Annotated in this window: 99 protein-coding genes and 4 tRNA genes (2 of these 103 running past the window's edge); 54 read left to right on the top strand and 49 right to left on the bottom strand. The window is 38.4% G+C overall.

Annotation, left to right across the window (positions count from 1 at the left end; all coding sequences use genetic code 11):
* A protein-coding gene (gene rapA, locus F936_RS06020; RefSeq protein ID WP_005045942.1) for an RNA polymerase-associated protein RapA crosses the window boundary here: on the top strand, window positions 1-557 show its 3' portion. 2,281 nt of this gene lie to the left of the window's left edge; 557 of the gene's 2,838 nt are visible here — the last part of the coding sequence; its start codon lies off the left edge, out of view; the stop codon is at window positions 555-557.
* Window positions 558-614: 57 nt separating this feature from the next.
* Here rapA and F936_RS06025 read toward each other — a convergent pair whose 3' ends face one another.
* Window positions 615-1,631 (bottom strand): AI-2E family transporter, encoded by a 1,017-nt coding sequence (locus tag F936_RS06025; protein ID WP_005045944.1) that lies wholly within the window; start codon window positions 1,629-1,631, stop codon window positions 615-617.
* Between the two features lie 166 nt (window positions 1,632-1,797).
* Window positions 1,798-2,493 (bottom strand): HTH-type transcriptional repressor FabR, encoded by a 696-nt coding sequence (gene fabR / locus F936_RS06030; protein WP_004643599.1) that lies wholly within the window; start codon window positions 2,491-2,493, stop codon window positions 1,798-1,800.
* Between the two features lie 141 nt (window positions 2,494-2,634).
* Here fabR and F936_RS06035 point away from each other — a divergent pair, with 141 nt between their 5' ends.
* Both F936_RS06035 and F936_RS06040 read left to right on the top strand, forming a co-directional pair.
* Window positions 2,635-3,702, top strand: coding sequence for a ferredoxin reductase (locus F936_RS06035; protein ID WP_005045946.1), 1,068 nt, complete (start codon window positions 2,635-2,637; stop codon window positions 3,700-3,702).
* A 12-nt stretch (window positions 3,703-3,714) separates the two neighbouring features.
* Window positions 3,715-4,809, top strand: coding sequence for a fatty acid desaturase family protein (locus F936_RS06040; RefSeq protein ID WP_005045948.1), 1,095 nt, complete (start codon window positions 3,715-3,717; stop codon window positions 4,807-4,809).
* Between the two features lie 35 nt (window positions 4,810-4,844).
* Here the strand turns inward: F936_RS06040 and F936_RS06045 are convergent, their stop codons facing one another.
* Window positions 4,845-5,309: a hotdog fold domain-containing protein gene (locus tag F936_RS06045; RefSeq protein WP_004643596.1), complete on the bottom strand. Its 465-nt coding sequence runs from the start codon at window positions 5,307-5,309 to the stop codon at window positions 4,845-4,847.
* A 119-nt stretch (window positions 5,310-5,428) separates the two neighbouring features.
* Here F936_RS06045 and F936_RS06050 point away from each other — a divergent pair, with 119 nt between their 5' ends.
* Entirely contained in the window at window positions 5,429-6,052 is a 624-nt protein-coding gene (locus tag F936_RS06050; RefSeq protein WP_004643595.1) for a TetR/AcrR family transcriptional regulator, read from the top strand.
* 62 nt (window positions 6,053-6,114) lie between these two features.
* Here the strand turns inward: F936_RS06050 and F936_RS06055 are convergent, their stop codons facing one another.
* Complete coding sequence (locus F936_RS06055) at window positions 6,115-6,816, bottom strand: SIMPL domain-containing protein (protein ID WP_004643594.1); 702 nt, start codon at window positions 6,814-6,816, stop codon at window positions 6,115-6,117.
* Between the two features lie 466 nt (window positions 6,817-7,282).
* Here F936_RS06055 and F936_RS06060 point away from each other — a divergent pair, with 466 nt between their 5' ends.
* The 3 genes from F936_RS06060 (at window position 7,283) to F936_RS06070 (ending at window position 11,910) form a co-directional block, all read left to right on the top strand.
* Window positions 7,283-8,656: a diaminobutyrate--2-oxoglutarate transaminase gene (locus F936_RS06060; RefSeq protein WP_005045951.1), complete on the top strand. Its 1,374-nt coding sequence runs from the start codon at window positions 7,283-7,285 to the stop codon at window positions 8,654-8,656.
* A gap of 2 nt (window positions 8,657-8,658) precedes the next feature.
* Entirely contained in the window at window positions 8,659-10,191 is a 1,533-nt protein-coding gene (locus F936_RS06065; protein ID WP_004643591.1) for a pyridoxal phosphate-dependent decarboxylase family protein, read from the top strand.
* 288 nt (window positions 10,192-10,479) lie between these two features.
* A complete protein-coding gene (locus tag F936_RS06070) occupies window positions 10,480-11,910 on the top strand; it encodes an aldehyde dehydrogenase family protein (protein WP_005045953.1) in 1,431 nt (476 codons plus the stop codon).
* Window positions 11,911-11,979: 69 nt separating this feature from the next.
* On the opposite strand, the gene F936_RS06075 is transcribed toward F936_RS06070, so the two are convergent.
* Window positions 11,980-12,465 (bottom strand): Lrp/AsnC family transcriptional regulator, encoded by a 486-nt coding sequence (locus tag F936_RS06075; protein WP_004643588.1) that lies wholly within the window; start codon window positions 12,463-12,465, stop codon window positions 11,980-11,982.
* Window positions 12,466-12,599: 134 nt separating this feature from the next.
* On the opposite strand from F936_RS06075, the gene F936_RS06080 reads away from it, so the two are divergent.
* From F936_RS06080 to blp2, 8 genes are all read left to right on the top strand, one after another.
* Complete coding sequence (locus tag F936_RS06080) at window positions 12,600-14,321, top strand: alpha-keto acid decarboxylase family protein (RefSeq protein ID WP_005045955.1); 1,722 nt, start codon at window positions 12,600-12,602, stop codon at window positions 14,319-14,321.
* 141 nt (window positions 14,322-14,462) lie between these two features.
* Complete coding sequence (locus tag F936_RS06085; RefSeq protein WP_003650444.1) at window positions 14,463-15,842, top strand: amino acid permease; 1,380 nt, start codon at window positions 14,463-14,465, stop codon at window positions 15,840-15,842.
* A gap of 476 nt (window positions 15,843-16,318) precedes the next feature.
* Window positions 16,319-17,350 carry a substrate-binding domain-containing protein gene (locus F936_RS06090; RefSeq protein WP_005045958.1) on the top strand — a complete coding sequence of 344 codons (1,032 nt, stop codon included), beginning with the start codon at window positions 16,319-16,321 and terminating at the stop codon, window positions 17,348-17,350.
* Window positions 17,351-17,450: 100 nt separating this feature from the next.
* Window positions 17,451-18,830, top strand: coding sequence for a phosphate ABC transporter permease subunit PstC (gene pstC / locus F936_RS06095; protein WP_005045960.1), 1,380 nt, complete (start codon window positions 17,451-17,453; stop codon window positions 18,828-18,830).
* Window positions 18,827-20,224 carry a phosphate ABC transporter permease PstA gene (gene pstA / locus F936_RS06100; protein WP_005045964.1) on the top strand — a complete coding sequence of 466 codons (1,398 nt, stop codon included), beginning with the start codon at window positions 18,827-18,829 and terminating at the stop codon, window positions 20,222-20,224. The genes pstC and pstA overlap by 4 nt, the downstream gene beginning before the upstream one ends.
* Window positions 20,225-20,237: 13 nt before the next feature.
* A complete protein-coding gene (pstB, locus tag F936_RS06105; RefSeq protein WP_003650451.1) occupies window positions 20,238-21,140 on the top strand; it encodes a phosphate ABC transporter ATP-binding protein PstB in 903 nt (300 codons plus the stop codon).
* Between the two features lie 147 nt (window positions 21,141-21,287).
* On the top strand, window positions 21,288-22,250 hold the full coding sequence (gene sohB, locus F936_RS06110) for a protease SohB (RefSeq protein WP_004643581.1): 963 nt from the start codon (window positions 21,288-21,290) through the stop codon (window positions 22,248-22,250).
* A 255-nt stretch (window positions 22,251-22,505) separates the two neighbouring features.
* Window positions 22,506-24,689, top strand: a complete 2,184-nt coding sequence (gene blp2, locus F936_RS06115) for an Ig-like repeat protein Blp2 (protein ID WP_005045966.1) — start codon at window positions 22,506-22,508, stop codon at window positions 24,687-24,689.
* A 43-nt stretch (window positions 24,690-24,732) separates the two neighbouring features.
* Here blp2 and F936_RS06120 read toward each other — a convergent pair whose 3' ends face one another.
* The 9 genes from F936_RS06120 to F936_RS06160 all read right to left on the bottom strand — a co-directional run bounded on the left by F936_RS06120 (window position 24,733) and on the right by F936_RS06160 (window position 32,278).
* On the bottom strand, window positions 24,733-25,371 hold the full coding sequence (locus tag F936_RS06120; protein WP_005045968.1) for a DUF2238 domain-containing protein: 639 nt from the start codon (window positions 25,369-25,371) through the stop codon (window positions 24,733-24,735).
* A gap of 81 nt (window positions 25,372-25,452) precedes the next feature.
* Window positions 25,453-26,841 carry an adenylosuccinate lyase gene (purB, locus tag F936_RS06125; RefSeq protein ID WP_005045970.1) on the bottom strand — a complete coding sequence of 463 codons (1,389 nt, stop codon included), beginning with the start codon at window positions 26,839-26,841 and terminating at the stop codon, window positions 25,453-25,455.
* A gap of 55 nt (window positions 26,842-26,896) precedes the next feature.
* Complete coding sequence (gene hflD, locus F936_RS06130; protein ID WP_003650459.1) at window positions 26,897-27,628, bottom strand: high frequency lysogenization protein HflD; 732 nt, start codon at window positions 27,626-27,628, stop codon at window positions 26,897-26,899.
* 13 nt (window positions 27,629-27,641) lie between these two features.
* Window positions 27,642-28,775: a tRNA 2-thiouridine(34) synthase MnmA gene (gene mnmA / locus F936_RS06135; RefSeq protein ID WP_005045972.1), complete on the bottom strand. Its 1,134-nt coding sequence runs from the start codon at window positions 28,773-28,775 to the stop codon at window positions 27,642-27,644.
* Between the two features lie 4 nt (window positions 28,776-28,779).
* Complete coding sequence (locus tag F936_RS06140) at window positions 28,780-29,268, bottom strand: NUDIX hydrolase (protein ID WP_004643575.1); 489 nt, start codon at window positions 29,266-29,268, stop codon at window positions 28,780-28,782.
* A 145-nt stretch (window positions 29,269-29,413) separates the two neighbouring features.
* A complete protein-coding gene (locus F936_RS06145; RefSeq protein ID WP_003650462.1) occupies window positions 29,414-29,965 on the bottom strand; it encodes a gamma carbonic anhydrase family protein in 552 nt (183 codons plus the stop codon).
* Window positions 29,966-30,055: 90 nt separating this feature from the next.
* Window positions 30,056-31,204 (bottom strand): D-alanyl-D-alanine carboxypeptidase PBP5/6, encoded by a 1,149-nt coding sequence (gene dacC, locus F936_RS06150; RefSeq protein ID WP_003650463.1) that lies wholly within the window; start codon window positions 31,202-31,204, stop codon window positions 30,056-30,058.
* A gap of 126 nt (window positions 31,205-31,330) precedes the next feature.
* Entirely contained in the window at window positions 31,331-31,753 is a 423-nt protein-coding gene (locus tag F936_RS06155; RefSeq protein ID WP_005039026.1) for an MCR_0457 family protein, read from the bottom strand.
* Window positions 31,754-31,906: 153 nt separating this feature from the next.
* On the bottom strand, window positions 31,907-32,278 hold the full coding sequence (locus tag F936_RS06160) for an MCR_0457 family protein (RefSeq protein ID WP_005045976.1): 372 nt from the start codon (window positions 32,276-32,278) through the stop codon (window positions 31,907-31,909).
* A 101-nt stretch (window positions 32,279-32,379) separates the two neighbouring features.
* Between F936_RS06160 and surE the strand changes: the two genes are divergently transcribed.
* The 3 genes from surE (at window position 32,380) to F936_RS06175 (ending at window position 35,120) form a co-directional block, all read left to right on the top strand.
* Window positions 32,380-33,150, top strand: coding sequence for a 5'/3'-nucleotidase SurE (gene surE, locus F936_RS06165; RefSeq protein ID WP_003650466.1), 771 nt, complete (start codon window positions 32,380-32,382; stop codon window positions 33,148-33,150).
* Between the two features lie 111 nt (window positions 33,151-33,261).
* Window positions 33,262-34,089, top strand: coding sequence for a peptidoglycan DD-metalloendopeptidase family protein (locus F936_RS06170; protein ID WP_005045979.1), 828 nt, complete (start codon window positions 33,262-33,264; stop codon window positions 34,087-34,089).
* A gap of 101 nt (window positions 34,090-34,190) precedes the next feature.
* On the top strand, window positions 34,191-35,120 hold the full coding sequence (locus tag F936_RS06175; RefSeq protein WP_003650468.1) for a LysR family transcriptional regulator: 930 nt from the start codon (window positions 34,191-34,193) through the stop codon (window positions 35,118-35,120).
* Window positions 35,121-35,189: 69 nt separating this feature from the next.
* Here the strand turns inward: F936_RS06175 and F936_RS06180 are convergent, their stop codons facing one another.
* Window positions 35,190-37,808: a Lon protease family protein gene (locus F936_RS06180; RefSeq protein WP_003650469.1), complete on the bottom strand. Its 2,619-nt coding sequence runs from the start codon at window positions 37,806-37,808 to the stop codon at window positions 35,190-35,192.
* Window positions 37,809-37,974: 166 nt separating this feature from the next.
* Between F936_RS06180 and F936_RS06185 the strand changes: the two genes are divergently transcribed.
* The 4 genes from F936_RS06185 (at window position 37,975) to rpmE (ending at window position 42,089) form a co-directional block, all read left to right on the top strand.
* Window positions 37,975-40,161: an AmpG family muropeptide MFS transporter gene (locus F936_RS06185; protein ID WP_005045982.1), complete on the top strand. Its 2,187-nt coding sequence runs from the start codon at window positions 37,975-37,977 to the stop codon at window positions 40,159-40,161.
* Between the two features lie 2 nt (window positions 40,162-40,163).
* On the top strand, window positions 40,164-40,565 hold the full coding sequence (gene gloA, locus F936_RS06190; protein ID WP_003650472.1) for a lactoylglutathione lyase: 402 nt from the start codon (window positions 40,164-40,166) through the stop codon (window positions 40,563-40,565).
* A gap of 134 nt (window positions 40,566-40,699) precedes the next feature.
* Window positions 40,700-41,671, top strand: a complete 972-nt coding sequence (locus F936_RS06195) for a bile acid:sodium symporter family protein (protein ID WP_170834038.1) — start codon at window positions 40,700-40,702, stop codon at window positions 41,669-41,671.
* Between the two features lie 193 nt (window positions 41,672-41,864).
* Window positions 41,865-42,089 (top strand): 50S ribosomal protein L31, encoded by a 225-nt coding sequence (gene rpmE / locus F936_RS06200; RefSeq protein ID WP_003650476.1) that lies wholly within the window; start codon window positions 41,865-41,867, stop codon window positions 42,087-42,089.
* 63 nt (window positions 42,090-42,152) lie between these two features.
* Here the strand turns inward: rpmE and F936_RS06205 are convergent, their stop codons facing one another.
* The 3 genes from F936_RS06205 to epmB are packed head-to-tail and all read right to left on the bottom strand — an operon-like array spanning window position 42,153 to window position 47,038.
* A complete protein-coding gene (locus F936_RS06205) occupies window positions 42,153-44,264 on the bottom strand; it encodes an EAL domain-containing protein (RefSeq protein ID WP_080595425.1) in 2,112 nt (703 codons plus the stop codon).
* A complete protein-coding gene (locus F936_RS06210; protein ID WP_005045987.1) occupies window positions 44,261-46,006 on the bottom strand; it encodes a hypothetical protein in 1,746 nt (581 codons plus the stop codon). Before F936_RS06210 ends, F936_RS06205 begins: the two co-directional genes overlap by 4 nt.
* A 15-nt stretch (window positions 46,007-46,021) precedes the next feature.
* The gene (gene epmB / locus F936_RS06215) at window positions 46,022-47,038 is read right to left on the bottom strand and encodes an EF-P beta-lysylation protein EpmB (RefSeq protein WP_005045988.1); all 1,017 of its coding nucleotides are present in this window, start codon (window positions 47,036-47,038) and stop codon (window positions 46,022-46,024) included.
* Between the two features lie 73 nt (window positions 47,039-47,111).
* On the opposite strand from epmB, the gene efp reads away from it, so the two are divergent.
* The 10 genes from efp (at window position 47,112) to F936_RS06270 (ending at window position 56,173) form a co-directional block, all read left to right on the top strand.
* Window positions 47,112-47,681 carry an elongation factor P gene (gene efp / locus F936_RS06220; protein WP_004643557.1) on the top strand — a complete coding sequence of 190 codons (570 nt, stop codon included), beginning with the start codon at window positions 47,112-47,114 and terminating at the stop codon, window positions 47,679-47,681.
* Between the two features lie 164 nt (window positions 47,682-47,845).
* Complete coding sequence (locus F936_RS06225) at window positions 47,846-49,942, top strand: carbon starvation CstA family protein (RefSeq protein ID WP_005045991.1); 2,097 nt, start codon at window positions 47,846-47,848, stop codon at window positions 49,940-49,942.
* Complete coding sequence (locus F936_RS06230) at window positions 49,942-50,247, top strand: YbdD/YjiX family protein (protein ID WP_005045994.1); 306 nt, start codon at window positions 49,942-49,944, stop codon at window positions 50,245-50,247. Before F936_RS06225 ends, F936_RS06230 begins: the two co-directional genes overlap by 1 nt.
* 167 nt (window positions 50,248-50,414) lie before the next feature.
* Window positions 50,415-50,491, top strand: a tRNA-Val gene (locus F936_RS06235).
* A 462-nt stretch (window positions 50,492-50,953) separates the two neighbouring features.
* Complete coding sequence (locus tag F936_RS06240) at window positions 50,954-52,015, top strand: NucA/NucB deoxyribonuclease domain-containing protein (protein WP_004643554.1); 1,062 nt, start codon at window positions 50,954-50,956, stop codon at window positions 52,013-52,015.
* 54 nt (window positions 52,016-52,069) lie between these two features.
* Window positions 52,070-53,476: a molybdopterin-binding domain-containing protein gene (locus F936_RS06245; protein WP_005045997.1), complete on the top strand. Its 1,407-nt coding sequence runs from the start codon at window positions 52,070-52,072 to the stop codon at window positions 53,474-53,476.
* A gap of 524 nt (window positions 53,477-54,000) precedes the next feature.
* Complete coding sequence (locus tag F936_RS06250) at window positions 54,001-54,216, top strand: cold-shock protein (RefSeq protein WP_003650532.1); 216 nt, start codon at window positions 54,001-54,003, stop codon at window positions 54,214-54,216.
* A 96-nt stretch (window positions 54,217-54,312) separates the two neighbouring features.
* The gene (locus F936_RS06255; protein ID WP_003650533.1) at window positions 54,313-54,540 is read left to right on the top strand and encodes a hypothetical protein; all 228 of its coding nucleotides are present in this window, start codon (window positions 54,313-54,315) and stop codon (window positions 54,538-54,540) included.
* Window positions 54,541-54,608: 68 nt separating this feature from the next.
* Window positions 54,609-54,815 (top strand): hypothetical protein, encoded by a 207-nt coding sequence (locus F936_RS06260; RefSeq protein WP_004643550.1) that lies wholly within the window; start codon window positions 54,609-54,611, stop codon window positions 54,813-54,815.
* Between the two features lie 803 nt (window positions 54,816-55,618).
* Entirely contained in the window at window positions 55,619-56,173 is a 555-nt protein-coding gene (locus F936_RS06270; protein WP_005045999.1) for a TetR/AcrR family transcriptional regulator, read from the top strand.
* A gap of 68 nt (window positions 56,174-56,241) precedes the next feature.
* On the opposite strand, the gene F936_RS06275 is transcribed toward F936_RS06270, so the two are convergent.
* Together F936_RS06275 and F936_RS06280 are read right to left on the bottom strand one after the other, a co-directional pair.
* Window positions 56,242-57,153, bottom strand: a complete 912-nt coding sequence (locus F936_RS06275) for an ornithine cyclodeaminase family protein (protein WP_005046001.1) — start codon at window positions 57,151-57,153, stop codon at window positions 56,242-56,244.
* 115 nt (window positions 57,154-57,268) lie between these two features.
* Window positions 57,269-58,237, bottom strand: coding sequence for a threo-3-hydroxy-L-aspartate ammonia-lyase (locus F936_RS06280; RefSeq protein WP_005046003.1), 969 nt, complete (start codon window positions 58,235-58,237; stop codon window positions 57,269-57,271).
* 255 nt (window positions 58,238-58,492) lie between these two features.
* On the opposite strand from F936_RS06280, the gene F936_RS06285 reads away from it, so the two are divergent.
* Together F936_RS06285 and F936_RS19195 are read left to right on the top strand one after the other, a co-directional pair.
* Entirely contained in the window at window positions 58,493-59,116 is a 624-nt protein-coding gene (locus F936_RS06285) for a helix-turn-helix transcriptional regulator (protein ID WP_004643545.1), read from the top strand.
* Window positions 59,117-59,163: 47 nt separating this feature from the next.
* The gene (locus F936_RS19195; RefSeq protein WP_005046004.1) at window positions 59,164-59,397 is read left to right on the top strand and encodes a hypothetical protein; all 234 of its coding nucleotides are present in this window, start codon (window positions 59,164-59,166) and stop codon (window positions 59,395-59,397) included.
* Between the two features lie 34 nt (window positions 59,398-59,431).
* On the opposite strand, the gene F936_RS06290 is transcribed toward F936_RS19195, so the two are convergent.
* Window positions 59,432-60,118 (bottom strand): pirin family protein, encoded by a 687-nt coding sequence (locus F936_RS06290; protein WP_005046006.1) that lies wholly within the window; start codon window positions 60,116-60,118, stop codon window positions 59,432-59,434.
* Window positions 60,119-60,309: 191 nt separating this feature from the next.
* Window positions 60,310-61,548, bottom strand: a complete 1,239-nt coding sequence (locus tag F936_RS06295; RefSeq protein WP_005046007.1) for a L,D-transpeptidase family protein — start codon at window positions 61,546-61,548, stop codon at window positions 60,310-60,312.
* Window positions 61,549-61,850: 302 nt separating this feature from the next.
* On the opposite strand from F936_RS06295, the gene hemE reads away from it, so the two are divergent.
* The 4 genes from hemE (at window position 61,851) to F936_RS06315 (ending at window position 66,299) form a co-directional block, all read left to right on the top strand.
* Window positions 61,851-62,924, top strand: a complete 1,074-nt coding sequence (gene hemE, locus F936_RS06300) for a uroporphyrinogen decarboxylase (RefSeq protein ID WP_005046009.1) — start codon at window positions 61,851-61,853, stop codon at window positions 62,922-62,924.
* Window positions 62,925-62,929: 5 nt separating this feature from the next.
* Entirely contained in the window at window positions 62,930-63,724 is a 795-nt protein-coding gene (locus tag F936_RS06305) for a DUF817 family protein (protein ID WP_005046011.1), read from the top strand.
* A 150-nt stretch (window positions 63,725-63,874) separates the two neighbouring features.
* Window positions 63,875-64,345: a DUF3015 family protein gene (locus F936_RS06310; protein ID WP_005046013.1), complete on the top strand. Its 471-nt coding sequence runs from the start codon at window positions 63,875-63,877 to the stop codon at window positions 64,343-64,345.
* 70 nt (window positions 64,346-64,415) lie between these two features.
* Entirely contained in the window at window positions 64,416-66,299 is a 1,884-nt protein-coding gene (locus F936_RS06315; RefSeq protein WP_005046016.1) for an Lnb N-terminal periplasmic domain-containing protein, read from the top strand.
* Between the two features lie 70 nt (window positions 66,300-66,369).
* Here the strand turns inward: F936_RS06315 and F936_RS06320 are convergent, their stop codons facing one another.
* Both F936_RS06320 and folE read right to left on the bottom strand, forming a co-directional pair.
* A complete protein-coding gene (locus tag F936_RS06320; protein WP_005046018.1) occupies window positions 66,370-67,521 on the bottom strand; it encodes an extended-spectrum class C beta-lactamase ADC-127 in 1,152 nt (383 codons plus the stop codon).
* 151 nt (window positions 67,522-67,672) lie between these two features.
* Window positions 67,673-68,221 (bottom strand): GTP cyclohydrolase I FolE, encoded by a 549-nt coding sequence (gene folE / locus F936_RS06325; RefSeq protein ID WP_005039113.1) that lies wholly within the window; start codon window positions 68,219-68,221, stop codon window positions 67,673-67,675.
* Window positions 68,222-68,482: 261 nt separating this feature from the next.
* Here folE and xdhA point away from each other — a divergent pair, with 261 nt between their 5' ends.
* The 3 genes from xdhA to xdhC are packed head-to-tail and all read left to right on the top strand — an operon-like array spanning window position 68,483 to window position 73,352.
* A complete protein-coding gene (gene xdhA / locus F936_RS06330; protein ID WP_005046020.1) occupies window positions 68,483-69,982 on the top strand; it encodes a xanthine dehydrogenase small subunit in 1,500 nt (499 codons plus the stop codon).
* A 1-nt stretch (window position 69,983) separates the two neighbouring features.
* Entirely contained in the window at window positions 69,984-72,359 is a 2,376-nt protein-coding gene (gene xdhB, locus F936_RS06335; RefSeq protein WP_005046023.1) for a xanthine dehydrogenase molybdopterin binding subunit, read from the top strand.
* 6 nt (window positions 72,360-72,365) lie between these two features.
* A complete protein-coding gene (xdhC, locus tag F936_RS06340) occupies window positions 72,366-73,352 on the top strand; it encodes a xanthine dehydrogenase accessory protein XdhC (protein ID WP_005046025.1) in 987 nt (328 codons plus the stop codon).
* Between the two features lie 10 nt (window positions 73,353-73,362).
* Here xdhC and F936_RS06345 read toward each other — a convergent pair whose 3' ends face one another.
* The 6 genes from F936_RS06345 to F936_RS06370 form a co-directional block, all read right to left on the bottom strand.
* Window positions 73,363-74,058, bottom strand: coding sequence for a Smr/MutS family protein (locus F936_RS06345; protein ID WP_003650560.1), 696 nt, complete (start codon window positions 74,056-74,058; stop codon window positions 73,363-73,365).
* Window positions 74,059-74,068: 10 nt separating this feature from the next.
* Window positions 74,069-74,875 carry an indole-3-glycerol phosphate synthase TrpC gene (gene trpC / locus F936_RS06350; RefSeq protein ID WP_004643530.1) on the bottom strand — a complete coding sequence of 269 codons (807 nt, stop codon included), beginning with the start codon at window positions 74,873-74,875 and terminating at the stop codon, window positions 74,069-74,071.
* A gap of 9 nt (window positions 74,876-74,884) precedes the next feature.
* A complete protein-coding gene (gene trpD / locus F936_RS06355) occupies window positions 74,885-75,934 on the bottom strand; it encodes an anthranilate phosphoribosyltransferase (protein ID WP_005046028.1) in 1,050 nt (349 codons plus the stop codon).
* A gap of 9 nt (window positions 75,935-75,943) precedes the next feature.
* Window positions 75,944-76,528: an anthranilate synthase component II gene (locus F936_RS06360; protein WP_005046030.1), complete on the bottom strand. Its 585-nt coding sequence runs from the start codon at window positions 76,526-76,528 to the stop codon at window positions 75,944-75,946.
* 301 nt (window positions 76,529-76,829) lie between these two features.
* Window positions 76,830-78,632: an aminopeptidase P family protein gene (locus tag F936_RS06365; RefSeq protein ID WP_005046033.1), complete on the bottom strand. Its 1,803-nt coding sequence runs from the start codon at window positions 78,630-78,632 to the stop codon at window positions 76,830-76,832.
* A complete protein-coding gene (locus tag F936_RS06370) occupies window positions 78,629-80,188 on the bottom strand; it encodes a peptide MFS transporter (RefSeq protein ID WP_080631697.1) in 1,560 nt (519 codons plus the stop codon). Before F936_RS06370 ends, F936_RS06365 begins: the two co-directional genes overlap by 4 nt.
* Before the next feature lie 819 nt (window positions 80,189-81,007).
* On the opposite strand from F936_RS06370, the gene glnA reads away from it, so the two are divergent.
* The 5 genes from glnA (at window position 81,008) to F936_RS06395 (ending at window position 85,693) form a co-directional block, all read left to right on the top strand.
* The gene (gene glnA / locus F936_RS06375; RefSeq protein WP_003650573.1) at window positions 81,008-82,423 is read left to right on the top strand and encodes a type I glutamate--ammonia ligase; all 1,416 of its coding nucleotides are present in this window, start codon (window positions 81,008-81,010) and stop codon (window positions 82,421-82,423) included.
* Between the two features lie 126 nt (window positions 82,424-82,549).
* The gene (locus F936_RS06380) at window positions 82,550-83,059 is read left to right on the top strand and encodes a chorismate--pyruvate lyase family protein (protein ID WP_005046037.1); all 510 of its coding nucleotides are present in this window, start codon (window positions 82,550-82,552) and stop codon (window positions 83,057-83,059) included.
* On the top strand, window positions 83,056-83,934 hold the full coding sequence (ubiA, locus tag F936_RS06385) for a 4-hydroxybenzoate octaprenyltransferase (protein ID WP_005046039.1): 879 nt from the start codon (window positions 83,056-83,058) through the stop codon (window positions 83,932-83,934). Before F936_RS06380 ends, ubiA begins: the two co-directional genes overlap by 4 nt.
* A 114-nt stretch (window positions 83,935-84,048) precedes the next feature.
* Window positions 84,049-85,386 (top strand): alpha/beta hydrolase family protein, encoded by a 1,338-nt coding sequence (locus F936_RS06390; RefSeq protein ID WP_005046041.1) that lies wholly within the window; start codon window positions 84,049-84,051, stop codon window positions 85,384-85,386.
* A gap of 106 nt (window positions 85,387-85,492) precedes the next feature.
* Window positions 85,493-85,693 (top strand): hypothetical protein, encoded by a 201-nt coding sequence (locus tag F936_RS06395; protein ID WP_004643520.1) that lies wholly within the window; start codon window positions 85,493-85,495, stop codon window positions 85,691-85,693.
* Window positions 85,694-85,703: 10 nt separating this feature from the next.
* On the opposite strand, the gene F936_RS06400 is transcribed toward F936_RS06395, so the two are convergent.
* The 6 genes from F936_RS06400 to F936_RS06425 all read right to left on the bottom strand — a co-directional run bounded on the left by F936_RS06400 (window position 85,704) and on the right by F936_RS06425 (window position 88,297).
* Window positions 85,704-86,147 (bottom strand): DUF2726 domain-containing protein, encoded by a 444-nt coding sequence (locus tag F936_RS06400; RefSeq protein ID WP_005046043.1) that lies wholly within the window; start codon window positions 86,145-86,147, stop codon window positions 85,704-85,706.
* 56 nt (window positions 86,148-86,203) lie between these two features.
* Window positions 86,204-86,279: transfer RNA gene (locus tag F936_RS06405), tRNA-Asn, on the bottom strand.
* Window positions 86,280-86,460: 181 nt separating this feature from the next.
* A tRNA-Asn gene (locus F936_RS06410) sits at window positions 86,461-86,536 on the bottom strand.
* A gap of 8 nt (window positions 86,537-86,544) precedes the next feature.
* Window positions 86,545-86,620, bottom strand: a tRNA-Asn gene (locus tag F936_RS06415).
* Window positions 86,621-86,766: 146 nt separating this feature from the next.
* Window positions 86,767-87,393, bottom strand: a complete 627-nt coding sequence (locus F936_RS06420) for a superoxide dismutase (protein ID WP_003650584.1) — start codon at window positions 87,391-87,393, stop codon at window positions 86,767-86,769.
* A gap of 145 nt (window positions 87,394-87,538) precedes the next feature.
* The gene (locus tag F936_RS06425) at window positions 87,539-88,297 is read right to left on the bottom strand and encodes a Nif3-like dinuclear metal center hexameric protein (RefSeq protein ID WP_005046045.1); all 759 of its coding nucleotides are present in this window, start codon (window positions 88,295-88,297) and stop codon (window positions 87,539-87,541) included.
* A 194-nt stretch (window positions 88,298-88,491) separates the two neighbouring features.
* Here F936_RS06425 and F936_RS06430 point away from each other — a divergent pair, with 194 nt between their 5' ends.
* The gene (locus F936_RS06430; RefSeq protein WP_003650588.1) at window positions 88,492-89,667 is read left to right on the top strand and encodes a S1C family serine protease; all 1,176 of its coding nucleotides are present in this window, start codon (window positions 88,492-88,494) and stop codon (window positions 89,665-89,667) included.
* A gap of 42 nt (window positions 89,668-89,709) precedes the next feature.
* Here the strand turns inward: F936_RS06430 and F936_RS06435 are convergent, their stop codons facing one another.
* The 6 genes from F936_RS06435 to ahcY all read right to left on the bottom strand — a co-directional run bounded on the left by F936_RS06435 (window position 89,710) and on the right by ahcY (window position 99,571).
* Window positions 89,710-90,948 (bottom strand): multifunctional CCA addition/repair protein, encoded by a 1,239-nt coding sequence (locus tag F936_RS06435; protein ID WP_005046048.1) that lies wholly within the window; start codon window positions 90,946-90,948, stop codon window positions 89,710-89,712.
* 91 nt (window positions 90,949-91,039) lie between these two features.
* On the bottom strand, window positions 91,040-93,310 hold the full coding sequence (locus tag F936_RS06440) for an NADP-dependent malic enzyme (protein ID WP_003650593.1): 2,271 nt from the start codon (window positions 93,308-93,310) through the stop codon (window positions 91,040-91,042).
* Window positions 93,311-93,547: 237 nt separating this feature from the next.
* Window positions 93,548-96,400, bottom strand: a complete 2,853-nt coding sequence (locus tag F936_RS06445; protein WP_005046049.1) for a putative bifunctional diguanylate cyclase/phosphodiesterase — start codon at window positions 96,398-96,400, stop codon at window positions 93,548-93,550.
* Between the two features lie 136 nt (window positions 96,401-96,536).
* Window positions 96,537-97,259 carry a 16S rRNA (uracil(1498)-N(3))-methyltransferase gene (locus F936_RS06450; RefSeq protein ID WP_005046051.1) on the bottom strand — a complete coding sequence of 241 codons (723 nt, stop codon included), beginning with the start codon at window positions 97,257-97,259 and terminating at the stop codon, window positions 96,537-96,539.
* A gap of 18 nt (window positions 97,260-97,277) precedes the next feature.
* A complete protein-coding gene (metF, locus tag F936_RS06455) occupies window positions 97,278-98,114 on the bottom strand; it encodes a methylenetetrahydrofolate reductase [NAD(P)H] (RefSeq protein WP_005046053.1) in 837 nt (278 codons plus the stop codon).
* Between the two features lie 74 nt (window positions 98,115-98,188).
* Window positions 98,189-99,571, bottom strand: coding sequence for an adenosylhomocysteinase (gene ahcY / locus F936_RS06460; protein WP_005039164.1), 1,383 nt, complete (start codon window positions 99,569-99,571; stop codon window positions 98,189-98,191).
* A 223-nt stretch (window positions 99,572-99,794) separates the two neighbouring features.
* Here ahcY and F936_RS06465 point away from each other — a divergent pair, with 223 nt between their 5' ends.
* Window positions 99,795-100,331 carry a cysteine peptidase family C39 domain-containing protein gene (locus tag F936_RS06465; protein WP_005046054.1) on the top strand — a complete coding sequence of 179 codons (537 nt, stop codon included), beginning with the start codon at window positions 99,795-99,797 and terminating at the stop codon, window positions 100,329-100,331.
* A gap of 38 nt (window positions 100,332-100,369) precedes the next feature.
* On the opposite strand, the gene F936_RS06470 is transcribed toward F936_RS06465, so the two are convergent.
* From F936_RS06470 to lipA, 3 genes are all read right to left on the bottom strand, one after another.
* Window positions 100,370-100,753: a carboxymuconolactone decarboxylase family protein gene (locus F936_RS06470; RefSeq protein WP_000043120.1), complete on the bottom strand. Its 384-nt coding sequence runs from the start codon at window positions 100,751-100,753 to the stop codon at window positions 100,370-100,372.
* Window positions 100,754-100,859: 106 nt separating this feature from the next.
* Window positions 100,860-103,322: an acyl-CoA dehydrogenase gene (locus tag F936_RS06475; protein WP_005046056.1), complete on the bottom strand. Its 2,463-nt coding sequence runs from the start codon at window positions 103,320-103,322 to the stop codon at window positions 100,860-100,862.
* 282 nt (window positions 103,323-103,604) lie between these two features.
* Window positions 103,605-104,618, bottom strand: coding sequence for a lipoyl synthase (gene lipA / locus F936_RS06480; RefSeq protein WP_005046057.1), 1,014 nt, complete (start codon window positions 104,616-104,618; stop codon window positions 103,605-103,607).
* Window positions 104,619-104,814: 196 nt separating this feature from the next.
* On the opposite strand from lipA, the gene sthA reads away from it, so the two are divergent.
* Complete coding sequence (gene sthA, locus F936_RS06485; RefSeq protein ID WP_003650611.1) at window positions 104,815-106,227, top strand: Si-specific NAD(P)(+) transhydrogenase; 1,413 nt, start codon at window positions 104,815-104,817, stop codon at window positions 106,225-106,227.
* 244 nt (window positions 106,228-106,471) lie between these two features.
* Here the strand turns inward: sthA and F936_RS06495 are convergent, their stop codons facing one another.
* The 4 genes from F936_RS06495 to map all read right to left on the bottom strand — a co-directional run bounded on the left by F936_RS06495 (window position 106,472) and on the right by map (window position 111,720).
* Window positions 106,472-107,686, bottom strand: coding sequence for an MFS transporter (locus tag F936_RS06495; RefSeq protein WP_005046058.1), 1,215 nt, complete (start codon window positions 107,684-107,686; stop codon window positions 106,472-106,474).
* A 171-nt stretch (window positions 107,687-107,857) separates the two neighbouring features.
* Window positions 107,858-109,204, bottom strand: a complete 1,347-nt coding sequence (locus tag F936_RS06500; RefSeq protein ID WP_003650618.1) for an MFS transporter — start codon at window positions 109,202-109,204, stop codon at window positions 107,858-107,860.
* Window positions 109,205-109,618: 414 nt separating this feature from the next.
* Window positions 109,619-110,689 carry an OmpW/AlkL family protein gene (locus F936_RS06505; RefSeq protein ID WP_005046059.1) on the bottom strand — a complete coding sequence of 357 codons (1,071 nt, stop codon included), beginning with the start codon at window positions 110,687-110,689 and terminating at the stop codon, window positions 109,619-109,621.
* Between the two features lie 206 nt (window positions 110,690-110,895).
* On the bottom strand, window positions 110,896-111,720 hold the full coding sequence (map, locus tag F936_RS06510; RefSeq protein ID WP_005046060.1) for a type I methionyl aminopeptidase: 825 nt from the start codon (window positions 111,718-111,720) through the stop codon (window positions 110,896-110,898).
* A gap of 210 nt (window positions 111,721-111,930) precedes the next feature.
* Here map and rpsB point away from each other — a divergent pair, with 210 nt between their 5' ends.
* The 5 genes from rpsB to F936_RS06535 form a co-directional block, all read left to right on the top strand.
* Window positions 111,931-112,683 carry a 30S ribosomal protein S2 gene (rpsB, locus tag F936_RS06515; RefSeq protein WP_003650626.1) on the top strand — a complete coding sequence of 251 codons (753 nt, stop codon included), beginning with the start codon at window positions 111,931-111,933 and terminating at the stop codon, window positions 112,681-112,683.
* Window positions 112,684-112,821: 138 nt separating this feature from the next.
* A complete protein-coding gene (gene tsf / locus F936_RS06520; RefSeq protein ID WP_003650628.1) occupies window positions 112,822-113,697 on the top strand; it encodes a translation elongation factor Ts in 876 nt (291 codons plus the stop codon).
* 65 nt (window positions 113,698-113,762) lie between these two features.
* A complete protein-coding gene (locus F936_RS06525; protein ID WP_005046061.1) occupies window positions 113,763-114,248 on the top strand; it encodes a DUF3465 domain-containing protein in 486 nt (161 codons plus the stop codon).
* A 104-nt stretch (window positions 114,249-114,352) separates the two neighbouring features.
* Window positions 114,353-115,177, top strand: coding sequence for a helix-turn-helix transcriptional regulator (locus F936_RS06530; protein WP_003650631.1), 825 nt, complete (start codon window positions 114,353-114,355; stop codon window positions 115,175-115,177).
* Between the two features lie 93 nt (window positions 115,178-115,270).
* Window positions 115,271-115,343: the start of an AzlC family ABC transporter permease gene (locus F936_RS06535; RefSeq protein ID WP_005046063.1), read on the top strand. It continues 644 nt past the right edge of the window; only the first 73 of its 717 coding nucleotides appear in the window; the start codon lies at window positions 115,271-115,273; its stop codon lies beyond the right edge, outside the window.

Genomic DNA, 115,343 nt, shown 5'->3' on the forward strand with positions numbered 1-115,343 from the left:
TTGAAAGTGTAATGGAAATGATCCGTACACAATCATTTGGTAGTACCAATGTTGCTGTACTCAAATCTAATGCGTTAAAGCAGGGTTCAGTATTAATTGAAGTGTGGTTTAAAGTCGATGTGGTGGCGCCTAAGGCGTTGAATCTACCATCGAGCTTACCTAAGCAATTAATTCGTGTGCTATTAAGCGAAAATGGTCAAGATTTGTCTGAGAAAATTGATCCGACTATCTTAAAACCATATTTACACCATTTAGATGGCAATAGCTGTCGTCAGGTGGTTAAAGCTCGCCGTGATATCATTGAGGAACGTTATAAACAAGCGTTAGATATCGCGAAAGTTGATTTGCCACAGCTTCAGCAGCAAGCAAAAGAACACTATGGTAATAAATGGCAATATGAAATTGACCGTTTAACCTATTTAAAACAGTTCAACCCAAGTATTCGTCAAGATGAAATTGAACGCTTACAAAAGTTGCAAAAAGAAGGCTTGAGCTTGCTTGATGGTTTAACTGTTACACCAGAAGCAATTCAAGTATTAGTTGTGGTTAAGCCATAATTAATCCAAAGTAAAAAAAGCGCCTAGAGGGCGCTTTTTTTATAGATCGATTTTGAACTATATTAGACCAGCATCTTTTAGTTCTAATTTTAAATATGCATAAAAAATTGGAGCAGCGATTAAACCACTTAAACCAAAAATTGATTCAAAAACCAGCATTGCCAATAAAATTTCCCATGCATTTGCATTGATTTTATGACCAATAATTTTAGCGTTAACAAAATATTCAAGTTTATGAACCAGAACGAGATAAAGTAATGCAATGCCTGCTAGCCCAAGCGAAATAGTAAGGGCAGCAATGAACGTTAATGTATTGGAAATAAGATTACCTAAAATTGGAATCAGTCCAAACATAAAGGTCAAAATAGTGAGAGTTTTGGCAAAAGGAAGGTGGACTCCCCAAAGCGGTAATAAAATAAAAGCGAATAAAATAAAGAGCAGGGTATTAATGGCTGAAATTTGTATTTGTGCAAAAACAACGTTTTTAAATGAAATTGATAATTTTTGAATACGTTGGATGAGGAGTGACTTAAAAACAGGCTGAGGGGTTCGGCGGTGAAAACCATGTATTGCCACCAAAATCCCAATGATCAATCCCATCACCATAGTCACGAAGTTATGCAAAATATCAGAACTGGCATTTTTTAATGTGGTCACGTTATCTTTCATAAATGCAAAGATTTCGTCTTTTAAATCTGTAACGCTATCGGGAATATAACCCGGAAGATATTTGCTAATTTCAGCTTGTAAATGCAGTAGGGTTTGATCAACTTTTGTATTAATACTATGTAATCCGACACCTTTTAAATCATATACAACAAAGCTAATCAGACTCGTAATGAAAAAACCAATAAGTGAAATAGTAACAATACTTAATAAAATACTAATAAAAATACGGGCTCTTTGACCATCAATATAACGTTCTACAACCGAGCTTAAGCTAATAATAATTTCATAAATAAGAAAGCCTGCAAAAAAACTTGCTAATAGGTGTAATGGGATAACCGAAAGCAAAAAGATGCCCATAAGAATGTAGCTTGCAATCAGGCTTTGACGATTATTCAAATTTTGCATGTTGATCCCTGAGATCGTTGGGAATATAGGAGAAAGAAAAAATGGGGTAATTATTTATACTCTCGCAAGCTATTCGCTTCAATCGATGAATTATATTTTTATTGGAAAATAGAGGAGTTAGATGTAAAAATGGCCTGTTCATCAACAAGCCATTCATTAGATAATTTTAACGAATTTTTGCTTCATCCAAATGACGTGCACCCTCTAAAATCATTCGAATCATAATCATGGTCTGTTCGGCAAGTTCTGACCTTTGCTCAATAGGAAGGTCAATCGCTTTTGCCCCCATGTGAAACACAAGTTGAGTAATTGCTTTTGCAACAAGTTCAGGGTGGTAGAGATGATTGTTATTTAAGCGCTCCAGCCGAATTAAATCTTCTTGTAACTCTTGTTGAAAGAAGTTTAATTGACGTTCAACTGCGGCTTTATAAGAGGCAGAGCCTGTAAAGCCTTCACGTAGCAACAAACTTAAGTTACCTTCATCAGCATCGAGCTGCTGAAGAAAAATATCGACAGAACTACGAATAATACTTTCTTGTAAGGATGCGCGTAGGCGAGCGTGGCGAATAATTTTACGTAACACAATACCAGCACGGTCAATTAAAGAAATCGCTAACTCATCAATATCTTTAAAATGGCGATAGAAACTATTTGGCGCAATTCCGGCCTCTCGTGCTACTTCGCGTAAACTTAATGAAGCAATACTCTTTTGTGGACCAATAAGATTCAGAGCGGCCTGAAAAAGTTCTTCTTTAGTAATCGTCGCTTTTCTTCCTACAGAACGCGTAGCTGTTTTAATTTCAATGACATCTTGTTGTCGAGGTGTGTCATTCAGGCTCTGAGAAAGTGAAGATTGGGTCATGCTGTTCAATATATTTATAAACTGTCAGGATTATAGCCTTAAGAAGGTGAACTTGTGAAATTGTAATTAAAAGTACAGGTGTATATACAAATATATATACATGTGTATAATAATTAGAAAAGAGCGACAGAGCCTCCAGCTATGCAAGTAATCGAAAAGAGAAATTCTCTATTCAATTCATTGACACAAGCCATCTTTGATAAAGAAATGGCTAACTTTTGGCTACAAAAAGTTAATCCTTTATGGTCTGTAAAACATGGGCTTGTTCAAATTGTAAAAAAAGAATTTGTCGCTCATGACATGGTGAGTCTTACACTAAAATGTAACCGTTTAGTGAAAATAGGTGTTGCTGGTCAGCATCATCCTGTCATTGTTGAAATTGCTGGTCGTCGTTATGAACGTACTTATAGCTTGACGCAAATTGACGAACAGCATTTACGTTTAACGATTAAAAAAGTGGCTGATGGTATTGTCAGTAACTGGTTTATGACTGAAAGCCAAATTGGTGATGTTTTTGAGCTTGGTCAACCTTATGGCGACATGCAACAAAATATCAAAACGCCAAAATTAATTATGCTGGCTGCGGGTAGTGGTATTACCCCAATGTTGAGCTTAATCACTGCAATTAAACAGAGTCAGCAGTTAGATAAAGTTCAAGTACAACTTTTATATTGGGTAAAGCAACGCTCAGATGCAGCTTTTATTGAATATTTTGAACAAGTTGCACAGCAATTCCCAAATTTTAGTTATCAGATTTTTTATACACAAGAAACACCAAATGATGAGCGTTTAAATGCAGAGCATTTAGCATTAGTAGACGATTTAGAAAACAGCACCGTATATGCGTGTGGGCCTTCAGGTTTTGTTTCGACAGTGGAACAGCTTTTTGAAAAAGCACCGACTGTATTAACAGAAGCTTTTAGCCTAACTCGTGATAGTACGGCTGAAGTTGGTTATGTAAATGTCACATTAACCCAGTCTAATAAGGTCATTGCAATTCCAAAAGGCGAATCAATTTTGGTGAGTCTGGAACATGAAGGCCTTAAGCCAACACATGGTTGCCGTATGGGAATTTGTAATAAGTGCGTTTGTAGTAAAGCCCAAGGGTCTACACGTAACTTACTCAATGGTAGCGAAAATACCGAACCAAGCCAATTACTCAAAATTTGTGTGAACTCCGCACAATCTGATCTAGTTATTGATCTTTAAGAGAGAACTTTTATGAATATGCCAGTGAAAGTCGAATATTTTAAAAATCCTAAAAATCGAGATTTGACGCCTGCAGAACTTGACGCATTTGCAAAAGAGCTCGATCAGATCAAACAAGAAGTATTGGATGATTTAGGTGAGAAAGATGCAAAATATATCCGCCGCGTCTATGCAGCAGTTCGCTATAGTAGTTTTTTAGGCCGAGCATGTTTGTTTGCAGGTTGGTTCCCACCAGCATGGGTTTTAGGAACAGGTCTGTTAGGCTTTTCTAAAATTATGGAAAACATGGAACTTGGTCATAACGTTATGCATGGCCAATACGACTGGATGAACGATCCTAAATTTAATGGTCAAACTTACGAATGGGATATCGTTGGTACTTCTGATAACTGGCGTCAAACTCATAACTATAAACATCACACTTATACCAACATTAAAGGTATAGATGATGATATTGGTTATGGTTTGCTTCGCTTATTCCCAGAACAACGTTGGAAACCAGGTTTCTTGTTTCAACCGGTTTATAGCATTCCATTTTGTTTGTTGTTCCAATGGGGCGTAGCCATTCAGAATCTTGAAATTGGTCGTGTTCTCTACAAACGTAAGACCAAGGCAAAATTCTTGGAAGAGTTAAAACCTGTTAATAAAAAGATTGGTACTCAGCTCTTCAAAGATTACGTTTTTTTCCCATTAATTGCAGGCCCAGCAGCTTTACCTGTATTTACAGGAAATCTGGTTGCGAATGGTCTTCGTAATATTTGGACATTTACGATTATTTTCTGTGGTCACTTTACAAAAGATGCAGAAGTATTTCCAAAGTCTGTTTTACAGGACGAAAGCCGTGGCCATTGGTATATGCGCCAGATTCGTGGTTCTTCAAACTTAAAAGGTTCAGAAGCACTACATATCTTAAGCGGACATTTGAGCCATCAGATTGAGCATCATTTATATCCTGATGTTCCGGCACGCCGTTATCGCCAAATGGCTCCAAAAGTTGAAGCTGTATGTAAAAAATATGGTCTGAACTATAACAACGCTAGTTTGACCAAACAGTTTGGTCAGGTGGTTGGCCGTATCTTGAAATATGCCTTACCATTTAAAAAATAAATAAAAAAAGCCCTGATCAGTTCAGGGCTTTTTTATTACTTCTTTTTAGAAATCCACATGGTAATCGTAGCTTGGAAGACTTTCTCTTTCTGAGAATCAAAGACTTCTACATTCACTAAATATTCTCCAGCTTTATCCCAGTCATAATTTTTTTCTACAGGCGTTGCAATTGCAATTAAGTCTGTTTCTGCCTTTTTTAAATATTCGACAGTCATACCTTTGGGAATCCAGCGATGTGTGGAAGGCACCGTAACTTCTGTCATTGTGCCACCTGCAAGTTCAGCCATATTACACATCGCAATCGCATGAACTGTTCCAATATGGTTGAGAACAGAACGTTTTTTCTTAATCGCTATTTCACAATAATTAGGTTTTAAATCGATAAAGAGCGGTGAAATACTGCCGAAATAAGGTGCTTTTAAACATAGCATGCGTGAGAAAGTCCATTTTCCTTTGGGGAAAGTAGACACTTTGTTCCAAAGTTCTAAAGTAGTTGCCATGGTTTAAAGCTCCATTATTAATAAAAACAGAATTTTGTTCTGTTAAAGAATATAATTCTGTTTACAAAAGCGAGTCAAGTCATTCAGAATATCTCCGATAACTGGTTAGGGAACAAACGATGAAATCTGCACAAGAGCTATTAGAACGTTTATATCCAGGCAGAAGGGCTGCTTTAAAAAGACAGATTTTATTAGATGCTTTGTCTTGTTTCTTAGAAAATGGAATTGAAACCACAAGCATTGAAATGATTCGTGCGAAGTCTGACAGTAGTGTAGGGGCTATTTATCATCACTTTAAAAATAAAGAAGGGATTGTTGCGACTCTATTCTTTGCAGCTTTAGATGACCAAGCTGCACGAAGAGATGACTATCTGGAGGGCACAGAATCCCTTCAAGAGGTTTTATATGCTTTTATTCATAGTTACATTGATTGGGTAAGTGAACAGCCAGAGTTTGCTAAATTTTTAATATCTGCTCGTTTTAGTGTGATGCAAGGTGAAGACCAAGAACGTCTTGTTCAGAAAAATAAATCAAGAAATCAAAAGATCTTTAGCGAAATTTCAAATTATGCAGATTCTGAGTTTTTAAAATCTATACCTCATGAGCTATTACTTTCATTGGTGATTGGGTCTACAGAAAATTATTGCCGTGCGTGGTTATCACAACGTGTTCCTTCCAACCCTAAAATTTATAAAGATATTTTGGCAAAAGCTGCTTGGGATTCTTTGCAAAATTTGAGTTGAATATCTTGATCAGTAATAAAAAAAGCCGCATGAAAGATGCGGCTTTTTTTGATGAAAAGAAATTATTTAAATTGAATTGAACCGTTTGCATTTACAGTAATTTTAGATTCACCAGCCGCCATGTCTTGAGCAGGAGCCGCTTCGGCAGTAGCAAACTTAGCCATGCTGGCACGCATTACAGGCTGCGGGAAATAGTTGTTAGTGTTTAAGTTTAAGTTAACGAGCGTGTATTGGCTTTTATTCCATGCTTGCGTCAACATTTGAGCACGTTGTTGAAAGTTTTTAGAAGCTTCGATCATCAACTCGTTTTCAACTTTTTTACGTTGTTCATCTGAAACTGTAAAATTAATTGATTGAGTTTGGAAGCCTTGCTGTAATTCATTTACTAACTGGCTTGCTGCTTTAAAGTCTTTACTTTCAAGACGAATTTCAGCGCGGCCTCGCCATTCTTTTAGCTTGTTACTATCGTTATCATAAATTGGGTAAGTGCTTTGAGCACCTGTTTCCACTTTTACTTGCGGATATTTACGGGAAACGGCAAGTGCCTGATTCATGAGTTGATTAATTTGATTTGAAAGTTCAGCTGGTTGTTTGTTACTTTTTTCAATATATAAAGTTGCATGCATTTCATCATTAGAAACTTGACGAGAAGCTTCAGCTTGTACATTCACAATATTATAGTTCAAAGCATTATCATCCTGAGCAAAAACTAAAGGGCTAAGGAGAGAACCTAAAAGAAGGGTTGAGACAGCTAAAGTACGCATAATTTTTTCCTTTAAAAATTAATATAAATTTAATTTTTTTCATTAAGAAATGTTAAACATAAGTTATGCATAACTTTTGCAGATTTTGTGGCGTATTTGTAATATTTAGATCAGGTTTTTTAAATTTTGGTAAATATAAATTCTTTTAAAAACAAAGTTCTAAAATTAAAGTGTGTCAATGTAACTTAAAAAATCAAAGTAAGATAAAAAAAGAATATTTTCTTTAGGTTGTCACATAGTATGATGATAATTCATCTTAACTATTGGGATGATACATTTTTTCAATAAGATTAGATGAGTAAAGTACATAAAAGACGTTTTTTTTCTTGTAAAATTAGGTATCATCGCGCTCCTAGTTACAAGATATAAAATAAGTGTCTTTACTAGTTCTATAAAGCACCGAGTCAAAGGACCCATCGTCACCAGACTTATTTCTTTCTACCCCTATCAGAGATGGTAATCCGATATGAGCGTTACTTCCGTTAACCCTGCCACTAATGCTACTAACGAATATTATTTGACTCGCCAAAGTCAAATGGAATCAAATGTTCGTAGCTATCCACGTAAATTACCGTTAGCGATAGCGAAAGCACAAGGATGCTGGGTTACTGATGTTGAAGGTACACAGTACCTTGATTGTTTAGCTGGGGCAGGTACATTGGCTTTAGGTCATAATCATCCTGCGGTGATTCAAAGTATTCAAGATACATTGGCAAGTGGTTTGCCATTGCATACTTTAGACTTAACCACACCTTTAAAAGATGCATTCACTGAAGCATTGTTAGCATATTTACCTGGTGGTAAAGAAGAATATTGCTTGCAGTTCTGTGGTCCTGCTGGTGCAGACGCAACTGAAGCAGCAATTAAACTTGCTAAGACTTACACTGGCCGTAGTTCAGTGATCAGTTTCTCTGGCGGTTATCATGGTATGACCCATGGTGCACTTGCTATGACTGGTAATTTAAGTGCGAAAAATGCAGTTAACGGTTTAATGCCAGGCGTACAATTCATGCCATATCCGCATGAATACCGCTGCCCACTTGGTTTAGGTGGTGAAGCTGGCGTTGACGCTTTAACTTACTACTTCGAAAACTTTATCGAAGATGTTGAAAGCGGTGTAACAAAACCGGCTGCTGTTATTCTTGAAGCGATTCAAGGTGAAGGCGGCGTAGTTACAGCTCCAGTAAAATGGTTGCAAAAAATCCGTGAAGTGACTGAAAAGCACAACATCGTTTTAATTTTAGACGAAGTTCAAGCTGGCTTTGCACGTTCAGGCAAAATGTTTGCATTTGAACACGCAGGTATTGAACCTGATGTTGTTGTAATGTCTAAAGCAGTAGGTGGTGGTTTACCACTTGCAGTATTAGGTATTAAACGTAAATTTGATGCTTGGCAGCCTGCAGGTCACACAGGTACTTTCCGTGGTAACCAACTTGCTATGGGTACAGGCCTTGTCGTATTAAAAACGATTACTGAACAAAATCTTGCTCAAAATGCGCAAGAACGTGGTGATTATCTACAAGCTGAATTTAAAAAATTGGCTCAAGAATTCCCATGTATTGGTAACGTACGTGGCCGTGGTTTAATGATCAGTGTTGAGATTGTTGACGAGCGTAAACAAGCTGACCGTATTGGTTCGCTTCCTGCGGATTCACAATTAGCTGCTGCAATTCAAACTGCTTGTTTCAACAATAAACTATTGCTTGAAAAAGGTGGCCGTAACGGTACAGTAATTCGTTTACTTTGCCCGCTTATCATCACTCAAGAAGAGTGTGTTGAAGTAGTTGCTCGCTTTAAGAAAGCAATTGCAGAAGCATTGGTTGCAGTACGAGGCGCATAAGTATGGTGGATTTTGCAGAACATCGTAAAGCGTTACTCTGCAATGATGCACAATCCATTGCTGACTATGAGTCAGCAATGGGCGAAGCGGTAAAAGCCGTTTCAGCATGGTTGCAAAATGAAAAGATGTACACAGGCGGTAGCATTAAAGAATTGCGTTCAGCGATTTCTTTCCAGCCTTCAAAAGAAGGTATGGGTGTACAAGAATCACTTCAACGTATGATTGAGCTTTTCTTAAATAAAAGCTTAAAAGTACATCATCCGCACTCATTGGCACATTTGCATTGTCCAACGATGGTAATGAGCCAGATTGCGGAAGTACTGATCAATGCGACTAACCAGTCTATGGACTCATGGGATCAAAGCCCAGCCGGTTCATTAATGGAAGTTCAGCTCATTGATTGGTTACGCCAAAAAGTAGGTTACGGTTCTGGTCAGGCGGGTGTTTTCACCTCAGGCGGTACTCAATCTAACTTAATGGGTGTATTGCTTGCTCGTGACTGGTGCATTTCGAAAAACTGGAAAGACGAAAACGGTAATCCGTGGTCTGTACAGCGCGATGGTATTCCAGCTGATGCAATGAAAAACGTCAAAGTCATTTGTTCTGAAAATGCGCATTTCTCTGTGCAAAAGAACATGGCAATGATGGGCATGGGCTTCCAGTCAGTTGTTACTGTTCCTGTGAATGAAAATGCACAGATGGATGTAGATGCGCTTGAAAAAACAATGGCACATTTGCAATCAGAAGGCAAAGTAGTTGCTTGTGTCGTTGCGACAGCAGGTACAACTGATGCTGGTGCAATTGATCCATTGAAGAAAATCCGTGAAATTACCAATAAATATGGTTCATGGATGCATATCGATGCGGCATGGGGTGGTGCATTAATTCTGTCAACAGACTATCGTGCAATGCTTGATGGTATTGAATTGTCAGATTCGATTACCCTTGATTTCCATAAGCACTATTTCCAAAGCATTAGCTGTGGCGCATTCTTGTTAAAAGACGAAGCGAACTATCGCTTTATGCACTACGAAGCTGAATATTTGAACTCTGCTTATGACGAAGAACATGGTGTACCAAACCTTGTTTCTAAGTCATTACAAACGACTCGTCGTTTTGATGCATTGAAATTGTGGATGACAATCGAATCACTTGGTGAAGACCTATATGGTTCAATGATTGACCATGGTGTAAAACTTACTCGTGAAGTTGCAGATTACATCAAGGCAACGACAGGCTTAGAGCTTTTAGTTGAACCACAATTTGCTTCTGTATTGTTCCGTGTTGTACCACAAGGCTATCCAGCTGAGTTGATCGATAGCTTAAACCAAAACGTAGCGGACGAATTGTTTGCTCGTGGTGAAGCAAATATCGGTGTAACAAAAGTTGGTAATGTACAGTCATTGAAAATGACAACATTAAGCCCGGTTGTAACATTCGAAAATGTTAAAAACCTTTTAGGTCAAGTATTGGCTGAAGCTGACCGCATTAAAGATGCGATTGCTTCTGGTAACTATGTACCACCAATTGACTAATTGAGTTGATAACAAAAAAAGCCCGGTTTATTGCCGGGCTTTTTTATTACATATTATTTTTATTAAAATTGTGTATCAGAAGAGTTATATATGCACAAACCATGCATATTTTCAAAAAACAAAAATAATTATGCATGATTTATGGGGAGCAAATTTCTTATTGTATTGGTATGTTCCCGATATTTTTGGTCGCATTGATATATCTATATCGTACTTACTTTAAATAATCCTACTTTAACTGAAAATAAAGTAAGTGGCTGTAATTACAATTAAGACAAGGAAGAAGAAATGCAACAAGCGAATATGCTCAATGAATTTAAGCTCATTATTGGCGGTCAACTTTGTTCAGGTGAGCAAGGTGAACTAGAAATTATTAACCCTGCTACTGGCTTAACGGCTGCACGTTGTGCAAAAGCATCGGTTGAGCAAGTGAATCAAGCAGTGAGTGCGGCTAAACAGGCATCTAAAGCATGGCAAATGGTGTCGTACGATGAACGTAAATCAATTTTAAACAAGATAGCTGACGGTATTGAGAAGCATGCCGAAATGCTCGCAGAGCTGGTTGTGCTTGAACAGGGTAAGCCATTGGCACTCGCGCAAATGGAAGTGCAGGGCGCAATTGGCTGGACTCGTTATGCAGCTGCTATGGATTTACCTGTTGAAATTATCGAAGACAGTGAAGCCAAGCGTATTGAACGTCATCGTCAACCATTAGGTGTAGTGGCTTCAATTACCCCTTGGAACTGGCCACTCATGATTGCGGTCTGGCATATCATGCCTGCATTACGTGCCGGTAACGTTGTCATTAGCAAACCTTCTGAATACACACCACTATCGACTTTGCGTTTATGTGAAATCATTCAGCAAGAAGTTCCGGCTGGTGTTATTTCAATTGTGGTGGGTGCTGGTGAGATTGGCGAAGCATTATCTTCCCATCCAGATGTACAAAAAGTTGTGTTTACGGGTTCAACTCGAACTGGACAGCACATCATGACGGGTGCAGCTCAACAGCTAAAACATTTAACTTTAGAGCTTGGTGGTAATGATGCGGGTATTGTATTACCTGATGCAAATATAGATGAAATTGCAGCTAAGATTTTCAATACTGCATTTTTAAATGCGGGTCAAACATGTGCTGCGTTAAAGCGTTTATATGTGCATGAAAGTCAATATGATGCTTTATCCCAAAAATTAGCTGACATTGCCAATGCTCAAATTGTGGGCGATGGAATGGAGCCTTCTACAACGTTTGGTCCAGTACAAAACCAAATGCAATATAACAAGGTGAAAGTACTTATTGCAGAAGCAATTGAACAAGGTGCAAAAGCACTTTCAGGTCAACAGCAATTACCAGAGCAGGGCTACTTTATTGCGCCTACTATTTTGACTGAAGTTTCTGAATCTTGCCGTGTGGTCCAAGAAGAGCAATTTGGTCCAGTGTTACCTATCTTAAAATATACAGATATCAACGATGCAATTGCTCGCGCCAATGATAGTGAATTTGGTTTAGGCGGATCAATTTGGTCTTCTGACATTAAAGCTGCTCAGGTTTACGCTACTCAGCTTCAATGTGGTACTGTTTGGGTCAATACACATGCAGAGGTTCTGCCTCATGCACCTTTTGGTGGCTGGAAAATGTCAGGCTTAGGTGCTGAGTTTGGTTTGGAAGGATTGCTTGAAAATACGATTGGGCAAACAGTTCATATCAGTAAAGTCTAAATATTAATTTTAAGGCGGATGATAGATCCGCCTTTTTATTTTAAATTATCTTATTAAATACTAATTTGCTTAAGTCGTGTGATGGTAACCGTGACCTTTAGGTTTGATCAAAAAATGATTCTGTTCTTTGATTTTTTTCAGAACGATGTAAGACTTTATATGTCCTATAAAATTATAAGAAAGCAATCTTTCAGTTACAAATTGAGAAAGCTGTTCTAAGTTTTCAGCAACGACTTTTAAAATAAAATCCGCATCGCCACTAATTGAGAAAGCATCCTGAATGTTGTCTTCAGCTTCAATTAACTCTTGAAAAGCCTGCTGCGATTTTGCCTCGTGTGTTCTTAAATTAATATGAATCATCGCTGTGACTTCCAGTCCTAGCGCTTGTTGCTGGATGCGGGCGGTGTAACCTAAAATTATGCCTTTTTGCTCAAGTAGCTGTCTTCTTCTAGAACATTGGGAAGCAGATAAACCGATTAAATCTCCAACTTCCTGATTGGTGAGCCGTCCATTCTTTTGTAATGCCTGAATGATTTGCCAGTCGAACTTATCCATTGCATAAAATCCTTTTATGATACACAAATCATGTATTTTTATTAAAATGCGTTTTCATTATGCACGAAATCTAAAAGGTAGATGAAATATTATTTTTCTATGGAATAAAAATTGGTCTCAAAGGATATAGAGCAATGTTCATAGAAATCGGTGACTTTTTAAATCTTCGTCTAAAACAAATGGGTATCCAACATCTCTTTGGTGTACCTGGTGATTTTAACCTCTCATATCTAGAACAAGTTGAAGCAGATCCAGAACTCGAATTTATTGGAAATTGTAATGAATTAAATGCTGCCTATGCAGCAGATGGTTATGCACGAATTAACGGTTTTTCTGCCTTGGCAACCACATATGGTGTAGGTGACTTAAGTGCCATTAATGGCATTGCAGGTGCATATGCAGAAAATGTACCTCTTATCCATATTTCTGGTATTCCACCTTTACATGCAGTTCAAAAGGGCACTTTGATCCACCATACGTTGGTTGATGGTAACTACGACAATATTATGAACTGTATGAAAGAGTTCACAGTTGCTCAAACACGTTTAACTCCAGCAAATGCAGCCTTTGAAATTGACCGTGTATTACGTCAGTGTTTCCTTGATCGCCGCCCTGTACATATCCAACTACCAGGGGATATTACTCACGTTAAAATTGAAGTGTCTGAGCGTCCGCTCGACCTAAGTTATCCAGCTGTTGAACCTGAATTATTGCAAACTGTGGTGAGCAAACTCTGTGACATTATTGCGAATGCTCAAAGCCCAGCGCTTCTTATTGATAATGAAGCTTCAGTTTTTGGTGTAACTTCACTTTTAAATGATTTATCTCAAAAGTGCTCAATTCCATTTGCCGGTATGAATACTGCAAAAAATATTATGGATGAAGGCTCACCTCGTTACATCGGTACTTATGTGGGTGGGGCAAGCCAGCCACATGTTAAAAATATCATTGAGCAGTCTGATTGTTTAATTGGTATTGGAGCACGTTTTACCGACGTCGGTTCAGCTGTATTTACTCATCAAATTGCGACTAAAAACTATATCGAAATTAAATCTTATGGTCTGAATATTTTTGGTCAGGATTTTCCAGGCATTGAGATTGGACAATTACTTGTTGAGTTAAATAAAAAAGTTGCACCGCGTAAAGCGACTAAACCTGTTCTTGAAAAACAACCTCAAAAAGCCTTTGAAGCCCCAGCACAACAAAAGCTAAGCCAAGATGTACTTTGGAACTATATTGCAGGTTTCTTAAAAGAAGATGATGTGATTATTGGAGAGGTGGGAACTTCAAACTCAGCTTTGTCTGGTTTAAAACTTCCTGCTACAGCTAAATATATTGCTCAGCCACTTTGGGGTTCAATCGGTTATACCTTACCGGCTTTACTTGGTAGTTTGCTAGCTGCTCCTGAACGCCGTCAAATTCTATTTATTGGTGATGGTTCATTCCAGCTTACGGTACAAGAGCTCTCTACGATTATCCGTCACGGTTTAAAACCCATTATTTTCTTGCTGAACAATGGCGGTTACACCATTGAGCGATTAATCATGGGCGAAAACGCTGCCTATAACGATGTACAAAACTGGAAATATACTGAAATTCCAGCCGTATTTAACGGAAAAAAAGGCCATACCACCTATGTGGTTGAAACTGCTGGACAGCTAAAGAGTGTTTTAGACAATGTTCATCAGAATGATCAGTTAACGTTTATTGAATTAAAACTACCAGCAATGGATGCGCCGGTGAGTTTGAAAAAATTTGCTTCTGTGATTGCTCGTTTTGACTACGGTGATCGCGGTTACGAAATTTTAAAGGAGCGTTCCCAGCCTATTAAATGTAAGGATGCAAGCTCGTTTTAAATAGAAGACAGGACAAGTCTTCTCAAAAATTAAATGGACTCATATTAAAGCAAACTTATGTCCGAAGGTCGGTTTCTGACCTTCGGATATGGTGCTGAATAAAGGTGTACAGGAAGTGACACCAACATTGGAGATAATGTTATGGATGCAAACAATAAGCACGAGTTAAAACAAGGCTTATCCAATCGGCATATTCAACTCATCGCGCTCGGAGGGGCGATCGGAACAGGGTTGTTTTTAGGTCTTTCGCAAACGATTAAACTGGCAGGTCCTTCAATTTTATTGGGATATGCAATTGCTGGCATTATCGCTTTCTTAATTATGCGTCATTTAGGTGAAATGGTTGTTGAGGAACCAGTAAGCGGTTCATTCAGTTATTTTGCCAATAAGTACTGGGGCAAAATGGCTGGTTTTATGTCTGGCTGGAACTATTGGGTGTTGTATGTACTGGTAAGCATGGCTGAACTCAGTGCAATTGGAACCTTCATTCAGTTCTGGTGGCCTGAAATTCCCACTTGGCTGACTGCTTTATTTTTCTTTATTTTAATTAACGGCATTAACTTGGTAAATGTCCGCTTTTTTGGGGAATCCGAATTCTTATTTTCCTGCATTAAGATTGTTGCAATTTTAAGTATGATTGGTTTTGGTGCCTATCTCTTGTTTACAGGTTCTGCTGGTCCGCAAGCAGGTATTGCGAATTTATGGCAACACGGTGGTTTCTTCCCGCACGGAATTCATGGTTTTGTCATGGCTTTGGCCGTCATTATGTTTGCATTTGGTGGCTTAGAATTAATTGGTATTGCTGCGGCTGAAACTAAAAAACCTGAAACGACTATTCCAAAAGCAGTGAACCAGATTGTTTATCGTATTTTAATTTTTTATATCGGTGCGATTGGGATCTTACTGTGTCTTTACCCTTGGAATATGGTTGCAGAAGGCGGTAGTCCATTTGTAATGATTTTCCAGTCATTAAATAGTAATGGCGTTGCGAACGTTTTAAACTTTGTGGTCTTGATTGCTGCCATTTCAGTTTATAACAGCTGTATTTATTGTAATAGCCGTATGTTGCATGGTTTAGCAGAGCAGGGTAATGCCCCAGCTATCTTGAAAAAAGTAAACAGTCGTGGCATTCCAGTTCCAGCAGCAGCGGTATCTGCATCAATCACAGCAATATGTGTGGTCGTAAATTACCTAATTCCAGGTCAAGCTTTTCAGCTCTTTATGATGCTGGTTGTGGCGGCACTTGTCATTAACTGGCTCATGATTTCAGTGACTCATTTGAAATTCACTAAAGCAATGAAATTGCAAAAACGTCAAACCAAATTCCAAAGCATTCTTAGCCCATGGAGTAATTATTTAACCATTAGCTTTGTATGTTTTATTCTTATTATTATGGCAATGACGCCAGATATGAGACTTGCCGTTATTTTAGGCCCAATCTGGTTGGCTGTTTTAGCGCTTACGTATTTCTTAAAATATCGTAAAAAAATGGTTGCGATGCCAGAAGTACAATCGAGTTGATCGTTTAAATTGACAATGATATTGCGGTTACCTGACTTAGAGTAGGTAACCCTTTATCTTTTGTCATATTATTTTCATGTTACAAAGAAATTATTATTTTTAGAAATATTTTAATAAAAACTTCCTTAATCAAAAAATATTTTAATCATTAAACTAAAGATAACTAAATTATCGTTTTTTAATACATTTATAACATCTTTATTTTTTATATTTTATAAATACAAAAATCTTATATTTTTAACGAGTGTAATAATACAGACTAATATGCAAGGTAAAATACCTACTTAGATTGAATTAAATATTTGATAGTAGGCAAAAAATAATAATGTGACAATTAACAATATTGAAATCATTAAAGCGTCATCATACTGTAACTTAATTGTCATATTTTCTATTCACAATGCAGCTATCGAAGAGCGTACAAGCACTCAACAAAAAGTGACGTACAACCTATTGCATTAATGAGAGAGAACAGAATGCGCTTAAATCCACGTCAAATCGCAATTGCGTTAGCAGTAACTGGGGCAGCTGTAACAACGACTGCAAATGCAGCTCGTGATACGATTCAAATTGCTGGTTCTTCAACTGTACTACCATTTGCCAGCGTTGTAGCTGAAGAGTTTGGTAATACATTCCCTCAATTTAAAACTCCTGTAGTTGGTTCTGGCGGTTCTTCTGCTGGTTTGAAACAGTTCTGCCAAGGTGTGGGCGACAACACTATCGATGTTGCTAACTCTTCTCGTAAAATTAAAAGCACTGAAATTGAAGCTTGTAACAAAGCTGGTGTAAAACAAATTCAAGAAATCAAAATTGGTTACGATGGCATTGTATTTGCGTCTAACTCAAATAAAGCAGCCTATAAATTAAAACCTTACCATGTGTTTGCTGCTTTAGCTGCACAGTTACCTTCAAAAGGTAAATTGGTTCCAAACCCATATACAAACTGGAACCAGATTGATAAATCACTTCCAAATGAACCAATTACACTTGTAATTCCTGCATCTAACCACGGTACACGTGAAGTTTTCCAAGAGAAAATGGTTGAAGCGGGCTGTGAATCGTATGAATACTTCAAGAGCCTAGATAAAGATGCTCAGAAGAAAGCATGTTCTACTTTCCGTAAAGATGGTCGTGTAATTGAAATTGCTGGTGATTACACAGAAACATTAGCTCGCTTAAAGACTTCTCCAAGTGCAGTAGGCGTGTTTGGTTTAAGTTTCTATGATATGAACCGTGACAAGTTACGTGTAGCAACAGTAAACAATGTTATTCCTTCTGAGAAAACAGTATTGAACGGTACATATCCTGTATCTCGTCCATTGTTCTTCTACGTGAAAGGCGAACATTTAAAATCAGTTAAAGGCTTACCGCAATTTGTAGAATACTTTGTAAGCAAAAAAGCAACAGGTAAAGGTTCTAAAGCTGAGCGTGATGGCTTAATCGCAATGTCTGATGCTGAACGTGCAAAAGTTTTGGCTGACTTTAAAGCAGGTAAAACTGTTAAATAAGTTAGTTTGAATGAGGGCTGGTGATCTTGAGAGTTCATCAGCCTTTTTGTCTAACTTGTTTTTTCCAAATTATGACAATTGAGAAAACAGTGGAGAGTACATGAATCTGCTACTTATCGGTGTGTTGTTGGCCCTTGTGGCAATCGCATATCAACTTGGGCTGAGAAAAAGCCGTAACCTAGCAGGTAAGGGAAGCAACTCGGCGACGTTACATTCTCGTCCTGGTTATTATGGTGCACTGGTTGGACTTTGGTGCGGTATCCCTGCTTTTTTAATTTTGATCATTTGGAGCTTGGTTGAACCAAGTATTTTAAATCATATTATTTTTAATAATATTCCCGCGTCTATAAGTGCTTCACTTGATGAAGCTGGCAGAAGTGTATTGGTTGATCGTGTTCAAGCGATTGCTTCAGGTTTTGGGGTAAGTGATAAACCGGCAGCCTATGAATTAGCTGCTGCACAACAGTTTGCAAAATTTCAAACCATTGGCTCTTTTGCCAAGTTTGCTGTTGTAGTTTGCGCAGCTTTATTGGGTTTAGTTTGGGCAAAGAAAAAAATTAATCAACAATATCGTGCGCGTAACCAAGTTGAACGTGCCATTAATGTTGCTTTGATTTTATGTTCTGGTGTTGCGATTTTAACAACCATCGGTATTGTGATGTCGATGTTTGGCGAAGCAATGCACTTCTTCCGTTTTGTAAGCCCACTTGATTTCTTCTTTGGGACAGAGTGGAACCCAGGCTTTAGTACTTCAGGTAATGTTGAAGGTAGTTATGGTTTACTGCCATTACTTTGGGGCACACTCATGGTCAGCGGCATAGCCTTATTGGTTGCTGTACCTGTAGGACTCATGATTGCTATTTATTTAGCTGAATATGCCTCGCCATGGTTACGCTCATGGGCAAAACCAACGATTGAAGTTTTAGCCGGTATTCCAACAATTGTTTATGGTGTTTTTGCCATGATGGTTATTGGACCATTTTTCAAGACAGCTGGTGCTTATGTGGGGCTTGAAATTAACGCGACCAGTGCTTTAACTGCTGGTTTCGTGATGGGAATTATGATTATTCCGTTTGTTTCTTCTTTATCAGACGACATTATTACCCAAGTGCCTCGTGCTTTACGTGACGGTTCTTTAGGACTTGGAGCAACTAAGTCTGAAACAATTCGTCAAGTCGTTTTACCCGCTGCATTACCAGGTATTACGGGTGCCTTTTTATTAGCTGTCTCTCGTGCCGTAGGGGAAACCATGATCGTGGTTTTGGCTGCAGGGAACAGTCCACTTTTACATGCAAATCCATTTGAAGCTGTTTCGACAGTGACCGTTACGATCGTAAAACAGTTAACTGGTGATACTGACTTTGCCAGCCCACAAGCTTTGGTTGCATTCGCGTTAGGTCTAACACTCTTTGTGATTACCTTATGTTTAAACATTGTTGCACTGTACATTGTGCGTAAATACCGTGAGCAATACGAATGAGTACATCAAATACATCGTCTCCTATGGATCAGAACGTATTTGATCCAAAAGCTGCTGCTGAAACACGTGAACGACGTAAACTGCTTATTGAAAAAACTTTGGCTACACGTCATCGCAAAGAAAAGGCTTTTCGTTATGCTGGTTTCTCGGCAGTTATAATTGGGCTTGCATTCGTTGCGCTATTGTTTAGCAGTATTTTGGCAAAAGGCTTACCTGCTTTTTGGCAAACGAGTATGAATGTTCCAATTTACTTTGACCCGAAATTGATTGATGCAGGTCCAGTACCTGTTCGTGGACAAGGTGAAACACCAGCACATTATCAAGAGCGCTATATCGATTGGCAAACTAAAATGGGTATGGTGGATTGGGACGGAATTATTGTAAATGGAATGATTGCCAAAGACCCTGCACTTGCTAGCCAGCGTGATTACTTAAGTAGTCTTTATGCAAGTTCAGAGGCTTATCGTTTACGTGATATGGTTTTTGCGGACCCATCACTTATTGGTAAAAAAGAAAATCTTAATTTCTTGGGCGATGCCAATGTCGATGTCTGGTTGAAAGGTAATATTGACCGTTCATTACCAGATGATCAGCAACAGCTTGATCCGGAAGTGCGTAAACTTGCAGATGAACTAAAAGCAAAAGGTGTTCTTGAAAGTACATTTAATATGAGCTTATTTAAGAACCCAGATTCTCGTAGTTCACCAGCAATTAGTGGTCTTGCAGGTGCATTCATGGGTTCATTATTCATGATGCTTATTGTGATCATTATTGCGATCCCAATTGGTGTTGCCAGCGCAATCTACCTTGAAGAGTTTGCTCCAAAGAATTTTATTACAGACATTATTGAAGTCAACATCAATAACCTTGCTGCTGTTCCTTCGATTGTGTTTGGTTTACTCGGTGCAGCAATTTTTATTGGCTGGATGCATTTGCCTTTATCTGCTCCGCTGGTAGGTGGTTTAGTCTTAAGTCTGATGACATTACCAACGGTAATTATTACCACTCGTGCTTCATTAAAAGCCGTACCACCTTCTATTCGACAAGCTGCACTTGGTTTGGGAGCTTCTAAGTTTCAAACCATTTTCCACCATGTTCTACCATTAGCGTTACCAGGCATTATGACCGGCGCAATTATTGGCGTTGCTCACGCACTTGGTGAAACAGCACCTTTACTTTTAATCGGAATGAGTGCATTCGTTGCAAGTATTCCAACAACCCCATTTGATCAAGCAACAGCTTTACCTGTCCAAGTTTATTTATGGCAAGGTAATGAGTTGCGTAACTTCTTCGAAGGCCGTACTGCCGCTGCGATTATCGTACTCCTTGCATTAATGATTGGTTTAAACAGTCTTGCAATTTGGTTACGTAAAAAGTTCGAAGTGCGTTGGTAATAGAGGATAAATCATGAATACTATTGATATTACGAATTCCTTAGAAAAGGATAAGTTAGTGAACACTGAACAATCTCAATTTACAGATAAATCGCAAAATCATGGCACTTCGTATGTTTCGCATTTTGAACCACATACTTCAAAAAAGCAGAACTCAACCGAAATCAAAATTAGTGCACAAGATGCCCATGTTTATTATGGTGATTTTGAAGCGATTAAGGGTATTGACCTCGATATTTACCAAAACGAAGTTATTGCCTTTATTGGACCGTCAGGTTGTGGTAAATCTACCTTTCTTCGTACGATAAACCGTATGAATGACACCATTGATGGTTGTCGTGTAACAGGTAAGATTACACTTGATAACCACAATATTTATGACCCAAACCTTGATGTCGTATTATTGCGTGCTCAAGTTGGTATGGTGTTCCAGAAGCCAAATCCATTCCCTAAAACTATTTTTGATAACGTGGCTTATGGTCCTAAACTTCATGGTCTAGCACGTGATAAATATGATCTTGAAGAAATTGTTGAAAATAGCTTGCGTAAAGCGGGCTTATGGGACGAAGTAAAAGACCGTTTGAATCAACCGGGTACTGGTTTGTCAGGTGGTCAGCAGCAACGTTTATGTATTGCACGTACGATTGCAGTAAGTCCAGAAGTCATTTTAATGGATGAGCCATGTTCTGCGCTTGACCCAATTGCCACAGCAAAAATTGAAGAATTGATTTCTGAATTGTCGAATCAATATACAATTGTAATTGTGACTCACTCTATGCAACAAGCAGCACGTGTTTCAGATCGTACTGCCTATTTCCATTTAGGTGATTTGATCGAAGTCAACTCAACTGAAAAAGTCTTTACTCAACCTGACCATCAGTTGACGGAAGCCTATATTACTGGACGCTTCGGTTAATTAGTCACTCATACAAAAAAAGAGCCATGTGCTCTTTTTTTTATTTTATAAATGAAAATGACTCTATTTTGCAAAATCGCTATTGAATTTTAATCAAAAAGACCACATCTTAAGGCTATAAAAGATAACTTATGAGCTTAGAATTTTATGTTATTCCATTTGCCTAAACTCCCTGCAGAAATACGTGTTAGTCATTTAAATGCACGTGTAAATGAACAGAGAAAAAAAATTGCACAAACTACTGCAAGCCGTTTAGAACTTTTACAATTGGTTCAACAACTTGCTAAAGAAGCTAAAATTCGCCGTAAAAATAATCAGAAAATCTTTGTGTTGGATTTTAAAGGTGATATTCAAGCTTCAGCAGTTGAAAACATACGAGAAGAAATTACTCTCATTTTAGCAACTGCTAAAGCAGGGCGTGACCGCGTTGTAGTTCGCCTTGAAAGCCCCGGAGGCATGGTACATGGTTATGGTCTAGCAGCAGCTCAATTGGTGCGCTTACGCGATGCAGGGTTCCATCTGACCATCTGTGTAGACAAAGTGGCAGCGAGTGGCGGCTATATGATGGCATGTATCGCAAATGAAATTATTACTGCACCATTTGCTATTGTGGGTTCAATTGGTGTTGTTGCTCAAGTTCCAAACTTTAATCGCCTTTTAAAAGAACATAATGTTGATTTTGAGCTTTATACAGCAGGGCAATATAAGCGTACTGTGACTATGTTTGGCGAAAACACCCCAGAAGGTAAAGCAAAGTTCGAAGAAGAGCTTCAACAGACTCATGTGTTATTTAAGCACTTTGTAGAAAAGTATCGACCACAGCTTAATGTTGATAAAGTCGCTACAGGTGAACATTGGTATGGTGAAGATGCGCTTAATCTTAACCTCGTTGATAAATTACAAACATCTGATGAGTATCTATTAGCTTTATTAGCACAGCATGATGTCTATGTGATTAACACTCGTAGGAAAGCGACCTTAGGTGAAAAGTTGGGTTTACAAGCGGCACAAATGGCAGATAGCTTGATTCCAGCTGTAATGAATAAAGTGATGGAAAACCTTGCAAAAGCAAATACAACTCTTGTGCAGATGCGTGATCCAAAACTATAAGTTTTTGTGATTCACATTTTGATAAAAAACCAGCTTAATATGCTGGTTTTTTATTGAATTAATAAATAAATCCAGCTTTTTAAATATCTTTAGCTTTTTAATAAAAAGTCAAAAATAATTATTGATAAATATACTTTTTGAATTGTGATAAACACATGGTTTTGATATTTTAAACAGCAATAAAATAGCTTTTAGATGAATCATTTAAAAAGTTAAACATTTAAAAAATATAACTGAAACTCAGGGTAGGAAATAATGACAAGAATAATTGTAGCATCCAAAGAGGGTTTGGACGTTCTGCAAGATGGTCAGCTCAGTAAGGTAGTGTTAAGTAAACCTTCTATTATTCAAATTGGTGTAAGTCAAAAAGATATAGCATCGGTGGAAAAACAGGGAGGAAGTCTCGTCATCCATTTAAAAAATGGAGAGACTATTGTCTTAGAAAATTTCTTTAATGAAGCAACGAATACAACAGATCATTCACTTGTTTTTCCAACTGAACATGGAAAATTTGTTGAAGCACAATTTGATGCACAAGGTAAGGTTATAGATTATACAGGTCTAAACCATGTCACAGATTTAGCCTACACAAGCACTAGCCAGCCAGCCTCAACAATGGCAGTTGATGATTCTCCAACTTTTTCGATGGGCAATGTCCTTAAAGCAGGCTTAGCAGTTTTAGCTGCTGAAGGTTTATATCTTTGGGCTTTTGATAACGATGACAAAGATGATTCACCTGTTGATGTCCCAAACACTGCTAAACCAACAGATTTAAAACTTGCAGATGATGCTGTTACTGTCACTGGTAAGGCAGAAGCTAATGCAAAAATCTATATTAAAGATACTGCTGGAAATACGGTAGCCTCTGGTGTTGCAGATGCAAGTGGTAATTTTACTATCAAGTTAGACAAGCCTTTGACAGATGGAAATAAATTAAATGTTTCTGCTCAAAATGGGGGCGGTAAAGAGTCTAGTGGTGCTGCTATTACAGGTACAAAAGATACAATTGCTCCAGATGCTCCCCAAGCTCAGCTTAGTGCAGATGGGTCATTAGTAACAGGTAAAGCTGAAGCCAATGCAAAAATTACTGTATATGATGCCGCTGATAAAGTATTAGGAACTGTAACTGCGAATAAAGATGGGATCTTTTCTTTAAAACTTACTCCGCCATTGACTAATGATGCAGGTGGGAAGGTGATTGCAGAAGATGCAGCTGGCAATAAATCTGAGCCAAGTAAAATAATTGCAGGAAAGGATACCTTTGCTCCAGATGCACCTTTAGTCGAAGTGAATAAAGAAGGCACAACAGTTGAAGGTAAAACTGAAGCCAATGCAAAGGTTCAAATTAAAGATGCTGATGGTAAAGTGATCGGAACTGGTACGGCAAATGCTCAAGGCGAGTTTCAAATTACACTTTCTCCTGCATTAAAAGATGCACAGAAGGCTACTATTGTTGTTGAAGATGCAGCAGGAAATACTTCTAAACCTTTAGAAATTTCTCCAAATTATGACTCTATTGCACCTGATAAACCCATCGCTCAAATTAATGCGGATGGTACAACAGTAACAGGCACAGCAGAAGCTAATGCAAAAATTGAAGTTAAGGATTTAAGCGGCAAGGTCATTGGTAGTGGAACCGCTGGTGCAGATGGGAAATTTACGATTTCTATTTCGCCAGCCTTAACTGATAATAAGCATGCATCTGTATCAGCTATTGATAGTGCCGGAAATAAATCTGATGTTCTTGATATTATAGGCACTAAAGATACTACGCCTCCTATCAAACCTGTGTTAAATAGTGTGGATGATGATGTGGGAGCTTTAAAAGGGGCGATTACAGCTGGTTCTGAAACAGATGATGCAAGACCAAAGCTTACAGGATCAGGTGAGGCAAATGCCACGCTCACTATTTATGATAATGGCGTTGCTATTGGAATTGTGACTGTAAGTAGTGGTAGATCGTGGACGTTTAGTCTTGATAAAGATTTAGCCCTTGGAAAGCATACGATTACTTTGACTCAGACAGATGCAGCAGGACTGACGAGTGAAGTCAGTTCGCCATTTACCTTTTATGTAGTCGCGCCAAAGACTGCGAGTTTAAGTGATGCAGCAGTTGATACTGCTCATGTAGAAACTGTATCTGTTGCTGATAGTGTTGGGTTAAATACATTAAAGTTAGTACAAAATACAACGAATGAAACAGATAGTCAGCAGCAAAAATCTGTGCAATTAGATGAGTTGTTAAAAAGTTCTTCATCTAATGATTCAGACCCGATCGCAAAAATTTTATCTGCAACAGAGTCTAAGCCAGTGGTGAATGAACAGAGTGATGTAAATAATACAGTTAGTGAAGTCACGACCAGTCTTGATCAACTTTTACCAAATACAGCTTCTTCAGTTTTACAAAATCTTTTAGATCAAACTTATCCAGTAGTCTAAATTACCTTTAAAAAAAAGCGCTCATTGAGCGCTTTTTTTTTATTTATGAATTATTTATTTTAGGTTTTTTTATAAGAGCAGCAACTCCATAAATTATTGTCCCAATAGTTGCTAACAGCATATCTTTATGGGCATCCCACATGTCGCCTTGTTGACCATTATAATTTTCAGCTTCTTCTGGAGATAAGCCAATTGCAATTGCCCATTCGATGAGTTCATAAAAAACGCTAGATGCCATCACGAACTGGATCACAAGTAAAAATAGAGTACAAGGCCGTGCTGTAGGCAACCAAACTTGAAAAACTCGATAAATAAGAGGGTAGAGTAAAACACCATAGGCAAGATGAACTAAACGATCATACATATTACGGGACCACCCCATGTATTGATCTAGATTAAAATGGAACACCTGTTGAATCCAGTCATTGTAAGGAACATATGAATATAGGTAATGTGCACCGATAATGTGAATCAGTAAAAATAGTAAGTAGAAAGTAAAACTTAAAAAATCGAGACCAATCTTTTTAAAAATAATAAATAGTAGAACTAACATAAAAACAGTCCCCACCTGATGAAGTAAATAAGCTTCAAATTCAAGGGGGTGAATGCTTGATAGTAAAATGGCAATAAATATGAGGACTAGAGCAACATAGTGTTTAAGTTTGAATTGTTTTTCGATCATTTTATAAATAGGACTTTATTGTGCTTTATATCAGTGTAATAAAAAAGCGAAGCCGAAGCTTCGCTTTTTTTAACTTTTCAATTAGATTTTGCTAATTAAGTCATTGATCTGTTTTGCTTGTTCAGCAGCATTACCTGTGTAAGTTGCAGGAGTAAGCTCTGCTAAACGTGCACGCTCTTCGCTTGGCACTTGAAGAAGTTCCTCACCATTTACGAAATTAACCATCATGTCGCGAGTCATTGCTTGACCACGAGTTAATGCTTTTAACTTTTCATATGGTTTTTCAACGTTATAACGGCGCATAACAGTTTGAATTGGCTCTGCTAAAACTTCTTGAGCTTGGTCAAGATCTTCCAGTAAACGAGTTGCATTGAGCTCAAGTTTACCAACACCTTTTAAACACGCATCAAAAGCAATTAAACTTTGCGCAAAACCAACACCCATATTACGAAGTACAGTCGAGTCAGTTAAGTCACGCTGCCAGCGAGAAATTGGTAATTTTTCGCCTAAGTGCGCTAATACCGCATTCGCAATACCTAAGTTACCTTCAGAGTTTTCAAAGTCAATTGGGTTAACTTTGTGTGGCATAGTTGAAGAACCAACTTCACCATCTTTTAATCTTTGTTTGAAGTAACCTAAAGAAATGTAACCCCATACGTCACGGTTAAAGTCGATTAAAATCGTGTTGAAGCGACGTAGGGCATCAAACAACTCTGCCATGTAGTCATGTGGCTCGATTTGTGTCGTGTACGGGTTGAATGCTAAACCTAAAGATTCCACAAAAGCTTGAGCATGCGCAGCCCAGTCAACATCTGGATAAGCAGAAAGGTGAGCATTGTAGTTACCTACAGCGCCGTTGATTTTGCCTAGTAGCTCAACATTTTCAAATTGCTTGATTTGGCGAGCTAAACGGTATGCAACGTTCGCCATTTCTTTACCCAAAGTTGTTGGGCTTGCAGTTTGACCGTGAGTACGCGACAACATTGGTTGTTCAGCATGAGTCGTTGCTAAAGCAGAGATCGCATTTAAAATTTGCTTCATGCTTGATACTAAAACTTCGCGGCCGTTTTTAAGCATCAGTGCATGAGACAAGTTGTTAATGTCTTCTGATGTACAAGCAAAGTGAATGAACTCACCCGCATTTTGTAATTCAGTAATACCTGCAATTTTCTCTTTTAAGAAATATTCAACAGCTTTTACATCATGGTTCGTTGTGCGTTCAATTTCTTTAATGCGGTTAGCATCTTCTTCAGAAAAGTTGCTAACAATGGCATCTAAAGCTGCATTTGTTTCATTTGAAAAAGGAGCAACTTCAACAATTTCTGGACGGTTAGAAAGCGCTTGTAACCAACGCACTTCTACAGTGACACGAGCATGAATTAAACCAAACTCAGAAAGAAAAGGGCGTAGCGCATCACATTTGCTGGCATAACGTCCATCTAATGGTGATAGTGCGGTTAAAGCGTTCATAACGATTCCTTAATGTTGGAATAAACATAAAACCAAAAATAATCTCTTTACAGCCTTAGATGACTTGGTACTGTAAACGAGCAAGTGCTTGAATATCTTGTAGCAATTTACGCTTGCTAAAAATCATGTTCCACGAACTACCACCGAGTTGTCGCCATAAATGGGCCATTTGCAAGCCAGTAAACAGACAAGCGCGGATGCGGTTAGTATGGTTGGTATCTTTAAATGCTTCTGCATTACCACGAACGAGAATGCGGGGGTTAATCTGCCCAGCAGTATCGACATAAGTTTGAGCCAAATTGGCTAAAATGCTTGGGTGTAAATAGTTATTATCAAAAAAAGAAAGCTGTTTTAAAATCTTTTGCTGAGCTTTTTCAATGATTGCGACGTATTCTGGATTGCTATAGACCTTCTTTTCTAATTGTAAAAGTGACATAGCGTATGACATGGGAAGCTTGGCAGTCCCCATTTTTGGAAGGCGAGATTTAGGCATATTTGTAAAAGGTTGGGTAATACAATTTTCGAGTGTTTTAAGCCCTAAAGAAATATCTGCCAACTGATTAAAAAAATCTAATGTTTGGACACCATTGTTGGCTGTAGGGCGAATATTTAAACTCGCTTTGATTAACAGCTCAAAATAGAAGTTACCACTTTCACCAATACTCTGCTGACCCGTTAGGGCTGTCATATGCGTGAGCTGGGTGGCCTGAAATACCCCAGCCAAGGCAAGGGCACGGTTTTGGCGAACATTCAAGGCTTGTGATTGTTGAAATGGTAACTCCACCATGCCATTCATTCCCTTAAATAAAATTTGGTGTAGGGGCATTTGTATGGTGAATGACACCCCCGCCTAAGCAAACTTCATCTGAATAAAATACAACGCTTTGACCCGGTGTAACAGCGCGCTGAGGTTCATCAAACTCAACTCGTACACCGTGTTCACTATTTTCATCATTAAAAACTGTACATGCCTGATCAGGTTGGCGATAGCGTGTTTTAGCTGTACAGCGTAAACCTTCAGCTGGAATATTCTGTTCGCCCGCCACCCAGTCAATTGACTCACTCCAAAGCTGTGTGCTTTGCATGAGTGGGTGTTCATGTCCCTGACCAATAACTAGGCGGTTATTGGCAATATCTTTGTGTAGTACGAACCATGCACCTTCAGCTGCACCTTTCAAACCACCTAGACCAATTCCGCCACGTTGACCGAGCGTATAGTACATCAGACCGTGATGTTCACCAACTTCTTTACCTGTATCAAGTACAATTTTTCCAGGTTGAGCGGGCAAATATTGTTTAAGGAAGTCATTAAATCGACGTTCGCCAATAAAACAGATTCCTGTAGAGTCTTTTTTCTTGGCTGTAGCGAGATCAAGTTCTTCAGCAATTCTACGGACTTCTGGTTTTTCGATCTCACCTACCGGAAATAGGGTTTTGTTAATTTCTTTACCATGAACAGCATGTAAGAAATAAGTTTGGTCTTTATTATTGTCTACACCACGTAATAATGGCGCGTATGCTTCGCCTTTCGAGTTATATGCAGTTTTGCCACGACGTGCATAATGACCAGTCGCGATAAAGTCTGCACCTAAAGTTATGGCATGATCTAAAAATGCACGGAACTTAATTTCTTTATTACATAAAATATCTGGGTTTGGCGTGCGTCCAGCTGCATATTCAGCTAAGAAAAGTTCAAACACGCGGTCCCAATATTCCATAGCAAAGTTTGCTGTGTGTAGCTTAATGCCTATTTTATCGGCTACTGCTTGAGCATCGGCTAAATCTTCCATTGCCGTACAGTATTCCGTGCCGTCGTCTTCCTCCCAGTTCTTCATGAAAAGACCTTCAACTTGATATCCTTGTTGAAGTAAAAGTGCTGCAGAAACAGAAGAGTCTACACCACCAGACATACCGACGATGACACGTTGTTGCATAGGACTAGGCATCCAAATGAGAAGTTAATGAGGGAGAGAAAGGGTGCTCATAAATAAGCGATAGAGGATAATGGTGGCCTTTCATGGCATCTTCAACTGCTTTTAGTACGAGCGGACTACGAGCACGAGCAGATTCTTTGAGCTCATCTGGTGTCATCCAGACAGCAGCTACAATATCTGTATCGAGTTGAGGATTAGTTTCAACCTGAGTCACATGCGCTAGAAAACAGAAGCGATAATATGTACGGTCCGGAAACATGGGCGGGGTATAAGTATAAATACCGAGCAGGGCATCAATTTCAACATGATGACCCGTTTCTTCAAGTGTTTCACGAATGGCTGCTTGTGTTAATGACTCACCACATTCCACATGACCAGCAGGTTGGTTAAATACGGTGTGTACAAAACCTTCGCTATGCTCTTCAACAAATAGATAGCGTCCGTCTTTTTCTACGACTGTAGCAACAGTGACATGAGGAGTCCATGCGGCCATAAAAAAGCACCATTATTTAAAAGACGTATAATACGAAATTTAGGGGTTTTTGGCTACGGTGATCTGCTAAACGATATGAGCAATATCTACAAAACCATATCGTTTAAAAAATCAGGATTTTATTACTAGCAGTTAATAAAGCTAATTAATCTTGATCTGCTTGGGCTGCTTTATGATTATTTTGTACTTTTACATAATGTCTTGCCGAATAAGGAAGGAACGCTAATTCTTTTTCGGTCAATGGGCGCACTTGTTGTACAGGGCTTCCTACATATAGATAACCACTTTTTAAGACTTTACGCGGTGGAACCAAACTTCCCGCACCAATCATCACATCATCTTCAATAATCACATCATCTAGAACAACGGTATTGATCCCGATTAAAACACGGTTACCGATGGTGCAGCCATGCAAGGTGACATGATGTCCAACCGTCACATCTTCACCAATAATCAGCGGTGAGCCATTAGGTTTTGCATCATTTTTGTGGCTAACGTGCAACATACAATGGTCTTGTACGTTACTGTTTTTGCCAATTTGAATACTATTTACGTCGCCGCGAATCACAGCAAAAGGCCAGACAGAAACATTTTCAGCTAAGCTCACTTCACCGACTACAACAGCCATTTCATCGATATAGCATGTTGTATCAATTTGAGGGCGGTGTTCAAGATAAGGACGGATGTTCTTTGCCATGAGAGGTATCAACATAAAATTTAGTCGAATTATAAAATAAAAAAGCACTCAGGCTAAATAGCATGAGTGCTTAATTCAACTATTCAAAAATTAGAACAAGTTGCTGAAGAATTGTTTCACATGGTCGATTAAGCGTGCAAAGAATCCTGCTTCTTCAACTGGCTTTAATGCAACTAATGGCTTTTCAGCAATTACTTTGCCGTCTAAGCTTGCAACGAGTTTACCTACGACTTGGCCTTTTTGAAGTGGCGCATTTAAGTTAGGTTGAACCACTAACTGAGTCTTAATACCGTCAGCTTTACCTTTAGGCATAGTCACACTAAAGTTTTCAGCTAAACCCACTTGAACTTCATCTTCTTTACCAAACCAGACTTTCGCTTTTGCAAGAACCTGATTGGCTGGTTGAACATTTGCTGTTTCAAAGTTTGCAAAGCCCCAAGCCAATAAAGCACGTGTTTGGTCTGCACGTTCAGCCATGCTTGGAGTACCAAAAATCACCGAAACTAAACGCATTGGACCGCGTTTACTTGAAGTAGTTAAGCAGTAACCAGCTTCATCTGTGTGGCCTGTTTTTAAACCATCTACACTTGGGTCTGTGTAAAGCAAGGCATTACGGTTGCCTTGTTTAATACCATTAAAGGTAAATTCTTTTTCAGAGTAGATTGGGTAATATTTTGAGCTGTCTTTAATAATATGTTGTGCTAAAACTGCCATATCTTTTGCAGTTGAATAGTGGCCTTCAGCTGGCATACCAGTCGAGTTAACAAACTGGGTATTTACCATGCCGATACGTTTTGCTTCCTGATTCATCATGTGAGCAAAAGTGCCTTCATTTCCGGCAATATGTTCAGCCATTGCTTTTGACGCATCATTACCTGACTGGATAATAATACCGCGAAGCATTTCTAGAACAGTCGCTGTACCATTTAAAGGAACATACATACATGATTCAGAGCTACTTCCTTTACACCATGCAGACTCGTTCATACGAACCTGCTCATTTTCAGTCAGATCACCTTTTAATAATTTTTGTTCAATGATGTAACTAGTCATCATTTTTGTCATAGAAGCAGGTGCAAGCTTTTCGTTTTCATTTTTAGAAGCAAGAATTTGTCCTGTCTCGTAATCCATTAATACATAAGACTTATTATTTAATTCTGGCGGAGCTGATAAGACAGTTGCTGCATAAGAAAAGCTTGGCAAGAGGAGTAGTGCAGCAATAGCGCTTTTTCGAGTCATTCTATGTAATTCCAATATCTTGTATGAAGCAGAAGAGCCTAGCATTTTAGGATAAAGCAAAGCCGACTTCTATGGGGGAAGTCGGCTTTTTCAAACAGTATTGTAACTCAAGAGTTTTTTGCTAATTTAGTTTTGCGATTGATATGCTTTCACGTCTTGGCAAACTAAAGTGTTTTGGTCATCGCCTGCGGCTTTCGCATCTTTACGCGCTTCTTTTAAGTATTTTTTGAAGCCTTTGTCTTTGCTACGTTTTTCTAACGCAGAGACAGCATCAGTTTCATTTGGAAGATAGTCTTTAACTAAACGTTCGTAACCTTGAGCAAAATCAGCATCTTTTTTGCCAATAAGGTCTGGGCAAATTTCAGAAAGTACTTGAATCGCAGCTAATTCTTCAGGGGTTATACCTTGTTGTGGAGTCACTTCAACAACATTTTCATTTTCGGTTTTCTTTTCAGTTGTTTTCTTCTTATCAGCAGCAAAACCAACTGTTGCCATGCTCATAAGTAAAACCAAAGAGAGCGATTGAACTAAGCTTTTCTTCATAAACATCGATAACCCGAAATAAAAAATTTAAATATGTCGATAGCTTAACCAATTTGTAGGTTAAGAAAATGGAAAAAATGTATTGTTATGTTGGTTTTCTGCTTAATGCCAAACAGAAAACCAAAAATTAATAAATCTCTATTCTAAAAAGATTAAGACCTATTCCTTATAATTAACCATCTCTTCACAGAGCTCATGTTGTTCATGATGGTCCATTTGTTTTGCAGCCTGACGTGCTTCATTTAATAAAGTTTTAAATTCTGTGTCATTTTGCAGATTTGCTAAGGACATTGATTTATTTGAATAACCGTTTAGATACATCGCAATAATTTTTTGAGTATTTGACTCAAGTTTTTTATTTGTTCCCACGAAAGCTGGGCAGATTTCCTGCAAAACTTGCGTTGCGGCAATATCATCTTTAATTAAGCTATCAGCCTCTTGTGTTGAGATATCCTCATCTGCAAAAACCGCTTGCGTACACAATGTGATACTGATCCCCAATACCTGAAAAAAAGGAGCGAAAGTTTTCATTTTTTCACAATTTTATAATGCTATGGAGGCATAAATATATATAATTCAACAGATAATTCAATTATGAAAACCTTTAGGTTTATTTGTCGAGAAAGATTTTAGTGAATATTTTAATTGCGAATGATGACGGTGTTTTTGCGCCAGGTATACAGGCTTTAGCTGAGGCATTAAGACCGCTTGGACGCGTGGTTGTAGTTGCACCAGAAAGCGAAAGAAGTGGTTTTTCAAGTGCATTGACATTGGATCGACCATTGCGCCCAATTCAAATTGTCGAAGATGTATGGGCAGTGAATGGTACGCCAGCAGATTGTGTTTATTTATCAATGAATGGTTTGTTCGATTTTGAATTTGACTTGGTCGTGAGTGGAATCAATAGCGGAGCAAACTTAGGTGATGATGTTTTATATTCTGGAACAGTAGGCGCAGCATTTGAAGGCCGTTTGATGAAGCAACCAGCAATTGCTGTGTCTTTAGCTGGTTCTGATGTACGCGCTTATAACAATAAAGAAGATTATGCTCAGGCTGCTCAGTGGGTTCATGATTTTATTGCAAGTGGACTGCCATCTTTGCCTCCAAGACATATCTTGAATATTAATATTCCAGACGTGCCACAGTTAAAAGGAGCACAAATTACTTATCAGGGACGCCGTGCCCAATCTAAGCCAATTACGAGTCATGTCGACCCACGAGGACGTCAAGTTTACTGGATTGGACTAGCAGGTGAGGCGGTTACAGATCCGCAGCGTGATTTAAGCCAGATTCAGTCTGACTTTTTTGCAGTGGCCAATGGATATGTAAGTGTTACCCCAATTCAGATGGACGCAACAAATTATGCTGTTTTAGAAGACCTACAGCTAAGTTTGAGTCAATAATTTGCCTCGAATGTTATAACTTTGTGAATAAAGAAAAAGAGGAACGTGTTTCCTCTTACTTTTTTGTTACTCTTAGCCGAAATGATTTGTAGCATTTAGTGAGGGAGATCAATGCATTTAATTGGGCAACAAAGCAGAGTGAATATCCAAAAAGACAAAATAATGAAAATTATGCTGTTGTCTGTAGCTGTAGGTTTTACTGTGGCTATGGCTGGATGTGCTTCTAAACCGCAAATTAATAATAGTTCTCGCTATGCAATGGCTCCTAACTATTACACAGTTCGTTCAGGTGATACTTTAAGTGGTATCGCAATGCGTTATGGTCTGGACTATGTCAGCATTGCCGAAATGAATGATATTCCCGCACCATATCGTATTTATGTCAATCAATCGTTGCGTTTGAAGAAAGGTTCTTCACCAAGAACAGTTTCTACGCAAGTCATGGCGCAACCTGAACAAATTAAGCGTCAAACCATTGCTTTACCAACAACACAGCCTGTTACTCCAGTAACTCCGCCAGCAACTAGCGTACCATCAACAAACACGACAGTAGCTTCGGTTGCACCAAATTCGAGCTTACGTTGGATAAAACCGACCAATGGCCCAGTAATCCAAGGGTTTAATTTGGCAAATAATGTCAAGGGAATCCGTTATGGTGGAAATCAGGGTGACCCTATTTATGCCGCAGCCGATGGTCAAGTTGTCTATGCAGCAGATGGCTTAAAAGAATACGGGAATCTGGTTTTAGTTAAGCATATTGACGGTTACATCAGTGCGTATGCCCACAATAGCAAGATGTTGGTGAAAAGCGGTGATAATATAACTGCTGGACAAAAAATTGCCGAAATGGGATCTACTGGAGCGTCTCAGGTCATGCTCGAGTTCCAGATTCGTTTGGATGGAAAACCGATTAATCCTATAAATCTTTTACCAAAATAGCTAATGCAAAAAACTTAGGTTTCCTCGTATAATGTAATTGGTTGCTTTCATTACAACAATAAGCATTTTTTATAAATTTAAAATTAGATTTGAGGAAACCTATGTTAGATCAGCTTCGTGCGATGGGTGTTTTTGCTTGTGTGGTCGAAAAAAGTTCATTCAGTGGTGCGGCACGTGAATTGGGAATTACAACAAGTGCGGTGAGCCAACAGATTCGCTCCCTTGAGAATGAAATGGATGTAATTTTATTACATCGCTCCACTCGTAAACTTAGTTTAACAGAAGCCGGACAGGCTTTTTTTTCAAGCTGTCAAGAGATGTTGGCGGCTGCTGAAAGGGGAAAAATCAGAATTAATGAATTGAGGGATGATTTAATCGGAGATTTGCGTATTGCAACAACTCCTGATTTAGCAGTTCAACACCTCATTCCTGCATTATCTCACTGGATGTCAGCTCATCGTGGTTTATCTGTGCATTTCGAAGTTGGGCATCGCTATATCGATTTAATTGAAGAGCGAATTGATATCGCAGTACGCATGAGTTCCACTCCGGTAGAAGAGAGTAGTTCTATCATTCCGATGGCTTTTGTAGATCAAATTTTGGTAGCTTCTCCCAGTTATCTGAACCAATCTAGTCCAATTGTGCATCCTAATGATTTAAGAGATCATGAATTGTTGTCGATTAATGTCATGAATGACTCGCGCCATTTCAATTTTCAACATGTAAAAACAGGTGAAACGCTTAATATTGAAATGCAAAGCCGTTTGCAGAGCAATAATTTACAAGTTGCAAAAGCGTTATGTCAGCAAGGGCATGGTATTGCACGAATTTTATATTTGGACGCTCAAAAAGAATTAAAAAATGGTTCTTTGATTGAACTCATGCCAGATTGGAAATTACCAGCTTTTACATTGTATGCAGAGGTTGCCAAGCATGATCAACAACCAATGAAAATTCAACGTTGTGTTGAAGCACTTAAACAATATTTTAGCCAGTTAGCAGGAGGGCGAGCGATTCAAATCGTTCGCTAGTCGGGTAAGTTTAAGCATTTTTAGCCTAAACAATATAAAAGGGCCTGTATTTTACAGGCCCTTTTTTTATTACTTCTGTTTTAATGTGGCAACTTCTTCTGCATTTTCTTGTGGCAGATCGTTAGCCGTAAGTTCTTCATGCTTCTTAATTTTTTTCTTATTTTTCTTTTTCTTTTTTGGCTCTTCTTCAATTTCAGCACCATCCTCAATGGCTTGCCAATATTCAAGTTGTTCCATCACTGCTGCATAAATTGAATTTTTGCTGTATTTACCCTTTTTATCGAGTGCACCAACCGGACGAGCCATTAAGATTTCAAGTGCTTGATCAATAGTATCAATCGCATGGATATGGAATTGACCGCTGCGAACAGCATCAATAACATCCTGACGTATCATTAAATGCTGCATATTTTGACGAGGAATAATGACACCTTGCTTACCTGTGAAACCTTGTAATTTACATGCATCATAAAAGCCTTCAATTTTTGCATTGACGCCACCAATTGGCTGGACTTGTCCTAATTGGTTCATAGAGCCAGTAATTGCCCATGATTGATCAATTGGTATTTGGCTAATCGCAGAAATCAATGCTGAAAGCTCAGCAACAGTGGCACTATCGCCATCGACTTGACCATAGCTCTGTTCAAATGCAAGCGCAGCTGAGAAATGTAAAATTTGTTCACGGCCAAAGTGAGCTTTCAAGAAGCTAGACATGAGCAACACGCCTTTGGCATGCAGTGAGCCACCAAGTTCTACACTACGCTCAATATCAAGGATATCACCGCCACCTTGATAAACGGACGCTGTCAAACGTGAAGGCAAACCAAACTCAACATCTGCATAATGAATAACGGAAAGGGCATTGATCTGACCTAAACGGTATCCCGACGTTTCGATTAATTGTGTACCACGTGAAAGATCTTGCCAGTAAAGCTCTCTTAAATAGCCTAAACGGTATTGTCGATGTTGTAGGGCTAGGTTGATATGCTGTTCAGTGACGATCTTGTCCTCGGCTTTAAACGCATGGTGGTGCGCTTCCCGAATGAGGTCACCTAGAGTAGACGCATGTAATGATAACGAGCTTTGATCTTCTGCTTGGCGGCTCGAATCAGTTAATAAAGCTGCTAAAGCGCTACGATCAAATGGTAGTAATTTATCGGCTTGAACATAGTCAGCAATGAGCTGCATATAAGCCTGTTCATTCGTTTCATTACGTTGCAGAGTATCGGTAAAATCTGCACGAATTTTAAAGACACTGCCAAGTTCTGGTTCAATCTCTAAAATTTCATAATAAATTTCAGGCTCAGCCATTAAGATCACTTTAATATCGAGCGGAATTGCAGCAGGTTCAATCGAAATGCTGCCAGTTAGAGTCAGCATGTGTTCAAGTGAAGATAATCTCAGTTGCCCAGATTTAAGCGCGCGTTTTAAACCTTGCCAAGCATATGGTTGTTCTAGTAATTGTTCAGCTTCAAGCATTAAAAAGCCACCATTGGCTTGATGCAATGAACCCGGACGAATTAAGGTGAAATCTGTGATAATTGTGCCGTTATGGGTAAGCTGTTCAACGTGACCAAGTAAATTATAGTGTGTTGGAAAGTCTTCAAAAATAACAGGAGCACCGCTATTTGGTTTATTAGCCACAATAACATTAGCTTGATAACGTGCAGGAACACGGTTGAACATTGATGGAGCATAATCATCTTCATCTTGTTCTAAAATCAATTCAACATTATCAATAATATCTTGAGCATATTGTTTTAAGTAATCTTCGAGTCCTTTAACCTGACCATATTTATTTAAAATAAGATCCATTCTTGGCATAACGACTTGCGTTGCAATATCTCGATTTAACACAGACACTTTGTCACGTGCATCATCTTCTAAATCACCTAAATGTAAACCAAGGCGATCCAGCTTTTTATCCATATAGCGAATATTGGCCGCAATTTCAGCGCGTTGTTTACTATTTAAAGCATCAATATCGTTTTGGGTAAGTTCTTGAACTTGATCATCTTTAACTTGTACAGGTACAAAGCCATGTTTCTCATTACGAGAAATGAGTTTTAAGTCGAGTTCTTCACCTTCTTTGGTCAGTTCAACAAGCGCTTGCTGTTGTACATCGCCTGTTTCCTGACGGATGCGCTCAATACGGTTATGATAAGTCTCTGCACTAAAACGGCGTTCAAGTTGTTTTAAAATTATTTGCCAAGTTTGTTCATGTGCTTGTTGAAACTTAGTGCCTTGACCTGCTGGGAAACGTAGGGCAATAGGTTGACGTGCTTGTTTGAAATTATAGACATACACCCAGTCATCAGGCGTTGGCATTGTTTTGGCGTGCTGCTGTAACAAACGTTTGATCATGGTACGTTTGCCTAAACCAGCAGTTCCTACAGCAAAAATGTTGTAGCCTGAGTAGGGCAAAGAAATTCCCGCCTCTACAGATGCTTTGGCACGATCTTGACCTAAAAAGTTATTAAGCGGTTTGATGCGTTTGGTTGAAGCTGGAATTTTTTCAAAATCTGGGATATGTGTAAGTTGTTCAGGTTTTAAAACGGTCTTGTCTAAGGTCATTTTTATATCAGGTTGCTCAAAAGCTGAAGGAAATGCATTTACTGTGACGTTTGTGGTGTTTGTTTTGGCGAGTGATAAAGTTGAAATAGTCACTTGATCAAGTTTTTGTGTCACTGTTGATATCCAGCAAAAGAAAACGAAGTTTGAAGCCCTAAAGGTATACAGGTTTAGCATAAAATATCAAGCAAACTTGCGGTTTTTATCGCCAAACCCAAAATGTTTGCATAAAGAATCTTGAAAGCAATTGTAAGAAGGGTTTGAATAGGCACATTTATAATTTATGGAAAATAAAAAACGAATGACCACACAAGCTTCGGGTTGGGTCTCGGCTTTTAAAGCATTTTTAGATCGCCGTGCATTAATTATGCTGTTCCTTGGTTTTTCTGCCGGAATTCCAATTTTATTAATTTTCTCTAGTCTCTCTTTATGGCTTGGAGAGGCAGGCATTGATAAAAGTGCAGTCACTTTTTTTAGTTGGGCGGCTCTAGGTTACTCTTTTAAGTTTGTTTGGGCTCCTCTCATTGATGAGTTACCTGTACCTGTTTTAACCAAAATGTTAGGCCGAAGACGTGCTTGGTTGTTAATTGCACAGTGTTTGATTGTCCTTGCTATTTGTATTATGGCTTTTTCTGATCCTGCTTTAGGTCCGAGTTATCTTGTTCAAATGGCAGTAGGTGCTGTGTTGCTTGGTTTTTCAGCAGCAACACAAGATATTGTGATTGATGCCTACCGTATTGAATTAGCAGAAACAGAAATGCAAACAGTGTTGGCATCTACTTATAATGCTGGTTATCGAATCGGAATGATTGTGGCTGGAGCGGGGGCATTATTTCTAGCTGCATATTTGGGAACTGCTAAAGGTAATTACATTTACGAAGCTTGGAAAATGACTTACTTAACCATGGCAGCGGTTATGTTGGTCGGCATTGTAACGACTTTGCTCGTTCGTGAACCTCAAGTAAATCGTGTTTATAAAAACTATAAGAGTAGTGATTATTACCGTTTGGTGTTCGTGTTTTTTGTTGCCGCTATTTCATTTGTAGTCACCTATATTTATTCTGGACAGATAACAGAAGCAATCTCGCAAGCTGGAAGTATAAAAGACAACGCAGCATTATTTGGTTTAGAAGCTTTAAGATTTTTAACGGCGACAGCTTGTGCCATTTTTGTGGGCTATTTACTGGTTAAATTTGGTGTAGTTAACCAACAAATGGCTAAAGAGACATGGATTGCACCAATCTTAGATTTCTTTAAACGTTATGGTGTCAAACTTGCATTAGTCTTATTACTCCTCATTGGTTTCTTCCGTATTTCAGACATTATTGCGGGTGTTATTTCCAATGTTTTTTATCAAGACCTTAACTTTAGCAAAGAACAAATTGCCGAAGCAGTCAAAATCTATGGGGTGATATTTAGTTTAATAGGTGGCTTCTTAGGTGGCCTTTTAGCACAGCGTATAAACATTATGAAGCTTATGTTTGTCGGTGCAGTTTTGGCAAGTTCTACCAATTTAATTTTTATTGGACTGGTAAAATCTGGACAGCCATTAGATGTAGTTGATGTAAAAGTTGGTGAGCAAAACTATAAAGTTCAGCCCGATGAAGTAGGTTTGTGGAAGCTAGCGGTACCAAGTTCTAGCTTTAATGGAGTGAAACAAATTGAGGTGAAAGCTGCTTATGCCACACAAAATGGTGTAGCGCCTGTGACTCGTACTCAGCCATTACTCACTACTGAATTAGCCAAATCACCTCTACAAATTTTACCAATCATGGGTAATGATCAAATCTATTTGAAAGAGGGAGAAAGGAGTATTGTGATTCGAGGGCAATACTTCGGGCAAGCTTTAACCCCTACGCAAAAAATCATAATTAGTCTTGATGGACAAAATTTTGATGCAAAAATGTCAGATGAAAAAGGTATTTTTAGTGCAGCAATTGATGCGAAAAAATTAGCTTCATCGGCAAGTAAAGAACTCAATGTAGCTGTAGTAGATGGTGAACGGAAAATACTTTCTGCATCTCATCCATATGCTGTTAGCTCAAATCTAAAAGCAGCAAGTGAATTAGATGTAAATATTGAACCTTTAGCTTACGTTGACCCGCTTTCAGGTCAATCAGTTGAAATCAGCGGTAAGGTGATTAAACCGTATAGTTCTTTATGGCTTTATTTTGCCATTATTGTCGACAACTTGGCTTCTGGCTTGGCGGGTGCCGCATTTATTGCATTCCTTTCAAGTTTAACGAGTGTGTCGTTCACAGCTGTTCAATATGCGATCTTTAGTTCACTCATGACGCTTACACCAAAACTTTTGGGTGGATATTCAGGTACCATAGTTAGTAATATTGGATATCCAAAATTCTTTTTGATGACCACTCTTATTGGTATTCCAATCTTGATTTTAGTGGTTTGGGTTGGAAAACTGCTAAAAGATCATCAAACACATGAATCAGAAAAGGCAGGTGAATAAACATGCGAATGCTTCATACAATGTTGCGAGTAGGCAATTTAGAACAATCTTTAAAGTTCTATACCGAAGTATTAGGAATGAAGTTACTTCGTAAGCGTGATTATGAAGAAGGGCGCTTTACTCTGGCATTTGTTGGTTATGGTGATGAAGAAACCAATACTGTGCTTGAACTCACTCATAACTGGGATACTTCAAGTTATGATTTAGGCAATGCATACGGGCATATTGCCATTGGCGTTGATGATGCTTATAAAGCATGTGAAGAAATTAAAGCACGTGGTGGTAAAGTCGTGCGTGAAGCTGGCCCAATGAAAGGCGGCGTAACGGTTATTGCATTTGTTGAAGATCCAGATGGTTATAAAATCGAGTTGATTCAACAAGATGCTGATGCCAGAAATAACTAAATAAATGACTTAGGTGATTTAAGATTTAGGTCTTAAAAGTCTAGCTTTATTTTTAGAGCCCAGTATGATGAATATCCGACCGAATGGTCAATTTATCAACTGGGTTTTTTATTTATCTAAAATAATCATAGGATGTGGCTATGTTGAAGTTATTGGCACTTGATCGATTTACAATTTTGTTGGTTGGAATGGTATTACTAGCAACATTTTTTCCAGTCAGTGGTCAAGCAGCGCAATATTTCAATACACTCACCACGGTCGCGATTGCAATATTATTTTTTTTGCATGGTGCGAAGCTGTCTCGTGAGGCTGTAATTGAAGGCATTTTGCATTGGAAAATGCATTTACTTGTATTCGCATTTACTTTTTTTGTTTTTCCAGTGATTGGTTTGTTGGCTAAGCCGATTCTGTTACCTCTACTAGGTCAGCAGCTGTACTGGGGTTTTTTGTTTATGTGCTTTTTACCCTCTACGGTTCAATCTTCTATTGCATTTACATCGGTTGCAAAAGGGAATGTGGCGGGAGCGGTCTGTAGTGCATCTTTTTCAAATTTGATTGGTATGTTTATTACACCAGTGTTAGTTAGCTTTTTTATTTTAGGCCAAAGCCAACATGGGTTCGATCCGACTGCTTCAATTATACAAATTACATTGTTACTGTTAGTGCCATTTATTTTAGGACAAATATTACGTCCTTATATTTTTCCCTATATGGCAAAAGTGCCAAGTATTGTTAAAGCTTTCGATCAAGGTTCTATTTTGATGGTGGTGTATGGTGCATTCAGTGGGGCAGTAGTCGCAGGGCTTTGGCATCAGGTGAGTTGGAAAACCTTACTTATTCTAACGGTTGCTTGTTCAGTTCTTTTAACCATCATTATGCTATTAGCACTTTATCTACCACGTGCTTTTGGATTTAACCGAGCAGATCAAGTCACGGTTTTCTTTTGTAGCTCAAAAAAGACGCTGGCAAGTGGTGTGCCGATGGCGCAAATCTTATTTATTGGCCAGCCTTTAGGCATGATTGTGTTACCTATTATGATCTTTCACCAAATCCAATTAATGGTTTGTGGGGTAATTGCAAATTACTGGGCTAAATCTAAAGATTAATTCGCAAATAAAAATTATTTGACGTATAATCTTGTCCACTTGTTGTGCTTAGCTCTAACCCTAGAGGTTTCGGTGGGCCAAAAGAATGGTCTGTTGTGGTGTTGATCTGCTCATTTGAGCCTGTCCTCAACTTAGTTGAGAGTGATCAATTGCGATGGCAGCTTAAGCCTTTCTAAATTAGGAGTAATCGACGATGCGCGCCGATATTCACCCAAAATATGCAACATTAGTAGCAACTTGTTCTTGCGGTAACGTAATCGAAACTCGTTCTGCTTTAGGTAAAGACACTATCTACCTTGACGTATGTTCAGCTTGCCACCCTTTCTACACTGGTAAGCAAAAGAATGTAGACACTGGTGGTCGTATCGACAAATTCAAACAACGTTTTTCTGGTATGTCTCGCTCTATCAAGCGTTAATACTGCAAAACGAAACAAAAAACGGGCTTTATGCCCGTTTTTTGTTTATGGACGACAAGACCATTATTGGTCTTGTACGTCTGTTAATCGATCAAGTTTTTTCTGGAAATAACGACCTTGTAAGAAACGTGCTTCCACATTCCAAGCGTTAGCAAATAAGTTCATATCATCAAGATCGGCAAGTAAAATCCCTACTGGTTTTACAGTCAAATAGTTCAAAACCTTTTCTTGTAATTGCGCTAAACCAACGTCTGAGTTTAATAGCTCTGTCTTCTTCGATTGTAATTTTAAATATTGAACATCAAGTTGTTGCAATATCGATTCACTATAAATAGAAGATGTGAAATCCCGAATTGAAATTTCTGCGCCGTGTTGACGTAGGCGAGCTATTTGTTGCTGCACTATTGCAAGATGTGGCTGAATCGCTTGTTCTGAAAATTGTAGAACCAATGGGCTTTCTTGCTTACTACCAATAATGGTGAGTAATTTCGAAATCAGCTCAGGGAATGATTTATCTTTGAGTAAGATATCAATATTCAAGTTAATAATCAGTTTAGCTTTCGGGTACTGCGTAATAAAATTATGTAGCTGCTTGCTAGCCTCAACCAAGACCCAACGGTCTAATTGAATAGAAAGTTCGCTATCATCTCTTAATGTGGCTAAATCGTTTAAGTCATGCCACTGTTCATCTGCAATAAAACCGCTAGTAACTTCATAGTTATGGGTTTCTTGATCATGCTTATCATAAATCTGCTGATATTTTAAATGGATTTCACCCCGCGCTAGCTGTTGCTTTAATTGTTGCAATAGAGAGGATTGCACAGGAGCATCAACATTCTGAAGACTTAGATCAAGTGAGATAGAAGAACTCGTAGGCTCAGGAGAGATAATATCGATAGTTGGCACTAACTCAATTTCTGACTTCGCCTTAGGTAGCTCTTGCTGATTGGTTTGATTGAGTAGCTTTGCAAAACTAGCTTCATCTAAAGGTTCAGTAATTTGCGCATAACTCAGCTTAAACTGGATCGAGTAGTTAAGCTCATTAATCGGTAATAAATGCTCTTTTTGCAAACTTTGCAGACTAGCCAATTGGGAGTTAAGGACTGTACTGTTTTCAGCTTGCAAAACGCCAAGATATGCCCCAAGTTCAAGATTAAAAATCGGCATTTGTGCTTGTTCTTTCAGAAAACTTTGCAGCTGATTAAAATATTGTCCAGGAGTTTGCCAATTGAGTAGAAATACACGTTCTGGGCACTGACTTAATCTAAATAAAACCAATGCATTCGCTTGAGCAGGGTGGGTTGATAGCTGTCGATTAATCTGTTGCCAAGGTGTAATTAACCCATAGCTCTTTTCAGAAAAAACTGTATTTGCGGGTGTTTGTAAATCCAGTTGATAGTCAATGGTTAACTGTACGGCGTCTTCTTCCTGACTGGGAATAAATTCAAGTTTTAAAGCATTATTACCTGAAATTGCTGCATGTTGACTCTGGATTTCAAAACGCGCCTGATCAAATTGACCTAATGAAATTTTCTTAAATCTTTGTTTAAAAATATTTAAATCATTGGGTTGTAAAACATCTAATATCGGCAGGCCAATAATCTCTTCTTCTTGCTTAAAGCCAAAAAGATTGAGATATTCTGTATTTGCCTTAACGTGCATGCCTTCTTGAAAAAGGGCAACTGCTTTATGACTGTTATTGACCAATGTTTGTGTATGAGAGTGAATAGTCTCTAGTTCACTGGTCAGGCGTTGCTCAGTTTGCAATAAATGGCTATACGACAAGGTTCGAATAAGCGTGATATAAAAATAATCTAATGGTTCTAATGGAACTACATCATAAATACCTTTATGAATATAAGCCTGATATTGCTGAGGTTGATAGTCTTCAGGTTGCAATAACAAAACAGGTAAATGTGGTTGCTCAGATGCTTGAATAAGGGAGAGGGTTTGTTCAATTTTTAGGTCATAAGCACGACCAAAAATAATAGCATCCCAAGGCGTATTTAACTGTTTTTCAAAACTTTTTAGGTCATCAAGCAATAATGCCTGAACTTGATAATCATTCCCCAATAATAAATTTAAAATCTGGTTATAACGTAGCTGGTTGTCATCAATAATGAGTAAACGTGTTTCAGTACGTTTTAACTTTTTAGATAATAAAGAGTTTCTCACTTTAGTGCTTCCCATAAATCTTGACTGCTAGAGTTGCTATTCTTTTTCATCATGAACTGATCAAGCAGATTTTGTTGCTGATCATTCAGAAGTTCGAAATGAAATTGAATAAAACTTTGAGTAATGAGTTGTGCTTTGAGTAGATACACTTTGATTTCTTCTGTCCCCAATCGTAAATGAATTGTTTGTTGCTCTCTAAAAATTTGTGACCCCGGTAAAATCAGCGTATTTTGTATTTCTTCTAGGTTTTGTGTTTGTAGTAATAGTGCAGGATGATAATTGCGCGTATGACGCTCAGCTTGAATATGGACTGCGCAAGGGAACATGGCCTGTGACAAAATCTCTAAACCTAACTCTAGGCTTTTTTCTGTCGACTGTTTAATCCAGCGGATTACTCCACCACGCCATTGTCCATGCAAGGTTTCTTTAACTAAAATATATTCACCGGTTCTTAGATTTTTTGGTGCTTCTCCAGACCATTTAATACGATATCCATTGACACTAATATCGAGAACAGTGGTTTGATAAATGGTTTTGCTTTCACGACTTAAGCGTTGATAGGATGTTGTTTGTTGTTCTTTTTTCTCTAAATTGGATAGAACTTTAGATTCACTTTGTAAGTTGTAGTTATTGTTCAGTTGTAGCGTTTCTTCAAAGTTTTTTGCTTTCGAGAGATAGAAATGAGCTGTACTTAAACCGAAACAAATTTGTAGCTCGGCATTATATTCATAACGTTCATGACGACGTTGAGCCGTAGTACCTAAAATAGTTTGAACATGAAACTTTAAAGCTGGGCTTAAATAAAATTTTTCATTTTTGGAAATATATTGCGCATTTTTATGCATGGTTGCAGTGACATGCTCAAGTAATGCCTGTGTGCCTATAAAAATGTTTGGGCTAAAGTTAGAGCTGCGTTTCGTATTATAAACCGGCGGATGATCTTTATTTGGGTCGACCACATATTTTGTTAATGCAGTATCTTTCGGCAAAATATGAATCATTCTTGCCCAGTCAAAACTACATTGAAATAATGCCTGAATTTCTGACTGACGAATTTGGTTCGTATTTAAAATATCGAGCAAAATAAGCTGAGCATAAGCTTGAGTAATATTTGCTAGAGGGTGATGTACACCCTGAATATGGTTAATATTTACCAGATGATATTTGTGTTGAACAGCAGTTTCATAGAGTTGATGTGCAATTAGCCATTGCCCTTTGACTGGTTCACTATAGAGCATATGCTGCTGATATAAGAGACTGGTTAATTGTTGCAGCGCATGGAAAGTCGCTAAAGTACGTGCCGTTTGCAAATTCTTTTTTTGTTTATAGGCAAACAGTGAAAATTTTTGATGCTGTAATTGCTCATGGCTATTTTTAGCAATATTTAAATAAATACTGGCAAAATAGCATCGGAGCAACATTGCTAATTCAATAATGTGTTCATTACGGTCTGTGCTAATAACGCCTTGGTTAAAAAAGTTTTTTTCTAGGCTTGCAAGAACGTTATTAATGGTGGGATGGAGCGTTTGTATGAGATCGAAACGCAAGGTCTCGCTACATTTTAATTCATTGAGCTCTAAAATTGCGGTGAATAATGCTTTTGACGTATCGCCGAGTTGCATAATAGAAAGGGTAGTGACCCATTCATTAAGATCTTTAATATTGGCTTCACAAAAGCTTAACCGTTCACGAGTGAGTGCGGTTTGATTGTGAAAAATGTCCGATAGTGCATTATTCATCATCACTTATTATATAACTCAAAATGTTGTAGCCCCAAAAAGCGGTGTTTTATTCTTTTCGCCCGCAATTTCCCTGACGAGTTTAGGAACCAAATACCCCGGTAGGTTCGCTAACACATCACGATATATATCATCTATCTCAGATGGTATTAAATCAAAATGTTGTGCACCTTTTACTTTATCTAAAACATGTAAGTAATAAGGCATAACGCGAGCTTCAAATAAACGATAACTTAAATCAATTAATGTCTGTGCAGAATCATTAACGCCTTTAAGCAAAACTGCCTGATTAAGTACAGTAATGTGCTCGGCAGATAACTGCAACAATTTTGAACAGGTAAAGTCATCGAGTTCAGAAGCGTGGTTTGAGTGTACCACCAGAATAATACGCAGCCTACTGTTTTTTAATAAAGAAATCAGCTCTTCGTCGATACGGTTTGGAATAACAATTGGAACCCGTGAATGAATTCTCAGAATCTTAATTTGTTTGAGAGATGATAAACGTTCTAGCCAAAGTGCTAATTTACGATTAGAAAGCGTAAGGGGGTCGCCACCACTCAAAATGATTTCATTAATATTGGGATTCGCTTCAATATAGTTTTTTATATTTGGCCAATCGTCATTTTTCGGTAAATTTTCTTGATAGGGAAAATGACGACGGAAACAATAACGGCAATGTACCGCACAAGCACCCGTCAAAGTCAGTAAAAAACGTGATTGATATTTATGTAATACACCGGGTAATTGATTTGCTGCTTCTTCGCCTAAAGGGTCAGTTACAAATTCAGGATGTTCCTCAAGTTCTAAATGATGAGGTAAAACCTGTAGTAAAAGCGGGTCAAAAGGGTTTTTAACGTTCATTTTTCCGACGAACGCGCGAGGAACCCGTAATTTAAACTGTTCAGAAGCCAGAATCGCACCTGATAATAGCTGATCGGTGGATAACTCGAGTAGGTTTAGCAACTCCAAAGGATCTGTAATAAGGTCACTCAGTTGCGATTGCCAGTTTTGCTCTTGGTATAAATAGTTTATCATTTGACACGATTAAGATAATGCAACAACGCATTATATCGCATAGTTGACTTGTTAAGTTTGGAGTGTGCCAGTCATGGCCAATTATTCTACAAATGATTTCAAGCCGGGCCTTAAGGTCATGCTTGACAGTAACCCATGTTCAATCATGGAAAATGAATACGTAAAACCAGGTAAAGGTCAAGCGTTCAACCGCGTAAAATTACGTAACCTTAGAACTGGTAAAGTTTTAGAAAAAACTTTTAAGTCTGGCGATACTGTAGAAGCGGCTGACATCGTAGAAGTAGAAATGGACTACTTATACAATGATGGCGAGCTTTGGAACTTCATGGATCCTGTAACTTTTGAGCAAATCGCTGCAGACAAAACTGCAATGGGCGATGCAGCTAAATGGTTAAAAGACGATTCAAATGAAAAATGTACTATTATGTTGTTCAACGGTGTGCCTTTAACTGTAAGTGCACCGAACTTCGTAGTATTAAAAATTGTTGAAACTGATCCAGGTGTACGCGGTGATACATCTGGCGGTGGCGGTAAACCAGCTAAGCTTGAAACAGGTGCGGTTGTTCGTGTTCCGTTATTTGTTCAGCAAGAAGATAGCGTTCGTGTAGATACTCGTACTGGCGATTATTTAGAGCGTGCATAATAGTTAAAAAATAAACTATTATCGAAGGGATGATGTAAATCATCCCTTTTTTTATGCGAAAGTATAAGAGGAAAAAAATTAAAGGAGGAGTACAGTCACAAGGATTTGATAGAACAGTACATAACAATATAAAAATGCTGTAGTTATTTATTGAGAGGTTAAGAATGGACACAATGCAAGCGAAATCTACGCTTCCCTCCAAGCTGGTCTGGAGCCTAGTGGCAATTATAGGTGCAATTTCTTTTGGGATGCTGGCACTCAGTCGTGGTGAACATGTCAATGCGGTTTGGCTTGTACTTGCTGCAGCATGTTTATATAGCATCGCATATCGATTTTATAGTCTATTTATTGCAACTAAAGTATTTGAATTAAACCCAAGACGTTTAACCCCAGCACATCGTTTAGCCGATGGTCTGGATTATGTTCCCACCAATAAATACGTACTTTTTGGTCATCACTTTGCGGCAATTGCCGGAGCGGGACCATTAGTCGGGCCAATTTTGGCTGCACAAATGGGTTTTTTACCCGGAACAATCTGGCTGCTGGTCGGTGTGGTTGTCGCAGGTGCAGTACAAGACTTCTTAGTTTTATTTATTTCAACGCGTCGAGACGGTCGTTCGCTTGGTGAAATGGCAAAACAGGAACTGGGTTCTTTTGCTGGTATCGTTGTAATGCTTGGTGCGCTTGGGGTAATGATTATTATCCTTGCGGTATTGGCCTTAGTTGTGGTTAAAGCACTTGCCCATAGTCCATGGGGTGTTTTTACTATTGCAGCAACTATTCCAATTGCATTATTTATGGGCGTTTACATGCGATTTATTCGCCCGGGACGTATTGCTGAAGTTTCTATTATTGGCTTCGTGTTAATGATGCTTGCCATTGTTTATGGTGGACATGTTGCAGCAGATCCATACTGGGGTGAGTTTTTCACCTTAACTGGAACACAGCTTACATGGTGCTTAATCATTTATGGATTTATTGCTTCAGTATTACCTGTCTGGTTATTGTTAGCGCCACGTGATTATTTATCTACCTTCCTTAAAATTGGTGTCATTCTCGGTTTAGCAGTCGGTATTATCATTGCATTACCTGAATTAAAAATGCCAGCAGTGACCCATTTTATTGATGGTACTGGTCCTGTTTTCTCAGGTAGTTTATTTCCATTCCTATTTATTACTATTGCCTGTGGTGCCATTTCTGGTTTCCATGCGCTTGTATCAAGTGGTACTACACCAAAACTAATTGATAACGAAGCAGACATTCGCGTGATTGGTTATGGCGGCATGCTCATGGAGTCTTTCGTCGGTATTATGGCGATGATCTGTGCAACTGTCTTAGACCCAGGAGTGTACTTTGCAATTAATGCACCTGCGGCTGTACTTGGTACAACTGTAGAATCAGCGGCAGAAGCGGTTCGTAATTTGGGATTTGTTGTTACCCCTGAAATGTTAACGCTGTTGGCACAGGAAGTCGGAGAAACTTCGATTTTATCGCGTACAGGTGGTGCACCTACTTTTGCGATTGGTATGGCACATATCATTTCGGAAATTTTCAATAGCCGTTCAATGATGGCATTCTGGTATCACTTTGCTATTTTGTTTGAAGCATTATTCATCTTAACCGCTGTAGATGCCGGAACTCGTGCTTGTCGTTTCATGGTGCAAGACACAGTGGGTATTGTAATTCCTAAGATTAAATCTTCTAGTTCATTCTTGGGTAACTTAGTCGGTACAGCAGTTGCAGTAGGTGGATGGGGATTCTTCGTCTATCAAGGTGTGATTGATCCATTAGGGGGTATCAATTCATTGTGGCCTTTATTTGGTGTTGGTAACCAAATGCTAGCTTCGATGGCACTCATTTTGGGTACAGTCATTCTGTTTAAAATGAAAAAAGAAAAATATGTATGGGTGACGATCATTCCAACAATTTTCTTATTCATTACATGTATGACTGCTGGTTGGCAAAAGATTTTCCACGAAAATCCAAAGATTGGTTTCTTAGCACAAGCGAATAGATTTTCAGATGCGATTGCTCGTGGTGAAATATTAAAACCAGCAAAAACACTTGAAGAAATGCAGACGATTGTGATGTCAAATCAAATCAATGCTGCACTTTGTGGCTTCTTCATGATCGTTGCGATTGTGATGGTGATTGCTGCGATTGGTATTGTACGCCGTGCGTTAGCAAGCCCGACACCAACCGTAAATGAATCCCCAGCTGTATATGCTGATCCTGAAGTGATCACCACGCGAGGAAAGTAATGATGAATTTTAAATTTGCAAAAAATGGAACTGTCATTATTGCGAAAATCATTAAAATGACGGTGCTCTCACAAAAAGAGCTATTGCTTTCTCCAAAGAACTGGTCACGCATTGCAACACTGTGGCAGCGTTTGCAGCAAAGCTTTCGACTCATGGTTGGAGTGCCAGATTATCAAACGTATCTGGAACACATGAAGGCTCATCATTCTGATTTAACACCAATGGATGCTAAAACTTTCTATCGCTATTGTGTCGATGCGCGTTATCCATCGGCTGGCGGTACTTTAAAGAAATGCCCTTGTTAAGTTGAGTTTGATATTCAGCTAAACAAAACGGTATATGGTTAAACCATGTACCGTTTTTCTTTTTTAGAAAATGAAAAAAGTTTGCTTAAAGTCTGCTCATTTGTATTTTTTTCAATTGAAAATCACTTGTTTTGCTTTTGAAAAATGAATATTATGCTTTCCATCTTAGGTGTATAGCTCAGTTGGTTAGAGCGCTACGTTGACATCGTAGAGGTCTCCAGTTCGAGTCTGGATATACCTACCAAGACATTAAAGTCATATAAACTCGAATAGCTTTACATGACTTAAAAAGCCCTAAACTATAATGGTTTAGGGCTTTTTTTATTGCTTTTCATAAATTCATACAGCTGATTAATCCTTAAGCGGAAAATAATTAAAAATTTCTTTTGAAGACCAAGATAGGAGCTGCTCAAAACAATGATGCCTAAGCGTTTGGATATAATTTTTATTTGAATACATTGAAATAAAGCTTAATAAAATAGTTTAAACAAAAGATGTTTAGATAAGTTTATGAATAATAATTACGTGAATAGTGTTTTGTTTTTTTATGCTCTAAAATTTTAAAAATACCAATTGGTAAATGTAACATATCAATTTTAATCAATAAATTTACTTATTTTTTAATTGTGATATTATTCCCCATCATTTTGGTAAGCAAAAATGGCTTATTAGAGTGATTTTTTAAATTTATAAAATTGGAAACTTCATGTTAAATATAACTAAATATATAATAGCTTTAGCTTCAGTATTCATAGTAACAACTAGCCATGCTGCTAGTGCTTTGGATGTATCACCAATTTGTAAAAAAGTTGGAAAAGATCTAGATAGCTATATAAACAGAGGGGCGCATTGTTTAGAGTCCGAACCATTTGAAATTCCATTGACTGATGCAAAAGGATTAAATGTAGGTACTGCGAAAGTGGTTGCATATGTTTATTCTGATAATCCAAAAAATGCATTAACTTGGACTTTTAAATATAAACTGCGCACACAAATTATAGGGCAACCTGGCGATTCTCTAAAAGTACGACCTGAGTTGTACTGTTATAACTGCACAGCAAAGACTGTCTATGGCAATCCAATTAATTTAGTAAATGGCTTATCTTTAGAATCTACAACAACTTTCACGCCGTCTAATACAGAGTTAGCTTCTTCAAACCCGTTATCATTATCTCCTAGTGTGTCTTTTCAAGTTGTTAAAGCAAACGCGTCATTTAATGATGCCGCAAGTTATGATCCAGGTATTTATAGTCCTGGTGTACGTTGTGATATAGGTAAAGCTAAAGCAAATACGAAAGGATGTGTATATTCAGATGTACCACCTGTCCTTACTACAATTAAAGTCACTAATCCCGATGTAGATGAATCTGCAAAGCACATTAAAGAAGCATTTGCAGCTGGACAACCTGGTAAGTTTATAGCTGGAGCACCTAACTCAGTTTTTCCTAGTTCAAGTGCAAGTCCTTTAACTCGTTTACGCGATGCTCAAACTCGTAAAGATAATCGAGCTGAATCTGTGAAAATGTGCAAAGTTAAATATGGTCCAACTGTTGGTTCAAAGTGCTTCTTTACTGGCGATTCAGATGAAGTCGCTACTGACTGCGATTGTGATGAATTTCCATTTGCAGCTACCCACCAAGGTGGTACAGGGGCTTCGGTGAAAAAAATTGATGCGTCTGACAACCGTAGAGCAGGTAGTTTTTTAGGATCTTTCTTCAATGCTGAACGCGTTTTAGACGGTGATAAGTTCTTTATTAATGTTGATTAATAATTAAAATTAGCGAAGTACCTCCTATTTGAGGTACTTCCAGGAATTATATTTATGCAAAAAAAACTTCCAGTACCCGATAACTTACCAAATCATTTAACGGATATTTTTTATCACATCAATATAAATTTGCCAAAAGGCGATTTAAAAGAAACTGTAGAGCTGGATGACGCAATAAAACAAGTTAATGCAAGTGATGTGTATGCTTTACAGGACTATCCTCTACATAATTTATCAGGATATGCAGGATGGGCTATTAATTCAGAAATAACTCAAACTGCAAGTAAAGAAAGCCCTTTACTAATTACTAGTTGGTACTATTGGGGACAACAACTTTATAGATCAATTAATCCCTATAAATTAGACCTAAATGTTCCAAGTTTGTTAGAGATTCCTGCCTATACAAAATTACCAGAGTCCTTAGATGCAGTCATTGCTGAACAAGATGAAAGATTAGATCTTTCTGATACCGATGCTAAAAAAATTACTGGCTCCATTCCTGCTATGCATGGTGTTATTCCTAAGGGCAGTATATTTAAACAAGGCGATGTGATTTTAAAAAAAGATGAAAAGCTAACTCCTGAAAAATTAATTGCCTTAAGACGAGCAGGAGTCAAAGAATTATCTATATATAAGAATCCAAAAATTCTCATTGTAAGTATGCATTCTTTTGATGAAGATGAAATGAGCGAGGAAAGTCTCTATGTTAAAGATGTCTTGAAAACATGGGGATATGAACACGTAGAAATAAAATTACTTAAACCTGAACGTTTCGATGCAGCATTTAATAATCTTAAAAAAGATAATGACCCAGCTTTAGATGACTCCTTAACGACAAGCAGGGACGATTATATAAAGTTCTTTGAAGAACAAACCTCGAATTTTGATGTCATTCTTTGCTGCACATATCAAAATAACCGTTCTTCTTTATTTCAGCTTGAAAAACTTCCAATCTTTGATCAAAGCAGCATGTCATCGGCCTTGAATACACGTTGTATACCAGCGAATGAAATTAAAATTCTAAAAGGCAAAGATAGGACTCCACCTAGTCGTGAGACAGTGCAGATATATGATGAAAGCGGTAATCATAAAGGTATGCGAGTAGTTGTTACAGAAGATAAAGCGACTATTATTAATTTACCGGGTGATATCCAAGATATTGCAATTCTGATGCATGCTTTTGTGAAATATATTTTGAATAAGCATATCTCAGACTTTTTTGATCATGCTTACTTTAAAGGTAAAGCTGACATAGAGATTGTTCCTGATACGACAAACAGAAAATTGTTATGGGGAAATTATAAGGCTCAAGAAAATGGTGAATATTTATTAGAAATTATTGAGCAACAGCAGCCATATCAAATTGAACCGTTTGTCAAAGCGAACTGTATTGTGATGGTTCCGTTTCAAGAGCAGGTCATTGCAAAAGGCACCGATTTATATTTTATGAAAATAGATTAAGTCTAATTTCCATTTATAACTTAATTGGGCGGTGTAACCTCAGAATTTTGTAACCTTTGTACTTTCTAAAAAGGTTACACCCTCAAAACCTTGCTCTATAAAGCTGTAACTCCCAAAACTCCCACCTTTATAAACCCTTCTTAAAAAATCACTTATTCATTATTTATCCTTGCTTTTTAATGATCTAATTTAAAGCAAATGTCATTTGCTTGACTGCATAAGGGTAGAGCACTGTCCTTTGCCTGCCTGCATTGAGCACAACTTGCTTATCAACTCTTAGAATCCAGAACATCACCTTTTTTATAAATAAAATAAATATATATATTAGAAAACTTGATTAATTTTATTTTTCGTATACAATGAACATAACTAGAAAAAGTCATGTTTGGTAAATCTTCTCTAAGTACCGCAGTATTAGTCATAATCCTTCGTTTTTTTCAGATTTTCAGCTCCATTCTTTATTATTTCGATGTTACTCATAACCAATAAAATGGTTTAAATTTTTAAAAAAACTAGGATGTATTATGTCTAATTCAAATATCATGAAAGGTACTGTTAAGTGGTTTAACGAAGCTAAAGGTTTCGGTTTTATCCAACCAGAATCAGGACCAGACGTTTTTGCTCATTTTAGCGAAATCGCTAACTCAGGTTTCAGAACTCTTGCTGAAGGTCAACGTGTTGAATTCAGTGTTGCACAAGGTCAAAAAGGCCCAAATGCTGTAAATATTGTTGCTCTATAAATAATTATAAGCAGTCATAAATGAAAAGCACTAATGAGTGCTTTTCACTTTAAATTAATTTTAAGATTATAAGTAAATTTTAATTTAGGATATAAATTGTTAAAAATAAATGATTTAATTGCAAAATCTAAAAATGGTACAGAAATTTTAGTGTCTTTAATTCCTCTAAATAGAATACAAAATACACGTGAAGGTTTTAAAACTGTTGAAGTTGGTAAAAGAGTTCTTCTTTCCTCTGGAATTGAAGTTGATTTAAATTTAGATGGTCGCACCTTTTATGCGTCTATAAATCAACTATTTAAATTAGATTATAGAGTTAGTTAAAACTCAGTTTGCTATTGGATATTTAGGCGGGTCCATTATTTCTGCCATAATTTTATTAGGATATCGTCATGCTTAAACAAAATATCAGTGTCAAAGACCAGTTTGGAATTAAATACGTCATTCAGGCAACAGTAGATAATTATTTCGCTAATACTCAATGTTTTTCTAATTTAAAATATATTACAGTTGAAGGTGAAGATATACGACCGGGTTTTGAAATGTTTTTTCAAAGTACTCTAAGTGGTAAAATTTTTAAAATTGATAAAATAAATTAATCTATCCACGTAGTACATTTAACGTTGCAGGATAGCGTTCTTTTAAAAATAGAAAACCTCATCGCTTTAAGGCGCATTTAAAATACTCAATTAAACAATAACTTTGATAATAAAGCGCAGGTGGCGGAAGCCGCACTAGCGCATTTCTAGTTTCCTAAACCCCTATATCTCAAAATTCCGCAACTTTATAAACCCCAATTTAACAATAACTTATTTATTATTTAACCTTACTTTTTAATGATCTAATTTAAAGCAAATGTCATTTTGTGTGCTTGACTGCAACAAAAGTGAAGCTTATCCTTTGCCTGCTGGCCACATTGCCAGTCGGCTTTGACAGGCTGAATATTATCTCCCGCATCAGAGTTATTTCTTCTGAGGAATAGCCTTGTGTGGTGTACCACTCGTTCCCTCCCGTAGCGGTAGGACGGGAGAGGGACACTTTCGGGTGTGCTAGTTTGAGATAATACTAGTCTGTCAACCTTCTTCCGTTCTGCCACCATAATTCTATAAATGTCTGGCAGGACTCCCAATAAAAAGGAGTTGGCTTTGCACATTCATTATTTCTTGGCAGCCTTTGCCAAAAGCTATAACGACACAACTTAAATTATATTTAGCAGCTTGATTACCTTTAGGGTTCTCAGACTTTAAGTCATTACGGCTAAAAACTTATTTCAACAATAAAACTTGAGATGTGCCAAGCACAGTCTTTCGGCTTTGCTATGCCTTTTTTTCTCCCCAAAAAGGGCAGCGGCGTTTGTATCTCATTTATATACAACAAAAATTTAATTTATAACGGTAAAAATATGCCACATTCAGATCTCCCATTTCGTGCTTTAAGCGTGCTTCATACCTCTCGATATCTTTTTAATAAATATGGCTTTCATAAAGTCGGGGTAGACCGCATTATTGAATCGTCAAAGACTCCGAAAGCAACTTTTTATAATTACTTCCACTCAAAAGAACGTCTTATTGAAATGAGCTTAACCTTTCAAAAAGATGGTCTTAAACAAGAGGTGATTTCAATTATTTACATTCAAAAAGACTTACCCCTGCTTGAAAAACTTCGCAAAATTTATTTCTTACATGCGAACTTAGATGGCCTTTATCATTTGCCTTTCAAAGCCATTTTTGAGATTTCAAAAACACATCCCAAGGCATATCAGGTGGTGATTGACTATCGAAACTGGCTTATTAATGAAATTTATAATTTGCTTTTAACAACCAATGTAAATGCTTCAAAGCAAGATGCACACATGTTCTTGTTTGTGATTGATGGGGCGATGGTTCAACTTTTAGACCCAAATAAGGCAGGGGAAAGGGAACGGTTGTTGGATTATTTTTTAATGCAGTTTATTTAATGCAAATAAAAAGAAATACCTTATCATTTAACTGCATCAGCCTGAATGATGCAGTTAAATGATAAATATTAAGAAATTTCTAAAATTTTTTGGGCGATATATAAGTCTTGTATAGATAACCCTGAACTATCATAAATTGTGATTTGTTCCTGAGATTGCCTTCCTTGAGTGTTTGCTAAAAGCACATCACCGATATTCATTAAAATTGCAGACTCAGGTGCATGCTGGAATTCACCAATGACTTTAGACTGAGTATTAAGATCACAGAATAAACCACTCTGTGAAAATAATTCTGGTGGAAGTTCTTGTTTGCCTTTTTTATCGGAACCCATAGATGAAATATGAGTGCCGACTTTGACCCATTCTGCTTTAAAAAGAGGAGTCTTCGAAGAAGTCGCTGTCACAATAATATCTGCTTGTTCACAAGCTTCTTTTGCACCAGCAATTTTAAGCTTAATCCCTAATTGTTTTAGGTCTTCTGCCATTTTTTCGGCTTTATTTTGGTCGCGCCCTACAATCAAAACCTGATCGAAATTTCTAATTCTCGCTAATGCCTCACATTCATATTTGGCCTGATTTCCTGTACCAAATATGGCTAATACTTTTGAATTTTTTCTTGCCAATGTATTGGTCGCAACCGCATTAGAAGCTGCTGTACGGAATGCATTCACTTTGCCTGCTTCGATGGCTGCCGCCATTTTTCCATTCACTTGATTAAATAATAAAATGAGCGCGTTATGGCGTGGTAAACCATTTTTAGGATTATCTTCCCAAAAAGAACCAACTTTAAGACCAGCTAATTGCTGGGTAGCAGATGATTTAATACTAAACGTATTTTTGGTATCTGACGCTTGACCATGAACCACAGGAAAACTTTGAGTGTCCAATTGAGTTGCAGCAATTAAAGCTTCGTAAATGGCATCGTAAGCGAGTTCATGATTGATGAGAGCAGAAGATTCAGACTCAGAAATAAATCTCATAACCATCTCCAAAAGTGAATATTTAAATTAAGACGTGAACAGTTCGAGAGACGAGTAGCATGTATTGTCTATCCATGACGCTTTAACTGACATCATAGATAGACATCGATTTTTATTAAGCTGATAAAAACTCTACATATTTAGAAATATCGACATTCCCACCACTAATAATGATGCCTATACGTTTGCCTTTTAACTCATGTTTCAAATTACGGGCAGCCGCAAATCCAAGGCATCCTGTCGGTTCAACCACCATCTTCATTCTTTCAGCAAAGAACTTCATAGAAGTCACGAGTTCTTCGTCTGTTACAGTCAAAATGTCATCTACATTCTTTTGAATAATAGGAAATGTTAATTTACCTAAACTTTGAATTTGAGCACCATCGGCAATCGTTTGGGGCGTATCAATATGAACAATTTCTCCTTTTCTAAAGGACATTTGTCCATCATTTCCTAGGGCAGGTTCAACACCATATATTTTACAGTCCGGAGAGAGTTGACGGGCAGATAAGGAAGAGCCTGCCAATAAACCTCCGCCACCTAAACATATAAAGAGGTAATCCAAGTCACCAACTTCTTCAAATAGTTCTTTTGCAGCCGTTCCTTGACCTGCAATAACATGCGGATGATCATAAGATGGAATTAAGGTTAGACCATTTTTTTCGGCAATCTCTTTTCCAATTTGTTCCCGATCTTCTGTATAACGATCATATTCAACAATATTGCCTCCGTATTCTCGCGTCGCTGCCATTTTTGCAGCAGGAGCATCTTTAGGCATGATGATTGTTGCTGGAATACCAAGGATCTTTGCTGACAGCGCAATTGCTTGAGCATGATTTCCTGAAGAGAAAGCAACCACACCAGCTTTTTTTTGAGCATCATCGAACTGTGCAAGCGCATTCATTGCACCACGAAATTTGAAAGCGCCAACACGCTGAAAATTCTCACATTTAAAGAATACTTCTGCTTCAAATTCATTGTTAACAGTACGTGAAGTTAAAACAGGGGTTTTATTTGCAAAACCTTTTATGCGTTCAGCAGCGGCTGCGACATCTTCATAAGTTGGAAGGGTTAAATTTTTCATAATTAAACCTAATTCTATTCAATGTTTTCGGATGCAAGATTTCGTATTGCTCAAGCAACACACAATATATTGACCTTGTTTAGATAAAATATATAGATTTAGATAAAATGTCTAATTTTATTTTCTAATTGGATAACAATGAGATATAAGATTTTGATTTACATTAAGTTTAAAATTAGATAAAAAGTCTAAATTACTATTACATACTTCACGCTAGGGTTTGAAATAGTAAGCAAGTCATTTGGAGGAAATACATTGGGAAATCGTGATAAACATTTACTCACTCAACTAGATACAATCGCGAAAGGGTTAAGTGAAACCCTATTTCCATTTTGCGAAGTTGTTGTCCATGACTTAACAAATCCTGAACATGCCATACTCTCAATACACAATAATTTATCTGGTCGAAAAATTGGAGATCCAGCAACAGAGTTAGGGCTGGCAAGAATTATGTCTCCAGAATTTCCAAATCTTATTTCCAACTATGCAAACCAGTTTGCAGATGGCCGCCCCGCAAAAAGTACTTCGATTGGTATTAAAGATGAAGAGGGCGAATATGTGGCCGCTTTATGTATGAATATTGATTTAACCCTATTTAGGGGCATGCAAAGCGCTTTAGACCAGTTTACTAAAATTGAAACTGACAACATTATTGAAAATTTGGAACCGAATGGGTCTGAAGCAATTCGAAGATATATTGATCAATTTGCCTCAAAACATGCGACTACACCGCGTATGTTAAAACTCAATGAGAGAAAACAATTAATACATGAGTTAAAGAATAATGGTTTATTAGACATTAAAAAGGCTGTGGAGACGGTTGCACAACATTTAGGTATATCAAGAGCGAGTGCCTATTTATATGTGAAGGAAACTTAAAATAGTTTATTTTAATGTGTGTTTAATTTGATCAAGGAGGTCGTTATTTGAAGTTATTTATTATTGTATTTATTGCAATTTTTTCCAGTATTGGTCTGATTTGTTTAATTGCACTGCTTAGAAATTTAAAAAAATCTTCGTCATCTGGCGAGCATGATTATTCATCTTCTTCAACACATCATTACTCTGATTCCCATCATCATAGCTCTAGTTATTCAAATGATTGTTCATCATCTTCCGACTCGGGAGGATGTGATGGTGGCGGTGGTGGTGGAGATTAAAAAAGCCCTTTTGTTCAAAGGGCTTTTGATTAGTTTAAGGTAAATCGAACCAAATAAATTGACTATCTTCATTTGCCTGAATCGTCGCTTTATCCTCAAATACGAAAGCATCGCCTGCTTTAACTTCTTGATCGCCAATGCGGATTACACCTGAAATAACGTGGATATAATTCACTTTTTTAACCGGATCAACACTTAACTCATGTCCTTTTTCCAATACGGCAGATTTTATCTCTGCATTTTGACGAATATGCATCGGTGCATTTGCATCAGGTCCTGCAATTAAATGCCATTTATTTGGATCTTTACATGGGTCAAGGTTAATTTGCTGGTAATTTGGCTCTGCATCTCTTACATCTGGAATAATCCAGATCTGTAATAAATGTACAGGCGTATCAGTGTTGTTAACTTCACTGTGGGCAACACCTGTGCCAGCACTCATGAGTTGCCATTCACCTGCTTTAATTTGACCTTCATTTCCCATCGTGTCACGGTGTGAAATTGCACCATCTAGCACACAGGTTAAGATTTCCATATTGTCATGCGAGTGCGTACCGAAACCATTATGCGCATCAATCTTATCGTCATTAATAACCCTTAGAGTACTTACACCCATATATTTAGGGTTGTACCAGTTACCAAATGAAAAGCTGTGATAAGACTCTAACCATCCAGCTTTAACGTGTCCACGATCTTCACCACGATGTACGTAAGCATTCATGATCTAATCTCCCAAATTTTTATTTATCTATTGAGAAATATATTAATGCTATATCGGGAGTGAAAAAATAGAAGAACTGAAACATGTCGTTTCATAATTGATATGATATTAAGTTTTTTTATCTATTTGTTGCAATTTTTGATAATAAAAAAACCTGCCATAAAGACAGGTTTTTTTATGAAAATATTTAATTATTCAAGGAATTTAACAGTTACGCCAGAACGTACTTTACTTCCTAAATCATTTGCATCCCAGTTAGTCAAACGGATACAACCGTGTGATGCTGTTTTAGAAATTAAAGATGGATTTGGTGTTCCGTGAATACCAAAAGATTTCTTACTCAAACCAATCCAGATATTACCAACAGGGGCATTTGGGCCAGGTGGTAAAGAAAGAGGTTTTAAGTTTTTACCTTGTACGAAGTTCGACGGTGAATAGCTGTACCAAGGGTTACGAGCCACACCAACTACCTTGTAAGTACCGGCCGGAGAAGGCGTATCAGTACTGCCAATTGTTGCAGGAAATGAGGCAATCATTTGGTTCCGGCTATTGAAGAGATACAATTGTTTTGCACCTTTATGGGCAATAATCAAATGAATATCTTCTGGTAAGTCATTGCGCACGTTTGGAACAATGATTTTTTCACCAGCTTTTTTGAATGTCGCAGTTGGGTTAATTTTCTTTAAGAATGCTTCATCAATATGAAACTTTTCACCCAACATTTCGCTAACACGGGTGTAATACAAACCTTTCATTTTGGCTTGTAAAGCATAATCAGAAGGAATTGATTGGGCATACGGACCTTTTAAGTCAGCATCAGAAATCGTGTATTCAATAAATGCTGGCTTCGTTTGTTTTGCAACCAAAGCATCCCAAGTTTCTTTAGTAAGCTCACCAGTAGCTGACAAACCATTCATTTGTTGGAATGAAGAAATTGCTTTTAAGGTGTTTTTACCGCTCATGCCATCAATAGCGCCTGGCGATGCATGTGCATTATTGAGCATCACGTGTGCACGTGCATAGACTGGAAGTTGACCTTTACCAATATTTTCAGACCATTCAGCCGAGTTTAAGCTATCTAAAGTCCATGAAGCAGCTGACACTGGTGCAGCCTTAGACGCCGTTGTGCTTTTAGCAACAGCTGGCGTAGACGCAGCAATGCCAGACTCTGCATTTGGGTCTTCAGTTTTCTGTAAGTTTTGTAATGTTGTTGACGCTCGATTTAGGTCATTTTGTTCTTGAGCAGTAATTTGTGTTGGAGCTTGAGCTTGTACAGTTGAAGCTGCCTCTACTGCTAGAGGATCAATCGGATCTTCTACAGGAGCTGATACCTTTTTAGGGTTCAGGGGTTGCTCAGTTGTTGAAGCAGCAAAAGCAACATTAGCAATGATACAACTTAAACTCATAGCGAGTAATGAGCGAACAAACATGTAATTCAACCTTAAGAATTTTCATATAAGCAATAGGAGGATTGATGTGATCTTAAAGTGCATAAAATTACCAATAACTCATCTCTATGAGCCCAAGATTGGCAATTTAGTGATTAAAAGAATATCAATAAACCCAATGTAACATGTTGCAAGTATTGCAGAAAACCCCGCAGCTTGCAGTAGACTTTTGTGTAAATATGCATTTTTTAGTAGATTGACGAGTTTTTTGTGTGAAATTGAAATTATAAAAATGTCTCTGTTTTTGGTATGATGCTGCCACATAAAGAAGATAGAGATTGGTAATGACGACTTTGAAAAATGATCGTTTCCTCCGTGCTTTGTTACGCGAACCTGTAGATACCACTCCGGTATGGATGATGCGTCAAGCAGGGCGTTATTTGCCTGAATATCGTGAAACACGTTCAAAAGCAGGTGACTTTCTATCCTTATGTAAAAATACAGATTTTGCCTGTGAAGTCACTTTACAACCTTTGCGTCGCTATGATTTAGATGCAGCAATTTTATTTTCAGATATTTTAACAATTCCAGATGCACTAGGTTTAGGTCTTTATTTTGAAACAGGTGAAGGACCAAAGTTCCATAAAACAGTACGTACTGAACAAGATGTGGCGAATTTACCTAAGTTAAATGCAAAATCAGACCTTGATTATGTCATGAATGCTGTAAGCACAATTCGCTCTGCTTTAGGTGGTCAAGTTCCACTGATTGGTTTCTCTGGTAGTCCTTGGACTCTAGCGACTTATATGGTTGAAGGTGGTTCAAGTAAAGAGTTCCGTTTTACCAAGCAAATGATGTACGCCCAACCAGAAGTTTTGCATGCTTTACTTGATCACTTGGCTACGTCGGTCATTGACTATTTAAATGCTCAAATTGATGCAGGTGCTCAGGCGATCCAGATCTTTGATAGTTGGGGCGGGGCATTGGCACATCGTGAATATGTCGAATTTTCTTTAAACTACATGAATAAAATCATTGCTGGTTTGCAACGTGAAAAAGACGGTCGACGTATTCCTATCATTGTGTTCACTAAAGGTGGTGGTCAATGGTTAGAGCCAATGATTAGCACAGGCGCAGATGCATTAGGTTTAGATTGGACTACGCGATTAGATACAGCTCGAACTACGGTGGCTGGACGTGTCGCTTTGCAAGGAAATCTTGATCCTGCTGTTTTATATGGTTCGGCTACTTCAATTGAAAAAGCAGTAAAAGCCATGTTGGATGATGCCTACGCAAATGGTGAAAAGACGGGTTACATTGCTAACTTAGGCCATGGGATTACTCAGTGGGTAGACCCTGCACAACCAAAAATCTTTGTAGATACAGTGCATGAGTATAGTGCTAAATATCTAGGATAGTTTTTGTGCAATATCTAACTTTACCGTTTCAATTTATCGGCAAGGCTGTTTCGGCAGCCTTGTTTGGTATTTTGCTTTTAATTGCTTTTGCTTTAACAGCACCGATGGGAAGCCATGAATATATGGGGTTCTATCGTTATGATTATTTACTCATCTATGCACTGATGATTCAGATCTGCTTACTCTATTTAAAACTGGAGTCATGGGCAGAGGCTAAAGTAATTGCCTTATTTCACGTCATGGCGATGGTCATGGAAATATTCCTAACGCATCCTGCAATTGCTTCATGGCAATATCCGCAGCCCGCCGTATTTAAAATTTTAACAGTGCCTCTATTTGCAGGTTTCATGTATTCGGCTGTAGGTAGCTTCTTCGCACGTTCAATACGACTGTTTCAAGTGTCTTTTGAAAAGCTTCCAAGATTTGGAACTATGTTATTACTGGCATTTTTCTCATATATAAATTTTATGAGTAAATTTTTTGTTCCAGATATTCGCTATATTTTATTTGCGATTAGTATTTTTATTTTCTGGAAAACAAAACTTTATTTTCAAATAAATGAACATAAATTTAAAATCCCGATGTTACCGATATTATTGACGCTTGCATTTATCATCTGGATTGCTGAAAATATAAGTACATTTTATAAAATTTGGCTCTATCCAAGTCAGGTCGATGCTTGGCATATGGTGGGGTGGGGCAAGCTTGGGTCGTGGTATTTATTATTACTTTTAAGCTTAGTATTGGTTCTTAAAATATTAGGTAATCGAGATAATCAAGGTAATTGGAATTTAAGGTAAATTTTTCTTTAGCACTTTTCATCATATTATTTATTTTTTAATTGCTAAATCCTAGCCTTCTCGCTATCTTTAATATCGTGTAATAAAAATTACACATAACAATACAAGACATAAGAAACAATCAATAATGATTTTTGGAGATATACATCTATGTTAAAAAAAATAGCTTTAGCTGCATTGTTAGCAGCTGGTTCAAGTGTTGCAATGGCTGACAACGATGTGGGTTGTGGTGCGGGTACACAAATATGGGCTGGCAAAAAAGGAGTAGCACCTAAGATTCTTGCTGCAACAACAAACGGTATTTTTACTAACCAATTATTAGGGATCACTTTCGGTACTTTAGGCTGCCGTCAAGGCGGGACAGTAACAGCGCAAGTGGTAACATTCACAAATGAAAATGCAGAAGCTTTAGCACGTGATATGGCAGTAGGCCAAGGTGAAAGCCTGAACGTACTTGCTGAGTTAATGCAAATTAAACCTCAAGATAAAGACCGTTTCTTTAAAGTTTCAAAAGCAAACTTTGGTGAAATCTATTCAGCAAATAATCAAAATACCCTTCAAGTATTAGCATCATTACAAACTGTAATGGCTAAAGACGACGTTTTAAAAGCTTACGTATAAGTTTGAAATTGAAAACCCTGTCGCATGGCAGGGTTTTTCTTATATTTAATGATAAAAATTGATGAACTTAATGAAGTCAGTTGTTTTGGTTTTTGCCTCTTTGGCAGTTAATATTGCGTATTCAGCAGAAATAAATCCATCTATTCAAAAATATTGGTCCATTGCAGAACAACAAAATCTAGATCAAGACATTACATGGCAACGGCTCATGTATGCGAATAAAAACCATAAAAGTGACGTCACTTATTCTGGTTATTTCATGTCAGAAAATGGGAAAAATAATTTAAAAGAAGAACTGAAAGCTGACATCTCGGCATTATTTATACCTGCTCAAGATAATCAGTCGATTCGTTGTAAGTTTCCGGCTCGAAGCCAATGGCTCATAAAAAAAGTAGGCATTCAAGAAAATGAATTGCCTCAAATAAAATGTTCAGAATTTGAAAACTGGATTGGACAGATTAAGCCTTATAAAGCCACATTAATTTATGCGACAGATTTTATGGGCAACCCTAGCTCGATGTTTGGTCATACTTTATTGCGTTTAGACCCTAAAGATCAGCAGCAATTAAATTTAGTTTCCTATGCTGTAAATTATGCAGCAACTGTGGAGGGGAATGACAACTGGTCATATGCATGGAAAGGTTTAACAGGGCAATATCCGGGTGAATATTCACTCATGCCTTATTATCGTAAGGTAAAAGAGTACGGTGATTTCGAAAGCCGTGATTTATGGGAATATGAGCTGAAACTTTCTCCTGAAGAAACGCGATTTTTAGTAAGCCATATTTGGGAAATGCAGCATGTAAGTTTCCCTTATTATTTCGTGAGTGATAACTGTGCCTATAGGTTATTAGGCTTGGTCGATTTAGTAAAACCTGAGTCTAACTTACAAGAAAAGTTTACTTATGCATCTATTCCGATGGAAACCATTAAATCGATGCAACAGCAAGGGCTCACCAAAGCTCCTGTATATCGGCCTGCTTTAGAAACTCAACTATTAGCCCAAGCTCATCAACATGGTGCCTCACTAGCGAAGGTTGCACATCAAATTACGATGATGCCAATTAAGCAGTCTTCTGAGCTTTTAAAATCCTTTAGTGAGCAAGATCAGGCCAAAATTCTAGAGATGGCTTACGATGATTTATATCTTCAATTTACGAGCCGTCAAATAGAAGAAAGCGTTGCTCAGCCACAGTTACGTCAGCTTTTGGCTTTAAGAAGCCAGATTGATTTGGACAAACAGCGTCAAGAACCTAAACGACCAGAAAAAGAGCCAACTCAAGGTCATAATGCACGTAATCTTTCATTGAAAGCTGGTGAAGTCCAAGGTGATAAGTTTATCGAAATTGGTCATCGACAAGCCTATCACGACTTAATAGATCCTCAAGGGGGATACCGTGCTGGGACTCAATTACTATTTTTAAATGGTAATGCACAGTGGCGAGATGATCATTTAAAACTAGAACGTCTTGATCTGTTAGAAGTAAATTCTTATAACCCAATACAGCCTTTTAAAACACCGCTGAGTTGGGGATTTAACTTAGGCTGGCGTCAGGAAGCAATTCATGATGGAAACTTTAGTGAAGAAAAACAGCATGGCGTAGCGAATTTTAATGCTCAGGTTGGTTACAGTCTTGCAGACTATGAGCGCAAACATATTTGCTATGGGCAACTCCAAACCTATGTTCAAACAGGCTCAAATTTAGATAAAGGGTGGCGTGTGGGAATGGGCCCGACTTTAGGTTGTATGAACCAATGGTTTGATCGATTTAACTCTGTTGTACAGATTGAATTGCCATATTGGGAAGACCAAAATCAATGGAATTTGAGAGTAAATACTCAGTGGCAATATGTGATTAATAGTAATAATGCCGTTCGATTAAACTGGGATTATGAACAACAAAATCATCGAGACTGGATGAAATCAAGTCTCGGATATGTTTGGTTCTTTTAAATAGCATTACGAATAAAAAAAGGGAAAAATGAATGAAATCATTTCTCCCTTTTTTTGTTTTCAGAAAAGATTATTTCTTTATTGCATTCAACACTGCATACGCTGCTTTAATGCGTTCTTCATTGGGAATACGTTTATTGGTTAACATGACTAAACCAATATTTTCTTTGGGAATAAACACGACATAAGTTCCAAATCCGTTAGTTGAACCAGTTTTATGGAACATCTTGATTGAAGGCTCTTTTGAAATAGCAGTCACTTTATTAGGTTTCATCACGATTTGTTCAGAATTACTGTCTAATAAAGTTTGTAAAGGAGCTGGATAAGAAAACTCTTCCCAACCAAGCGCCTGATACATCGTACCGACTTGATAAAAACCTTTATGAGTCTCATCAATTGCGCGTCGAATATCTGCCGGATATTTTTGTGGATTTAGATTGGCATCAATAAAGCTAAGCATGTCTGGTAATGTGGATTTAACGCCGTAGGCAGGGGCATCTAGTGGGCCTGGGGTCACACGAATAGGCTGATTTTCTTGGTTATAGCCAAATGCATAGTTTTGCATCTGAGTTTTAGGAACATTCACATAGCTATGTTTTAAGTGAAGAGACGGAAAAATTGTATTTTCTAAAACCTGACTAAAAGGCTGGTTCATCGATAAGCCTACAACTTTTCCAAATAGGCCAATACTAGGGTTTGAATATTGTCTATATTCACCAATTTGGTTTTTAGGTTTCCAGTCTTTGAAAAAAGTTAAAACTTGTTGGTCTGTTTGTACTTCATCTGGAAATTGTAAGCCAAGGTTGCCACTCGTATAGGTCGCAAGTTGAAGTAGGTTCACTCGGTCAATCGGTGTATTTTTTAGCTCTTTCCAGTATTTTCCTGGGGTGTCGTTAAAAGAGATTTTTCCTTTAGTTTTGGCATATCCACCTGCCGTGGCAGTAAATAATTTACTGACTGAACCTAGCTCAAAAATCGTATTGCCATTTACAGATTTTTTATCTTGAACCGATTGTAGGCCATAATACATTTCGTACTTTTTATTGTTTTGGATGACGCCAACCGCCATACCGGGAACATCATATTTTTCTAATAGTGGTTTAAAGTTTTGATCAACAACTTTCTTGATATCTTGTTCTTTTGATGTGTTACCTGCATAAATTGAGGTATTAAAAATAAAAAGAGAAGGTAGAATTAAGTAAGAAATTTTTTTGAATCGCATTATCAACTCATCAAACATTTTAAAGTGAAAGGACGTACTTTTATAACAAAAATCACATAATTTAATTGTTATGTTTTATAGAATAAACGCTGTATTTAGATATAAAAAAACCCAACTAAGTTGGGCTTTTAAATTTATCACTAAAAAGAATTTAGTAACTTTCTGGTACTGCACTCAAGAACTCACGTCGTGATTCTTTATCGGTTTTAAAGTCTCCGATAAATGAAACTGTACGAGTGGTTGACTCTTGTTTGCCTACACCACGCATCATCATGCACATATGTGCTGAATCGATGACGACAGCAACGCCTCGAGCACCAGTCACTTCAGCCACAGCTTCTGCGATTTGCTGAGTCAAGTTTTCCTGAATTTGCAAACGGCGTGCAAACATTTCAGTAATACGTGCAAATTTTGATAAGCCAAGAACCTTGCCTTCCGGTAGATAGGCAATATGAACACGGCCATAGAACGGGAGGAGATGATGTTCGCAAAGCGAATAGAATTCAATATTCTTCACCAATACCATTTCATGGTTATCTGATGGGAAAACAGCATTATTGGTGACTTCTTCTAAAGTTTTACTATAGCCAGAAGTTAAATATGAAAAAGCTTTAGCCGCACGCACAGGCGTATCTTTAAGGCCGGGACGATTAAGATCTTCACCGACGGCAGTCAGAATATTTGCGTACGATTGCTGCATTGACATAAGACGTATAAATTTACTCTATTAGACAAGCTCGGCATTGTATCAGAAACATAACCAGATGTTCATAACTCGACGCACTATATTTATTTTGGTTTTGCGCGCGTTTAATAAAAGATGAATAAATTTCATGTTTTTTATCGTTAATAGTCAAGAGTTTGAACATGAAATATGCATTTAATGTTGGTAAGTTCTAAATGATCGCCTAGTGGCATCATATTTGCACAGATGCAGTGTTATAGAGCATAAGGATAAAACATGTCAGAACGTCCAATCACCTTTTTTTTCCGTGGTGGTCAGCAGCAAGTGGAAAATGTATTACCTACCATGACGGTTTTACAATTTCTGCGAGAATATACCCAAACTGGTAAGACTAGGCAGACCGGTACAAAAGAGGGCTGTGCTGAGGGCGATTGTGGTGCATGTACAGTCGTGATTGGTGAGTTGGTCAATGACAGCTTGCAATTACGAAGTGTGATTGCGTGTATTCAGTTTTTACCGACTTTAGATGGTAAGGCCTTATTTACAGTAGAAGATCTTCATACGTTATTACCTACACAGGATGGGAAACTTCATCCAGTACAACAGGCGATGGTCGATTTGCATGGTTCACAATGCGGTTTTTGTACACCCGGTTTTATCATGTCGTTATGGTCAATGTATGAAAATGAACAACATTCTCCAAGCAAAGATCAAATCAGTGATTATCTTTCTGGAAACTTGTGTCGTTGTACAGGTTATCGCCCTATTTTAGATGCAGCACAAAAAGCTTATGACTATCCACGTGTTGTATTAGAACGTCAAAAGGTACTTGATGTATTAAAAGAGATCAAAGCATTACCTGCATTACATTTGAATGATCATGGTCAGCAATTTTTTGCACCAAAGACGTTGCAGGATTTTGCCGCTTTACGTTTGCAATTGCCACAAGCGCGCATTGTCGCTGGTAGCACAGATGTCGGTTTGTGGGTAACCAAGCAGGGCCGTGATTTAGGCGATATGCTTTATATCGGTCAGGTTGAACAACTGAAAAATATTGTAGTTACCGACCACGCTTTAACGATTGGGGCAAATGTAAGTCTGAGTGATGCACTCATAAAAATTTCAGATTTTTATCCTGACTTACAAGAATTACAGCGCCGTTTTGCTTCCATGCCTATTAAAAACGCGGGAACCCTAGGTGGAAATATTGCAAATGGTTCGCCTATTGGTGACTCAATGCCAGCATTAATTACGCTAGGTACACGATTGATTTTGCGTGTAGGTGAACAGACCCGTGAAATCGCATTGGAAGACTTTTATCTAGATTATCAAAAAACAGCATTACAGCTTGGTGAGTTTGTTGAGGCGATTGTTATTCCGCTTCGTGAAGGGCAGACGCGCTTTAAATTTGCCAGCTATAAAATTGCCAAACGTTTTGAGCAAGATATTTCTGCGGTATGTGCGGCTATTTCATGCGAGTTAGATACTCATTATGTTGCTCACAATGTGCGAATTGCTTTTGGTGGCATGGCTGCTATTCCCAAACGTGCAAAATATGCAGAAGCCATATTGGAAGGTCAGCAACTCACAGCTGAATTGATGGTTCAGGCACAGCACGTGTTGTCGCAAGACTATCAACCTTTAGATGATGGACGGGCTAGTTCGGCATATCGTTTACAAGTCGCGAAAAACTGTTTACAGCGGTTTTATGTAGAAAAAATCCTGTCTCAAGCGATCACTCGTGTGAATGACTTGATTGCTATGGTGGAGATCTAACATGAATCAAACCATTGACTTAAGTGTTTCTAAAAAATCTGCTAAAGCAGGCGACTCCATTCCACACGAAAGTGCACATTTACATGTGACTGGGCAGGCAACTTATATCGACGATTTACCCGAGCTTGAAAATACGATGCATTTGGCGGTCGGATTTTCGAGTTGTGCCAAAGGTAAAATCAGTAAGTTTGATTTGGATGCAGTACGTCAGGCTGATGGCGTCCATGCAGTTTTTTCAGCAAAAGACATTGAGGTTGAAAATAACTGGGGACCAATTGTTAAAGATGACCCGATTTTTGCCGAGGAGCAGGTCGAATTTTACGGGCAAGCCTTGTTTGTGGTTGTTGCCGAGAGTTATCAGCAAGCCCGTCAGGCAGTTCGCTTGGCAAAAATTGAGTATGTGCCCGAGACTCCGATTTTAACGATTCAAGATGCGATTGAAAAAGAATCGTGGGTGTTGCCGCCTGTTGAATTTAGCCATGGTGAAGTTGAACAGGCATTTCAAAATGCTGCACATCAACTTTCAGGTGCTATTGAGCTAGGTGGGCAAGAGCATTTTTATCTTGAAGGACAGATTTCCTATGCTATTCCACAAGAAAATGATGGGTTAAAAGTCTATTGCTCGACACAACATCCAACCGAAATGCAGCTGCTGATTTGTCATGCATTAGGCATGAATATGCATCAGGTAAGTGTGGAAAGTCGCCGTATGGGTGGTGGTTTTGGTGGTAAAGAGTCGCAGTCGGCGCAGTGGGCATGCATTGCATCTTTGGCAGCACGAAAAACAGGCCGTCCGTGTAAGTTACGCTTAGACCGTGATGATGATATGAGCGCCACAGGCAAGCGTCACGGTTTTGCTTATGAGTGGTCTGTGGCTTTTGATGACACTGGTATTTTGCAAGGCTTAAAGGTGCAATTGGCTTCAAACTGCGGTTTTTCGGCTGATCTTTCTGGGCCAGTAAATGAACGTGCGATTTGCCATATTGGCAATGCCTATTATTTAAATGCGGTTCAGTTGCGTAACTTACGTTGTAAAACCAATACTGTTTCCAATACCGCATATCGTGGTTTTGGCGGACCGCAAGGCATGTTTGTCATTGAAAATATTATTGATGACATTGCCCGTTATTTAGGTTGTGACCCAGTTGAAATTCGTCAGCGTAATTTCTTTGCCGAGCAGCCCGGTGCTGGACGTGATCGTATGCATTATGGGGCAGAAGTCCGTGATAATGTTGCCCCACAATTGGTAGCTGAATTGTTGCAAAGTAGTGATTATGCGAAACGTAGACAGACCATACATACCTTTAATCAGAACAATGACATCATTAAGCGTGGTATTGCGTTAACACCATTAATGTTCGGTATTTCGTTTAATGCCGTGCATTACAATCAGGCAGGTGCATTGGTCTATGTGTATATGGATGGTACGGTCTCTATTACGCATGGCGGTACAGAAATGGGACAGGGGCTATATACCAAAGTACGGCAGGTTGCTGCACATGAGTTGGGTTTACCAATCGATAGTGTTCGCTTAATTGCAACCGATACTTCTCGTGTGCCAAATACTTCGGCAACCGCAGCATCAAGTGGAGCGGATTTAAATGGTAAAGCTGTTCAAAATGCCTGTATTAAAATTCGTGAGCGCCTGGCAAAACTTGCAGCAGAAATAAGTGACAGTGACGCTGACCAAATCCAGTTTGAAGATAGTATGGTTTCAACAGCGAATGGTCACTCATGGACATTTCCTGACTTGGTTCAACGGGCATATATGGCGCGTGTGCAACTATGGGACAGTGGTTTTTATAAAACGCCAGAAATTCACTACGATCAGGTCAACCATTTAGGGCGTCCGTTTTTCTATTATGCCTATGGTGCAGCAGTCAGTGAAGTCGCAATAGATACCTTAACTGGGGAAATGAAAGTATTACGTGCTGACATTTTGCATGATGTCGGGAGGTCCATTAACCCTGCAATTGATATTGGGCAAATTGAAGGTGGCTTTGTTCAAGGGATGGGGTGGCTAACCACAGAAGAGTTGTATTGGCAGCCCCAAGGACCACATGCAGGACGCTTGTTTACGCATGCACCTTCAACTTACAAAATCCCGACCAGTTTTGATATTCCTCATATTTTTAACGTCAAACTGTTTAATAACCAAAATCAGGCAGACACTATTTATCGCTCCAAAGCGGTAGGTGAACCTCCATTTATGTTGGCATTGTCAGTTTTTTCTGCAATTCGTCAGGCGGTACAGGCGGCTATTCCAGAAAATGCACCGCTCGTACTCAATGCTCCGGCAACTGCCGAAGAAATTTTACGTGCAATTGCTATTGGACGAGGACAAGCTTTGGCTACTCGCCTACAAGCTAAAATGTAGAAGATTATGCAACATTTACAATGGTGGACTGATTTTGTGGCGTGGCAAGCCGATGCTGTGTCTATGGTATTGGTAACAGTGGTACGCGCTGATGGTTCAACACCACGAGAAGTTGGCGCAACAATGTTATTGCGTTTTAATTTGCAACGACAATGGCAGCAGTCGGATACGATCGGTGGCGGGCATTTAGAGTTTCAGGCTATTGATATTGCGAAAGCAATGTTAAGAGAAACGGAAACTTGTGTGAGGCGTATTGAACGCTTTAACCTTAGTGCTCGGTTGGGGCAGTGTTGTGGCGGAGTAATGTGGTTATTGTTTGAAAAAATATCACCCGCTGTAATTGCCTCGGATTTATCCCATTGTTTGCAAGCATGGCGAGCCGGACAGCGTATATGGCGTACAGTCTCACATCAACATGCATCCACTTGGCAGACTATGGATATAAATAAGGAACAACCATGTTTCGAGGTTCAGCTTGCCAGCAGTGACCAATGGCAATTTGACCAGCAGATTCAACCTTATGCCATGCAAGTGCTGATTTGTGGCGCGGGGCATGTGGGTGAAGCGATTGTCCGTTGTTTATTGCCTATTGGCGTTAGTGTGAAATGGATTGATCCGCGTGATGATATTTTCCCATCGGACTTACTACAACAGGTGCAATGTTTAACAACAGATACGCCAGAAGCCGAGATTGAACATTTTGATCGTTCGGGTGCAATTTTAATTTTGACCCATGATCATCAACTAGATCTGCAACTGTGCTTTGCAGCTTTGAAACCTAAGCTAGAACCATTTGCTTATGTTGGGATGATTGGTTCAAAAAGTAAAAGGGCTATTTTTGAGAAACGTATGCTGACGCGTGGTTATACTTCAGAAGCATTACAACGTTTGGTTTGCCCTATAGGGATAGAAGGGATTTCATCGAAACAACCTGCAACGATTGCCGTTGCAGTGGTTGCTCAATTATTGCAGGTGTTTGATGTGAAGAAATGATCTTTGGGGATCATTTCTTTTGTTCGAACTTTGGATTTTTTTCTGCACGTTTAAGCAGTACGAGGACGGCACCTGTGCCACCTTGATTTTCAGGTGCACTTACAAAAGCTAGAACATCGCGGTGCTGACGTAGCCATCCGTTGACATAGGTTTTTAAAACAGCTTCAGGGCCTTTACCATGTACAATCTTGACAACATTTTGATTTTCATCTTTTGCCATCTGGATAACTTGTAAAACCGCGTCACGTGCTTGCTCAATCGTACATCCGTGTAAATCTACCGCTTCAAACCAGCGCATTCTTCCAGCTTTTAAGTCTTCGAAAACTTTATGCTGAAGTGTGGCAATGCGATAGCTTAGCGTTGCTTGACTTGCTACAGGGTTTAGAGCAGCTTGAGTGTCTGATAACTCGGCATGTTCAGTTTCACGACCACCTTCGGCAGCTGCACGTTTAGCGAGTGTTTGAGCATCAATTTTTTTTGTGCGAGGCGTTCTTACATCAGCAATATTACTATTGTTGATGGGCTTAACACCTGCTAGAGCACTTTGAAACAGGTTTGCATCTTCCAATTCTTCAGACTCAGCCTGAGGTTTTGGGGCCTCAGACTGACTTGCGATTTTGCTTGAATGAGGATTGGAGATTTGCTTTTTAAATTGCTTCAGTAACTTTTGTTGCTCTTTAGAAAGCGATGAATCTTTATTACTCATATATCTTCTATTAAACCGTTTGGGGTTGTCCAAAAAGGGCGGTAAAGGCTTGATCTGGTCTTGGTTGTTTCATAAAACTTTCGCCAACCAAGAAGGTGTGAATATCATTTTCTTGCATCATACGAACATCATCTGGAGTGGCAATACCACTTTCAGTCACAAGTAAACGTGATGATGGAAGCAAGTTTTTTAAACGAATTGAGGTATTTAAATCTACATCAAAGGTTTTTAAATTACGGTTATTCACACCTAATAAACATTGCTCAGACAACTTTAAAGCACGTTCCAGTTCTTCTTCGTCATGAACTTCAACTAATACATCAAGCTGATGTTCAAAAGCAGTTTTAGACATTTCTTCAAGTTGTTGATCTGACAAAGATGCAACAATCAATAAAATACAGTCAGCATGTAATGCACGTGCTTCAACTACATTATATGGATCAATCAGAAAGTCTTTACGTAAAGCAGGTAAAGCACAGTGGCTTCGTGCAATGGCAATATTTTCATCCGCACCCTGAAAAAAATCAACATCAGTTAAAACGGATAAACATGCTGCTCCAGCTTGTTCGTACTGCTCAGCAATTTCAGCAGGATTAAAATCTGCACGAATAATGCCTTTTGACGGAGAAGCTTTTTTAATTTCAGCAATTACGGCAGGGCGTTTGTGCTGTAAAGCTTTTGCAAAGCCTCGGACCGGAGTTGCAGCTTTCGCTAGTTCTTCAACATCTTGCAAATTACGTTGTTTTAAACGTGCAGCAAGTTCCTCATGTTTACGGTCAACAATTTTACCTAAAATGGTATTTTGAATATTAATCATGAGAAGTCCTTAATCTGCCTGACATTGTTTTAATGTTTTGGTAAATTCCGCCAAAACACTCATTTTCTCTAATGCTTGTCCGCCATAGATAATATCTTGAGCGAATGTAACAGCTTGAGCATAGGTTTTGGTAATGCCTGAGACATAAATACCTGCACCTGCATTAAGCGCAATCATATTTGCTGCTTTTTCACCAATGTCAGATTTATTTTTACCTAATGCATCTTTAATCAGCTTTAAGCTTGCTGCGGCATCAGCTACCACTAAACCATTTAAGGTTTGTGATTCAATCCCGACATCTTCCGGATTAAGCGTCCATTCGGTAATTTCGCCGTCTTTAAGTTCAGCAACAGCGGTAGGAGCAGCAAGGCTAATTTCATCAAGTCCATCTCTTGAATGAACCACCATGACATGCTCAGCGCCAAGTTGCTTCATAACCTCGGCAATCGGACGGCAAAGTTCATCTGAAAATACACCAATTACAAAGCGTTTTACGCCGGCCGGATTCGTAAGCGGGCCGAGTAAATTGAAAATGCTGCGAACACCAAGCTCACGACGTGGGCCGACTGCATATTTCATAGCTTTGTGATGATTTGGAGCGAATAAAAAGCCTACACCCATCTCACGAATGCAGCGCTCAGTTTGTTCCATATCTAAATCAAGGTTAATACCTGCTTGTTCAAGTAAATCAGACGAACCTGATTTACTTGAAACGCCTCGGTTACCATGCTTTGCAATGGTTGCACCAGCTGCTGCAATCACAAAGCTTGAGGCCGTAGAGACGTTAAATAAGTTCTGCCCATCACCACCAGTACCAACAATATCAACTAAATAATTGATATCGCTGACATCAATTTTAATAGCGAATTCACGCATGACACGTGCGGCAGCAGTAATTTCGTCAATACTTTCACCTTTCATGCGAAGGCCCATCATCAAAGCACCAATTTGTGCTTCGGTTGCCTCACCTTGCATGATGCTGCGCATAATGTCTTCCATTTGCGGCTGAGTCAGGTGAATATTTTTTGTAATATGGTTAAGTGCTTGTTGAATGTTCATAAATATCACTTATGCATAAATATCTAAAAAGTTTTTAAAGATTTGATGACCATGTTGGCTCAAGATTGATTCTGGATGGAACTGCACACCTTCAACAGGCAATGTCTTATGTTTAACACCCATGATTTCTTCAATTGAGCCATCTGCTTCATTGGTCCAGCACGTTACTTCAAGGCAATCAGGCAGCGTTTGCTGATCTATGACCAATGAGTGATAACGAGTTGCCGAGAATGGGCTAGGGAGATTACTGAAAATACCTTTATTGCTATGGTACATATCAGATAAACGTCCGTGCATCACCGTTTTGGCTCTTACAATGTTTCCGCCAAAAGCTTGCCCAATACTTTGATGCCCTAAACACACGCCAAGCAAAGGAATTTTTCCGGCAAAGTGATTAATTGCCGGAATAGAAATACCTGCTTCACTTGGAGAGCATGGGCCAGGACCAATAACCAGATATTTAGGTTGCCATCGTTCAATATCCTCTAATGTGACTTGATCATTGCGAACAACTTTTACTTCCTGATCCAACTCGCCAAAGTACTGGACGATGTTGTAGGTAAAAGAGTCGTAATTGTCGATCATTAGAAGCATGATGAACTTAACCTCATAATAATTAATATATATTTAATAAGTGACTAGAGTAGTTACTCACATTAATACTCACTTTATAGAAAGAACTTCTTGATTAAAAAATAAAAAGCCACTTTCTAAGCGGCTAATATAACAAAAAATGAAGTGACCAGTTTAACTATTTCATTCATTAGAAATTTGCTAAAAAAGTCAGCTTTAAATTGATATTAGATCTGTTAAGAAACAGAGATATGTGCAATTAGGGCAGAATCGGCTTTTTCATTAGAACTAAAAAGTATTCTGCCTTAGTTAGAAAAGCAGATTAAATCGCACGAGTGTTGTAAATCAGCCAGTCTAGAACCTCTCCAGATAAATGTTCAGCTAGTCTTTCTTGAACCATTTGGTGATAAGCATTTAGCCAGTCTTTCTCTTCATTGTTAAGCATCTCAACAAGGATACAGTCCAAATGGATTGGACAAAGCGTAAGTGTTTCAAACTCCAAAAACTCACCATAAGTTTTGTCAAACCCAGAGTGAAGACGGTTTGCAACCAGATTTTCAATGCGAATACCGTATTGTCCCTCATGGTATAAGCCCGGTTCATTGGAAAGGATCATTCCCGCGCGTAGTTTGCTGTAAGCATGAACAGGCGCATAATAAGAAAGCACTTGCGGTCCTTCATGAACGTTAAGAGCAAAGCCTACGCCGTGTCCTGTTCCATGGCGATAATCTAAACCATGTTGCCATAAGGTATGGCGGCAAATTGAATCGAGTAGCGGTGCAGCTAAACCTTCTGGATAAATCGTTTTTGCCAAAGCAATATGACACTTTAAAACTAAGGTATAGTCACGTTTTTGTGGTTGCGTTGGCGTGCCCACAGGAACTACACGAGTAATATCTGTTGTTCCATTTACATATTGCCCACCTGAGTCAATCAGCAATAATCCATCACCTTCAATAAATGAATAGTGCTCCTCAGTTGCACGGTAATGGGGTAGAGCGCCATTGGCATTAAAGCCAGCAATTGTAGAAAAACTTGGCCCTATAAACCCATCTTGCTGAGCACGGAAAGCTGTAATTTTTTCATCAATCGTCAGTTCTGAAATGTTTTCACGATGATGAAGTGCTTTTTCTAGCCAGTGGAAAAAGTGGCAAAGGGCAACCCCATCTTTAACCATTGCATGACGGATATGGGCTATTTCACTTTCATGCTTACGCGATTTAAAAAGCGTACTCGGGTTAATGTCGTATACAACCTGAATATCTTTTGCGATGGCTTGTTCATGATAAATCGATACTTTGGCAGGATCTAAAAGTATAGAGGCATCAGAAATATTCGCTAAAAATGTTGCTGTATCTTCATAGTTACGAATTTCAATACCATCAGCTTTAAAGGCTTGCTGAATGCTTACATCAACTTTTTCAGAATCAATAAAAAGAATAGTTTGTTTTGCACTGACATATAAATGTGAAAGGAATACAGGGTTGTATTCTACATCTTGTCCACGTGCATTTAAGATCCATGCAATATCGTCTAAAGATGAAATGAAATGACCCGCAATATTCTTGCTGTGTAAATTTTCAAGAATATTCTGAATTTTCTCTTTACGAGAGAGGGCGTTTAAACCTTCAGGCATTAAATGAATTTTATTTGATGGAAGTTCTGGGCGATCAGACCAGATGGCTCCAATTAAATCTTGTTGAGTTTCGAGTTTATAGTTGTTAAGTCTTGCAGTATGTTCGAGTGCCTTAAATTGTTGAATGGATAAGGTATGTCCATTTACTGCAATGACGGATCCTACTGTTAAGTTTTGTGCAATCCAAGCTAGATGTGTTGATGATTCATCACTGGTCAATTTTTGAAGTTCAAATCCAGTCCCGACAAGTTGTTGTTCGGCTTGTACCCAATAGCGACCATCCGCCCATAGACCTGCAAAGTTTTGAGTCACGACCAGCGTACCAACAGAACCGCTAAAGCCACTAAGCCATTGTCTTGCTTTCCAGTAATCTGGTAAATATTCTGACATATGCGGATCGGCACTCATGACGACTAACGCATCAACATGCTGGTTAAGCATGAGTTCACGAAGTTTCTCTAGCTTTTCTTGAACAGTTAAATTGGTCATATGGTTTCCAAGTCAGGTTGAACTTTACTAGTACTTTTATTCATTAATCTATAAATAGGTTTCTTTAATAAAAATAACACGATTGCACCAATTACTAGTGCCAAAACACATCTCATAAAGAGGGTAGGTAAGTGATTAATGCCATCTGCCGATACATGTCCTCCAATCAACCCTGCTATCAGATTACCTAAAGCTGAGCCAGTAAACCACAGACCCATAATTTGACCGCGTATAACATCGGGGGCAAGTTTAGTCATGGTAGATAAACCAATTGGGCTTAAGCAAAGTTCGCCTAGGGTAAGCAGAAATATAGTACCTACTAACCAAAATGGCGAAACTAATCCACCAGCAATGGCGAAACGGCTTGCAAATGACATAAGTAGAAAGCCACCTGCTGCTAGTAAAAGTGCAATAATAAATTTAGTGATATAACTTGGGTCTTTATTTGACTTACCTAGTCTCGCCCAAAGCCATGCTGCAATTGGGGCAAAAATAATAATAAAAAGCGCATTAATTGATTGAAACCATACTCCCGGAATTTCAAATCCGAAAACATTACGGTCCGTATAATCTTGAGCAAACAGATTAAAAGATGTTGGTTTTTGCTCAAAGGCAGACCAAAATAGAGCAGAGGTTGCTAATAAGACAAAACAGATAATAATTTTAAATTTTTCATGTTGTTCTAAACCAAGGAAAAATAACAAATATGCAAAATAAGCGATAATGCCAATACCTATTCCCACTGTTAAGTAAGTTGCTACCGCAACTGGGTTGATATGAATTACGCCAAAGAAGGTAAGAGCAATAACCACTGCAACACTTAATAAAAATGAGAAAGCAATTTTTGGGGCATTTTTATTTTCTATTACAGGTTTATTCCAATTATCAGCTTGTTGGCGCAATTGATTGAAAGACTGTAGCTGTGGAATCGCTAATGCACGGAAAATGAGTAAAGCAACCAACATCCCAAGGCCACCTATACCAAAACCCAGATGCCAGCCATGATCACGAGCCAATATACCTGTAATAAGTGGGGCAATAAACGACCCCATATTAATTCCTATATAAAAAATAGAGAAGCCGGCATCACGTCTATTATCTTGGGCTTTATATAATGTTCCGACAATTACTGAAATACAGGTTTTAAATAACCCCGACCCAATAACAATAAGGACTAAACCGAAATAAAAAAAGAATTGATCAAAGATAGGAGTAAGTGCAATCGATAAATGACCTAATGCAATAATGATGGAACCATACCAGACAGATCTTGCTTGGCCTAACCAGTTATCGGCAATCCAACCGCCTAAAACGGTCATTAAATACATAGAGCCAGCAAATAACCCAACAATTGCTGCTGCGGTAGGACGATCAAGCCCTAAACCACCATCATTGACCATCGCAACCATGTAAAGAACCAATAAGGGACGAATTCCATAGTAAGAAAACCGTTCCCACAGTTCAGTAAAAAATAAAGTTTTTAAGGGTTTTGGATGGCCGAAAAAAGCTGTGTCGCATTGTTCGAGTTCATGCTTCATTTCAAATCCTTTGAACATATTTGTAGTTAAATAAACCAAACTTTTAGTTTGTTTAATTATAAAAAAAAGTTATGTTTTATTTTATAGTTTTTTTTAAATTGAAAAGCAAGTTGGTCATGTATAAAAAAGGTATATAACAAATGGTAAAAAATGGAAAAGTGAAAAACTATATTGTGAAAAGCTAAGCTATTAGACTATTACGCACCAAAGCTGATCAAAACTATGCCTCATAGCAGAGAGCTCCATAAGGAAAATAAGAATTAAGTTGTTTTTAACGAGCCTTAAAAATAGAAGTGTTGTAAAAAAGAAAAAGAATTTCAGAAAACCTCAGTATTTTAATGGGTGAGCTGTAACGCAAAAGACGACTTTTTTAATTTTTTTCAAAATTACTTTTCAAGGTAATATTTAAATTGAAGCCTTTTTGGCAAAGGCATAATTAGATGTAGAGTTCTCATCTAAGAGTTAGAATTTCATAAATCATCGTTTATTATTTTTTATTCATTGTAATAAGAATGCCAGCTTGCTATATAAGAAAGTATTATGATCATGAATTACTGTTAGAAATTGATGCGATGATTCATATTAGCGCAACAATTTTGCACTAAATTAGGGCGATTGTGAGCTATTCTTGTATGCCATAATTTGAAAATGTCTGAATATGGTGCATTTAACTATGCAAACAGTATAATGGGTTCAAGACAAGGGACCTAAATCATGGATAGTTATAAGCAATTCAATGTTTTAGGTAAGTCTTATAAAGTTGGTATGAGATTTGCTTTATAAATACCAGCAATTAACACGCACTTAACAAGTGCAACAAAATTTCATTGGAGCAAAATGAGCATGGCGAACAAGGTCCTTCAACTCATACAAGAAAGTGGCGCAAAATGGGTCGATTTTCGCTTTACTGATACTAAGGGTAAAGAACAGCACGTAACTTACCCAGCTGATTCTATTGATGAAGATACTTTTGAAGACGGTAAAATGTTTGATGGTTCTTCAATCGCTGGTTGGAAAGGCATTGAAGCATCTGACATGATTTTACGTCCAGATGCAGAAACTGGTTTTGTTGACCCGTTCTTTGCTGAACCAACTGTAGTTGTGACTTGTGACGTTATTGAACCTTCAACTGGTCAAGGTTATGAGCGTGACCCACGTTCGATTGCTCGCCGTGCAGAAGAATACTTAAAATCTACAGGTATCGGTGATACTGCATTCTTTGGTCCAGAACCAGAATTCTTTGTATTTGATGAAGTGAAGTGGGACATCGATATGTCTGGCGCTCGTCATACATTGATCGCTGAAGAAGCTGCTTGGTCTACTGGTAAAGATTACGAGTCTGGTAACTCTGGTCACCGTCCACGTGTTAAAGGCGGTTACTTCCCAGTTCCTCCAGTTGATTCTTCACAAGATATGCGTGCAGAAATGTGTGCGAAAATCGAAGACATCATGGGCCCTGGTCGTGTAGAAGTACACCACCACGAAGTTGCTTCTTGCCAATTAGAAATTGGTGTGAGCTTCAATACTCTTGTACGTAAAGCTGACGAAGTTCAACAATTCAAATATGCTGTTTGGAACGTTGCGCACCAATATGCAAAAACTGCAACCTTTATGCCTAAACCAATGGTAGGCGATAATGGTTCAGGTATGCATGTTCATATGTCTATCTCTAAAGATGGCAAGAACTTGTTTGCTGGTGATGAATATGCAGGCCTTTCTGAAATGGCATTGTACTTCATCGGTGGTGTCATCAAGCACGCTCGTGCATTGAATGCGATCACAAACCCATCTACAAACTCATACAAGCGTTTGGTTCCTCATTTCGAAGCGCCAATCATGCTTGCTTACTCAGCACGTAACCGCTCTGCGTCTATCCGTATTCCATACGTTTCTAGCCCTAAAGGTAAGCGTATCGAAGCTCGTTTCCCAGACCCAATGATGAACCCGTACTTAGGTTTCGCTGCATTGTTAATGGCTGGTATCGACGGTATCCAAAACAAGATCCATCCGGGCGAAGCTGCTGATAAGAACTTGTATGATCTTCCTCCAGAAGAAGAAGCGAAAATCCCAACAGTTGCTCATAGCTTAGATATGGCTCTTGAAGCACTTCAAGCAGATCACGAATTCTTGTTAAAAGGCGGCGTGTTCACTAAAGAAATGCTTGATGCATACATCGAACTTAAAACTGAAGATGTACGTCGTCTTAACACGACTACTCACCCAGTTGAGTTTGATATGTACTACAGCTTGTAATACTTATTTTCATAAAAAAGCCTGCTTATGCAGGCTTTTTTATTGCTTGGAATGTTGATTGAATTCTCTACGTTTTTTATCAAAAAATTGGGTTAAACTAAGTGCGAGTTTTCATGTGAGCAGATTATGCGTAAACGGCAACCAGTACTTAAACAGGAAAAGACTTTAAATCCTGAGTTGAAAAAATGGTTGTATGCGTCCGGTTCTCTGACTCAACAATTGACTGATCTTGGTGGTGGTCAGTTCAGTGTAAAACCTTTTAAAGAACACTTTCAGCGTTTAACTTTTGCAGATAGCCAATGGATGAATATGCCTCATACTCACACCTCATGGGTGCGTGAGACTTATTTATATGGCAGTGAGGCAGAACCTTGGGTTAAAGCAAAAAGTATTTTTCCTATTTTAAGCCTACAAAAAAAAGCCCGCATATTTCAGCATATTGGTTCTACACCGATTGGATTTTTTCTATTTCAAAGAACGACACCATTTTGTGACCGCCGTGTCATTCGTTTGCCAGAAGGGTGGACGCGACAAAGTTGCTATACTTGGCATGGGTGTAAATTTATTGTCCAAGAAACATTCTTACCAGCTTTTGAAGCTTTTCTACATCAGCAGCACGACAAGGAACTACTATGACGACTGCAACAGATACCACATGGCGTCAGCGTTTAGAAGCATACTATTATCTATGTCGATTTGATAAGCCAGTTGGAACAGAACTGGTTTTTTGGCCAACCATGTGGGCACTTTGGGTTGCTGCAGAAGGAAGGCCGCCATTGCATATTCTTTTGGCAATGGTCTTAGGTACAATTTTTATGCGTGCTGCTGGTTGTGCCATTAATGACTTTGCGGACCGTAAAGTAGATGCGCATGTTGAACGCACTAAAACACGTCCATTAGCAACTGGGGTAATTCGTCCGAGAGAAGCAATATATGTATTTTTAGCTCTAGTATTTGCTAGCGCTTGTACTTTGTTCTTTTTACCTATAGCGACATTCTATTGTGCACTAGCTGGATTAGTTTTAGCATTTATATATCCCTTCATGAAAAGATATACCCATTTACCACAAGTGGTTTTAGGTATGGCATTTTCTTGGGGAATTCCAATGTCATTTACTGCGATGGGTAAGCCTTTAGATATAACGTGTTGGCTTCTTTATTTTGGTAATCTAGCTTGGACAGTCGCTTATGACACTCAATATGCCATTACTGACCGTGAATACGATTTAAAAATTGGCGTAAAATCTACAGCAATTCTTTTTGGTCGATATGACATCCAGATTATTGCGCTTTTACAAGCAACCAGTCTTGTTTTGATTGGTTCGGCACTGTATTTAGAAAATATTTTATTTCCATGGGCGATCATTGCTTTGATTGTTGTTGCATTCGATTTTATATATCAAACAATTAAAACCAAAGACCGCAACCCTCAAGTCTGTTTTTGGGCATTCCGTCACAATCGCTGGGTTGGATTAATCATTTTTCTGGGAATAGTTTTAAATTTCATATAGTAAAAATGACCGTAAGGTTGAAAAGTGTTCTATGCAGAGCACTTTTTTTATGTCTTAATATTTGTGCATAAAAATATGCGGAATAAATAACACATAACATAAAAAGGATATTTTATGAAACGGTCAAAAATTGCTTTAGCTATAACATTATCAGTTTCAGCATTATTTCTTACAGCATGTAATGACGATGATGATGACTATACTGGTGTGAACCCTGATAAAACATATATTTCTGAAAAAGCCTATTCTAAGGATAGTTTAGAGGGTGCTTCATCTATAAAAGTCATGACCTATAACATGGTCAATGTGCAAGGGAAAACAGCAGAAGCAACCGCACTAGTAATGTTCCCTAAAATTGCTCAACCTAAAGATGGTTATCGCGTAGTGGTATGGGAACACGGCACTGTAGGCGTAGGGGACAGTTGTGCGCCAAGTAATAGTACGATTAATCCACGTTTCAAAATTTTAGCCGATACATTATTAGCTGCTGGATATGTGATTGTGGCACCAGATTACGAAGGTCTTGGTACAAAAGGAATCCATCCATATCTTAATTTAGCTAGTGAAGCTAAATCAGCATTAGCCGCTGTTAAAGCAGCAAAAGATCATTATGGTACTCAGTTAAATGGTGATTGGATGTCTGTAGGCCAGTCACAAGGAGGTCAGGCATCTATAGGTACTGCTGAATATGCAAATACAGATGCAAGTTATAAAGGTGCTGTAGCGGGAGCACCTGCATCGAGCTTGGGTACAATTATTCTTGATGTGGCACCAAATGCATTAGCATTAATTGAGCAGCAAGAAATTAATGCTAATGTAGCTTTAGATAAACGAGTATCTATTGACTCTTATGCTACCCTGCTAGCTTATGCAGCTTTAACTGGTGTTGGTATTAAAGCCTATGAACCACGGTTTGAATATAGAGATATATTTCAAACAAGAACAAAGCCTTTAGCTGAGTTTGCAGAAGGAAGTACTGGAGAAAATGGTCTGTGTTTAGATAGTGCTGATCCGAGTCTTAGTCTAATTAATAAATTTAAAGAAGATATTATTAGATTTATGACTGATAACCCAGATAAAAAAGTTATGGATTATCCTGGACTTGATGCTAATAATTTTAAGTCAAATGAGACTGTTCAGAAATTTCTACTCGCAAGTCAGCCTGGTACAAAACGTTTAGATAAACCTGTATATATTGCTCAAGGTAAGCTTGATACCAATGTCCCTTATCCAATTACTCAAATGATGGTGGCTGGACTGGTAACTTTGGGTTCACCTAACATTAAACTAGATCTAGTAGAAAATGCGACACATACCCAAGCCATTGTTTGTAAAAATGCTGATATCTATCAATTTATACAAAAGAATATGCCTGCTAAGACAAATGCTGTTGTAGACCCATCGATAATTGATGCAAGTGGAAAACAAGAATGTACTGGAGTAGCACAATAATTTTTTGTATTTAAAATATTCAAGTTAAAAGGGTCCTAAAGAGGGCCCTTTTTTTGTTATATTGTTACACATTCTGAAATCGATACCATTTGAGTTTGAAGCATTTATGAGCCAGCCAACTGTTGAAAAAAAATCTGTTCCTTGGTTATTAATGGGATTAGGTTTACTCATTCCTTTTCTGATTATTGGAATTCTTTTCTTGGCTGCAAAAAGTGATGCTAAAACTAAAAAACAATATGAACAGCAACGTCTAGAAATGGCAAAAAGAATAGCTGAGAAAGAAGCAGCAAATTCTGAAAAGAAATAGCACTAGCTTTTTAATGAATATCCTTTTGTAGCTGACGTACACTTGGAATGTTTGTATAGCGTCTTACAGTGTAACCTGCTTCTGTGAGCATTTGATCACGAATACGATCTTCTTCCGCTTTTTCAAGGTGAGAAGGGTCATCTAACTCAATAATGGCAATTACTTCCATCTTGTCGTTAAGCACAACGAAGTCGGTAACTTTACGGTTGAACTGACTACGAATTTTATAGTCCTTACTGGTAATTAAAGCGCTAAAAGCCACTTGTGCTAAAACATGATAACTTGGAAAACTTTGTTTTAAGCGGATAAACATTTGAGTTTCAAAGTTGGTAATAACAGGGCGAGCAAAGAATTTTTGTTTTGGAAATAAATAAGGGCGTAAACAAACAGCAAGAAAAATGCAGGTGCTGATGCAACCTAAAACAATAAAAAATAAGTGACTCGATTCGAACATGTGAAGGCATCATACAAATAAAAACCCACTCATGATGAGTGGGTTTTTAAGAATCTTGGCTCTCCAACCTGGGCTCGAACCAGGGACCTGCGGATTAACAGTCCGTCGCTCTACCGACTGAGTTATTGGAGAATCTGGAAAAAGATTTTAGGCAGGAAAGGGGGCTGGGTCAAGTCTTAAAAATGGAATTAGTGAGAATATCTAATCGTTTGGTTTAAAAATATTCGAAACATTGATTTTATTAACAATAATAGAAAATTATTAAATGATGAGAAAAGAAAAAGCCCGCAATAGATGCGGGCTTTTAGAATCTTGGCTCTCCCACCTGGGCTCGAACCAGGGACCTGCGGATTAACAGTCCGTCGCTCTACCGACTGAGCTATGGGAGATTAGTAGATGGCTCTCCAACCTGGGCTCGAACCAGGGACCTGCGGATTAACAGTCCGTCGCTCTACCGACTGAGCTATTGGAGAATCTGATGCGCATTTTATGGATGAAATCTAAAAGCGTCAATAAGAATATTAAAGAAAATGAATCGTTTGCTTGATTAATATGCTTTTAAGGTACTAAAAATAAAAAAACCACCCAAAATAGGGTGGTTTTTTATAAAGAAATAAAATTATTTCTCTACACCAGCTGGTTGGCCTGCAAGTTTTGCATTCGCATAGTCCCAGTTCACAAGGCTTTCTAAGAAAGTTGCGATGTATTTAGGACGTAAGTTACGGAAATCGATGTAGTAAGCATGTTCCCATACGTCAATTGTTAATACAGCAATTTGACCATGTGCAAGTGGCGTGTCTGCATTAGAAGTTTTAGTAATAGATAATTTACCATTTACTTCATCAGCAACTAACCAAGCCCAGCCTGAACCGAATTGAGTTGTTGCAGCAGCAGCAAATTCTTCTGCAAATTTTTCGTAGCTACCAAAAGCTTCTTCAATTTTAGCAGCGATTGCGCCAGTAGGCTTACCACCACCATTTGGTTTCATAGAATTCCAATAGAATGTATGGTTCCAAACTTGAGCAGCGTTATTGAAAATACCAGCTTTAGATGCATCACCAGCAGTTGCTTTGATGATTTCTTCTAAAGTTTTACCTTCAAGGTCAGTCCCTTTGATTAAGTTGTTTAAGTTAACAACATAGGTATTGTGGTGTTTATCGTGATGGTATTCTAAAGTTTCTTTACTAATATGTGGCGCTAAATCATCATAGCCATATGGAAGTGCAGGTAAAGTAATGGTTGTCATGTTCCTATTCCTTGCATTTGCTGGGTTATACAATTAAGTGGCTCTATTGTAAATGATTCTGTTCACAATAGGGCATCGTTTTAAAGAACTATACACAATAAAGATCTAATTAATACGCATAACACAGATTGAAAAAAAGACTTAATTAAATCGGATTATTCAATTCAAAATATTCGGTTTCAATTGCAAACTGCTTTGAAATTGCTTGTGCTAAACGTTGAACTCCATAACGTTCAGTTGCATGATGACCACACGCAAAGTAGTGAACTCCTAATTCTTTTGCTTCATAAAAAGTTCGTTCACTGACTTCGCCTGAAATATAAGCATCGCAATTTTGCAAAGCCGCTTTAGCAATAAAATCTTGAGCACCGCCAGTACAAAAGCCTACTTTTTGAATGCTTTTCTTCTCGGCTGGTAAATGAATCACTTTAAAATCAAAGCTATCTTGTAATTTTGCTTTAAATTCTTCAACGGAAAGCGCTTGCTCTAAATATCCAATATTACCAATTGGATGCTTTTCGGCTAAATCAAGTGGTTCTAAATGGTGTAAGCCCAATTTTTCTGCAATGGCTACATTGTTACCCAAACTTGGATGTGCATCTAAAGGTAGGTGGTAAGCCACGAGTGAAATATTATTTTGAATCAGCTTTTTAATTCGGTTACCGCGCATTCCTGTAATTGGGTACGGTTCGCCTTTCCAAAAATAACCATGATGTACGAGTAATAGATCGGCATTCTGAGCAATAGCTGCATCAATCGCATCTTCGGAAGCAGTAACGGCACAAACGATACGTTTTACTTCAGTTGAACCTTCAATTTGCAGGCCATTTGGTGCGTAATCTTTAAATTCTGCTGCTTTTAAGGTTTGGTCGCACCACTGAATAATTTCATGCAAATTCGCCATGATATTTCCTGAATTGAGTAGTAAATAATTGCTAAAGCTATAGAAACATATTTTGTTGTGTAACTAAAGCTAGACAAATCTTTTTTGAGTTTTTTATGTATATCGACATATTTAATTTAAAATGCTTAACTGAAAACTCTTTTTGTTCAATATATTAATTTAATTAAAAGCTTCTTTGCGTAGAGGATATGAACGTGCGCCGCACCTTTACATGGTTACCTTGGGTGTTACTTATTATTGTAATTGCCAGTTTTATTGCATGGCAAAAATACCATCAGCCGAAACCAACTGTTGCAGTTGATGGGGTGCAAATGCCTGCCGAAAAAGTTGAACCACTGGTTGATACTTCACGAGCAGGCGGGGTGGTATCTTATAGTGCTGCGGTAAAAGTTGCAGCGCCGGCAGTTGTTAATATTTTTACGACCCAGAAAATTAAACAAAATCATCCATTGTTAAGTGATCCAGTATTCCGCGAATTTTTTGGAAATCAGGTTCCTGAACAACAACAGCAAAATGAAAATAGTTTAGGCTCTGGGGTTATTGTTCGTGCTGATGGTTATATTCTTACCAATAATCATGTGATTGCTCAGGCTGACCAAATTGTAGTTGCATTGCGTGACGGACGTCGTGCAGAAGCAACTATTGTTGGAACAGATCCTGATACGGATTTAGCCGTAATTAAAATCGATTTAGATAAATTACCCGTGTTGCCATTTAAGCTCAGCGGTAATGAAGTGGGTGATGTTGTCTTAGCGATTGGTAATCCATTTGGAGTAGGGCAAACGGTAACTCAAGGTATTATTTCTGCTACTGAGCGATCTGATTTAGGCATCAATACCTATGAAGATTTCATTCAAACAGATGCTGCAATTAACCCAGGTAACTCAGGCGGAGCTTTAATTGATGTCGCTGGTAACTTAATTGGGGTAAATACCGCTATTTTCTCGCAGTCAGGCGGCTCTTTAGGTATTGGTTTCGCAATTCCAGCTAAAATTTGCCAACAAGTATTAAACTCGATTTTGAAAGATGGTCGTGTTGTACGTGGATGGTTGGGCATTAGTCTAGTACCGCCTACACAAGAAGATGTATTAGCACCAAAACAACAAATTGGTGTGGTCGTTGCTGATGTTTTGAAAAACGGTCCAGCAGCATCTGCGGGCATTAAAGTTGGTGATAAAATTATTCAGGTGAATAATGAATCAATTACCTCAGCTTCTCATTTGATTAATTACGTTGCATTACAAGCACCTAATAGCGAAATTAATGTGGTGGTTGAGCGAGCTGGGAAGCAAGAAAACTTTGTGGTAGCAGTTGGGGAAAGAAAAAACCAAAATACTCAATCTCAATATATACCACTGCCTAAACAGTAAAAACAAAAAAGCCTCGTAATGAGGCTTTTTTATTGGCTTAAATTAAGAATGTGTAGGTGTTTGATGTTGATGTTTAAACTCAGTTAAAGCATCAATGCGACATTGAATTAACATTTCACCAATTTCAGCACCTTTAATGTTCTCGGGTAAGTCCTGAACTTTAATAGAGCGAACCACTTGCATCGCATCTAACATATACTGAGCTTGAGGATAGGGGCGATCTTCTAAACCTAGTCTTCCTCTAGCATCACACTCACATGCCTGTACAAAAGCTTCCACTCTCTCTGGGCGACGTAATACATTTAAACGCTGTAATAAACGCCATACAGTTCCGGGTTTTAACGACATAATCTGATGGCATTTTAGATGTTCTTTACACACCGATAATGCCAACTGTCGAGTTTGAGTTGGAACTTTTAAACGTTCACATAATTCGGTAACTGGTTTCACTCCGCGTTCTTCATGCATGATATGGCGAGGAAGTTCGTTAACCGGCGTTAATGCTTTACCTAAATCATGTACTAAAACAGCAAATCGAACATCAAGCGAGTAGTTTGACTTACACGCTTGCTGTAAAGACATCAGAGTATGTATGCCGCAGTCTACTTCTGGGTGATATTCTGGACGCTGTGGTACACCAAACAATGCGTCAATTTCAGGAAAAAGATGTTTTAAGGCACCGCAATCCCGTAGTGTCTGAAAATAAATATCTGCATGGTCTTCTAAAAGCGCACGCGAAGTCTCTTTCCACACACGTTCTGGTGTTAAGGCGTCGAGTTCACCTGATTCAGCCATTGTTTGCATCAATTGTAAGGTTTCAGATGCAATATGAAAACCATATGAAGAATATCGAGCTGCAAAGCGTGCCACACGTAAAACACGTAAAGGATCTTCAGCAAAAGCTTCTGAAACATGTCGTAAGGTTTTATTTTCTAAATCAGTCTGACCACCATAGGGGTCATATATTTTGCCATCTTGATCCATTGCTATGGCATTGATGGTTAAATCACGGCGAATTAAATCTTCTTCTAAACTTACTGTGGTATCGGTAAAAAACTGGAAACCGTGATAGCCCTTACCGGACTTTCGCTCAGTACGTGCAAGTGCATATTCTTCTTTAGTTTTAGGATGAAGAAACACAGGAAAATCTTTGCCTACAGGTTGAAAACCTTGGGCGAGCATATGTTCAGGCGTTGCTCCGACCACAACATAATCTTTTTCTTGATAGGGATGCCCAAGTAGAGAATCTCGGACGGCACCGCCTACTAAATACACTTGCATGAAAAAACCTCTATTCTTCAAGCAATCATGCTACAGAATAGAGGTTTTCTCAAGTCATTAGACAGGCTTTTCGTAAAAAGCTCTTTCTAAATTACTTTTCTTGTTGTTGGATTTCCGCAACCGTTAAAGCAGTCATATTGATAAGACGACGAGTCGTTGCTGTCGGTGTCAAAATATGAACAGGTTTTGCTGCGCCAAGCAAAATTGGACCAATAGTAACGTTGTTACCAGAAGTCGCTTTCAACAAGTTAAATGAAATATTTGCTGCATCTAGGTTTGGCATAATGAGCAAGTTTGCAGAACCTTTAAAACGTGAACCAGGAAATGCAAATTGACGAATATTTTCGTCTAATGCTGCATCACCATGCATTTCACCTTCAACTTCAAGTTCAGGAGCTTGTTCAGATAAAATGCGATAAACTTCACGCATTTTTTGAGCACTTGAATCAGTTTGGTCGCTACCAAAGCTTGAATGAGAAAGCAGTGCTACACGTGGAGTAATACCAAAACGACGTACTTCTTCAGCTGCCAAAATAGTCATTTCAGCAAGTTGTTCAGCGGTCGGGTTAGTGTTTACATAGGTATCTGCGATAAACAAGTTGCGATCTTCAAGCATTAATGCATTTAATGTGAAGAAGTTATTCATGCCTTCTTTAAGACCGATAACATTGCGTACAAAGTCAAGGTGAATGTTATAGCTACTGTAAGTACCACATAACATACCGTCTGCTTTACCGAATTTAACCAGTAGAGATGCAATTAACGTTGAACGACGGCGAGCTTCACGTTGAGCATATTCAACAGTGATGCCTTTGCGTTGCATTGTTTGATAGTAGTCTTTCCAAAACTCTTCATACATCGGGTTTTGTTCTTGATCTACAATCTCAATATTTACGCCATGTTGTAAACGTAGGCCTAATTTTTTGATATTTGCTTCAATTACAGCAGTACGACCTACTAAAATTGGTTTAGCTAAGTCTTCATCAACAGCAATTTGTACTGCACGTAATACGCGCTCGTCTTCACCTTCCGCATATGCAATGCGCTTTGGATCAGCTTTTGCTTGAGCAAAAATTGGTTTCATCAAGAATGCAGAGTTATATACAAACTCAGACAATTTTTGACGATACACAGCGAAATCTTCGATAGGACGAGTTGCTACACCTGAGTCCATTGCAGCTTTAGCAACAGCTGGTGCAATTTCTAAAATTAAACGTTGATCAAGTGGGCGTGGAATTAAATAGTCACGACCAAATGAAGCAGATTTTTCACCATAAGTTGCTGCATCAGCTTCAACATGAGCCATACGCGCAATTGCATGTACACATGCAATTTTCATGTCTTCATTAATCGTAGTTGCACCAACATCAAGTGCACCACGGAAAATGTATGGGAAACATAATGCGTTGTTTACTTGGTTTGGATAGTCAGAACGACCAGTTGCCATAATGACGTCAGAACGTACTTCATGTGCATGTTCAGGTAAAATTTCTGGATCTGGGTTTGCCAAAGCAAAAATAATAGGGTTCTCTGCCATCTGTTTCACCATTTCTTTGGTGAGAATACCAGCAGCAGAAAGACCCAAGAACATATCAGCGCCAGTCATTACTTCATGAAGCTGAGATGCTGTAATATCTTGAACATAACGTTTTTTAGATTCGTCTAAGCCTTCGCGAGAAGTCGTTAATAGGCCACGAGAATCGGCAACAATAATATTTTCTTTTTTAGCACCAAGCGCACAAAGCAAGTCTAAACATGAAAGTGCTGCTGCACCTGCACCTGAAGCTACGATTTTGATTTCATCAATTTTCTTATTTACAAGTTGCAATGCATTGAGCAAAGCTGAACCTACAATAATACTTGTACCATGTTGATCGTCATGGAATACAGGAATTTTCATGCGTTCACGAAGTTTCTTTTCGATATAGAAACATTCTGGCGCTTTAATGTCTTCGAGGTTGATACCACCGAAAGTTGGCTCAAGAGAGGCAACAATATCCACGATTTTATCTGGATCGTTTTCTGCAATTTCGATGTCAAATACGTCAACACCAGCAAACTTCTTGAAGAGAACGCCTTTACCTTCCATTACAGGTTTAGAAGCCAATGGGCCAATATTACCTAAACCAAGAACAGCAGTACCGTTAGTGACTACAGCAACCAAGTTTCCGCGCGCTGTATATTTAGCAGCAGTTGAAGGATCACGTTCAATCTCTAAACATGGCGCAGCAACTCCGGGTGAGTAGGCTAGAGCCAAATCTCGTTGGTTGACAAGTTGCTTACTTGGGGTGACGCTGATTTTCCCTGGGTTTGGATATTCATGGTAATTTAAAGCGGCCTGTTTTAAAGATTGATCGTCCATCTGAGTCTCTATTTGATACAAAAAAGCAAACTAGTCAAATCACTCATTCAGGGGAAGGCAACTCGGTTCTTTTACTATGCTTTAATTTTTATCAATTAAGAGAATAGTAGACGAATTGCCAATAGCCCTGTAGTGAGCTAAATGCTAAAGAATATAACACTACTTCTTTATTTCTCACAGTCAAAAACGCTCATTTTTGGAAAAAGCAGCATATGTAAAAATAGTCTGTGAGAACCATTAAGAAATAGGCGAATCTGTTTGTAGATAAGGAATAATTTGCTCAGCCGGGATAGGACGACTGAAGAAATAGCCTTGTAAAAAATCACATTGCTGTTTTTGTAGATAGGCAACTTGTTCCTCTGTTTCTACACCTTCGGCAACCAGTTTAAGCCCCATACTTTTACCCATCGCAATCATGGCATTTACAATGGCTTCTTGTTTGTGATCACCAATTTTAGAAATAAAAGCACGGTCAATTTTTAATACATCAATTGGGTATTCAGTCAGATACGCTAAAGAGGAATAGCCTGTACCAAAGTCATCAAGCGCAATTGAAATATCTCGTTGTTTTATTGCATGTAATAACGTTTTGACGTTATCGGTATTGTCCAAGAGGGCTGACTCAGTAATCTCAAGTTCAAGATCTGAACCTTGTATATTGTATTTCTGCAAAATTTCATCAATATCATTGAGTAATAAGCCTCGATGTATTTGCTGAGCAACAATATTTACAGAGACTTGAATGTTTGTGTAGCCTTGGCTTTTCCATTCTTGTAATTGTTTTCCAACTTTATCTAAAACGACTTTACCAATATCCGAAATCAGGCTACTACGCTCAGCAAAAGGTATAAACATATTTGGCATGACTAATCCTTTTTCGGGATGTTGCCAGCGAATTAATGCTTCAAAACCTATAATTGATTGATCTTGTAGATTGATTTTGGGTTGGTAATAAACGACAAATTCATCATTTTGAATGGCTTTACGTAACTCTTGCTCTAAATCGGCAGATTTATACGAGTGAGTTGTTTGATTGCAATAGTAAGAAATGGTATTGCCTCCTAAGCGTTTTGCTTCTGAAAGTGCTTGTTCTGCATGATTGTTTAGATGATCAATTTGTCGTCCATGCTCAGGAAAGCATGCTACGCCAATAGATGCGGTAATGAAATATTCTTGATTATCAATATAAAAAGGGGCATTGAGTGCCTGCAAAATATTTTGGCAATATTGTTCAATATTTGGATGAATTGGGGAAATTTCATAAATAATTGCAAAATCATCACCATTTAAATAGGCAACTAAAATTGCATTAATATTGATTAAGCGTAATCGTTGTGCAAACTGTTTAAGAAGTTCATCACCACTATCATTATTTAAAAATTCATTAAAAGCTCTAAAGCGGTCAATATTTACTCGTATTAATGCTAAGTTTTTAATGTTATATGATGGATTTACAAGGTATTGATGAAGTTGGTTGTAATAGTAAAGACGATTAGGCAAGTGAGTGAGGCTATCGTAATTTTTTAAATAGGATAGATGCTGTTCCTGACGTTTTTGCTCAGAGAGGTCCCTTGCAAATCCAATATAATTTGTAATTTGATTGAACTCATCTTTGACCACATTGATGTGTAACCACAAATATACGCTTTTGCCAGAACTAAACTTTTCGTCAAATTGGCCCATATATTCTCCAGTTTCGAGGAGCTGTTGGGTAATTGAGCTATGAAATTGTTGTTGTAGTTCTTTTTGATTAATTGTAATGCTAAATAACTCTTTATTTAGGAGTTCTGATTTAGAAAATCCAGTTAATTTTTCGTAGTAAGGGTTAATATCAATATAGTTCAAGTGTTCATCTAAAATAAATATGCCTTCCGCGGCTTGCTCAAGCACAATCGCCGATAGTCTTAAGTGTTCTTGATCTTTTTTCTCTTGATGTATATCTCGGGTCATACCAACCATACGAAGTGCTTTTTGTGTTTTAGGATCTCTTGTAATGACACGGCCTACATCATGAATCCATCGCCAAGAACCATCACGACGTAAAATTCGAAAATTGACATTAAAATGATCTGTAATTCCTTCCAAATGTTGTTTCAAGCGCTCGTCAAAAAGCTTTTTATCACTTGGATGTATGCGGTCTAAAATGGTATTGAGATGAATAATAGTCGTCTGAGTTTGTTTTTGTTGATCGAAAAACGTAATTTCTAATTTTTGATTTTCAATATCCCAGTCCCAAGGTCGAATGCCAGCCGTTTCATGTGCAAAAGCTAAATTGTAGTGATGGCTTTCGAGTTGCTCATTCATTTTGGTGAGATCGTAAGTGCGTTCACGTACCTTTTGCTCAAGTAAATGGTTGTTAAATTGGAGCTGGGCTTCAATATCTTTAGATTTATTCACTTCTTGTTGAAGTTGCACACATAATTCTTCAGCCCACTGAGTGTGTTGATCTGAAATTTGAACAAGCTGTTTATTTTTTAATAATAGTTTAGAAATCTTTTGATAGTTACGTTGAGTTGCGTATGCGCAGAGTACTGTAGCCACGAAAGCTATATTATAGGCGAAATAAAAAGGTAGCTGAGCAATGGGTGTATGTGTAAATTGAGCGATTAATAGGGGTAATGTACTGGGAATGAATAAAAGATAAAAGTATCGAGGTTGTTGCGTTAAAAAAGTCAGGCCAATGATATGGGCAGAAGTGATAAACAAAGCAATTAAAATATGAGCATCTGGTAACGAAACTAACTCTTGAGGAAGATAGAAATGAATAACTGTAACGGTTATCCCTAATAAAATTCCTGAAATAAAACAAATACTTTGTAATATAAGATCAGCTTTTTTAATAAAATTAATAGTACGATAGTGGGTTAAAATATTTGGAACAAATAATAGGCAAGTAAAAGATGCAATAGTGAGGCCGATAGACCAGTTAAATATGGTTATTGAAGATGAAAAATAATAAGAAAAAATAGCATATGAGATCAGACATAACAGTATTAAGCTAATCAAATACCAGCGTATATATTGAATTGAAAGTTTTAGCTGCTCAATTTTTGTTTGATGCTGTAAATATTCTTCCTGAAGCCCGGACATAAGATTTTTCTATCCTATTTTTTTTTACATATATACAGAAAGAATCTGATTTATCAGTGATAAAGAATTTGAAATTTTATTCATACAATAAAAGTAAATTAACTTTAAATAATGATTTAATCAATGTTCAATGAACTTAGCTGGATAAAAACCGATAATTTAAAATAGATAAGGCAACAACAGGCGCAGTTTCTGTGCGTAAGACACGGTCACCAATACACCAATTCATAAAACCAGCTTGATTGGCTTGAGTAATTTCATTTTCACTTAAACCGCCTTCTGGTCCAATCAATAAGGCAAGTTCAGGTTGTATGCCTGCTAATACATCTTTTTGTTCTTTTTCTGGTGCTAAAACAAATTTTGAAGCGGGAAGTTGAGTAGAGCTTAACCATTCACTTAGAGAAATGGGCGCTAACACTTCTGGAACGATGTTAAGACCACATTGTTCACATGCTGCAATTGCAACAGCTTGCCAGTGATCTAATTTTTTTTGATCTCGATCATATTTTAAGCGCATCTCACAGCGCTCACTTGTAAGCAACTGAATTTGACTTACTCCAAGTTCAGTTGCTTTCTGAATGGCATAATCCATTCGGTCACCTTTACTCATGACCTGACCAAGGACAGCTTTAAAAGGGGCACTACGGTTAGTAGGGTTAAAACTCTCAATTGTGACAAATGCATTTTTTTTATTAATTTCGGTCAGTGTCGCGAGATATTCGCCACCTTGACCATTAAAGAGAGTGGCTTGTTCTTGTAATTGTGCACGTAAAACACGCACCCAATGATGAAATACTGTTTCTGTCAGTTGAATTGTTGAGCCAACAGCAAGTTCAGTTTCGATAAAAAAACGATTCATTGGGTACGCCTTACAAAATTAATTTAAACCAAGATCAACGACGAGTTGACGAGTTGGTTCGACTTGATTCATTGAATAAAAATGTAAGCTTGGTGCACCACCTGCGATCAAGCGTTCACATAGCTTAACAACAACTTCATGACCAAAAGCTTTAATACTCTCACTGTCATCGCCATAGGCTTGTAATTGCTTACGGATCCAGCGAGGAATTTCTGCACCAGTACCATCAGCAAAGCGAATTAAATTGCTGGCATTGGTAATCGGCATGATGCCAGGAGCTACTGGAATATTAACTCCAGTTTTTTCTAGGCGCTCAATAAAATAAAAGTATGAGTCTGGATTAAAGAAGAATTGAGTAATTCCTGCATTAGCGCCAGCTTGTACTTTTTCAATAAAACGTTGGATATCTGAATCAAGGTTCTCAGCTTGAGGGTGCATTTCTGGATAAGCTGCAACTTCAATATGAAAATGATCACCTGAATGCTCACGAATAAAACGTACTAAATCTTGAGCATAAGGAAGTTCGCCAAGTCCGACTTGACCAGACGGTAAATCACCCCGTAAAGCGACAATACGGTTAATTCCTTGCGCTTTATAGAGGTCGAGTAGCTCAGCAATACGAGCTTTATCATCACCAATGCACGAAAGGTGAGGAGCAACTGGCGTACCTTTGCCATTGAAATCGTCAATAGCAGCAAGAGTACGTTCACGAGTAGAACCACCAGCACCATAAGTAATCGAGAAGAAATCAGGATTTAATAGTTGTAATTCTTGATGAACAATACGAAGTTTTTCAGCACCGGCATCAGTTTTCGGTGGGAAAAACTCAAAAGAAATGGGTATACGTTTAGTCATGTCAAATCCTTGTAAACAGCGAAACAATATTTTTAGAAAAAAGGGCAGTCGGTTCACCGTCTGCCCTTAAGTTCTTAGTATTTGTAAGCGTCAGACTTGAATGGTCCCTCAACAGCAACACCTAAATAGCCAGCTTGCTCTTGAGTTAATTGAGTAAGTACACCACCAAAACCTGCAACCATTGCCGCAGCAACTTCTTCGTCAAGTTTCTTAGGAAGAACTTCTACACGAATTTTTGCAGTTTTTTCGTTTGCAGGAAGGTCAGCAAATTTCTCTTGGAATAAGTGAATTTGACCTAACACTTGGTTAGCAAAAGAACCATCCATCACACGTGATGGGTGACCAGTTGCATTACCAAGGTTTACAAGGCGACCTTCAGAAAGAAGAATGAGGTAGTTATTTTCATCTTCAGAACGATAAACTTGGTGAACTTGTGGCTTAACTTCAACCCACTTGTAACCACGTAAATAAGCAGTATCAATTTCTGTGTCGAAGTGACCGATGTTACATACAACTGCACCAGCTTTTAAGCTATCTAACATTGCAGCATCACATACGTGGTAGTTACCAGTAGTAGTTACAACAAGGTCAGTGTTGCCAAGTAAGTCTTGGTTAATATCTTCTTTTTTGCCTGTTTGTACGCCGTTTTTGTATGGAGATACAACTTCATAGCCGTCCATACATGCTTGCATTGCACAAATTGGGTCAACTTCAGTTACACGAACAATCATGCCTTCTTGACGTAAAGATTGAGCAGAACCTTTACCAACATCACCATAACCGATCACAAGCGCACGACGGCCAGACAAAAGCATGTCAGTTGCGCGTTTGATTGCATCATTTAATGAGTGACGGCAACCATATTTGTTGTCGTTTTTAGACTTAGTAACAGAGTCATTTACGTTGATAGCTGGTACTTTCAAAGAACCGTCTTTCCACATTTCGATAAGACGTTGAACACCTGTTGTAGTTTCTTCAGTAATACCGTGAATGCGTTCTAAAAGAGCAGGGTATTTGTCGTGAACAAGAGCAGTTAAGTCACCGCCATCGTCCAAGATCATGTTGGCATCCCAAGGTTGACCATTAACATTAATTTGTTGTTCTAAACACCATACATATTCTTCTTCAGTTTCACCTTTCCAAGCGAAAACTGGAATACCACGAGCAGCAATTGCAGCAGCAGCATGGTCTTGAGTCGAGAAAATGTTACATGAAGTCCAACGAACTTCAGCACCTAATTCAATAAGCGTTTCAATAAGAACCGCTGTTTGAATGGTCATGTGGATACAACCAAGAATTTTTGCGCCAGCAAGTGGTTTAGAGGCTGCATAACGTTTACGTAAACCAATTAGAGCTGGCATTTCTGCTTCAGCAAGTTTGATTTCTTTACGACCGTAGTCAGCAAGTGAGATGTCAGCAACTTTATAATCTGTAAATGAAGCATTAACCGCGTTCATCAGGATCTCCTAGGGAAAAAATAGTATGGATCGTTCTGTTCGCGGATGCCGTTGTTGGTTAAAAACGAGCGTTTAACCGATTGTCGAGCCTGGCAAATTGATCTTTAGTGCCGATCACTTGTCGCAGCATCCCTCGACTAGCGAAACATTGTACTTGGAAAAGCTTTTAGTGCCAATCCAGTTTTGTTTATTATCTGCTTAATTACGACTTTAGATTTAAATTATGGCCTTAAACATTCCCGAATCTTTGGCAAACCTCGAAGCGAATAGCGGTGTTTTTGCGGTTTGGATGGTACTTCGGCATCATGGGGTTCAAATTGATATTTCCGAGCTGATTCAAATTTGTCGATATGATGAAGACGGCACCTATACAATTGCCTTGGCTGTTGCTTTAAAAAAATTTGGGTTTGATGTGTCATTTTATTCGGATAAAGATCCAAATATTAGCCCAAGCGAACATATGAGTTATAAAGAAGCAAATGTATTGAAAATACCAACGGGCCCAGCGTTAAGCTATCAGGATATTCAAGCTACAATTCAAAATGGAAAAATGGTGATTGTCTATTACGATACTTTAGAGGGGATCGGAAATCAGTCACTCATTTATTCTATAGATCAAAATGAAATCTGCTTTTTTGATAGTTTTGAACCGATGTCAGCGGCAGTCTTTGAAAAACAACGTCAAGTGGAAGGAATTTGTCGTCAGGTTATCGTGATTGATGATCGTAATTTTCAAATGCGTTCAATCAAATTGAATTAGATAAAAAAGAGCCAGTAGAGTGCTGGCTCATATTAAAGTTATTTTTGTTGATATTCTTGAATCACTTCTAAAGCCGCTCGAAAGGCTTCTTGAGTAGCAGGGGCACCACAATATGGCAGGCTATGCAATAACGTTTCTTGAATTTCTTCAACTGTACAACCATTGTTGAGTGCGCCGCGAACATGGCCTTTGAGTTCCGTTGGTGACTTAAGTGCAGTTAACATTGCCAAAGTAATTAATGAACGATATTTGCGCGGCAGCACACCTTCACGCTGCCAAGTAGATCCCCATGCATGTTCATTAATCCAGTCTTGCAATGGCTGAGTAAATGGTACGGTATTCTCTTGGGCACGTTTTACAAAAGCTTCTCCCATCACTTCTGTGCGAACTTTTAATCCATTTTCGTAATCTTGCTTAGACATTAATTTCTCCTAAAAATAAAAGCGTCGATTGACGCTTTTATGGCTGTTTATTAATTAATGCGAATCAAAAATGATTGCAATAGTGAATTAGTGGAGGCATCAGTCACTAAATTTGATGAGGGTTAGATAAAGGAAGATCTTTATTTAAATGTTCATCAAAAACATCTGTAAGCATGCTGTCGAATCGAATTGCGTTGTATTGCAATAATTGTTGAGCTTCGCTTTCAGAAATAAAACCTTCTTTTGTAGCGTGTTCGATATTTTCTTCGAAAGTAAGTCCTTTAAATTTCCCTTTAGATTCAGCCTTTTTAAACTTATCCCAAAGTGGTTCAATGGTTCGTAGAATTTGGAATGTATGCTCTAAACGACCAGTCACATCATCGGCTTTGGTTGAGTAAAATACATGATGTTTGAGTTGTTCTCTAAAAGGATGCTCTTGCATCATAAGTTCAGCAACTTGCTTTTTTAACTCATCATCGGGTTTTGAAATGACACGACCAAAAGGGAAACAGATCCATTTTACAAATGCTGCGGGAAGTTTAGCTGGGAAGTTTTCAAATAAGCCCCAAAATGCTTCCTGAATATTCAAGAAAGCTTTTTGCAGAGCTAATTTAGCGTGAAGTTGTTCAGCTTCAGTTTTTTGACCAGCTTCATAAAACTTTAAAATTGCAGTAGAAATAAAAAGGTGAGCATGAATATCTGCCAAGCGTCCTGATAACATTTCTTTGCGTTTTAAGTCTCCTGCAAGTAAGCCAAGCGCCATATCTGCAACTAAAGCAAAGTTGGCACTAAAACGGTTAATCGTTTTATAGTAACTGGCAGTAAATTGATCTACTGACTGCGGAGCATCGCTTGAGCCACCTGTCCAACCATAAGCAAATGATTTTGCTCCGCGGTTAAAGGTATAGGCTAAATGTTTGAATAACAGATCATCGAATTTTTTGACTGAAGTGCTTTTATCTTCAGACTGAAGTAGTTGCAACTCTTCAAAAAGGTAAGGGTGGCAACGCATTGAACCTTGACCAAAAATCATCAAAGAACGGGTTAAAATATTTGCGCCTTCGACTGTAATTGCAATTGGAATTGCTTGATAGGTGAGTGCAAGGAAGTTGCGTGGTCCAAGTTGAATTGCACGTCCTCCGGCAATATCCATTCCGTGATTGACCACTTTGCGCATCGTTTCAGTTGCATAATATTTTGCCATCGCAGTCATCACGGCAGGTGTTCCACCTTGATTTAATCCGCAAGTGACTAAATAACGGAATGCCTCAAGCATGTAGGCATCACTTGCAATTTCACTCGTCGCTTCTTGTACACCTTCAAATTTGCCAACAGAGATATTAAATTGCTGGCGAATTTTCGCAAAAGCTCCTACGGTGAGATAGCTCATTTCACCAGCAGCGGTTGCTAGGGCTGGAAGTGAAATACCACGACCAACTCCTAAGCATTCCATGAGCATGCGCCAGCCTTTACCAGCATTTTCTTGTCCACCAATAATCCAGTCAATTGGAATGAAAACATCTTCTCCTTCTACGGTTCCATTCATAAATGGAGAACCTGGAAAATGACGTGCTCCTATTTTAATCCCCGCATGGCTTGCAGGAATGAGTGCACAGGTAATGCCGTATTCTGTTTTATTTTTATCGCCGAGTAGACCTTCTGGATCATAAAGTTTAAATGCGAGGCCAACAACGGTAGCAATTGGTGCAAGGGTAATCCAGCGTTTAGAGAAATTCATGCGTAGCCCAAGAACTTGAGCACCTTCATATTCGCCGTAACAAACGACCCCAGAATCTGGAATGGCGCCAGCGTCTGAACCCGCTTCTGGACTGGTTAAACCAAAGCATGGAATTTCTTCACCTTTGGCAAGACCGGGTAAGTATTGTTGTTTTTGAGCATCGGTACCGTAGTGCATCAGCAGCTCACCTGGTCCCAATGAATTTGGAACCATACAACTCACCGCGGTGGTGAGTGAGCGTGAAGCAATTTTGCTCATAATGCGACTTTGTGCGAATGAGCTAAATTCTTTACCACCAAAAGACTTTGGAATAATGAGCCCTAAAAAACCTTTATCTTTAATAAATTGCCAAACTTCAGGAGGAAGATCTTTTAAGTGATGATGAATTTCCCATTCATTGAGCATGCTACAAAGTAATTCAACTTCATTGTCTATAAAACTTTGCTCTTCTTCTGACAAAGTTGGGTAGGGATACTTTTCAAATTGAGACCAATCAGGTGCTCCCATGAATAACTCTTTTTCCCACCAACTGGTACCAGCCTCTAAAGCCTCTTGTTCTGTGGTACTAATGCTCGGCATTGAATTCGCTAAAGTCTTATAGGCTGGCTTGGTAATTAGGTTAAATCGTAATGGCTCAACTAAAATAATGATGCTGAGCGCAATAATTGGAATACCTAAAAGCAGAGACCATGGTGTTAGCAAGAATGCCGAAAGTATGGCAACAATAATGGCCACACCGCTACCAAGAACTTTATTTAAGTTAAAAAAGAAAATTGCCCATACTGTAATAAGCTGAATAATAATACTTAATATAAAGAGTAGGAAAATCATACTTGCTCCTTTTTAGCTAAGCCCTCAAGTGGGTGAAGTTACAAAAGCGAGGAGATATTCAAGGCTTAACTAGCTATTTTGTTGCTGTTTAAATTTGAGTTTTTATGTCGCAAATATTGATGTATATGCTAGAGCAGGGATATATCGTACTTTTAGGTATAAGATATTTTTGAGTGAAAGTGTAAGGGGTTATTTTATTGATTTGTCAAGAAATGTTATTGATTTTCTTATACAAATAAAAAGCCCTCTAATACAGAGGGCTTTTTATAGATATTTAATTTATTAAGCTTCGATGACCTGAACAGCAATTTTCTTAGCAGGATCTACTTTACGACGAACTTCTGGTACTGGTTCACCATGGTATTGACGATCAGCAAAGTAACTTGAACGAACCATTGGTGCAGACCAAATATTTCTAAAACCAAGTTTGCGGCCATGCTCTGCATAACGTTCAAACTCTTCTGGTGTTACAAAGCGGTCAATTGGTGCGTGTTGTTTAGAAGGCTGTAAATATTGACCAATAGTGACATAGTCCACATCATGAGCACGTAAGTCATCAAGTAGAGCAATGACTTCTTCTTCAGTTTCACCAATACCCACCATCAAACCACATTTCGTTGGGATATCTGGGCAATATTCTTTAAACATTTTGAGTAAGGTTAAAGAATGTTGATAGTCTGAACCCGGACGCATGGCTTTATATAAGCGAGGTACAGTCTCAATGTTGTGGTTAAATACGTCTGGCGGACATTCAGTCATAATGCGTAAAGCAATATCCATACGTCCACGGAAGTCAGGTACTAAAATCTCAAGCAATGTAGTTGGGCTAAGCGCACGAGCTTCTTTAATACAGTCCACAAAGTGTTGTGCACCGCCGTCAAGCAAGTCATCACGGTCAACAGAAGTAATTACTGCGTACTTGAGTTTCAGATTGGAAATGGTTTCTGCCATGTGACGAGGTTCGTCAGCATCTAACGCATTTGGACGACCATGTGCAACATCACAGAAAGGGCAACGGCGTGTACAAATATCACCCATGATCATGAATGTTGCCGTACCGCCCCCAAAACATTCTGGGAGGTTAGGACAAGCTGCTTCTTCACAAACGGTATGGAGTTTTTGAGCACGTAAAGTCGTTTTAATACGCTGAACTTCTTCTGGTGCCGTCATCTTGACACGAATCCAGTCAGGTTTACGCGGCACTTCAACCGTAGGTACAACTTTTACAGGAATTCTTGCGACTTTTTCTGCGCCACGAAGTTTTACACCCTGTTCAGGTTTACGGTGTTCTGACATATTTAACTTTTCCACTCGTTTATAGAGACATTGACATTGTATTATAGCGAAGTTCTTCAGTTAATAGCGGAAAATAACTATTCATATAATAAATGTGGTTATTCAGAAATATAGGGTTGAGAAATACATAAATTCACCGCATATTAGTCATAATCTATTATAAAATATGGTCATTCAAGAGAGGAAGGAGCTTTCAATGCCACGTAAAAAAGAGGTCGTTAGTGGGAATTTCGTTAAATACGATGCGGTAGTTCTCGGTTCTGGACCTGCAGGTGAAGGCGCGGCAATGAAGCTTGCAAAAGCTGGTAAGCGTGTTGCAATTGTAGATGTGCGTGATCAACTTGGTGGTAACTGTGCACACGTAGGGACGATTCCAAGTAAAGCATTACGTCAAACAGTTTCTAGTATTATTCGCTATCAGCGTGATCCAATGTTTCAAAAAGTAGGTGAATGGAAACAGTTCACCATGAAACAGGTTTTGCGTAATGCACATAAAGTGATTCAACAACAGGTTGATACACATACACGCTTTTATGACCGTAACAAGATCGGTGTATTCCATGGGCGTGCATATATTCAAGATAAAAATACAGTCTTAGTTTTTAGCCATGAAGGCATTAAAGAAACAATTATTTGTAAACAAGTTGTGATTGCGACAGGTAGTCGTCCTTATCATCCGCAAGGTCTCGACTTTGACCATCCTCGCGTATTTGATTCAGATAAAATTCTTGATCTTGATTACTCAATTCAAAAAATCATCATTTACGGCGCAGGTGTTATTGGCTGTGAATATGCCTCAATCTTTATTGGTTTAGACCATAAAGTTGACTTGATTAACACACAGCAAAAACTACTAAGCTATTTAGATGATGAAATTGCTGATGCTTTGTCTTATCACTTGCGTGAACAAGGTGTATTGATTCGTCACAATGAACAAATGGATCATCTTGAAACATTTGATGACCACGTTGTTCTACATTTACAAAGTGGTAAAAAGATTAAAGCCGATGCCATTCTTTGGTGTAATGGCCGTTCAGGAAATACAGAAGGTTTAGGTCTTGAGAACGTTGGGTTAGTACCAAATAGCCGTGGTCAACTTTCAGTAAATGATCAATATCAGACTGAAGTTGAAAATATCTATGCTGCTGGTGATGTGATCGGTTGGCCTTCATTAGCTTCGGCTGCTTATGACCAAGGGCGCTGTGCTGGCGCAAACATGAGTGGTGAAGATGCTAAACCAGTACGTGATATTCCTACAGGTATCTATACAATTCCGGAAATCTCATCAATTGGTAAAAATGAACAGGAATTAACGGAAGAAAAAATTCCGTATGAAGTGGGTCAAGCTTCTTTCCGTCATTTAGCTCGTGCACAAATTACGGGTGATACAGTGGGTGAGTTAAAGATTCTTTTCCATCGTGACACAATGGAAATTTTGGGTATTCACTGTTTCGGTAATAACGCTGCTGAAATTATCCACATTGGGCAAGCAGTTATGCACAGCCCAAATAATACCTTGAAATATTTTGTTGAAACGACATTTAACTATCCAACAATGGCTGAAGCATATCGCGTAGCTGCGCTTAATGGTATGAATCGCTTGTTTTGATTTTAAATAAGTTTTCAATAAAAAAGCCCGCAAATCTGCGGGCTTTTTTTATTTGCATTAGATCATACGATTTTTATATTTTTATGACAGTTCTGAGGGGTGATTTACGTACTTTATATTTTAGTGGGCACAAAACGCTTGGTTAAAATATTCAAATAAATCCGGTGTCTGTTTCCATAAAATTATAGAAAGTACCAAAAGCGCAGCTATGATAAAAGCCATAATTGTTTTCAATAGTAAGGCATTATGCGTCATGAATAACTGCCTCCTCATTAACAAAGAAGTGAACAATCACTCCTAGTATACTTAAGGCTATAGAACATAGCCAAATCGCATTGTAATTACCTGTTAAGTCATGGTTAACGCCGCCAAGCCATCCACCAAAGAAAGAACCGACTTGGTGGGTGAAAAACACAATACCACTCAGCATCGATAGATATTTAACGCCAAACATATTTGCCACAATGCCATTGGTGAGCGGAACTGTAGAGAGCCATAAAAGACCCATAATGACGCCAAAAGCATATACCGTATAAGTGCTTAAAGGTAATAGTAAAAAGGCAATGATCGCGATGCCACGGCTGCCGTAAAGTGCCATTAATAATTTGGGCTTTGAGAAACGATCTCCTAACCAACCGGCACCGTAAGTTCCCACTACGTTAAATAGCCCCACCAATGCCAGAAATACAGTGCCAGTAGCCGCGTCAAATCCATGGTCGATTAAATAGCCTGGCAAGTGAACGCCTAAGAAGACGACTTGGAATTCACAAACTAAAAAGCCTAAAGCTAACCACCAGAAGGGTTTATGTTTTCTGGCAATGTTAAGCACTTGTTTAAATGTGAGTTGAGGCTGAGCAATTGCTTTTGGTATTTGATTGCTTGACCCTTTTAACATAAACGCTAGCGGAATAATAAAAGCAATTAATAGCGCACTCACCATTAGGGCTGCTGACCATCCCACCGTTTTAAGTAAGAGCAGGGTAGATGGCAGCATAATAAATTGACCGAAAGATCCGGCAGCACTCGCAATACCCATTGCCATGCTTCTTTTTTCCGGAGGTGCAGCTCGACCCACTGCACTGAGTAAAACCGTAAATGAGGTTGCTGATAAAGCTAAACCAATGATAAGACCTAGACTCAAATTTAAAATTAAAATATTAGAACTAAAAGCCATTAAGAGTAGGCCGAGGGTATAAAGTAGCCCCCCAATAGCGACCACAATTCGACTGCCATATTTATCGGCAATTGCGCCGGTAAAAGGTTGAACAACTCCCCAGATCAGGTTTTGCATAGCAATAGCAAGGCTAAAAACATGTTGCCCCCAACCAAACTCATGACTCATCGGTACTAGATAGAGTCCGAAACCATGTCTGACTCCTAGAGAAAGAGCTAGAATAATTGCACTGCCAATCAACATATAGATGAGGGGCTGAGAAAATTGATTGCCAGTTTTAGTCATGATTAATGGAAAATTATAATAATGTGATGATTTATTGTAGAAGATATATCGAGTAATATCGATATGTTTAGATAGAATATTTAAGGTGAGCTAAAGAGTTAGTAGGGTTGTATTGCTTTGTGAAAAAAGAGAAGAAGCAGAAATCATTTTGATCTCTGCTTCTTATAAAAATTAAGCTGCGGAATTGCGTTCAAGTAATGCTTGTTCAAAAAGAACTTGTTCTTTTTCTTTATGTTCGGTGGTGAAGCGAATCAAAATTACACTACAGCCTGCGACCATAACCAGACCACCTAAAATAAACAGGCAAGTTTGAACATCAAGCAATCCTTTGAGCAAGAAACCAGCTGCGACAGCACCCACATTGCCACCTGCACCAATAATTCCTGCAACGCCGCCTAATGCATTACGGTCAATAAATGGTACGAGTGCATAAGTTGCACCACAAGCCATATGAGTAAACAGTGCAAAAATGGTCATAGAAATGATTGCAAGAGCAACAGCATTCATTTGTGAGAAGAGTATTAAGAATAAACCTTCACCTAAGATCATGAGTACGAGTACTTTTGTACGACCATCTAATCCTTTCTTGAGTGCTACCTTATCGGAGATGATACCGCCAAGTGCACGAGCAAATAATGCCAGTAAACCAAATATCCCAGCAGTTAAACCAGCGGTTTTCAAATCCATTTTGAACTGATCGACATAGTACATTGCTGCAACGTTATGAATAAAAATTTCAATACCGAAGCATGCGCCGTAAGCTACAAATAAAATCCAGACACGGTAGTTGCGAGCGGCTTGCATTAAAATTGCTGTACCGCCTTTTTTACCACTACCAACATCAATGCCTTGCGCGCGGACTTCTTTAAAGTTTCCTTGAGGACAATCTTGAGTTAATTTCCAGTAAAGGATGCCGACAATAACCATCATTACGCCGGGTACAATTAATGCCACACGCCATCCCATGGCTTGCTCAACACCAAACATCACAATGGCACCGAGCAATAAAGGCATTAATGCTTGAGTTGCACCCCCACCAGCATTTCCCCAACCAGCCGCCGCTGCATTTGCTGTGCCTACAACGTTAGGAGCAAACATAACGCTTGTATGGTATTGCGTAATTACGAAGCTTGCGCCAATTGCGCCAATGAGTAAGCGAAAGAACAGAAAAGATTCATAACTATTGGCAGCAGCTACACCAAATACTGGAATACTGCCGACTAATAGGAGGGTGGTGTACGTAATACGTGGACCATATTTGTCGCAGAGTGGTCCGACAATAAGCCGAACTAAAATAGTAATGGCAACAGCAGCAATATTAATATTGGCAATTTGGTCTTTTGTTAAGCCAAACTCACCTTTAATAACGGGCATTAATGGTGCACACGCAAACCATGCGAAGAAACATACAAAGAAAGCGAGCCATGTCATGTGGAAGGCACGCATTGCTGGAGTTGAAAAACTGAATAATTTAATCTCAGTTGCTTTTTTTGCATCTAGATTTACATTTGAAGACATACGCCGTCCCCCTGAACTGAACGAAATTTAATTTGCATGGCAATAAGTTGCCTATCTGCAGACCGATCAGAGCGGACATCGTTGGCCGTCTTGGTTTATTCATTGAATCATCATTGATTCATCATGCAGTGAATAAAGCAAAGGCCGTGCCAAAAAATGAATTTTACTAAAAAGGAAAAATTACTTTCTAATTTTATTAAGTTAGTTTGTAGATATAAAAATAACTAAAAAAAGAAGATCGAAACGAAAAGAGGATTATAAGAGTATAGGGAGTTAGTTTTATCTGTTGTGTTTATAAAAAATGCTCATTTTTTTAGCATTTTGATTTAAAAAGAAGCAATTTTTAGGCGGAATAGATTGAAAGAAAGCTATAAAAACGTGCGTAAGTTTTTATAGCTTTCTATGATGCAAAAGTTAGAAGCGGTAACCAATACCGGCGTAACCTAAAATTGGGTTAATTTCGATGTCCGCTTTTGCATTGATTAATTCACCATACTTGGCGTCGCTCACTGTAATTGTCGTATCTGTTTTTAAGTGAGCATAAGAGACAGAACCAACGGCGTACCATTTGTCATTAAAGTCATAGGTAAATCCTAAAGTTGCTACTGGAGCAATAGCATCGGATGCTTCAAGGTCAACTTTTGGATCACCAGAGCTAGTTTTTCTTTCTAAAGCTGCTCCTGCTTTCCCGTCTTTAATGTTTACAATCATATGGCCAGCATTGACTAAATCTTTCTCAATTTCTGGGTTCATTTCTAATTCGCTAAAATAGGCATACATCACACCTAGACCAACATAAGGTCTAAATTTATTTACGCCAGTTTTGCCAAAATGGTATTGAAACTCAAATGCTGGAGTCCAAGCGCGTGCTGACGCAGCACTTCCGTGTCCTTCAAGATCTGTAATGAAAAGATTATTTTCAAGTTCCATCGAACCAAGGATTCCACCAGCAGGTTTTGCAGTAGCAGAAAAAGGTGCATAAATTTTACCTTTACCCTGTAGATCAACTTTAGGGGGAATACCAGCTTTTAACTCCAATGAAAAATTATCTGTAAAAAAGTAATTACTCATGAGTCCTAAGGTAGTAACGTCATCTGCCTCTAGCCCTGTATTCTCAGCTTCCCACTGACTTAAACCGCGAATTTCAGCTGTTCCACTTAACCATGCGGGAATAGTATCAGTACCTAAACCAATAACATCAATGAGCTCTTCCAGCACAACATTACTATTACTGTCCGAAATATTATCTTGAATGGTTTTTACTTTAATATCACCGACCTTAGACTGCTCATTTTCTTTAACAGAAGTGTTGATTCTGAAGGGCTGAGCTTTTCCTGTAGGCTTGACATATAAGGGACCAGCAGAGACTGAAAAACGTTTGAAGCCATCACCATCTTTTAAGCTAAAATATGGAGAAGCGGCGGAGGTAACTGTTGGCAGAGCAAAAAAGGCAGCTGTCATACAAAATAATGACTTTTTCATCATAAAAGGACTCCATGTCCGGCATTTGTTTACTGATTTTTATTGAGCCAACCATACCGTGTTTTATTAAAATGATTGTTTATTAAAAATTAATAATTGTAATTTTTTTGAAATAATTGTTTATATTTAGCAATATTTATTAATTAAAAGTACATAATAAATAATAAAAGGCTACATAAAGTAGCCTTTGATTAAATGTAATTAAATGATTAGTTGAAGCGAGATAAGTCTTCTTCAGGACGAGCAGTTAAAACTTCAATGCCCGTTTGAGTCACTAAAATAGTATGTTCATATTGAGCTGAAAGTTTATGGTCTTTCGTTACAACAGTCCATTTGTCGCCTAACAGTTTAGTTTGCCATACGCCTGCATTTACCATAGGTTCAATGGTAAAAGTCATACCTGCTTCTAGACGCATACCTGTACCAGCTTGACCATAATGCAATACTTGAGGCTCATCATGGAACACAGTTCCAATACCGTGACCGCAATATTCTCGCACTACACTAAAACGTTCTGATTCGACATATTTTTGGATTGCATGGCCAATATCACCTAAATATGAACCATCTTTAACAGTTGCCATACCTCGGTACATGGCTTCTTGAGCAACTTTACATAGACGATTAGCCAAAATAGAAGTTTCGCCACCGATGACGTACATCATATTGGTATCACCGTGATAGCCATCTTTAATAACAGTTACGTCAATATTAAGAATATCGCCGTTTTTTAAGGTTTTATTTTCAGAAGGAATACCATGACAGACAACATGGTTAACCGAAGTACAAATAGAGTGCTGAAAAGCAGGTCGCCCAGGAGCTCCACCATAGCCGACACAGGCAGGAATAGCATGTTGCACATTTTCAATGTGATTGCGGCAAATGGTATCAAGTTCAAGTGTACTTACACCTGCCTTAATATGGGGCTTGATCATCTCTAGAACTTCAGCCGCCAGTCGTCCTGCAATGCGCATTTTTTCAATTTCATCTGGAGTTTTAATTAATCGACGTGGAGCTGTATAAGTACTGTTCATGATCTCTAAAAACTTTTGGTAATTTACAAGTGTCTATGGTATAAATAGCCGCCCATTTTATCAAATGCTTTTCGTGAATATCTTTTACGAACAATTTTGATAGATGGGGTAAAAAATCCGCACATATATCGTCACATTACTCTGGGTGCCTGTAAAAGGGTGGAGAATGCGGATATATGGAGGCCTAACCCAAAATTTAAGGTAAAGAAAATGGCAGATTACAACGTAAGCATGCGCGACCTTCTTCAAGCAGGCGCGCACTTTGGTCACCAAACTCGTTTCTGGAACCCAAAAATGCGTCAATACATTTTTGGCGCGCGCAACAAAATTCACATCATCAACCTTGAGCACACAGTTCCTGCGTTAAATGATGCTTTGAACTTCGCTAACCAATTAGCAAGCAAAAAGAACAAAGTTTTGTTCGTTGGTACAAAACGTGCTGCTTCTAACATCATCCGTGAACAAGCACAACGTGCGGGTCAACCATATGTTGATCACCGTTGGTTAGGTGGTATGTTGACGAACTGGAAAACTCTTCGCCAATCTATCAACCGTTTAAAAGATCTTCAAACTCAATCTCAAGATGGTACTTTTGCTAAGCTTACTAAACGTGAAGCTTTAGAGCGTACTCGTGAGATGGAAAAACTTGAACGTGCTTTAGGCGGCGTTAAAAACATGGGTGGTTTACCTGACGCATTATTCGTAATTGACGTAGATCACGAATCAATTGCGATTAAAGAAGCTAAAAACCTTGGTATTCCAGTAATCGGTATCGTTGATACAAACTCTAACCCAGACAACGTAGACTACGTTATTCCTGGTAATGACGATGCAATCCGTGCGGTTACACTTTATGCTTCTGCTATGGCTGATGCGATTCTTGCTGGTAAAGAATATGCTCAATCACAAGCAAATGCACAAGCTAAAGGCGAAGAAGCTGCTAAAGAAGCTCCAGAGGCTTAATGCGTTTTGACGCAGGCTTGTCATTTTTGCGACATGTAATGGTGGCAAATTAAGCGTCGAGAGTGCAAACGGCCCAGAGTTTCTTTGGGCCGTTTTTGTTGAAAAGATTTATTTTTCTACCGTATTTAGGAGAACAACATGACTGCAGTTACTGCGAGCATGGTAAAAGAATTACGTGACCGTACTGGTCTTGCAATGATGGAATGCAAAAAAGCATTAACAGAATCTAATGGTGATGTTGAATTAGCGATTGATAACCTTCGTAAATCAGGTCAAGCAAAAGCTGCTAAAAAAGCAGGTAACATTGCTGCTGATGGTGCGATCACTATCGTTCAAGAAGGCAATAAAGCGATTCTTTTAGAAGTAAACTGTCAAACTGACTTCGTTGCTAAAGACGAAAACTTTGCTGGTTTCTCTGCTAAAGTTGCTGCTGCTGCACTTGCTGCAAATGAAACTGATGCGACTAAAATTGCTGAATTGAAACTTGAAGATGGTGCTACTGTTGAAGAAGCACGTATTGCTCTTGTTCAAAAAATCGGTGAAAACATCCAAGTTCGTCGCGCGAAAATCGTTGAAGGCGAAAGCTTGGCTATCTACAAACACGGTTTAAAAATCGGTGTTGTAGTTTCTTATACAGGTGATGCTGATACTGGTAAAGGTATTGCAATGCACGTTGCTGCATTCAACCCAGTTGCTGTAAATGCTGAAGCTGTTCCTGCTGACCTTATCGCTAAAGAAAAAGAAATTGCTGAAGCGAAAGCGTTAGAATCTGGCAAACCAGCTAATATCGTTGAAAAAATGGTAACTGGTTCTGTTGATAAATATTTGAACGAAGTTGCTCTTGATCGTCAAATGTACGTAATCGACAACGACAAAAAAGTTGCTGATGTATTAAAAGCAACTGGTACTACTGTTGCTAACTTCGTACGTTTCGAAGTTGGTGAAGGTATCGAGAAGAAAGTAGAACTTAGCTTCGCTGAAGAAGTTGCTGCTGCTCAAGCTGCTGCGAAGTAATTCGTATCACGATAAAAAAAGCCCCTTTGGGGCTTTTTTTATCTCGACTAAAATGAGGGCTTCGAATGATAAATAAAAAAAATCTTAGTATTGGCAGTGTCATTATTTTATTGGTTGCTGCATATTTTGGTCTGGATTTATCTGGGCATAAGCAAAATCAATCGCCATCATCAACCATACCCGAAGCTCAGCATACAGAAACTACATTACCAAGTAATGGAGTCGATAACATAAAAACTGCTCATGAGCAGAGACAAAGTAATGTTCAAGTGCAGGGAAGTGGTCGGGTCAAAGCAATTTTAAGAGATGATAATGATGGGTCGAGACACCAGAAATTTATTCTTGTATTAAAAAATGGCCTTTCAATTTTAGTCGCACATAATATCGATTTAGCCCCTAAAATTCCTAATTTAAAAAAAGGTGACGTGATAGAGTTTTATGGCGAATATGAATACAACCCTAAAGGTGGTGTATTACACTGGACTCATCGTGATCCACAAAGTCGTCATGAAAGCGGTTGGCTCAAACATGATGGGCAAATCTATCAATAAAGCCGAATAAACAAATAAAGAGATTGTTTTTATAGAGCAATTTTATTCTATTCAGTTTCTTAAAACATGCTATGGTTTTTTTATTGAATGGATGAGACGTATTTATGCAGCGGGAGCAAGCCGATTATCTGCATGTGCGAGAGCTGGGCGGTTTAGAGTTATTAAAAGCACATTATCACCAAACACAATTTTCTAAGCATACTCATGAAGGGTATTGTATTGGCGTGATTGAAGAGGGCGCACAGTCTTTTTTTAGGACGGGCCAGCTACATGTGGCTCCTAAAGGCGATATTATTTTGGTAAATGCTGACGAGATTCATACGGGTTCATCTGCTGTTGAGTCGGGTTGGCGATATAGGGCAATTTATCCCACACCTGAAATGTTAGCAGAAGTTAGCCAAGATTTTTTTGAAAATCCGCATGGTGCACCATGGTTTCCTCAAGCTGTGATTCGTGACCTAGGTTTGGCCCAACAACTTTGTTTACTCTTTGATTTATTAGAACAAAAAGATAATTTCTTGCTCAAAGAAACAATGTATTTATCGACTTTAGCCTGTCTAATGAAGCGACATGGTAAATCAAATCATACTTTTTGTGAGTTGCCAGAGGCATATTCCAAAATATTAAGAGTTAAAGAATTACTGGTAGAAATGCCTGAAACGAATTTTTCTTTGCAAGATCTGGCTGACATGGTGGGCTTGAGCGCGTGGCATTTTTTAAGACAATTTAAAAAATATGTGGGCTTGCCACCTCATGCTTGGCTTGTTCAAGCGCGCTTACAAAAAGCAAGGCAATTATTAAAACAGGGTGACCAAATTGCGATGGTGGCACAGCAGTGTGGCTTTTCTGATCAAAGCCATTTTAATCGCCACTTTAAAAAAGCAATGGGAGTGACGCCAACTCAATATGTAGCTAGTCTAAATAACTAAATTATTAAAAATTTATTTACAGCAATTTTATTCAATATAAGTCGGCTCTCATCAAGCATGTTATAGAGATGCTTCTTATATTGGATTTTATATATGAATATTCAGCTTAATCAGTCGGTTGAGTTTCCAAAAAATAAGCCATCCTATCTTTTTTTACGCGGTGCAA

The organism is Acinetobacter calcoaceticus DSM 30006 = CIP 81.8 (genome assembly GCF_000368965.1).
Classification (GTDB): Bacteria; Pseudomonadota; Gammaproteobacteria; order Pseudomonadales; family Moraxellaceae; genus Acinetobacter; species Acinetobacter calcoaceticus.

What these genes read in the sequence shown, in the direction of transcription:
- F936_RS06065 (WP_004643591.1), top strand. Translation starts at nt 8,659, where the DNA reads ATGGTGGATTTTGCAGAACATCGTAAAGCGTTACTCTGCAATGATGCA.
- F936_RS06315 (WP_005046016.1), top strand. Translation starts at nt 64,416, where the DNA reads ATGAAGTCAGTTGTTTTGGTTTTTGCCTCTTTGGCAGTTAATATTGCG.
- F936_RS06045 (WP_004643596.1), bottom strand. Translation starts at nt 5,309, where the DNA reads ATGGCAACTACTTTAGAACTTTGGAACAAAGTGTCTACTTTCCCCAAA.
- F936_RS06345 (WP_003650560.1), bottom strand. Translation starts at nt 74,058, where the DNA reads ATGAGTAATAAAGATTCATCGCTTTCTAAAGAGCAACAAAAGTTACTG.
- sohB (WP_004643581.1), top strand. Translation starts at nt 21,288, where the DNA reads ATGTTATTCCATTTGCCTAAACTCCCTGCAGAAATACGTGTTAGTCAT.
- F936_RS06500 (WP_003650618.1), bottom strand. Translation starts at nt 109,204, where the DNA reads ATGTCTTCAAATGTAAATCTAGATGCAAAAAAAGCAACTGAGATTAAA.
- F936_RS06155 (WP_005039026.1), bottom strand. Translation starts at nt 31,753, where the DNA reads ATGTTTATGAAGAAAAGCTTAGTTCAATCGCTCTCTTTGGTTTTACTT.
- F936_RS06085 (WP_003650444.1), top strand. Translation starts at nt 14,463, where the DNA reads ATGGATGCAAACAATAAGCACGAGTTAAAACAAGGCTTATCCAATCGG.
- F936_RS06470 (WP_000043120.1), bottom strand. Translation starts at nt 100,753, where the DNA reads ATGTCTAAGCAAGATTACGAAAATGGATTAAAAGTTCGCACAGAAGTG.
- F936_RS06370 (WP_080631697.1), bottom strand. Translation starts at nt 80,188, where the DNA reads ATGTTCAAAGGATTTGAAATGAAGCATGAACTCGAACAATGCGACACA.
- ubiA (WP_005046039.1), top strand. Translation starts at nt 83,056, where the DNA reads ATGACGACTGCAACAGATACCACATGGCGTCAGCGTTTAGAAGCATAC.
- F936_RS06250 (WP_003650532.1), top strand. Translation starts at nt 54,001, where the DNA reads ATGTCTAATTCAAATATCATGAAAGGTACTGTTAAGTGGTTTAACGAA.
- F936_RS06210 (WP_005045987.1), bottom strand. Translation starts at nt 46,006, where the DNA reads ATGATGAATAATGCACTATCGGACATTTTTCACAATCAAACCGCACTC.
- F936_RS06295 (WP_005046007.1), bottom strand. Translation starts at nt 61,548, where the DNA reads ATGTTTGTTCGCTCATTACTCGCTATGAGTTTAAGTTGTATCATTGCT.
- F936_RS06170 (WP_005045979.1), top strand. Translation starts at nt 33,262, where the DNA reads ATGCATTTAATTGGGCAACAAAGCAGAGTGAATATCCAAAAAGACAAA.
- purB (WP_005045970.1), bottom strand. Translation starts at nt 26,841, where the DNA reads ATGAACGCTTTAACCGCACTATCACCATTAGATGGACGTTATGCCAGC.
- blp2 (WP_005045966.1), top strand. Translation starts at nt 22,506, where the DNA reads ATGACAAGAATAATTGTAGCATCCAAAGAGGGTTTGGACGTTCTGCAA.
- pstA (WP_005045964.1), top strand. Translation starts at nt 18,827, where the DNA reads ATGAGTACATCAAATACATCGTCTCCTATGGATCAGAACGTATTTGAT.
- rpsB (WP_003650626.1), top strand. Translation starts at nt 111,931, where the DNA reads ATGGCAGATTACAACGTAAGCATGCGCGACCTTCTTCAAGCAGGCGCG.
- F936_RS06425 (WP_005046045.1), bottom strand. Translation starts at nt 88,297, where the DNA reads ATGGCGAATTTGCATGAAATTATTCAGTGGTGCGACCAAACCTTAAAA.
- F936_RS06160 (WP_005045976.1), bottom strand. Translation starts at nt 32,278, where the DNA reads ATGAAAACTTTCGCTCCTTTTTTTCAGGTATTGGGGATCAGTATCACA.
- F936_RS06080 (WP_005045955.1), top strand. Translation starts at nt 12,600, where the DNA reads ATGTTCATAGAAATCGGTGACTTTTTAAATCTTCGTCTAAAACAAATG.
- F936_RS06505 (WP_005046059.1), bottom strand. Translation starts at nt 110,689, where the DNA reads ATGATGAAAAAGTCATTATTTTGTATGACAGCTGCCTTTTTTGCTCTG.
- F936_RS06240 (WP_004643554.1), top strand. Translation starts at nt 50,954, where the DNA reads ATGTTAAATATAACTAAATATATAATAGCTTTAGCTTCAGTATTCATA.
- hemE (WP_005046009.1), top strand. Translation starts at nt 61,851, where the DNA reads ATGACGACTTTGAAAAATGATCGTTTCCTCCGTGCTTTGTTACGCGAA.
- F936_RS06175 (WP_003650468.1), top strand. Translation starts at nt 34,191, where the DNA reads ATGTTAGATCAGCTTCGTGCGATGGGTGTTTTTGCTTGTGTGGTCGAA.
- pstB (WP_003650451.1), top strand. Translation starts at nt 20,238, where the DNA reads ATGAATACTATTGATATTACGAATTCCTTAGAAAAGGATAAGTTAGTG.
- xdhB (WP_005046023.1), top strand. Translation starts at nt 69,984, where the DNA reads ATGAATCAAACCATTGACTTAAGTGTTTCTAAAAAATCTGCTAAAGCA.
- trpC (WP_004643530.1), bottom strand. Translation starts at nt 74,875, where the DNA reads ATGATTAATATTCAAAATACCATTTTAGGTAAAATTGTTGACCGTAAA.
- F936_RS06530 (WP_003650631.1), top strand. Translation starts at nt 114,353, where the DNA reads ATGCAGCGGGAGCAAGCCGATTATCTGCATGTGCGAGAGCTGGGCGGT.
- lipA (WP_005046057.1), bottom strand. Translation starts at nt 104,618, where the DNA reads ATGTCAGAACACCGTAAACCTGAACAGGGTGTAAAACTTCGTGGCGCA.
- F936_RS06245 (WP_005045997.1), top strand. Translation starts at nt 52,070, where the DNA reads ATGCAAAAAAAACTTCCAGTACCCGATAACTTACCAAATCATTTAACG.
- F936_RS06035 (WP_005045946.1), top strand. Translation starts at nt 2,635, where the DNA reads ATGCAAGTAATCGAAAAGAGAAATTCTCTATTCAATTCATTGACACAA.
- F936_RS06310 (WP_005046013.1), top strand. Translation starts at nt 63,875, where the DNA reads ATGTTAAAAAAAATAGCTTTAGCTGCATTGTTAGCAGCTGGTTCAAGT.
- ahcY (WP_005039164.1), bottom strand. Translation starts at nt 99,571, where the DNA reads ATGAACGCGGTTAATGCTTCATTTACAGATTATAAAGTTGCTGACATC.
- F936_RS06360 (WP_005046030.1), bottom strand. Translation starts at nt 76,528, where the DNA reads ATGCTTCTAATGATCGACAATTACGACTCTTTTACCTACAACATCGTC.
- xdhA (WP_005046020.1), top strand. Translation starts at nt 68,483, where the DNA reads ATGTCAGAACGTCCAATCACCTTTTTTTTCCGTGGTGGTCAGCAGCAA.
- F936_RS06320 (WP_005046018.1), bottom strand. Translation starts at nt 67,521, where the DNA reads ATGCGATTCAAAAAAATTTCTTACTTAATTCTACCTTCTCTTTTTATT.
- F936_RS06440 (WP_003650593.1), bottom strand. Translation starts at nt 93,310, where the DNA reads ATGGACGATCAATCTTTAAAACAGGCCGCTTTAAATTACCATGAATAT.
- xdhC (WP_005046025.1), top strand. Translation starts at nt 72,366, where the DNA reads ATGCAACATTTACAATGGTGGACTGATTTTGTGGCGTGGCAAGCCGAT.
- mnmA (WP_005045972.1), bottom strand. Translation starts at nt 28,775, where the DNA reads ATGCAACAACGTGTCATCGTCGGTATGTCTGGTGGTGTAGACTCTTCT.
- F936_RS06400 (WP_005046043.1), bottom strand. Translation starts at nt 86,147, where the DNA reads ATGTTCGAATCGAGTCACTTATTTTTTATTGTTTTAGGTTGCATCAGC.
- F936_RS06390 (WP_005046041.1), top strand. Translation starts at nt 84,049, where the DNA reads ATGAAACGGTCAAAAATTGCTTTAGCTATAACATTATCAGTTTCAGCA.
- F936_RS06465 (WP_005046054.1), top strand. Translation starts at nt 99,795, where the DNA reads ATGGCCTTAAACATTCCCGAATCTTTGGCAAACCTCGAAGCGAATAGC.
- epmB (WP_005045988.1), bottom strand. Translation starts at nt 47,038, where the DNA reads ATGATAAACTATTTATACCAAGAGCAAAACTGGCAATCGCAACTGAGT.
- F936_RS06450 (WP_005046051.1), bottom strand. Translation starts at nt 97,259, where the DNA reads ATGAATCGTTTTTTTATCGAAACTGAACTTGCTGTTGGCTCAACAATT.
- F936_RS06140 (WP_004643575.1), bottom strand. Translation starts at nt 29,268, where the DNA reads ATGGCCGCATGGACTCCTCATGTCACTGTTGCTACAGTCGTAGAAAAA.
- F936_RS06420 (WP_003650584.1), bottom strand. Translation starts at nt 87,393, where the DNA reads ATGACAACCATTACTTTACCTGCACTTCCATATGGCTATGATGATTTA.
- metF (WP_005046053.1), bottom strand. Translation starts at nt 98,114, where the DNA reads ATGACTAAACGTATACCCATTTCTTTTGAGTTTTTCCCACCGAAAACT.
- hflD (WP_003650459.1), bottom strand. Translation starts at nt 27,628, where the DNA reads ATGGTGGAGTTACCATTTCAACAATCACAAGCCTTGAATGTTCGCCAA.
- F936_RS06260 (WP_004643550.1), top strand. Translation starts at nt 54,609, where the DNA reads ATGCTTAAACAAAATATCAGTGTCAAAGACCAGTTTGGAATTAAATAC.
- pstC (WP_005045960.1), top strand. Translation starts at nt 17,451, where the DNA reads ATGAATCTGCTACTTATCGGTGTGTTGTTGGCCCTTGTGGCAATCGCA.
- F936_RS06280 (WP_005046003.1), bottom strand. Translation starts at nt 58,237, where the DNA reads ATGAAAAATTTAACCCTTCCAACTTATGAAGATGTCGCAGCCGCTGCT.
- F936_RS06230 (WP_005045994.1), top strand. Translation starts at nt 49,942, where the DNA reads ATGATGAATTTTAAATTTGCAAAAAATGGAACTGTCATTATTGCGAAA.
- folE (WP_005039113.1), bottom strand. Translation starts at nt 68,221, where the DNA reads ATGCAGCAATCGTACGCAAATATTCTGACTGCCGTCGGTGAAGATCTT.
- F936_RS06290 (WP_005046006.1), bottom strand. Translation starts at nt 60,118, where the DNA reads ATGAATGCTTACGTACATCGTGGTGAAGATCGTGGACACGTTAAAGCT.
- F936_RS06270 (WP_005045999.1), top strand. Translation starts at nt 55,619, where the DNA reads ATGCCACATTCAGATCTCCCATTTCGTGCTTTAAGCGTGCTTCATACC.
- F936_RS06090 (WP_005045958.1), top strand. Translation starts at nt 16,319, where the DNA reads ATGCGCTTAAATCCACGTCAAATCGCAATTGCGTTAGCAGTAACTGGG.
- fabR (WP_004643599.1), bottom strand. Translation starts at nt 2,493, where the DNA reads ATGACCCAATCTTCACTTTCTCAGAGCCTGAATGACACACCTCGACAA.
- dacC (WP_003650463.1), bottom strand. Translation starts at nt 31,204, where the DNA reads ATGACTCGAAAAAGCGCTATTGCTGCACTACTCCTCTTGCCAAGCTTT.
- F936_RS06475 (WP_005046056.1), bottom strand. Translation starts at nt 103,322, where the DNA reads ATGATTTTCCTACTCTTTATATTAAGTATTATTATTCAGCTTATTACA.
- F936_RS06025 (WP_005045944.1), bottom strand. Translation starts at nt 1,631, where the DNA reads ATGCAAAATTTGAATAATCGTCAAAGCCTGATTGCAAGCTACATTCTT.
- F936_RS06275 (WP_005046001.1), bottom strand. Translation starts at nt 57,153, where the DNA reads ATGAGATTTATTTCTGAGTCTGAATCTTCTGCTCTCATCAATCATGAA.
- sthA (WP_003650611.1), top strand. Translation starts at nt 104,815, where the DNA reads ATGCCACGTAAAAAAGAGGTCGTTAGTGGGAATTTCGTTAAATACGAT.
- F936_RS06435 (WP_005046048.1), bottom strand. Translation starts at nt 90,948, where the DNA reads ATGCAAGTGTATTTAGTAGGCGGTGCCGTCCGAGATTCTCTACTTGGG.
- F936_RS06185 (WP_005045982.1), top strand. Translation starts at nt 37,975, where the DNA reads ATGGAAAATAAAAAACGAATGACCACACAAGCTTCGGGTTGGGTCTCG.
- F936_RS06050 (WP_004643595.1), top strand. Translation starts at nt 5,429, where the DNA reads ATGAAATCTGCACAAGAGCTATTAGAACGTTTATATCCAGGCAGAAGG.
- trpD (WP_005046028.1), bottom strand. Translation starts at nt 75,934, where the DNA reads ATGAACATTCAACAAGCACTTAACCATATTACAAAAAATATTCACCTG.
- map (WP_005046060.1), bottom strand. Translation starts at nt 111,720, where the DNA reads ATGAACAGTACTTATACAGCTCCACGTCGATTAATTAAAACTCCAGAT.
- gloA (WP_003650472.1), top strand. Translation starts at nt 40,164, where the DNA reads ATGCGAATGCTTCATACAATGTTGCGAGTAGGCAATTTAGAACAATCT.
- F936_RS06380 (WP_005046037.1), top strand. Translation starts at nt 82,550, where the DNA reads ATGCGTAAACGGCAACCAGTACTTAAACAGGAAAAGACTTTAAATCCT.
- glnA (WP_003650573.1), top strand. Translation starts at nt 81,008, where the DNA reads ATGAGCATGGCGAACAAGGTCCTTCAACTCATACAAGAAAGTGGCGCA.
- F936_RS06395 (WP_004643520.1), top strand. Translation starts at nt 85,493, where the DNA reads ATGAGCCAGCCAACTGTTGAAAAAAAATCTGTTCCTTGGTTATTAATG.
- F936_RS06055 (WP_004643594.1), bottom strand. Translation starts at nt 6,816, where the DNA reads ATGCGTACTTTAGCTGTCTCAACCCTTCTTTTAGGTTCTCTCCTTAGC.
- F936_RS06040 (WP_005045948.1), top strand. Translation starts at nt 3,715, where the DNA reads ATGAATATGCCAGTGAAAGTCGAATATTTTAAAAATCCTAAAAATCGA.
- F936_RS06060 (WP_005045951.1), top strand. Translation starts at nt 7,283, where the DNA reads ATGAGCGTTACTTCCGTTAACCCTGCCACTAATGCTACTAACGAATAT.
- efp (WP_004643557.1), top strand. Translation starts at nt 47,112, where the DNA reads ATGGCCAATTATTCTACAAATGATTTCAAGCCGGGCCTTAAGGTCATG.
- F936_RS06495 (WP_005046058.1), bottom strand. Translation starts at nt 107,686, where the DNA reads ATGACTAAAACTGGCAATCAATTTTCTCAGCCCCTCATCTATATGTTG.
- F936_RS06365 (WP_005046033.1), bottom strand. Translation starts at nt 78,632, where the DNA reads ATGACCAATTTAACTGTTCAAGAAAAGCTAGAGAAACTTCGTGAACTC.
- F936_RS06445 (WP_005046049.1), bottom strand. Translation starts at nt 96,400, where the DNA reads ATGTCCGGGCTTCAGGAAGAATATTTACAGCATCAAACAAAAATTGAG.
- F936_RS06075 (WP_004643588.1), bottom strand. Translation starts at nt 12,465, where the DNA reads ATGGATAAGTTCGACTGGCAAATCATTCAGGCATTACAAAAGAATGGA.
- F936_RS06225 (WP_005045991.1), top strand. Translation starts at nt 47,846, where the DNA reads ATGGACACAATGCAAGCGAAATCTACGCTTCCCTCCAAGCTGGTCTGG.
- F936_RS06070 (WP_005045953.1), top strand. Translation starts at nt 10,480, where the DNA reads ATGCAACAAGCGAATATGCTCAATGAATTTAAGCTCATTATTGGCGGT.
- F936_RS06525 (WP_005046061.1), top strand. Translation starts at nt 113,763, where the DNA reads ATGATAAATAAAAAAAATCTTAGTATTGGCAGTGTCATTATTTTATTG.
- rpmE (WP_003650476.1), top strand. Translation starts at nt 41,865, where the DNA reads ATGCGCGCCGATATTCACCCAAAATATGCAACATTAGTAGCAACTTGT.
- tsf (WP_003650628.1), top strand. Translation starts at nt 112,822, where the DNA reads ATGACTGCAGTTACTGCGAGCATGGTAAAAGAATTACGTGACCGTACT.
- F936_RS06145 (WP_003650462.1), bottom strand. Translation starts at nt 29,965, where the DNA reads ATGGCAAAGAACATCCGTCCTTATCTTGAACACCGCCCTCAAATTGAT.
- F936_RS06120 (WP_005045968.1), bottom strand. Translation starts at nt 25,371, where the DNA reads ATGATCGAAAAACAATTCAAACTTAAACACTATGTTGCTCTAGTCCTC.